The sequence below is a fragment of the Escherichia sp. E2748 genome, from assembly GCF_005781125.1.
Lineage (GTDB): Bacteria > Pseudomonadota > Gammaproteobacteria > Enterobacterales > Enterobacteriaceae > Escherichia.
The window spans coordinates 403,701-519,043 of record NZ_VATP01000001.1 but is presented as its reverse complement, the minus strand read 5'-3'; the positions used below and the strand labels follow the sequence as shown (position 1 = coordinate 519,043).

General features: G+C 49.2%; 105 protein-coding genes, 7 pseudogenes, 1 riboswitch and 1 other annotated feature (2 of these 114 cut by a window edge). Of the genes and pseudogenes, 41 read left to right on the top strand and 71 right to left on the bottom strand.

Annotated elements, in window-relative coordinates:
- The 11 genes in view from FEK42_RS02370 to FEK42_RS02320 are tightly spaced (at most 11 nt apart) and all read left to right on the top strand, a layout consistent with a single transcriptional unit that may run on beyond the window.
- A protein-coding gene (locus FEK42_RS02370) for a BMC domain-containing protein (protein WP_135410119.1) crosses the window boundary here: on the top strand, positions 1-209 show its final stretch. The gene continues 241 nt to the left of window position 1, outside the view; the window shows 209 of its 450 coding nt (coding positions 242-450); its start codon lies beyond the left edge, outside the window; it ends in the stop codon at positions 207-209.
- A gap of 2 nt (positions 210-211) precedes the next feature.
- Positions 212-844: a phosphate propanoyltransferase gene (locus FEK42_RS02365; protein WP_135492750.1), complete on the top strand. Its 633-nt coding sequence runs from the start codon at positions 212-214 to the stop codon at positions 842-844.
- Entirely contained in the window at positions 841-1,332 is a 492-nt protein-coding gene (pduM, locus tag FEK42_RS02360) for a microcompartment protein PduM (protein ID WP_138211725.1), read from the top strand. The genes FEK42_RS02365 and pduM overlap by 4 nt, the downstream gene beginning before the upstream one ends.
- 3 nt (positions 1,333-1,335) lie before the next feature.
- Positions 1,336-1,611: a EutN/CcmL family microcompartment protein gene (locus FEK42_RS02355; protein WP_130208669.1), complete on the top strand. Its 276-nt coding sequence runs from the start codon at positions 1,336-1,338 to the stop codon at positions 1,609-1,611.
- An 11-nt stretch (positions 1,612-1,622) separates the two neighbouring features.
- Positions 1,623-2,630: a two-domain cob(I)yrinic acid a,c-diamide adenosyltransferase PduO gene (gene pduO / locus FEK42_RS02350; protein WP_130208671.1), complete on the top strand. Its 1,008-nt coding sequence runs from the start codon at positions 1,623-1,625 to the stop codon at positions 2,628-2,630.
- Positions 2,627-4,012 carry a CoA-acylating propionaldehyde dehydrogenase PduP gene (gene pduP / locus FEK42_RS02345; RefSeq protein ID WP_138211724.1) on the top strand — a complete coding sequence of 462 codons (1,386 nt, stop codon included), beginning with the start codon at positions 2,627-2,629 and terminating at the stop codon, positions 4,010-4,012. Before pduO ends, pduP begins: the two co-directional genes overlap by 4 nt.
- A 10-nt stretch (positions 4,013-4,022) precedes the next feature.
- Complete coding sequence (locus tag FEK42_RS02340; RefSeq protein WP_135492751.1) at positions 4,023-5,135, top strand: 1-propanol dehydrogenase PduQ; 1,113 nt, start codon at positions 4,023-4,025, stop codon at positions 5,133-5,135.
- On the top strand, positions 5,132-6,475 hold the full coding sequence (locus FEK42_RS02335; protein WP_135492752.1) for a 4Fe-4S dicluster domain-containing protein: 1,344 nt from the start codon (positions 5,132-5,134) through the stop codon (positions 6,473-6,475). The genes FEK42_RS02340 and FEK42_RS02335 overlap by 4 nt, the downstream gene beginning before the upstream one ends.
- Before the next feature lie 2 nt (positions 6,476-6,477).
- On the top strand, positions 6,478-7,032 hold the full coding sequence (gene pduT / locus FEK42_RS02330) for a propanediol utilization microcompartment protein PduT (protein ID WP_130257601.1): 555 nt from the start codon (positions 6,478-6,480) through the stop codon (positions 7,030-7,032).
- On the top strand, positions 7,032-7,382 hold the full coding sequence (pduU, locus tag FEK42_RS02325; RefSeq protein WP_130259978.1) for a propanediol utilization microcompartment protein PduU: 351 nt from the start codon (positions 7,032-7,034) through the stop codon (positions 7,380-7,382). The genes pduT and pduU overlap by 1 nt, the downstream gene beginning before the upstream one ends.
- Before the next feature lie 4 nt (positions 7,383-7,386).
- Positions 7,387-7,830 (top strand): EutP/PduV family microcompartment system protein, encoded by a 444-nt coding sequence (locus FEK42_RS02320; protein ID WP_135407150.1) that lies wholly within the window; start codon positions 7,387-7,389, stop codon positions 7,828-7,830.
- 109 nt (positions 7,831-7,939) lie between these two features.
- On the opposite strand, the gene FEK42_RS02315 is transcribed toward FEK42_RS02320, so the two are convergent.
- The 4 genes from FEK42_RS02315 to dacD all read right to left on the bottom strand — a co-directional run bounded on the left by FEK42_RS02315 (position 7,940) and on the right by dacD (position 11,460).
- Positions 7,940-8,269 carry a DUF496 family protein gene (locus tag FEK42_RS02315; RefSeq protein WP_000450409.1) on the bottom strand — a complete coding sequence of 110 codons (330 nt, stop codon included), beginning with the start codon at positions 8,267-8,269 and terminating at the stop codon, positions 7,940-7,942.
- Between the two features lie 171 nt (positions 8,270-8,440).
- Complete coding sequence (locus FEK42_RS02310; RefSeq protein WP_130216385.1) at positions 8,441-9,499, bottom strand: FUSC family protein; 1,059 nt, start codon at positions 9,497-9,499, stop codon at positions 8,441-8,443.
- A 202-nt stretch (positions 9,500-9,701) separates the two neighbouring features.
- A complete protein-coding gene (sbmC, locus tag FEK42_RS02305) occupies positions 9,702-10,175 on the bottom strand; it encodes a DNA gyrase inhibitor SbmC (RefSeq protein ID WP_130208687.1) in 474 nt (157 codons plus the stop codon).
- A gap of 118 nt (positions 10,176-10,293) precedes the next feature.
- Positions 10,294-11,460, bottom strand: coding sequence for a serine-type D-Ala-D-Ala carboxypeptidase DacD (dacD, locus tag FEK42_RS02300; protein WP_131161062.1), 1,167 nt, complete (start codon positions 11,458-11,460; stop codon positions 10,294-10,296).
- A gap of 211 nt (positions 11,461-11,671) precedes the next feature.
- Between dacD and sbcB the strand changes: the two genes are divergently transcribed.
- On the top strand, positions 11,672-13,096 hold the full coding sequence (sbcB, locus tag FEK42_RS02295) for an exodeoxyribonuclease I (protein ID WP_135489127.1): 1,425 nt from the start codon (positions 11,672-11,674) through the stop codon (positions 13,094-13,096).
- A gap of 76 nt (positions 13,097-13,172) precedes the next feature.
- On the opposite strand, the gene plaP is transcribed toward sbcB, so the two are convergent.
- The 6 genes and pseudogenes from plaP to yefM form a co-directional block, all read right to left on the bottom strand.
- A complete protein-coding gene (plaP, locus tag FEK42_RS02290; protein WP_000019197.1) occupies positions 13,173-14,531 on the bottom strand; it encodes a putrescine/proton symporter PlaP in 1,359 nt (452 codons plus the stop codon).
- Positions 14,521-14,583: a membrane protein YoeI gene (yoeI, locus tag FEK42_RS02285; RefSeq protein ID WP_010723108.1), complete on the bottom strand. Its 63-nt coding sequence runs from the start codon at positions 14,581-14,583 to the stop codon at positions 14,521-14,523. Before yoeI ends, plaP begins: the two co-directional genes overlap by 11 nt.
- Before the next feature lie 214 nt (positions 14,584-14,797).
- Positions 14,798-15,727, bottom strand: a complete 930-nt coding sequence (locus FEK42_RS02280; protein WP_135492753.1) for a LysR substrate-binding domain-containing protein — start codon at positions 15,725-15,727, stop codon at positions 14,798-14,800.
- Positions 15,728-15,772: 45 nt separating this feature from the next.
- A complete protein-coding gene (locus FEK42_RS02275; RefSeq protein ID WP_130208695.1) occupies positions 15,773-16,597 on the bottom strand; it encodes an SDR family oxidoreductase in 825 nt (274 codons plus the stop codon).
- A gap of 82 nt (positions 16,598-16,679) precedes the next feature.
- Positions 16,680-16,935: pseudogene (gene yoeB, locus FEK42_RS02270) on the bottom strand (type II toxin-antitoxin system mRNA interferase toxin YoeB).
- Positions 16,932-17,183 (bottom strand): YoeB-YefM toxin-antitoxin system antitoxin YefM, encoded by a 252-nt coding sequence (gene yefM, locus FEK42_RS02265; RefSeq protein ID WP_135492755.1) that lies wholly within the window; start codon positions 17,181-17,183, stop codon positions 16,932-16,934. Before yefM ends, yoeB begins: the two are co-directional and overlap by 4 nt.
- 283 nt (positions 17,184-17,466) lie before the next feature.
- Between yefM and hisL the strand changes: the two genes are divergently transcribed.
- The 9 genes from hisL to hisIE all read left to right on the top strand — a co-directional run bounded on the left by hisL (position 17,467) and on the right by hisIE (position 24,696).
- Complete coding sequence (gene hisL, locus FEK42_RS02260) at positions 17,467-17,517, top strand: his operon leader peptide (protein WP_001364200.1); 51 nt, start codon at positions 17,467-17,469, stop codon at positions 17,515-17,517.
- Positions 17,493-17,616: a sequence feature (His leader region), on the top strand. (Overlaps the previous gene by 25 nt.)
- Positions 17,617-17,662: 46 nt before the next feature.
- Entirely contained in the window at positions 17,663-18,562 is a 900-nt protein-coding gene (hisG, locus tag FEK42_RS02255) for an ATP phosphoribosyltransferase (protein WP_000131780.1), read from the top strand.
- 5 nt (positions 18,563-18,567) lie between these two features.
- Complete coding sequence (hisD, locus tag FEK42_RS02250) at positions 18,568-19,872, top strand: histidinol dehydrogenase (RefSeq protein WP_135492756.1); 1,305 nt, start codon at positions 18,568-18,570, stop codon at positions 19,870-19,872.
- Positions 19,869-20,939, top strand: a complete 1,071-nt coding sequence (hisC, locus tag FEK42_RS02245; RefSeq protein ID WP_053292574.1) for a histidinol-phosphate transaminase — start codon at positions 19,869-19,871, stop codon at positions 20,937-20,939. The genes hisD and hisC overlap by 4 nt, the downstream gene beginning before the upstream one ends.
- Complete coding sequence (gene hisB, locus FEK42_RS02240) at positions 20,939-22,006, top strand: bifunctional histidinol-phosphatase/imidazoleglycerol-phosphate dehydratase HisB (RefSeq protein ID WP_000080093.1); 1,068 nt, start codon at positions 20,939-20,941, stop codon at positions 22,004-22,006. Before hisC ends, hisB begins: the two co-directional genes overlap by 1 nt.
- Positions 22,006-22,596: an imidazole glycerol phosphate synthase subunit HisH gene (gene hisH, locus FEK42_RS02235; protein WP_135410128.1), complete on the top strand. Its 591-nt coding sequence runs from the start codon at positions 22,006-22,008 to the stop codon at positions 22,594-22,596. Before hisB ends, hisH begins: the two co-directional genes overlap by 1 nt.
- Positions 22,596-23,333 carry a 1-(5-phosphoribosyl)-5-[(5-phosphoribosylamino)methylideneamino]imidazole-4-carboxamide isomerase gene (hisA, locus tag FEK42_RS02230; protein ID WP_135410129.1) on the top strand — a complete coding sequence of 246 codons (738 nt, stop codon included), beginning with the start codon at positions 22,596-22,598 and terminating at the stop codon, positions 23,331-23,333. The genes hisH and hisA overlap by 1 nt, the downstream gene beginning before the upstream one ends.
- Positions 23,315-24,091, top strand: coding sequence for an imidazole glycerol phosphate synthase subunit HisF (gene hisF, locus FEK42_RS02225; RefSeq protein ID WP_000880156.1), 777 nt, complete (start codon positions 23,315-23,317; stop codon positions 24,089-24,091). Before hisA ends, hisF begins: the two co-directional genes overlap by 19 nt.
- Positions 24,085-24,696 (top strand): bifunctional phosphoribosyl-AMP cyclohydrolase/phosphoribosyl-ATP diphosphatase HisIE, encoded by a 612-nt coding sequence (gene hisIE / locus FEK42_RS02220; RefSeq protein ID WP_135492757.1) that lies wholly within the window; start codon positions 24,085-24,087, stop codon positions 24,694-24,696. Before hisF ends, hisIE begins: the two co-directional genes overlap by 7 nt.
- 95 nt (positions 24,697-24,791) lie before the next feature.
- Here hisIE and wzzB read toward each other — a convergent pair whose 3' ends face one another.
- The 41 genes and pseudogenes from wzzB to wza form a co-directional block, all read right to left on the bottom strand.
- Positions 24,792-25,772, bottom strand: a complete 981-nt coding sequence (gene wzzB / locus FEK42_RS02215; RefSeq protein WP_135492822.1) for an LPS O-antigen chain length determinant protein WzzB — start codon at positions 25,770-25,772, stop codon at positions 24,792-24,794.
- Between the two features lie 144 nt (positions 25,773-25,916).
- Complete coding sequence (gene ugd / locus FEK42_RS02210) at positions 25,917-27,083, bottom strand: UDP-glucose 6-dehydrogenase (RefSeq protein WP_130208709.1); 1,167 nt, start codon at positions 27,081-27,083, stop codon at positions 25,917-25,919.
- Between the two features lie 243 nt (positions 27,084-27,326).
- Positions 27,327-28,733, bottom strand: a complete 1,407-nt coding sequence (gene gndA, locus FEK42_RS02205) for an NADP-dependent phosphogluconate dehydrogenase (protein WP_131161053.1) — start codon at positions 28,731-28,733, stop codon at positions 27,327-27,329.
- Between the two features lie 133 nt (positions 28,734-28,866).
- The gene (locus FEK42_RS02200; RefSeq protein WP_240783155.1) at positions 28,867-30,495 is read right to left on the bottom strand and encodes a sulfatase-like hydrolase/transferase; all 1,629 of its coding nucleotides are present in this window, start codon (positions 30,493-30,495) and stop codon (positions 28,867-28,869) included.
- Between the two features lie 54 nt (positions 30,496-30,549).
- A pseudogene (locus tag FEK42_RS02195) lies at positions 30,550-30,792 on the bottom strand (ISAs1 family transposase); the annotation flags it as partial.
- Positions 30,793-30,799: 7 nt separating this feature from the next.
- Positions 30,800-31,917, bottom strand: a pseudogene (locus FEK42_RS02190) (ISAs1 family transposase).
- Between the two features lie 223 nt (positions 31,918-32,140).
- A pseudogene (gene ltrA, locus FEK42_RS23245) lies at positions 32,141-33,443 on the bottom strand (group II intron reverse transcriptase/maturase).
- Between the two features lie 503 nt (positions 33,444-33,946).
- A pseudogene (locus FEK42_RS02180) lies at positions 33,947-34,140 on the bottom strand (transposase family protein); the annotation flags it as partial.
- Positions 34,141-34,330: 190 nt separating this feature from the next.
- Positions 34,331-35,407 carry a DUF1972 domain-containing protein gene (locus FEK42_RS02175; protein WP_138211723.1) on the bottom strand — a complete coding sequence of 359 codons (1,077 nt, stop codon included), beginning with the start codon at positions 35,405-35,407 and terminating at the stop codon, positions 34,331-34,333.
- Between the two features lie 30 nt (positions 35,408-35,437).
- Positions 35,438-36,325 carry a glycosyltransferase family 2 protein gene (locus tag FEK42_RS02170; RefSeq protein ID WP_135492758.1) on the bottom strand — a complete coding sequence of 296 codons (888 nt, stop codon included), beginning with the start codon at positions 36,323-36,325 and terminating at the stop codon, positions 35,438-35,440.
- Complete coding sequence (wzy, locus tag FEK42_RS02165; protein ID WP_138211753.1) at positions 36,318-37,280, bottom strand: O2/O50 family O-antigen polymerase; 963 nt, start codon at positions 37,278-37,280, stop codon at positions 36,318-36,320. Before wzy ends, FEK42_RS02170 begins: the two co-directional genes overlap by 8 nt.
- A gap of 66 nt (positions 37,281-37,346) precedes the next feature.
- On the bottom strand, positions 37,347-37,904 hold the full coding sequence (gene rfbC / locus FEK42_RS02160) for a dTDP-4-dehydrorhamnose 3,5-epimerase (protein ID WP_135492759.1): 558 nt from the start codon (positions 37,902-37,904) through the stop codon (positions 37,347-37,349).
- A gap of 20 nt (positions 37,905-37,924) precedes the next feature.
- A complete protein-coding gene (locus tag FEK42_RS02155) occupies positions 37,925-38,974 on the bottom strand; it encodes a glycosyltransferase family 4 protein (protein WP_135492760.1) in 1,050 nt (349 codons plus the stop codon).
- A 16-nt stretch (positions 38,975-38,990) separates the two neighbouring features.
- Complete coding sequence (gene wzx, locus FEK42_RS02150) at positions 38,991-40,253, bottom strand: O2/O50 family O-antigen flippase (protein ID WP_138211722.1); 1,263 nt, start codon at positions 40,251-40,253, stop codon at positions 38,991-38,993.
- Entirely contained in the window at positions 40,253-41,359 is a 1,107-nt protein-coding gene (locus FEK42_RS02145; protein WP_135492761.1) for a DegT/DnrJ/EryC1/StrS family aminotransferase, read from the bottom strand. Before FEK42_RS02145 ends, wzx begins: the two co-directional genes overlap by 1 nt.
- Positions 41,352-41,819, bottom strand: a complete 468-nt coding sequence (locus FEK42_RS02140) for an acyltransferase (RefSeq protein WP_135492762.1) — start codon at positions 41,817-41,819, stop codon at positions 41,352-41,354. The genes FEK42_RS02145 and FEK42_RS02140 overlap by 8 nt, the downstream gene beginning before the upstream one ends.
- Complete coding sequence (locus tag FEK42_RS02135) at positions 41,806-42,216, bottom strand: FdtA/QdtA family cupin domain-containing protein (protein WP_135492823.1); 411 nt, start codon at positions 42,214-42,216, stop codon at positions 41,806-41,808. Before FEK42_RS02135 ends, FEK42_RS02140 begins: the two co-directional genes overlap by 14 nt.
- A 17-nt stretch (positions 42,217-42,233) precedes the next feature.
- A complete protein-coding gene (gene rfbA, locus FEK42_RS02130) occupies positions 42,234-43,109 on the bottom strand; it encodes a glucose-1-phosphate thymidylyltransferase RfbA (RefSeq protein WP_000857505.1) in 876 nt (291 codons plus the stop codon).
- A gap of 58 nt (positions 43,110-43,167) precedes the next feature.
- Positions 43,168-44,067, bottom strand: a complete 900-nt coding sequence (gene rfbD / locus FEK42_RS02125; RefSeq protein WP_135407170.1) for a dTDP-4-dehydrorhamnose reductase — start codon at positions 44,065-44,067, stop codon at positions 43,168-43,170.
- The gene (gene rfbB, locus FEK42_RS02120) at positions 44,067-45,152 is read right to left on the bottom strand and encodes a dTDP-glucose 4,6-dehydratase (protein WP_131161401.1); all 1,086 of its coding nucleotides are present in this window, start codon (positions 45,150-45,152) and stop codon (positions 44,067-44,069) included. The genes rfbD and rfbB overlap by 1 nt, the downstream gene beginning before the upstream one ends.
- Before the next feature lie 372 nt (positions 45,153-45,524).
- Positions 45,525-46,418, bottom strand: a complete 894-nt coding sequence (gene galF, locus FEK42_RS02115; RefSeq protein ID WP_000183029.1) for a UTP--glucose-1-phosphate uridylyltransferase GalF — start codon at positions 46,416-46,418, stop codon at positions 45,525-45,527.
- A gap of 174 nt (positions 46,419-46,592) precedes the next feature.
- Positions 46,593-47,987, bottom strand: a complete 1,395-nt coding sequence (gene wcaM, locus FEK42_RS02110; protein ID WP_135492763.1) for a colanic acid biosynthesis protein WcaM — start codon at positions 47,985-47,987, stop codon at positions 46,593-46,595.
- 10 nt (positions 47,988-47,997) lie between these two features.
- Positions 47,998-49,218: a colanic acid biosynthesis glycosyltransferase WcaL gene (wcaL, locus tag FEK42_RS02105; protein ID WP_135492764.1), complete on the bottom strand. Its 1,221-nt coding sequence runs from the start codon at positions 49,216-49,218 to the stop codon at positions 47,998-48,000.
- The gene (gene wcaK, locus FEK42_RS02100; protein WP_135492765.1) at positions 49,215-50,495 is read right to left on the bottom strand and encodes a colanic acid biosynthesis pyruvyl transferase WcaK; all 1,281 of its coding nucleotides are present in this window, start codon (positions 50,493-50,495) and stop codon (positions 49,215-49,217) included. Before wcaK ends, wcaL begins: the two co-directional genes overlap by 4 nt.
- Before the next feature lie 179 nt (positions 50,496-50,674).
- Positions 50,675-52,153, bottom strand: coding sequence for a colanic acid undecaprenyl disphosphate flippase WzxC (gene wzxC, locus FEK42_RS02095; protein ID WP_135492766.1), 1,479 nt, complete (start codon positions 52,151-52,153; stop codon positions 50,675-50,677).
- A gap of 1 nt (position 52,154) precedes the next feature.
- Positions 52,155-53,549, bottom strand: a complete 1,395-nt coding sequence (gene wcaJ / locus FEK42_RS02090; RefSeq protein ID WP_000183107.1) for an undecaprenyl-phosphate glucose phosphotransferase — start codon at positions 53,547-53,549, stop codon at positions 52,155-52,157.
- A gap of 54 nt (positions 53,550-53,603) precedes the next feature.
- The gene (cpsG, locus tag FEK42_RS02085) at positions 53,604-54,974 is read right to left on the bottom strand and encodes a colanic acid biosynthesis phosphomannomutase CpsG (protein WP_135492767.1); all 1,371 of its coding nucleotides are present in this window, start codon (positions 54,972-54,974) and stop codon (positions 53,604-53,606) included.
- A 192-nt stretch (positions 54,975-55,166) separates the two neighbouring features.
- Positions 55,167-56,603: a mannose-1-phosphate guanyltransferase gene (gene cpsB / locus FEK42_RS02080; RefSeq protein WP_130260003.1), complete on the bottom strand. Its 1,437-nt coding sequence runs from the start codon at positions 56,601-56,603 to the stop codon at positions 55,167-55,169.
- A gap of 2 nt (positions 56,604-56,605) precedes the next feature.
- Positions 56,606-57,829, bottom strand: coding sequence for a colanic acid biosynthesis fucosyltransferase WcaI (gene wcaI / locus FEK42_RS02075; RefSeq protein WP_138211721.1), 1,224 nt, complete (start codon positions 57,827-57,829; stop codon positions 56,606-56,608).
- Positions 57,826-58,305 carry a GDP-mannose mannosyl hydrolase gene (gene gmm / locus FEK42_RS02070; protein WP_000479836.1) on the bottom strand — a complete coding sequence of 160 codons (480 nt, stop codon included), beginning with the start codon at positions 58,303-58,305 and terminating at the stop codon, positions 57,826-57,828. The genes wcaI and gmm overlap by 4 nt, the downstream gene beginning before the upstream one ends.
- Positions 58,306-58,307: 2 nt before the next feature.
- Complete coding sequence (fcl, locus tag FEK42_RS02065) at positions 58,308-59,273, bottom strand: GDP-L-fucose synthase (RefSeq protein ID WP_135492769.1); 966 nt, start codon at positions 59,271-59,273, stop codon at positions 58,308-58,310.
- A gap of 2 nt (positions 59,274-59,275) precedes the next feature.
- Complete coding sequence (gmd, locus tag FEK42_RS02060) at positions 59,276-60,397, bottom strand: GDP-mannose 4,6-dehydratase (RefSeq protein ID WP_000048207.1); 1,122 nt, start codon at positions 60,395-60,397, stop codon at positions 59,276-59,278.
- 26 nt (positions 60,398-60,423) lie between these two features.
- On the bottom strand, positions 60,424-60,972 hold the full coding sequence (gene wcaF, locus FEK42_RS02055; RefSeq protein ID WP_130260006.1) for a colanic acid biosynthesis acetyltransferase WcaF: 549 nt from the start codon (positions 60,970-60,972) through the stop codon (positions 60,424-60,426).
- Positions 60,973-61,064: 92 nt separating this feature from the next.
- Positions 61,065-61,811 (bottom strand): colanic acid biosynthesis glycosyltransferase WcaE, encoded by a 747-nt coding sequence (gene wcaE / locus FEK42_RS02050; RefSeq protein WP_135492770.1) that lies wholly within the window; start codon positions 61,809-61,811, stop codon positions 61,065-61,067.
- A gap of 125 nt (positions 61,812-61,936) precedes the next feature.
- Complete coding sequence (wcaD, locus tag FEK42_RS02045; RefSeq protein ID WP_135492771.1) at positions 61,937-63,157, bottom strand: colanic acid polymerase WcaD; 1,221 nt, start codon at positions 63,155-63,157, stop codon at positions 61,937-61,939.
- The gene (wcaC, locus tag FEK42_RS02040; RefSeq protein ID WP_135410142.1) at positions 63,132-64,349 is read right to left on the bottom strand and encodes a colanic acid biosynthesis glycosyltransferase WcaC; all 1,218 of its coding nucleotides are present in this window, start codon (positions 64,347-64,349) and stop codon (positions 63,132-63,134) included. The genes wcaD and wcaC overlap by 26 nt, the downstream gene beginning before the upstream one ends.
- Positions 64,346-64,834 carry a colanic acid biosynthesis acetyltransferase WcaB gene (gene wcaB / locus FEK42_RS02035; protein WP_135491607.1) on the bottom strand — a complete coding sequence of 163 codons (489 nt, stop codon included), beginning with the start codon at positions 64,832-64,834 and terminating at the stop codon, positions 64,346-64,348. The genes wcaC and wcaB overlap by 4 nt, the downstream gene beginning before the upstream one ends.
- Positions 64,835-64,836: 2 nt before the next feature.
- A complete protein-coding gene (gene wcaA, locus FEK42_RS02030; RefSeq protein ID WP_000654487.1) occupies positions 64,837-65,676 on the bottom strand; it encodes a colanic acid biosynthesis glycosyltransferase WcaA in 840 nt (279 codons plus the stop codon).
- 92 nt (positions 65,677-65,768) lie between these two features.
- Positions 65,769-67,931, bottom strand: coding sequence for a tyrosine-protein kinase Wzc (gene wzc / locus FEK42_RS02025; protein WP_135491608.1), 2,163 nt, complete (start codon positions 67,929-67,931; stop codon positions 65,769-65,771).
- 2 nt (positions 67,932-67,933) lie between these two features.
- Positions 67,934-68,377 (bottom strand): low molecular weight protein-tyrosine-phosphatase Wzb, encoded by a 444-nt coding sequence (wzb, locus tag FEK42_RS02020; protein ID WP_000482901.1) that lies wholly within the window; start codon positions 68,375-68,377, stop codon positions 67,934-67,936.
- 5 nt (positions 68,378-68,382) lie between these two features.
- Positions 68,383-69,522: a polysaccharide export protein Wza gene (gene wza / locus FEK42_RS02015; RefSeq protein WP_000978094.1), complete on the bottom strand. Its 1,140-nt coding sequence runs from the start codon at positions 69,520-69,522 to the stop codon at positions 68,383-68,385.
- Positions 69,523-70,180: 658 nt separating this feature from the next.
- Here wza and FEK42_RS02010 point away from each other — a divergent pair.
- The 3 genes from FEK42_RS02010 to FEK42_RS02000 all read left to right on the top strand — a co-directional run bounded on the left by FEK42_RS02010 (position 70,181) and on the right by FEK42_RS02000 (position 72,457).
- The gene (locus FEK42_RS02010) at positions 70,181-71,764 is read left to right on the top strand and encodes a TerC family protein (RefSeq protein ID WP_135492824.1); all 1,584 of its coding nucleotides are present in this window, start codon (positions 70,181-70,183) and stop codon (positions 71,762-71,764) included.
- Positions 71,765-71,838: 74 nt separating this feature from the next.
- On the top strand, positions 71,839-72,177 hold the full coding sequence (locus FEK42_RS02005; protein ID WP_131161415.1) for a type II toxin-antitoxin system RelE/ParE family toxin: 339 nt from the start codon (positions 71,839-71,841) through the stop codon (positions 72,175-72,177).
- Positions 72,167-72,457 (top strand): helix-turn-helix domain-containing protein, encoded by a 291-nt coding sequence (locus FEK42_RS02000; RefSeq protein ID WP_000687872.1) that lies wholly within the window; start codon positions 72,167-72,169, stop codon positions 72,455-72,457. Before FEK42_RS02005 ends, FEK42_RS02000 begins: the two co-directional genes overlap by 11 nt.
- A gap of 52 nt (positions 72,458-72,509) precedes the next feature.
- Here FEK42_RS02000 and asmA read toward each other — a convergent pair whose 3' ends face one another.
- The 3 genes from asmA to udk form a co-directional block, all read right to left on the bottom strand.
- Positions 72,510-74,363, bottom strand: a complete 1,854-nt coding sequence (gene asmA, locus FEK42_RS01995) for an outer membrane assembly protein AsmA (protein WP_138211720.1) — start codon at positions 74,361-74,363, stop codon at positions 72,510-72,512.
- 21 nt (positions 74,364-74,384) lie between these two features.
- Positions 74,385-74,966 (bottom strand): dCTP deaminase, encoded by a 582-nt coding sequence (dcd, locus tag FEK42_RS01990; RefSeq protein WP_001234777.1) that lies wholly within the window; start codon positions 74,964-74,966, stop codon positions 74,385-74,387.
- Positions 74,967-75,057: 91 nt separating this feature from the next.
- Entirely contained in the window at positions 75,058-75,699 is a 642-nt protein-coding gene (udk, locus tag FEK42_RS01985; protein WP_064529458.1) for a uridine kinase, read from the bottom strand.
- Between the two features lie 318 nt (positions 75,700-76,017).
- Here udk and FEK42_RS01980 point away from each other — a divergent pair, with 318 nt between their 5' ends.
- Positions 76,018-79,335, top strand: coding sequence for a diguanylate cyclase (locus FEK42_RS01980; RefSeq protein WP_135492772.1), 3,318 nt, complete (start codon positions 76,018-76,020; stop codon positions 79,333-79,335).
- A 96-nt stretch (positions 79,336-79,431) separates the two neighbouring features.
- Here FEK42_RS01980 and alkA read toward each other — a convergent pair whose 3' ends face one another.
- Positions 79,432-80,280 carry a DNA-3-methyladenine glycosylase 2 gene (gene alkA, locus FEK42_RS01975; protein WP_135407207.1) on the bottom strand — a complete coding sequence of 283 codons (849 nt, stop codon included), beginning with the start codon at positions 80,278-80,280 and terminating at the stop codon, positions 79,432-79,434.
- Positions 80,281-80,413: 133 nt separating this feature from the next.
- On the opposite strand from alkA, the gene yegD reads away from it, so the two are divergent.
- Positions 80,414-81,766, top strand: coding sequence for a molecular chaperone (gene yegD / locus FEK42_RS01970; RefSeq protein WP_130221833.1), 1,353 nt, complete (start codon positions 80,414-80,416; stop codon positions 81,764-81,766).
- A 12-nt stretch (positions 81,767-81,778) separates the two neighbouring features.
- Here yegD and FEK42_RS22905 read toward each other — a convergent pair.
- The 4 genes and pseudogenes from FEK42_RS22905 to FEK42_RS01950 all read right to left on the bottom strand — a co-directional run.
- Positions 81,779-81,910: pseudogene (locus FEK42_RS22905) on the bottom strand (hypothetical protein); the annotation flags it as partial.
- Positions 81,909-82,286, bottom strand: a pseudogene (locus tag FEK42_RS01960) (hypothetical protein); the annotation flags it as partial. The pseudogenes FEK42_RS01960 and FEK42_RS22905, both read right to left, overlap by 2 nt.
- Before the next feature lie 220 nt (positions 82,287-82,506).
- Positions 82,507-82,566, bottom strand: coding sequence for a type I toxin-antitoxin system toxin IbsA (gene ibsA, locus FEK42_RS01955; RefSeq protein ID WP_010723109.1), 60 nt, complete (start codon positions 82,564-82,566; stop codon positions 82,507-82,509).
- Between the two features lie 271 nt (positions 82,567-82,837).
- A complete protein-coding gene (locus FEK42_RS01950; protein ID WP_100733667.1) occupies positions 82,838-82,894 on the bottom strand; it encodes a type I toxin-antitoxin system Ibs family toxin in 57 nt (18 codons plus the stop codon).
- Between the two features lie 278 nt (positions 82,895-83,172).
- Here FEK42_RS01950 and mdtA point away from each other — a divergent pair, with 278 nt between their 5' ends.
- The 9 genes from mdtA (at position 83,173) to yegS (ending at position 97,593) form a co-directional block, all read left to right on the top strand.
- A complete protein-coding gene (gene mdtA, locus FEK42_RS01945; protein ID WP_135492773.1) occupies positions 83,173-84,420 on the top strand; it encodes a multidrug efflux RND transporter subunit MdtA in 1,248 nt (415 codons plus the stop codon).
- Positions 84,420-87,542 carry a multidrug efflux RND transporter permease subunit MdtB gene (gene mdtB, locus FEK42_RS01940; RefSeq protein WP_135492774.1) on the top strand — a complete coding sequence of 1,041 codons (3,123 nt, stop codon included), beginning with the start codon at positions 84,420-84,422 and terminating at the stop codon, positions 87,540-87,542. The genes mdtA and mdtB overlap by 1 nt, the downstream gene beginning before the upstream one ends.
- Positions 87,543-90,620: a multidrug efflux RND transporter permease subunit MdtC gene (gene mdtC / locus FEK42_RS01935; RefSeq protein ID WP_135492775.1), complete on the top strand. Its 3,078-nt coding sequence runs from the start codon at positions 87,543-87,545 to the stop codon at positions 90,618-90,620.
- Positions 90,621-92,036: an MFS transporter gene (locus FEK42_RS01930; RefSeq protein WP_135492776.1), complete on the top strand. Its 1,416-nt coding sequence runs from the start codon at positions 90,621-90,623 to the stop codon at positions 92,034-92,036.
- Positions 92,033-93,436 carry a two-component system sensor histidine kinase BaeS gene (gene baeS, locus FEK42_RS01925; protein ID WP_135407303.1) on the top strand — a complete coding sequence of 468 codons (1,404 nt, stop codon included), beginning with the start codon at positions 92,033-92,035 and terminating at the stop codon, positions 93,434-93,436. Before FEK42_RS01930 ends, baeS begins: the two co-directional genes overlap by 4 nt.
- Positions 93,433-94,155 (top strand): two-component system response regulator BaeR, encoded by a 723-nt coding sequence (gene baeR / locus FEK42_RS01920; protein ID WP_130206968.1) that lies wholly within the window; start codon positions 93,433-93,435, stop codon positions 94,153-94,155. Before baeS ends, baeR begins: the two co-directional genes overlap by 4 nt.
- Positions 94,156-94,398: 243 nt before the next feature.
- Positions 94,399-94,731: a YegP family protein gene (locus FEK42_RS01915; RefSeq protein WP_130206970.1), complete on the top strand. Its 333-nt coding sequence runs from the start codon at positions 94,399-94,401 to the stop codon at positions 94,729-94,731.
- Positions 94,732-95,074: 343 nt separating this feature from the next.
- The gene (yegQ, locus tag FEK42_RS01910) at positions 95,075-96,436 is read left to right on the top strand and encodes a tRNA 5-hydroxyuridine modification protein YegQ (RefSeq protein WP_000476028.1); all 1,362 of its coding nucleotides are present in this window, start codon (positions 95,075-95,077) and stop codon (positions 96,434-96,436) included.
- A gap of 257 nt (positions 96,437-96,693) precedes the next feature.
- Entirely contained in the window at positions 96,694-97,593 is a 900-nt protein-coding gene (gene yegS, locus FEK42_RS01905) for a lipid kinase YegS (RefSeq protein ID WP_135492825.1), read from the top strand.
- A 191-nt stretch (positions 97,594-97,784) separates the two neighbouring features.
- Here the strand turns inward: yegS and fbaB are convergent, their stop codons facing one another.
- A complete protein-coding gene (gene fbaB, locus FEK42_RS01900) occupies positions 97,785-98,837 on the bottom strand; it encodes a class I fructose-bisphosphate aldolase (RefSeq protein ID WP_000129551.1) in 1,053 nt (350 codons plus the stop codon).
- A gap of 256 nt (positions 98,838-99,093) precedes the next feature.
- Between fbaB and FEK42_RS01895 the strand changes: the two genes are divergently transcribed.
- From FEK42_RS01895 to FEK42_RS01885, 3 genes are read left to right on the top strand one after another with little or no spacing between them, the layout of a single operon-like run.
- On the top strand, positions 99,094-100,371 hold the full coding sequence (locus FEK42_RS01895; RefSeq protein WP_130206976.1) for a nucleoside permease: 1,278 nt from the start codon (positions 99,094-99,096) through the stop codon (positions 100,369-100,371).
- Positions 100,368-101,372 carry an ADP-ribosylglycohydrolase family protein gene (locus tag FEK42_RS01890; RefSeq protein WP_135492777.1) on the top strand — a complete coding sequence of 335 codons (1,005 nt, stop codon included), beginning with the start codon at positions 100,368-100,370 and terminating at the stop codon, positions 101,370-101,372. Before FEK42_RS01895 ends, FEK42_RS01890 begins: the two co-directional genes overlap by 4 nt.
- Complete coding sequence (locus FEK42_RS01885) at positions 101,369-102,334, top strand: carbohydrate kinase family protein (protein ID WP_135492778.1); 966 nt, start codon at positions 101,369-101,371, stop codon at positions 102,332-102,334. Before FEK42_RS01890 ends, FEK42_RS01885 begins: the two co-directional genes overlap by 4 nt.
- On the opposite strand, the gene FEK42_RS01880 is transcribed toward FEK42_RS01885, so the two are convergent.
- The 5 genes from FEK42_RS01880 to rcnR form a co-directional block, all read right to left on the bottom strand.
- Positions 102,308-103,054 carry a GntR family transcriptional regulator gene (locus FEK42_RS01880; protein ID WP_115424782.1) on the bottom strand — a complete coding sequence of 249 codons (747 nt, stop codon included), beginning with the start codon at positions 103,052-103,054 and terminating at the stop codon, positions 102,308-102,310. The two genes, FEK42_RS01885 and FEK42_RS01880, sit on opposite strands and share 27 nt — an antisense overlap.
- A 51-nt stretch (positions 103,055-103,105) precedes the next feature.
- Positions 103,106-103,924, bottom strand: a complete 819-nt coding sequence (locus FEK42_RS01875) for a glycoside hydrolase family 25 protein (protein WP_135492779.1) — start codon at positions 103,922-103,924, stop codon at positions 103,106-103,108.
- Positions 103,925-103,989: 65 nt separating this feature from the next.
- A complete protein-coding gene (gene thiD, locus FEK42_RS01870; protein ID WP_130206984.1) occupies positions 103,990-104,790 on the bottom strand; it encodes a bifunctional hydroxymethylpyrimidine kinase/phosphomethylpyrimidine kinase in 801 nt (266 codons plus the stop codon).
- Complete coding sequence (gene thiM / locus FEK42_RS01865) at positions 104,787-105,575, bottom strand: hydroxyethylthiazole kinase (protein WP_135492780.1); 789 nt, start codon at positions 105,573-105,575, stop codon at positions 104,787-104,789. The genes thiD and thiM overlap by 4 nt, the downstream gene beginning before the upstream one ends.
- A gap of 34 nt (positions 105,576-105,609) precedes the next feature.
- A riboswitch (TPP riboswitch) is annotated at positions 105,610-105,706 on the bottom strand.
- 91 nt (positions 105,707-105,797) lie between these two features.
- On the bottom strand, positions 105,798-106,070 hold the full coding sequence (gene rcnR, locus FEK42_RS01860) for a Ni(II)/Co(II)-binding transcriptional repressor RcnR (protein WP_000019944.1): 273 nt from the start codon (positions 106,068-106,070) through the stop codon (positions 105,798-105,800).
- Between the two features lie 120 nt (positions 106,071-106,190).
- On the opposite strand from rcnR, the gene FEK42_RS01855 reads away from it, so the two are divergent.
- Positions 106,191-107,009, top strand: coding sequence for a nickel/cobalt efflux protein RcnA (locus FEK42_RS01855; RefSeq protein ID WP_135492781.1), 819 nt, complete (start codon positions 106,191-106,193; stop codon positions 107,007-107,009).
- A gap of 217 nt (positions 107,010-107,226) precedes the next feature.
- Entirely contained in the window at positions 107,227-107,565 is a 339-nt protein-coding gene (gene rcnB / locus FEK42_RS01850) for a Ni(II)/Co(II) efflux transporter accessory subunit RcnB (protein WP_131161432.1), read from the top strand.
- 81 nt (positions 107,566-107,646) lie between these two features.
- On the opposite strand, the gene FEK42_RS01845 is transcribed toward rcnB, so the two are convergent.
- From FEK42_RS01845 to apbC, 6 genes are all read right to left on the bottom strand, one after another.
- On the bottom strand, positions 107,647-108,681 hold the full coding sequence (locus FEK42_RS01845; RefSeq protein WP_135492782.1) for a putative fimbrial-like adhesin protein: 1,035 nt from the start codon (positions 108,679-108,681) through the stop codon (positions 107,647-107,649).
- Positions 108,682-108,696: 15 nt separating this feature from the next.
- On the bottom strand, positions 108,697-111,177 hold the full coding sequence (locus tag FEK42_RS01840; protein ID WP_138211719.1) for a fimbrial biogenesis outer membrane usher protein: 2,481 nt from the start codon (positions 111,175-111,177) through the stop codon (positions 108,697-108,699).
- Between the two features lie 15 nt (positions 111,178-111,192).
- A complete protein-coding gene (locus tag FEK42_RS01835; protein WP_130260038.1) occupies positions 111,193-111,867 on the bottom strand; it encodes a fimbria/pilus periplasmic chaperone in 675 nt (224 codons plus the stop codon).
- Between the two features lie 87 nt (positions 111,868-111,954).
- A complete protein-coding gene (locus FEK42_RS01830; RefSeq protein ID WP_135492784.1) occupies positions 111,955-112,497 on the bottom strand; it encodes a fimbrial protein in 543 nt (180 codons plus the stop codon).
- Between the two features lie 281 nt (positions 112,498-112,778).
- Positions 112,779-113,060: a DUF2574 family protein gene (locus FEK42_RS01825; RefSeq protein ID WP_130207000.1), complete on the bottom strand. Its 282-nt coding sequence runs from the start codon at positions 113,058-113,060 to the stop codon at positions 112,779-112,781.
- A 259-nt stretch (positions 113,061-113,319) separates the two neighbouring features.
- A complete protein-coding gene (gene apbC, locus FEK42_RS01820; protein WP_130207002.1) occupies positions 113,320-114,429 on the bottom strand; it encodes an iron-sulfur cluster carrier protein ApbC in 1,110 nt (369 codons plus the stop codon).
- A gap of 167 nt (positions 114,430-114,596) precedes the next feature.
- On the opposite strand from apbC, the gene metG reads away from it, so the two are divergent.
- Positions 114,597-115,343, top strand: the 5' end (the start) of a protein-coding gene (metG, locus tag FEK42_RS01815) for a methionine--tRNA ligase (protein WP_130260040.1). The gene runs 1,287 nt beyond the window's last position; 747 of the gene's 2,034 nt are visible here — the first part of the coding sequence; the start codon lies at positions 114,597-114,599; its stop codon lies beyond the right edge, outside the window.

Genomic DNA, 115,343 nt, shown 5'->3' with positions numbered 1-115,343 from the left:
TCGCACACAAAGTGATTGCCCGCCCGGGTGAGGGAATACTGCCCCGCCCAACAGAAGCAATGAATGTGACGGTGGCAGTAAGCGAAACGCCAGCAACAGTCGCCCCCCCAGAGATTATCAGCTGTAATTTGTGTCTTGACCCCGCGTGTCAACGGCAAAAAGGTGAGCCACGTTCACTTTGTCTGCACTCTGATAAGCGAGGGGAGTAGCAATGGATAAACAAACCTTGCAGGAGACTGTTAGCCAGGTTCTGGATGAAATGCGCGAGCGCCCTATCCCTCTGGGCATTTCCAGTCGTCATATTCATCTTTCAACGGCGGATTATGTGCGCCTTTTTCCTGAACAAGCGATCAGCGAGAAAAAGTCATTACTGCAACCTGGTCAATTCGCTGCTGAACAGGTTGTTACGCTGGTGGGTCCAAAAGGCAAATTACACAACGTTCGCTTGTTAGGGCCACTACGTAACTCAAGCCAGGTGGAGATTTCCCGGACTGACGCCAGAACATTAGGGATCACCGCCCCGCTACGTATGTCTGGCGATCTCAGCGGCACACCGGGGATTCGTCTGATAAGCCCGTTTGCAGAGCTGGAAATCGCTTCTGGCGTTATTGTCGCACAACGGCACATTCATATGTCTTCGCTAGATGCCCTGATTTATGGCGTTACACATGGCGATAAAGTGGCGGTCGCCATTGAAGGTGATGAACGACGACTGATATTCGATAACGTTGCTGTTCGCGTCTCACCAGATATGCGCCTTGAAATGCATATTGATACCGACGAGGCCAACGCCGCAGGCGCTGATAATCCAGCCGTTTTTGCCACGCTGGTGTCGTTGCCATGAATAACAAACTGATGCAACACATTGTTGAAGAAGTGATTTTTCGCCTGAAACAACGTGCGAGGAAAACACTCGCGCTGACGGTTTCGCAACTGCGAGAAGCCAGCGTTAACGAAATAGTTCATCAGTATGCTTCGTTACAAATTCGATTCGTCGATTTACCGTTGCTGCGACAACTTGCGGAGAACGAAACGTCAGATCGAGCGGTAATCCACATTCACGAGGCGTTAGCCTGGGGAATACACATTCAATTGTCGTTGCAGAGTCATTTCCTGAACGCCATCAAATTGAAGTCTCTCGCCCATCTACCGCTAACCTGGTGCGACGAACTAGGACAACCAATCTACCTTCATCGTGGTCAACTTTTAAGTTATGCCGACGTAGTGCAGTTATGCGCAGGGATAGTGGTGTTGCAACGGAAATGTTGTGTGACCGCACTTGCGCGTGAAGCGGCAATGACCCGAAACATTCAATTAATCAGGCAGGAGTAACCCATGCATCTGGCTCGAGTCACAGGCGCGGTGGTATCCACGCAAAAATCGCCTTCCCTGGTCGGGAAAAAACTGCTGCTGGTTCGCCGGGTCAGTGCTGACGGCGAACTGCCTCTCACGCCATTAACCGGTGACGAAGTTGCCGTTGATTCAGTCGGTGCAGGCGTCGGTGAGTTGGTACTCCTCAGCAGCGGCTCCAGCGCCAGACATGTTTTTAGCGGCCCCAACGAAGCCATCGACCTGGCAGTGGTCGGCATTGTAGATACGATTTCGCGCTAAGGAGTTGAAAGATGGCGATTTATACCCGCACAGGTGATTCAGGAAGTACGTCTCTATTTACCGGACAACGCGTGAGTAAAACTCATCTACGCGTCGAAGCCTACGGCACACTGGATGAACTGAACGCGACACTCAGTCTGTGTTATTGCGCCACCGCCATCGAAAGCCATCGCATATTACTGGAAGCCATTCAGCAACAGATATTTTGGTTTAGCGCCGAACTCGCCAGTGAAAGCGAGCAGCCATCAGCGCAGCAGCGTTACATCAGTACGGAAGAAATTGCCGCACTTGAAAAAGCGATCGATAGCGCAATGAGCGCTGTTCCTCCAGTTCACTGTTTCATTCTGCCAGGACGTTGTGAAGCCGCGAGCCGCATGCATTTCGCCCGCACCGTGGCCCGGAGAGCTGAAAGGCGTCTGGTTGAACTGACAACGGAAGCCTCCGTCCGCCATGTTTTGCTGCACTATATTAACCGGCTTTCCGATTGCCTGTATGCCCTCGCCCGCGTGGAAGACAACGTTGCTCATCAGAACCTGATGATTCAGGAAATCACAAAACGTTATCACGAAGCCAACCACACTTCAGCATTGAAGGAACGCACGATGTCGCTCACTTTTCAGGATCTTCATCAGCTCATTCGTAGCGCGGCAATGCGTGCGGATGAACTGCATATTCCCGTTGTTATCAGCATTGTCGATGCCAACGGAACAGAAAGTGTTACCTGGCGGATGCCTGATGCACTTCTGGTTAGCAGTGAACTGGCACCGAAAAAAGCCTGGACCGCCGTGGCGATGAAAACGGCAACACACAAGCTTACGGATACCGTGCAACCGGGGGCGCCACTTTACGGGCTAGAAAGCCATATGCAAGGCAAAGTCGTCACTTTTGGTGGCGGCTTCCCCCTCTGGCGTGACGGAAAACTGCTTGGAGGGCTTGGTATTAGTGGTGGTAGCGTTGAACAAGACATGGATATTGCCCAAAGCGCAATGACGGCAATTAACGTGGGAGAAAACCAATGAATAACTCTGAATTAGAAACACTGATCCGCAATATTCTGCGCGAACAGCTTGTCCCCGCGTCATCACAAACGCAAAAAAACGGTATTTTCCAGACTGTCGATGAAGCTGTCTGCGCTGCACATCTGGCCTTTTTGCGCTTTCAACAGTGTCCGCTTAAAACCCGCAGCGCCATTATCAGCGCCATTCGCGAAGAATTAACGCCCCGCCTTACAGAACTGGCAGAAGAGAGCGCGAACGAAACGGGGATGGGAAATAAAGAAGATAAGTACTTAAAAAACAAAGCGGCACTCGATAACACGCCCGGAATTGAAGATTTAACCACCACGGCACTGACCGGTGATGGTGGCATGGTTTTGTTTGAATACTCCCCGTTTGGGGTTATTGGCTCGGTCACGCCAAGTACCAATCCCACGGAAACCATCATTAACAACAGCATAAGCATGCTGGCAGCTGGTAATAGCGTCTACTTCAGTCCTCACCCAGGAGCCCAAAACGTCTCGCTGAAATTGATCGCCATAATCGAAGACATCGCGTTTCGCTGTAGTGGCATTCATAACCTGATCGTTACTGTATCTGAACCGACCTTTGCCGCAACCGAACAGATGATGGTGCACCCTAAAATCAGCGTTCTGGCGATTACCGGCGGTCCGGGCATCGTCGCCATGGGAATGAAAAGTGGCAAGAAAGTGATTGGTGCCGGTGCGGGTAATCCCCCCTGCATCGTCGATGAAACGGCAGATATTGTGAAAGCTGCCGAAGACATCATCAACGGAGCCTCGTTTGATTACAACCTGCCATGTATCGCTGAAAAAAGTCTGATCGTCGTGGCGTCAGTGGCTGATTATTTGATTCAACAGATGCAAAGTTTTGGCGCCCTTCTTCTTAGCCATGAACAAACTGAAAAATTGCGTGCTGTTTGCCTGCCAGACGGCGTCGCCAACAAAAAACTGGTCGGCAAAAGTCCATCAACCTTGCTGGAGGCCGCTGGCCTCCCTTTGCCAGTAAAAGCGCCGCGCTTACTGATTGCCGTTGTTGACGCCGATGATAGCTGGGTTACCAGCGAACAACTCATGCCAATGCTACCCATTGTGAAGGTCAACGATTTTGATAGCGCCCTCACACTGGCGTTGAATGTAGAAGACAGTTTGCATCACACCGCAATTATGCACTCGCAGAACATCTCACGGCTCAACCTTGCCGCGCGCGTTATGCAAACTTCAATCTTTGTCAAAAACGGTCCTTCCTGGGCTGGTATTGGCGTCGGCGGCGAAGGCTTTACGACCTTCACTATTGCTACACCGACCGGAGAAGGGACAACGTCAGCCCGGACTTTTGCCCGCTCACGACGCTGTGTGTTAACCAGCGGCTTTTCCATTCGCTAGAGAAACGGAAATGAATACTTTTTCACTGCAGACGCGTTTATACAGCGGACCGGGAAGTCTCAAAGTGCTTAGTCGTTTCACCAATAAGCACATCTGGATTATTTGCGACGCTTTTTTGGCACGCTCACCGCTGATTGATACATTGCGCCAGGCGCTGCCCGACAGTAATCGTCTCAGTATTTTTAGCGAAATAACGCCCGATCCAACTATCCAGACAGTGGTAAAAGGCATCTCTCAGATGCAAACTTTGCGCCCGGATGTGGTTATCGGTTTTGGCGGCGGCTCTGCACTGGACGCCGCAAAAGCAATTGTCTGGTTTAGTCGCCAGTGTGCTATCGAAATTGAAACCTGCGTAGCCATCCCCACCACCAGCGGCACTGGTTCAGAAGTGACCAGCGCCTGTGTCATCAGCGATCCTGAGAAGGGGATTAAATATCCCCTTTTCGATAATGCACTTTATCCGGATATCGCAGTCCTCGATCCCTCGCTGGTCGTCAGCGTGCCACCCGCAATAACGGCCAATACCGGAATGGATGTTTTAACCCATGCGCTTGAAGCCTATGTTTCTCCCCGCGCCAGTGACTTCACGGATGCACTGGTCGAAAAAACCGTGCAAATTGTTTTTCAATACCTGCCCACTGCAGTGAAGAAAGGCGATTGTATTGCCACCCGCGGTAAAATGCATAATGCCTCGACGCTTGCAGGAATTGCCTTTAGTCAGGCGGGGCTTGGGTTAAATCATGCGATTGCCCATCAACTCGGTGGGCAGTTTCATTTGCCCCACGGTCTGGCGAATGCGCTCCTGCTGACGTCAGTTATTCGTTTTAATGCTGGCGATCCTCGCGCCGCCAAACGCTACGCCCGGCTGGCTAAAACGTGTCATTTATGCCCGGACAATGCCAATGACACCGCAAGCCTGAATGCACTCATTCAACATATTGAACAGCTCAAAAAAGCGTGTTCAATACCGACTCTCGCCAATGCGCTGAAAGAAAAAAAAGCAGAATGGTCATCACGTATTCCCGATATGGTTCAGGCGGCGCTGGCGGATGCTACATTGCGTACCAACCCACGTGTGGCTGATACCAATGCTATTGCAGAATTGCTTGAGGAGTTGTTATGAACGTCGAGTTTACGTCCTGCGACGGTCAGACGATCCGCGAGCGAGTACAAGCAGCAGGCGTTGTTGGTGCTGGTGGCGCAGGATTTCCGACACATATCAAGCTACAAGCACGTGTTGATACGTTCCTGGTGAATGCGGCGGAATGCGAACCCATGTTGAAAGTGGACCAGCAGTTAATGGCACAGCAAGCCAGCCGCCTGCTTCGCGGTGTTCACTATGCAATGAAAGCCACCGGGGCCAGTAGCGGAATCATCGCGCTGAAAGAAAAGTATCAACTGGCAATAAACGCCCTCACACCATTACTACCGCCTGATATCCGCCTGCATATTTTGCCCGACGTTTACCCCGCAGGAGACGAAGTGCTGACCATCTGGATGGCTACAGGTCGCCGCGTTCCACCAGCCGCGTTGCCCATTAGCGTCGGCGTAGTCATCAATAACGTCCAGACTGTGCTGAATATTGCCAGAGCTGTTGAGCAGCAGTATCCGGTAACGCGCCGAACGCTAACCGTTAATGGTGCAGTTGCTAAACCCGTAACGGTGACCGTTCCCATCGGGATCTCTTTACGCGAGGTACTGGCGCTGGCGGGAGGCGCAACGGTAGATAATCCTGGTTTTATCAATGGCGGTCCGATGATGGGGAGTTTGATCACATCGCTCGATACGCCAGTCAGCAAAACCACTGGCGGCCTGCTGGTTTTACCCAACTCTCATTCACTGCTCCAACGTCGAATGCAGGATGACCGTAGCGTACTTGCCGTCGCGAAAACCGTTTGTGAACAATGCCGCTTATGTACCGATCTCTGCCCACGCCATTTAATTGGTCACGAACTATCACCACATTTGTTAGTACGTGCAGTTAACTACCAACAGCTCGCTACGCCGCAACTGTTACTGACAGCGCTCACCTGTTCGGAGTGCAACGTCTGCGCCAGCGTTGCCTGCCCGGTAGGTATTTCACCCATGCGCATAAACCGCCTGCTTAAGCAGGAATTACGCGCCAAAAATCTCCGTTACGAAGGTGCATTAAATCCTGAGGATGTCATGGCAAATTATCGGCTGATTCCAGTAAAACGGCTGGTGGCAAGATTGGGATTAGCCACGTGGTATCAGGACGCGCCATTGTCTGAACACGTACCACAACCCGAAAAAGTGACACTATTGTTACGTCAGCACATCGGTGCCAGCGCAATTCCGTGTGTACAAAACGGCGATCGCGTCGTTCGTGGGCAGTGCGTAGGTCAAATTCCACACGGCACATTAGGCGCCCCTGTTCATGCCAGTATTGATGGCATGGTCAGCGATGTGACAGAAAACGCGATTACGATAGTGAGAGGTTAACCATGTCGAAAGCGGTAGGTATTTTAGAACTTAGCAGTATCGCGAAAGGAATGGAAACCGGCGATGCCATGCTGAAAAGCGCCAACGTTGAATTACTGGTCAGCAAAACGCTTTGCCCCGGTAAATTTCTGCTGATGCTCGGAGGCGATGTCGGTGCAGTACAGCAGGCCATCAACAGCGGCGCTTCCCTTGCAGGTGAAATGCTGGTCGACAGTCTGGTCCTTCCTAATATTCATCCCACTATCCTGCCCGCAATCAGCGGTCTGAACCATGTTGACCAGCGACGGGCTGTCGGTGTAGTCGAAACCTGGAGTGTAGCGGCCTGCATTGACGCTGCCGATTGTGCAGTGAAAGCGGCAAACGTCACGCTCGTACGGGTACATATGGCCTTTGGTATTGGCGGTAAATGCTACATGGTAGTGGCAGGCGATATTTCTGATGTTAATAACGCGGTATCTGTCGCCAGCGAGCGAGCGGGGGAAAAAGGTTTGTTGGTCTATCGCTCGGTAATTGCCCGTCCGCATGAAGCCATGTGGCGTCAGATGGTGGAGGGATAATGTCAACTCAGCACACGACTGAACGAATGATTCAGGAATATGTCCCCGGTAAACAGGTCACGTTGGCACATGTTATTGCCAATCCTGGAAAGGATCTGTTTAAAAAATTAGGCTTACCGGACACCGTTTCCGCTATTGGCATTCTGACGATTACCCCCAGCGAAGCATCTATCATCGCATGTGATATCGCTACAAAATCAGGCGCTGTGGAGATTGGTTTTCTTGATCGTTTTACCGGCGCGGTAGTTCTGACTGGCGATGTTTCCGCCATCGAATATGCGCTTAGCCAGGTCACCCGCACGCTGGGCGAAATGATGCACTTTACCGCCTGCCCCATTACTCGGACCTGACACTATGCGACGCATGATGCTCATTGGCCCCAGCCAGTGCGGAAAAACATCACTCACACAATGCCTGCGCGGGGAGAATATTCAGTATCAGAAAACGCAGGCAATCGTCTGGTCCCCGGCAACTATTGACACGCCCGGAGAATACCTCGAAAACCGTAACCTTTACAGCGCACTGCTGGTCAGTGCCTGCGAAGCGGACATTATCGCGCTGGTGCTTAATGCAGACGCGCCGTGGTCCCCTTTTTCGCCAGGCTTTACCACGTCAATGAATCGCCCGGTCATTGGGGTAGTCACCAAAGTGGATTTAGCCAGTGAAGAACAGATATCTTTGGTGAAATGCTGGCTACGGGAAGCCGGAGCTCGAAAGGTGTTAATGACCAGTGCGGTAGATAACATCGGGGTTGCAGAACTTCTTGCCTTATTGCATACAGAAGAAGGCAGTCGTTAAGCCAGAGATTTCAATATGTTATGAGATGGGAATGATGACTTACAACAGTGAGAAAAGAATCAATGAACAATGAGGATTGCCCGGCAATCCTCATTGAATAAAGTAGAAATTACTTCGCTTCGCCGTTTTTCATTTCGCCCATAGCTTTCAGCTTTTTGGAGATATCGCGGCGTTCTTTGGAGAGCTCAGCATTTTTGATGATGTAATCATCAACACGATCTTCATAGTCGCCTTTCATGCTGGCGATGATGCCCTGAATTGCTTCAACGCTCATACCAGGTTTGATGTAGTCGCTCAGGTTGTCGAGCAGCAGGACGCGTTTCTGGTTGTCACGGATCTTTTTCTCAACGTCCTGGATTTCACGTTGCAGCTTGTTCTTACGGCGGAACAGACGAACAAATTCCAGCACGTCCTGGAATGAAGGCTTGGTAGTTTCCATTTTTATACCCCTGATAATGTGAGAGTCGGATTCGTTTAAGCAACCGCTATTCGTTAGGGCCAACATTACTCATAGCTGCCGCAGATGACAATGCTTTTATCCCTGTTCACTATCATACCCTTTATCCTTGCTGAATCGAAGCAGCAGCAATTTGATTCTGAAGGTCGGAATTTATTTGCGTAAAGCCCGACAAATCAGATTTGACAGTAACTCCAGTTGATGCGCCGTTTCCATGTTTAGCCATACATAGCCATAAATCGGCGTCTCAACGACTTTCAGATCATGATGATTAGCGAGCAACTGGCGCAACTCTTCCACAGCATCGTTCAGTTTTTCTGTATTAGCAAAAACCGGCTGTGGATTACCTTCGTACAGGGCATGAACAAGAGTCAGCACTATTTGCTGCATCATTTGCTGTGTGTCGCGCAGTTTTTGTGCATTCAGTAGCACAAAATGACTGGGCCTCGTGGCCCAGTAAGCATTGATTTGCAGCTCCAGCATACAAACCAGATTACGGTTAATCGTCTGGATACCTTCATATATCGATTTTGGAATACGGGTTTCTTTGCTGGCGGGTGCAATCAGCCCACGCATTTTCACGGCATCGGTCAGGAGTTTTTGTAGATGGCTTTCCAGACGTGGGCGTTCGAGTAAGTTTGGTGAGAATGCTGATTGATAGACCCGATTATATTCGGTCAGACTTTTCGCCAGTTGAATGCGCCAGTGGATGAACGCCCGTTGTGGCCAGATACCGGTAAACAACATTGCCAGTAAAGAGCCGAGGATCACATCGCCGCTTCGCCATAATGCCGTATCAATTTCACCTGTCGGGGAACCAACAACAATCGCCAGCGTCACACCAATCAATAAGCCTTGATAAGGTTTCTTGCCCAGCGCCAACCAGCCGCAAAGGAACATGGCTGCTGCACACCAGATTAACATCAACGGTAAAGAGATTAACTCCAGTTGCAGAGCGATAAGACCTAAAATCGACCCCAACACCGTACCGCCAATACGTTCAAAGGCGCGAGGGACGACGTTACCCCAAAACGAGATAGGCCCCATGATCACCACCATAGTGACCAGTGGCCAGGTGCTTTCCGGGATAGTAAACAGGCGAATAATGAGAAAAGTCAGCAGGAATGCTAGTGCGACGCGAGTACCATGCACGATACGGTAATGACGGTACACACGAATTTCAAACGGACTAAGGCACTTATCAGCTCGCACGCTGGAACTCCGTTAAATAAGGATAAAGTTAACTCAGAACGATTACTGCGGCCAGACACTAAACCAAGTGTCCAGCCGACTTACAAAAAGTAATCCGGAACATTCCCGAAGGGATTATCAGAAGTCTGAAGGTCAATTTTACCCTTTTACATGACGAAAAACAGCGAAGCAATCAGGTTAACACCCTGTTGTTGCACCAGCATTAACCCATTTTCGGCTGCACTGCGACATACATTTCAATATCCCAATAGCCGTCTTCCGCTCCGTTATTAAGATAAACTTCGAAACAGGGCTTAGGTGACATCTGATAAGCACTGTCTTGCAAGAGAGTATTAAAAAACTGATACCATGGCGTAGAAAAATCATCGCCTTCTACGCGAGCAACGGCAACCGCATATTGCCCACCGGAGATTTCCGTCAGGATCACGCCTTCACTGTTTTCCGGTAGAGTGAAATTGTTCTCCAGGGAAACCACCGTGTCACAACGTAACTTTTCGGCAGGTGTTTCATCTGGGTTATCGTAATAGACGGCAAGCCATTCCTTAGGCACAACTTTTTTGTTGTCTACCCACATCATCAACTGCTCAAAACCTTTCTTCACCGTTTGTTCCCACGGGCCAACGAGATGGAAACCTGCAACGGTACGTTTATCTTCCTGCTTAATCTCGTAGTTCATGACGCCTCCACATACACTGTTTTTTTGTACAGTGTATTTTGCAATGTAAATACCACAAGGAATGAGTGTTGATTATGCGAGCGGACTCGCACTCCTGCCAGTCGGCGCTAAATAAAGGTCAGGATTTATGGTGGAAATAATCGCTCAACCTGGAAAACATACCGCCTTCACCGACAGATTCCAGGGTTACCAATGGCCAGTGCGCAACCAATTTATCGCGGTCGTACAGCTCAATTTCCCCTACCCGCTTGTGAGCAGCAATTGGCGCAGTTAGTTCTTTACCATCAAGGGTATATTTTGCTTTGATATTAGGGATCTCCGCTTTCGGCAGCACCATCCAGAATTCTTGTTCCGTTCCCAGTGCGATGTTTTCTTTATCACCATACCAGATGCGTTCCGTACCGACCTTTTTCCCACGGTGCAAAATTTGCACCGTAGTAAAGTTTTGTTGCCCCCAACGCAGTAATTTTCTAGCCTCTTCTTCACGACCTTTTGCGCTGTCAGCCCCCATTACCACTGCAATGAGACGACGTTGCCCATCCACCGCCGAAGCAATGAGATTAAACCCGGCCCCGGATGTATGCCCGGTTTTCAGGCCGTCAACGTTCATGGTTTTATCCCACAATAGCCCGTTTCGGTTTTGCTGGGTGATGCCGTTCCAGGTAAGGCTTTTTTCGCTGTACATATGGTAAAACTCAGGTTCGCCGTGGATGATGGCGCGAGAAAGCACGGCTAAATCATAGGCTGAGCTATGCTGGCCCGGCGCATCCAGACCGTGAACCGTTTCAAAATGGGTATCCTGTAAATGCAACTTTTCAGCGTAATTGTTCATCATTGTGACGAACTGCCGTTGCCCCCCGGCAATATAATCTGCAAGCGCCACACAGGCGTCATTGCCGGAATCAACAATTAATCCACGGCTTAAATCACGTACCGATACGCGATCGCCCTCTTTCAAAAACATCAGTGAAGAGCCGACAAAGACCGGATTATCTTTCGCCCACGCATCGCGTCCCACAGTAACAATATCGTCTGGTGTTATGCGATGGCTATCGATAGCGCGATCGACGACATAGCCCGTCATTAGCTTAGTCAGGCTGGCAGGGTTACGTTGTTGGTGCTCATTACCCGCCGTGAGGATCTGTCCGGTTGTGTAATCCATCAAAACCCATGATCCCGCATGAATCTCCGGAGGTTGGGGTGAAAAGGGAATATTTTCCGCCGCAAAACCAGACGATAAATTAAAAACGAACAAAGAAGCAGCAATAATAAGACGGCGTTTCAACAGCAAATCCTCAGGTGTTTCCAATAGCTGTTCTTTTTACGGAAATCCTGATGAACTGGCTGGAATAAAGTGCAAGAAAATGTGACATTTATCTCATTTTAATCTGACATCATCTGTTTTCACACGCAGCCAAAATATCGCTCTAAAGCTGATTAGCACGGTGATATTTGATACTCTGGCATACAACAGAAATAACGGATTTAACCTAACGATGAATGACGGTAAGCAACAATCTACCTTTTTGTTTCATGATTACGAAACCTTTGGCACGCACCCCGCGTTAGATCGCCCTGCGCAGTTTGCCGCCATTCGCACTGATAGCGAATTCAATATTATCGGCGAACCTGAAGTCTTTTACTGTAAGCCTGCGGACGATTATTTACCCCAGCCAGGGGCGGTGTTAATTACCGGCATCACTCCACAGGAAGCGCGTGCAAAAGGGGAAAACGAAGCTGCCTTTGCCGCCCGTATTCACTCGCTTTTTACCGTACCGAAGACCTGTATTCTTGGTTACAACAATGTGCGTTTTGACGACGAAGTTACACGCAATATCTTTTATCGTAATTTTTACGATCCCTATGCCTGGAGTTGGCAACATGATAACTCTCGCTGGGATCTGCTTGACGTGATGCGTGCCTGTTATGCCCTGCGCCCGGAGGGGATTAACTGGCCTGAAAATGAAGATGGTTTACCGAGCTTTCGACTTGAACATTTAACCAAAGCTAATGGTATTGAACATAGCAACGCCCACGATGCGATGGCCGATGTGTACGCCACTATTGCGATGGCGAAGTTGGTGAAAACACGTCAACCACGGCTGTTTGATTATCTCTTTACCCATCGTAATAAGCACAAACTGACGGCGTTGATTGATGTACCGCAGATGAAACCGCTGGTACATGTTTCCGGTATGTTTGGCGCATGGCGCGGCAATACCAGCTGGGTGGCGCCACTGGCGTGGCATCCGGAAAATCGCAATGCCGTGATTATGGTGGATTTGGCGGGAGATATCTCGCCACTCCTGGAGCTGGACAGCGACACGCTGCGCGAGCGTCTGTATACCGCAAAGGCCGATCTGGGCGATAACGCCGCAGTCCCGGTTAAGCTGGTGCATATCAATAAATGCCCGGTGCTGGCGCAGGCGAATACGCTGCGCCCGGAAGATGCCGACAGGTTGGGAATTAATCGTCAGCATTGTCTCGATAACCTGAAAATTCTGCGTGAAAACCCGCAAGTGCGCGAAAAAGTGGTTGCGATATTTGCTGAAGCCGAACCATTTACACCTTCAGATAACGTCGATGCACAGCTCTATAATGGCTTTTTCAGTGACGCCGATCGCGCAGCAATGAAAATTGTGCTGGAAACCGAGCCGCGTAATTTACCGGCACTGGATATCACCTTTGTCGATAAACGGATTGAGAAACTGTTGTTCAATTATCGGGCGCGTAACTTCCCGGGGACGCTGGATTACGCCGAGCAGCAACGCTGGCTGGAGCACCGCCGTCAGGTCTTCACAGCAGAATTTTTGCAAGGTTATGCTGATGAATTGCAGATGCTGGCACAACAATATGCCGATGACAAAGAGAAAGTAGCGCTGTTAAAAGCGCTTTGGCAGTACGCGGAAGAGATCGTCTGAAACAAAAAAGCCGGAGCGATATAAACTCCGGCTTTTTTTAGATTTACCGGATGATTATGTCATCCGGATTTAAAGATTATGCAACGTCTTCGTACTGCGGAACCGGGTTGCGGAAGCTCTTAGTCACGCAAGCCAGGTAAATCAGACCGATAGCCGCCCAGATCAGCCCCAGAACCATTGAGCTTTCTTCCAGGTTAACCCACAGCGCACCTACAGTCAGCGCACCACACATCGGCAGGAACAGATACTGGAAGTGATCTTTCAGCGTCTTGTTACGCTTCTCACGGATCCAGAACTGCGAGATAACCGACAGGTTAACGAAGGTGAACGCCACCAGCGCACCAAAGTTAATCAGCGCCGTTGCCATTACCAGGTCAAAGTTGATTGCCAGCAGAGCAATCGCGCCAACCAGGATGATGTTCATCGCCGGAGTACGCCATTTCGGGTGTACATAACCGAAGAAGCTCTTCGGGAACACGCCGTCACGACCCATTACGTACATCAGACGCGCTACGCCTGCGTGCGCCGCCATACCGGACGCCAGTACGGTAATGGTGGAGAAGATCAGCGCGCCAACCTGGAACGCTTTGCCCGCAACGTACAGCATGATTTCAGGCTGTGACGCATCCGGATCTTTAAAGCGAGAGATATCCGGGAAGTACAGTTGCAGGAAGTAAGTTGCAAAGATGAAGATCATGCCGCCGATCAGCGCGGTCAGGAAAATCGCTCGCGGGATCACGCGCTCTGCATCTTTGGTTTCTTCCGACAAGTTGCTGATGCCGTCAAAGCCGGTAAAGGAGAAACACAGAATCGTCGCACCGGTAATCATCGGGATGACATGTGCATCACCGGACCAGAACGGACGCGTGCTCGCCAGCGTACCAGCGCCTTCACCTTCAAATACGCCATACACAACCATGCCCAGAATCACCGCGATCAGCACTACCTGCAACACCACGATTACGGTGTTGAAGTTCGCTACGGATTTCAGACTACGCAGGTTAAAGGCGGTCATAAAGGCCACCAGCGCCACCACAAACATCCACGATGGGATGGAAGGCACCAGAGCTTCAAAATAGATTTTCGCCAGCAGAATGTTGATCATCGGCGCGAACAGGTAGTCGAGCAGAGAAGACCAACCCACCATAAAGCCGACAGTCGGGCTAATGGATTTCTGGGCGTAAGTGTATGCAGAGCCAGCAGAAGGATAGCGGCGAACCAGCTTCCCATAGCTCAGAGCCGTAAACAGGATCGCAATCAATGCAAACGCATAGGCTGTCGGCACATGACCATCCGTGAGGCCTGAAACGATACCAAAAGTATCAAACAGCGTCATCGGCTGCATATAGGCAAGACCCATCATTACAACCGGAACTAACGTAAGCGTTTTACGCAATTCCACGCGAGAGGTGTTTGGAGTAACGTTATGCGACATGGTCATTCTCCTTTACGGTGATAACCGTCGCGTAAGCAAAAAATTGCCCCATTTTTTTGGATTCCTCAGCGACAACAACTGTCGATTTTTAGTAAATATCTATCCGGTACGAAGCCCGGCCTCTTGGTATGAATGATTGGTTTGAAGCAAAAAATAACCGACGCGGATGAAACGTCGGTTTTTAGTCATTTTTTGACAGCGGCGCATTGTGCCTAAATGGGGGGTAAATGACAAGAGAATGAGAGGCTTGTCATATAATTTTTTATTTAAATGGCTGATTTTCCGTCATCATATTTTGCATAAACACCAGCAATAGCACTATTTGCTAAAATCTCATCACGCCACCACGCACTGGCAAGCCCTGCGGTTTGTTCATTCCAGCCAATCCATACGGGTTCAAAGAGGGATTGCGCAACCACTTTCTTCTCAATTAACGCGCCACTATCAAGAAAGCGTTGCGCCAGATAGCGCGGTAAATAACCGCAACCAAGGCCGCTGATTTGTAATTCCAGTTTGGTTTTAAAATCAAATACGGTAATGGCCTCTTGTTCGTCGAGAAGTTGTGATGTCGTAGATGCGCCAGCCTGCGCGGTATCACCTACGATAATCGCCCGATAGCGTTTAATGATACGGCGATTTAACGGTTCCTCTTCCAGAGCTAACGGATGATGAGGTGCAATCGCGAAAACTTGTTCCAGACAGCCCAACCGAGAGAAACCATATTCGCTGGAAGATGGCGGTTCATGCATCGCGCCAACAATAATATCCGCTCGCCCCTGAGTCAGGGCATCCCAGGAACCGCCCAGAACGCCATTGATAAACTTCAGACGCGTGACGCTGTGATGTTGATAAAAGGCTTCAATGAGTGGCGCAAGCAGTGAAAAGGGAAAGGTATCATCAACCCCGATTACCAGATCGTTTTCCCAACCTTCATGGAGTTTGATCGCCTGCTTTTCCAGTTCATGCACAGCATGGAGAATTTCCCGCCCCTTCTCCAGCAACATTTTTCCGGTGCGGGTAAACTTAGCGCGGTGACCACTACGATCAAGCAATTGAATATTAAGGTCGCTTTCCAGCTTGTGAACAGTGTAACTGAGGGCAGATGGCGTCTTATACAGTTTGGCTGACGCCGCCGCAAAACTGCCCTCTTTTTCTAAGGCATCAAGGATCATCAACACGTCCAGCAGTGGTTTCATACACGCCCCCTTGCGGTGTATGCGGCATTCTGCTGGCGTGATGCTTTACTCCAGCGGCATTACCAGTGGATCGGGATACTGGTATTCAAATCCCAATTCATTACAGATCCGGCTGCCATCAATAATTTTACCTTTGCCGCTGTCCAGGCTATTCCTGAACTGCGGAGGTTCCAGTCCCAGTAAACGGGCCATCTGTGGATAGAAAACATTACGCGCAGGGTGAGCTGGCGCACATATATTATAGATGTGCCCGCCTTTAGGTGCCTGTAACAACAGAGTGATAGCGCCAATAACATCTTCCAGGTGGACTAAATTGACGCCGTGTTCTCCATCCGGCGCAGTTTTTCCGGCAAAGAAACGGCCGGGATGACGCCCAGGCCCGACCAGACCAGCAAGACGCAAAATATCAACCGAAGTACCGGGTAAATTGTGCAGCCAGTCTTCCAGCTCTTTTAACACTCGTCCACTATGGGTCAGCGGATTACGCGGAGTGTTTTCTTTCACTGTGCCTTGCGCATCACCGTAAACAGATGTTGAACTGGTAAAAATAATGCGGGGAATGTGATAAGCCAGCGCACTATCCACCAGCTCCTGTACCGCTTGTAAATAGAACTCATCGCCGGGGCCGCTACGACGTGCCGGAAGCGTAATCACCAGTGCATCGGCATCCATCAGGGCATCCAGATCGTCAGAGTCGCAAACTAAATCGGGCTCCATGCGAAGCAGATAGCTATCAATGCCACTCATTTGGGCCGCTTCTACGCCATCTTGTGTAGTTTTACTCCCGGTGACTTGCCAGCCTCGTGCTGAAAGTGACATCGCCAGCGGCATGCCTAACCACCCTAACCCGACAATTGCGACCTTTTTCATCCGTTTTCTCCTGATACACCTTAGATCTATAAGGCTACGCCAGCGTATCAAAACTGACAATTCATTCTATGAATGAATCTCTTCAATAATGATAACGACATGCTGCAATAAGCAGTGAATCGTCAGTAACCGCGCATACCAGACGGTGCTCCTCTGTAATGCGTCGGGACCAGAAGCCTGACAAATTATGTTTCAGGGGTTCTGGCTTCCCCTTACCTTCAAATGGCGTTCTGCGGGTATCTTTGATAAGTTCATTGATCTTTTTAACAATTCGCTTATCTGTTTCCTGCCAGTACAGATAATCATCCCCCTGATTCCTCAGACCCGATTAGTTTCACTCGATAATGTCCTTTTCCGTTTCTTTGCCTGATTTCAGGCTATCAATTGAGTCCATCAATCTCCGGGCGTTAGCGGGGGAACGCAGTAGATAAGCCGTTTCTTCCAGCGAGTTGTATTCTTCGAGTGACATCAGAACACAAGCCTCTCCATTCTGACGAGTAATAAGGATCGGGGCATGATCTTCAACGGCTTTCATCATTGTTGCCGACAAATTCTGACGCGCTTCGCTGTAGCTAATTGTACGCATGTCAATCTCCTCTTTTGTACAGTTCATTGTGCAATGATGAGTGGCAATAAACTGTTTATTAATTAGCCAGTAGCTCAAAGCATTGTCAGCGAGACGAAAAATCCAGGCTTCGCTATTTTTGGTGCCGTCAGGTTAGAGGACAGTCCTCTTAGCCCCCTCCTTTCCCCGCTCATTCATTAAACAAATCCATCGACATAAAATATATAAAAAAGCCCTTGCTTTCTAACGTGAAAGTGGTTTAGGTTAAAAGACATCAGTTGAATAAACATTCACAGAGACTTTTATGACACGCGTTCAATTTAAACACCACCATCATCACCATCATCCTGACTAGTCTTTCAGGCGATGTGTGCTGGAAGACATTCAGATCTTCCAGTGGTGCATGAACGCATGAGAAAGCCCCCGGAAGATCACCTTCCGGGGGCTTTTTTATTGCGCGGTTGATAACGGTTCAGACAGGTATAAAGAGGAAAAAGAAAATGACAGACAACACTCGTTTACGCATAGCTATGCAGAAATCAGGACGTTTAAGTGATGACTCACGCGAATTGCTGGCGCGCTGTGGCATAAAAATTAATCTTCACACTCAGCGCCTGATCGCAATGGCTGAAAACATGCCGATTGATATTCTGCGCGTGCGTGACGACGACATTCCCGGTCTGGTAATGGACGGCGTGGTAGACCTTGGGATTATCGGCGAAAACGTGCTGGAAGAAGAACTGCTTAACCGCCGCGCCCAGGGTGAAGATCCGCGTTATTTTACCCTGCGTCGTCTGGATTTCGGAGGCTGCCGCCTTTCGCTGGCAACGCCGGTTGATGAAGCCTGGGACGGCCCGCTCTCCTTAAACGGTAAACGTATCGCCACCTCTTATCCTCACCTGCTCAAGCGTTATCTCGACCAGAAAGGCATCTCTTTTAAATCCTGCTTACTGAACGGTTCTGTCGAAGTCGCCCCGCGCGCCGGCCTGGCGGATGCGATTTGCGATCTGGTTTCCACCGGTGCCACGCTGGAAGCCAACGGCCTGCGCGAAGTCGAAGTTATCTACCGCTCGAAAGCCTGCCTGATCCAGCGCGATGGCGAAATGGAAGAATCCAAACAGCAACTGATCGACAAACTGCTGACCCGTATTCAGGGTGTGATCCAGGCGCGCGAATCAAAATACATCATGATGCACGCACCGACCGAGCGTCTGGATGACGTCATTGCCCTGCTGCCAGGTGCCGAACGCCCAACTATTCTGCCGCTGGCGGGTGATCAACAGCGCGTCGCCATGCACATGGTCAGCAGCGAAACCCTGTTCTGGGAAACCATGGAAAAACTGAAAGCGCTGGGTGCCAGTTCGATTCTGGTCCTGCCCATTGAGAAGATGATGGAGTGATCGCCATGAGCTTTAACACAATCATTGACTGGAATAGCTGTACTGCGGAACAACAACGCCAGTTGTTAATGCGCCCGGCGATCACCGCTTCTGAAAGCATTACCCGCACTGTTAACGATATTCTCGATAACGTGAAAGCACGCGGCGATGACGCCCTGCGGGAATACAGCGCGAAGTTTGATAAAACCACGGTTACCGCGCTGAAGGTGTCTGCTGAGGAGATCACAGCCGCCAGCGAACGCCTGAGCGACGAGCTAAAACAGGCGATGGCGGTGGCAGTAAAGAATATTGAAACCTTCCACACTGCGCAAAAACTGCCGCCGGTAGATGTAGAAACTCAGCCAGGCGTACGTTGCCAGCAAGTCACGCGCCCGGTAGCTTCAGTTGGTTTGTATATTCCTGGCGGCTCCGCCCCGCTCTTCTCAACGGTATTAATGCTGGCGACTCCGGCGCGTATTGCAGGCTGTAAAAAAGTGGTGCTGTGCTCACCGCCGCCGATTGCCGATGAGATCCTTTACGCGGCGCAGCTGTGCGGCGTGCAGGATGTGTTTAACGTCGGTGGCGCACAGGCCATTGCCGCACTGGCGTTTGGCACAGAATCCGTGCCCAAAGTAGACAAAATCTTCGGGCCAGGTAACGCCTTTGTCACCGAGGCAAAACGCCAGGTAAGCCAGCGTCTTGACGGTGCGGCAATCGATATGCCCGCAGGCCCGTCGGAAGTACTGGTGATTGCTGACAGCGGCGCTACGCCGGATTTCGTGGCTTCTGATTTGCTCTCCCAGGCAGAACACGGCCCGGACTCACAGGTGATTTTACTGACGCCCGATGCTGATATGGCGCGTCGCGTTGCCGAGGCTGTCGAACGCCAGCTGGCAGAGCTGCCGCGTGCCGAAACCGCCCGTCAGGCACTGAGCGCCAGCCGCCTGATTGTGACCAACGATTTAGCGCAGTGCGTAGAGATCTCCAACCTCTACGGCCCGGAGCACCTGATCATTCAGACCCGCAACGCCCGCCAACTTGTCGATGGCATCACCAGCGCCGGTTCGGTATTTCTTGGTGACTGGTCACCGGAATCGGCAGGTGATTACGCCTCCGGCACCAACCATGTACTGCCGACTTACGGTTACACCGCCACCTGTTCCAGCCTCGGGCTGGCAGATTTCCAGAAGCGTATGACCGTGCAGGAACTGTCGAAAGAAGGTTTCTCCGCGCTGGCTTCGACCATTGAAACATTGGCCGCCGCCGAGCGCCTGACCGCCCATAAAAATGCCGTTACTTTGCGTGTTAACGCCCTTAAGGAGCAAGCATGAGCACCGTGACTATTACCGATTTAGCGCGTGAAAACGTCCGCAACCTGACGCCGTATCAGTCGGCGCGTCGTCTGGGCGGTAATGGCGACGTCTGGCTGAACGCCAACGAATACCCCACTGCCGTGGAGTTTCAGCTTACTCAGCAAACGCTCAACCGCTACCCGGAATGCCAGCCGAAAGCGGTGATTGAAAATTACGCGCAATATGCAGGCGTAAAACCGGAACAGGTGCTGGTCAGCCGTGGCGCGGACGAAGGCATTGAACTGCTGATTCGCGCTTTTTGCGAACCGGGTAAAGACGCCATCCTCTACTGCCCGCCAACGTACGGCATGTACAGCGTCAGCGCCGAAACCATTGGCGTCGAGTGCCGCACAGTGCCGACGCTGGACAACTGGCAACTGGACTTACAGGGCATTTCCGACAAGCTGGACGACGTAAAAGTGGTCTATGTTTGCAGCCCCAACAACCCCACCGGGCAACTGATCAATCCACAGGATTTTCGCACTCTGCTGGAGTTAACCCGCGGTAAAGCGATTGTGGTTGCCGATGAAGCCTATATCGAGTTTTGCCCGCAGGCATCGCTGGCTGGCTGGCTGGCGGAATATCCGCACCTGGCTATTTTGCGCACACTGTCGAAAGCTTTTGCTCTGGCGGGCCTTCGTTGCGGGTTTACGCTGGCAAACGAAGAAGTCATCAACCTGCTGATGAAAGTGATTGCCCCCTACCCGCTCTCGACGCCGGTTGCCGACATTGCGGCCCAGGCGTTAAGCCCGCAGGGGATCGTCGCCATGCGCGAACGGGTGGCGCAAATTATTGCAGAACGCGAATACCTGATTGCCGCACTGAAAGAGATCCCCTGCGTAGAGCAGGTTTTCGACTCTGAAACCAACTACATTCTGGCGCGCTTTAAAGCCTCCAGTGCAGTGTTTAAATCTTTGTGGGATCAGGGCATTATCTTACGTGATCAGAATAAACAACCCTCTTTAAGCGGCTGCCTGCGAATTACCGTCGGAACCCGTGAAGAAAGCCAGCGCGTCATTGACGCCTTACGTGCGGAGCAAGTTTGATGAGTCAGAAGTATCTTTTTATCGATCGCGATGGAACCCTGATTAGCGAACCGCCGAGTGATTTTCAGGTGGACCGTTTTGACAAACTCGCCTTTGAACCGGGCGTGATCCCGGAGCTGCTGAAGCTGCAAAAAGCGGGCTACAAGCTGGTGATGATCACTAATCAGGATGGTCTGGGAACACAAAGTTTCCCGCAGGCGGATTTCGATGGCCCGCACAACCTGATGATGCAGATCTTCACCTCGCAAGGCGTGCAGTTTGATGAAGTACTGATTTGCCCGCACCTGCCCGCAGATGAGTGCGACTGCCGTAAACCGAAAGTAAAACTGGTGGAGCGTTATCTGGCTGAGCAAGCGATGGATCGTGCCAACAGTTATGTGATTGGCGATCGCGCGACCGATATTCAACTCGCGGAAAACATGGGAATTAATGGTTTACGCTACGACCGCGAAACCCTGAACTGGCCGATGATTGGCGAGCAACTCACTAAACGAGACCGTTACGCCCATGTAGTGCGCAACACCAAAGAGACGCAAATTGACGTCCAAGTGTGGCTGGATCGCGAAGGTGGCAGCAAGATTAACACCGGGGTTGGCTTCTTTGATCATATGCTGGATCAGATCGCCACCCACGGCGGTTTCCGGATGGAAATCAACGTCAAAGGCGATCTCTATATCGACGATCACCACACCGTCGAAGATACCGGCCTGGCGCTGGGGGAAGCGTTAAAAATAGCCCTCGGCGACAAACGCGGTATTTGCCGCTTTGGTTTTGTGCTGCCGATGGATGAATGCCTTGCCCGCTGCGCGCTGGATATCTCTGGTCGCCCGCACCTGGAATATAAAGCTGAATTTACCTACCAGCGCGTAGGCGATCTCAGCACCGAAATGATCGAGCACTTTTTCCGTTCGCTCTCTTACACCATGGGCGTGACCCTGCACCTGAAAACCAAAGGTAAAAACGATCACCACCGTGTAGAGAGCCTGTTCAAAGCCTTTGGTCGCACCCTGCGCCAGGCCATCCGCGTGGAAGGCGACACCCTGCCCTCGTCGAAAGGAGTGCTGTAATGAACGTGGTGATCCTTGATACCGGCTGCGCCAACCTGAACTCGGTGAAATCAGCCATTGCGCGCCACGGTTATGAGCCCAAAGTCAGCCGTGACCCGGACGTAGTGTTGCTGGCCGATAAACTGTTTTTACCCGGCGTTGGCACTGCGCAAGCGGCGATGGATCAGGTACGTGAGCGTGAACTGTTTGATCTCATCAAAGCCTGTACCCAACCGGTGCTGGGCATCTGCTTAGGGATGCAACTGCTGGGGCGGCGCAGCGAAGAGAGCAACGGCGTCGATTTGCTGGGCATCATCGACGAAGACGTGCCGAAAATGACCGACTTTGGTCTGCCACTGCCGCATATGGGCTGGAACCGCGTTTACCCGCGGGCAGGCAACCGCCTGTTTCAGGGGATTGAAGACGGAGCGTACTTTTACTTTGTTCACAGCTACGCAATGCCGATCAATCCGTGGACCATCGCGCAGTGTACTTATGGCGAACCGTTCACCGCGGCGGTACAAAAAGATAACTTCTACGGCGTTCAGTTCCACCCGGAGCGTTCTGGTGCCGCTGGCGCTAAGTTGCTGAAAAACTTCCTGGAGATGTGATGATTATTCCGGCATTAGATTTAATCGACGGCACCGTGGTGCGTCTCCATCAGGGCGATTACGGCAAACAGCGCGATTACGGTAACGACCCGCTGCCGCGTTTACAGGATTACGCCGCACAAGGTGCCGAAGTGTTGCACCTGGTGGATCTGACCGGGGCAAAAGATCCGGCTAAACGTCAAATCCCACTGATTAAAACCCTGGTCGCTGGCGTTAACGTTCCGGTGCAGGTTGGCGGCGGCGTGCGTAGCGAAGAGGATGTGGCGGCGTTACTGGAAGCTGGGGTTGCGCGCGTGGTGATTGGCTCCACTGCGGTGAAATCACCAGAAATGGTGAAAGGCTGGTTTGAACGTTTCGGTGCCGATGCCTTAGTGCTGGCGCTGGATGTCCGTATTGACGAGCAAGGCAACAAGCAGGTGGCGGTCAGCGGCTGGCAAGAGAACTCGGGCGTTTCACTGGAACAATTGGTGGAAACCTATCTGCCCGTCGGCCTGAAACATGTGCTGTGTACCGATATCTCGCGCGACGGCACGCTGGCAGGTTCTAACGTCTCTTTATATGAAGAAGTGTGCGCCAGATACCCGCAGGTGGCATTTCAGTCATCCGGCGGCATTGGCGACATTAACGATGTTGCTGCCCTGCGTGGCACTGGCGTGCGCGGCGTAATAGTTGGTCGTGCATTACTGGAAGGTAAATTCACCGTGAAGGAGGCCATCGCATGCTGGCAAAACGCATAATCCCATGTCTCGACGTTCGTGATGGTCAGGTGGTGAAAGGCGTACAGTTTCGTAACCATGAAATCATTGGCGATATCGTGCCGCTGGCAAAACGCTACGCCGAAGAAGGTGCGGACGAGCTAGTGTTCTACGATATCACCGCCTCCAGCGATGGACGTGTGGTAGATAAAAGCTGGGTATCTCGCGTGGCGGAAGTGATCGATATTCCGTTCTGCGTGGCGGGAGGAATTAAATCGCTGGATGACGCCGCGAAAATTCTTTCCTTTGGCGCGGATAAAATCTCTATCAACTCCCCTGCGCTGGCGGACCCGACGTTAATTACTCGCCTGGCCGATCGCTTTGGCGTGCAGTGTATTGTGGTCGGTATTGACACCTGGTACGACGCCGAAACCGGTAAATATCATGTGAATCAATATACCGGCGATGAAAGCCGCACCCGCGTCACTCAGTGGGAAACGCTCGACTGGGTACAGGAAGTGCAAAAACGCGGTGCCGGAGAAATCGTCCTCAACATGATGAATCAGGACGGCGTGCGTAACGGTTACGACCTCGAGCAACTGAAAAAAGTGCGTGAAGTCTGTCACGTTCCGCTGATTGCCTCCGGTGGCGCGGGCACTATGGAGCACTTCCTTGAAGCCTTCCGCGATGCCGACGTTGACGGCGCGCTGGCGGCTTCCGTATTCCACAAACAAATAATCAATATTGGTGAATTAAAAGCGTACCTGGCAACACAGGGCGTGGAGATCAGGATATGTTAACAGAACAACAACGTCGCGAACTGGACTGGGAAAAAACCGACGGGCTGATGCCGGTGATTGTGCAACACGCGGTATCCGGCGAAGTGCTAATGCTGGGCTATATGACACCGGAAGCCTTAGACAAAACCATCGAAAGCGGCAAAGTCACCTTCTTCTCGCGCACTAAACAGCGACTGTGGACCAAAGGCGAAACGTCGGGCAATTTCCTCAACGTAGTAAGTATTGCGCCGGACTGCGACAAAGATACATTGCTGGTACTGGCGAATCCCATCGGCCCAACCTGCCACAAAGGCACCAGTAGCTGCTTCGGCGACACCGCTCACCAGTGGCTGTTCCTGTATCAACTGGAACAACTGCTCGCTGAGCGCAAAACTGCCGATCCGGAAACCTCCTACACCGCCAAACTGTATGCCAGCGGCACCAAACGTATTGCGCAGAAAGTGGGCGAAGAAGGCGTGGAAACCGCACTGGCAGCAACGGTACATGACCGCGTTGAACTGACCAACGAGGCGTCTGACTTGATGTATCACCTGCTGGTGTTGTTGCAGGATCAGGATCTGGATTTAACGACGGTTATTGAAAACCTGCGTAAACGGCATCAGTGAGTTGCAGGCTGACCGGATGCGATGTTGTTGTCGCATCCGGCAAAAAAACGGGCAAGGTGTCACCACCCTGCCCTTTTTCTTTAAAACCGAAAAGATTATTTCGCGTTGTAATTACGCAGCGCATTACGCCCCAGCACAATTCCCGCGCCAACCATGCCGCCCAGCAGTACTGCCAGAATCAAGGTAATTGCTTTCTTCGGGCTATCGCGACGAATTGGCAGTGTGGGTTTCATAACGTAACGGTAGGCATGAATATCAAGATCATCAACCTTCAGACTTTCGATATCCAGCAGGTTTTGACGAGTCTGATAATAGTTTGGCGAGAACACAAGCGGACGAGTCGCTTCGTGCTTAATCATCGACTCCAGTGCTTCGCTACCTAACAAAAGCAACGTGTCCTGAGTAATATTTTCACCAGTCTGCTGAATCTGCGGCTTTATTACCTGCGCCTGATTCGCATACTGCAACGCTTCCTGAATCTGGCGGATACGCAGCGTTTTTTGCTCCTGAGCCACCACTTCCTGAGTTTTCAGGGAGTCCTGCAAGGTTTTCATACCCAAAGCGATATTATCCTTCAGGTCCTTTTCCAGCTCTTCATTCACTCGGTCATCAACCTGTTGAATGTATTCAGCCAGCTTTTTCTGTGCATCCGCTGCAGTGTGCCCGACATAAGAAACAGCTAACGGTAACGGCTGGTTTTTAACAGCAGGTTCGATAGTCAGTTTTTCGCGTTCTTCCTGATTATCCAGCGTTTCCGCTAATGCAGAGAAAGCAGAACTGAAGCGACCAATTAACGCCTCCTGTAAATCAGCTACTTTTGGCGCAGCCTGGCCATAAATTACATTCATGGCGTTGTTATAGCCGGCAATTTGCCCCACATCAGGTTGAGTGACAATGGCTGTTGATGTCCATTGCTCTTTCGCTACTGCCAGGTATCCAATAGCCAACACGATAGCCACAATGACTGTAGCGATAATGGTCATCTTCCCGCGCCACAGTTGTACCAGTAAATCAATTAAATCAATCTGTTCCGGGTCATTGTTGTGCCCAGAAATATTATTATTTTCAACTTTCATCATTACCCTAACAGACGGAAAATTTCAGGTCGCCATAGTTTAGCGATAATCCGTATGAATGCCATAGGATAAACAATAAATATAATGAATTATTACATGAACATCGATACCAACTACCGCCAAAAATCATCTGATTACAGATAGTTAGTCGCTACCGAAAAGATCGCGGGTGTAGACCTTGTCTGCTGCATCTTTAAGCTCTTCTGACATTCGATTAGAGATGATGACATCAGCCTGTTGCTTAAACGTCGCGAGATCACGTTCCAGTCGTGAATTGAAAAACATTTCTTCCTTCATAACCGGTTCATAGATAATCACTTCTACCCCCTTAGCTTTGATACGCTTCATGATCCCCTGAATGGAAGACGCACGGAAGTTATCTGAACCGCTCTTCATAATTAGGCGATATATCCCTACGACTTTGGGTTTACGTGACAAGATAGCATCGGCAATAAAGTCTTTGCGGGTGCGATTAGCTTCAACGATGGCAGAAATGATGTTGTTTGGCACAGACTGGTAATTTGCCAGAAGCTGCTTGGTATCTTTCGGCAAACAGTAACCACCGTAACCAAATGATGGATTGTTGTAATGATTGCCGATACGCGGATCAAGACAAACACCTTCAATGATTTGACGGGTGTTCAATCCCAGGCTTTCTGCATAACTGTCCAACTCGTTAAAGTACGCCACGCGCATGGCGAGGTAAGTATTGGCAAAAAGTTTAATGGCCTCTGCTTCTGTTGAATCAGTAAACAGAGTCGGGATATTTTGCTTAACCGCCCCTTCCTGTAATAACGCGGCAAACCGCTGTGCACGTTCAGAACGTTCGCCTATCACAATACGGGAAGGATGAAGGTTATCGTAAAGGGCTTTGCCTTCTCGGAGGAATTCAGGGGAGAAGATAATGTTCTCAGTCTTGAATTTTTTTTGCATCGCGGCCGTAAAACCTACAGGAACCGTAGACTTAATAATCATTACTGCATGAGGGTTTATTTCCGTAACATCTTTAATTACTGATTCTACGCTAGATGTATTGAAATAATTGGTTTTAGGATCATAGTCGGTCGGGGTTGCGATGATTACATAATCAGCATTCCGGTAGGCTTCTTTTTTATCTAACGTGGCATTAAAACGTATTTTGTCTGATTGCAAAAACTGCTCAATTTCTTTATCAACAATAGGAGATATCCGATCATTCAGCATTGCAACGCGAGTTGGTAAAATATCTAATGCTACAACGTTATGATTTTGTGCGATTAATAGCCCATTAGACAGGCCAACATAACCGGTTCCGGAAATGGTGATTTTCATTTCATGCTCTCAGAATTAACTTAACTATGAATCATGATGTTTTAGCACCCTGATAAGAGTTAAAAGTTTTAACGCCACGATGATGTCTGGTCAACGAAACGAAAAACATTTCAGATTTTCTTTATAAGAATAGCTGCTATTTATTAAGTTAGTATTAAGCAATGAAATTAAATCAATAAGATTGATAGTAAAAAAAGCCCGGCGATAAATGCCGGGCCTTAGTTTAATACTGATTAAATCAGATTAATCCAGCCATTCGGTGTGGAATACACCTTCTTTATCAATGCGCTTATAGGTATGCGCACCAAAATAGTCACGCTGCGCCTGGATCAAGTTTGCAGGCAGTACTGCGGCACGATAGCTGTCATAGTAAGCAACCGCTGCAGAGAAGGTAGGTACTGGAATACCGTTCAGCACCGCATAAGCAACAACATCACGCAGAGCTTGCTGGTAATCGTCGGCAATTTTCTTAAAGTACGGGGCTAACAGCAGGTTAGCAATCTTCGGATTTTCGGCGTAAGCATCCGTGATTTTCTGCAGGAACTGAGCACGAATGATACAACCGGCACGGAAGATCTTCGCGATTTCACCATAATTCAGATCCCAGCTGTACTCTTCAGACGCCGCACGTAGCTGCGAGAAGCCCTGCGCGTAAGAAACAATCTTACCCAGATAAAGCGCACGGCGAACTTTTTCGATGAATTCAGCTTTATCACCTGCTGGCTGCGCTTGCGGACCCGACAGTACTTTAGACGCGGCTACGCGCTGATCTTTCAGGGAAGAGATATAACGAGCAAACACAGACTCAGTAATCAGCGACAGCGGTTCGCCGAGATCCAGCGCGCTCTGACTGGTCCATTTACCCGTACCTTTGTTCGCTGCTTCATCCAGGATCACATCAACCAGGTAATTACCGTCTTCATCTTTCTTGGTGAAGATGTCTTTAGTGATGTCGATCAGGTAGCTGCTCAGTTCACCGTTATTCCACTCGGTAAAGGTTTGTGCCAGTTCTTCGTTAGATAGATTCAGACCACCTTTCAGCAGAGAATAGGCTTCAGCAATCAGTTGCATATCACCGTATTCAATACCGTTGTGAACCATCTTCACATAGTGACCTGCGCCATCGGCACCAATATAGGTAACGCACGGTTCTCCATCTTCAGCCACGGCGGCGATTTTGGTCAGGATAGGTGCAACCAGTTCATAGGCTTCTTTCTGCCCACCAGGCATGATAGAAGGTCCTTTCAGCGCGCCCTCTTCACCACCGGAAACACCCGTACCGATGAAGTTAAAGCCTTCTGCAGAAAGCTCGCGGTTACGACGAATGGTATCCTGGAAGAAGGTATTACCACCATCAATGATGATATCGCCTTTATCAAGATATGGTTTCAGGGAATCAATGGCAGCATCCGTGCCTGCACCTGCCTTCACCATTAACAGGATGCGACGAGGCGTTTCAAGAGATTCAACGAACTCTTTCACCGTATAGTAAGGAACCAGTTTCTTGCCTGGATTTTCGGCAATCACTTCTTCCGTCTTTTCACGAGAACGGTTGAAAATAGAGACGGTATAACCACGGCTTTCGATGTTGAGCGCAAGGTTGCGTCCCATCACTGCCATACCGACGACGCCGATCTGTTGCTTTGACATTGTTTACTCCTGTCAGGGGTGGTCACCGCGGGTTGCGGCTTATTGAAGATAAAGAATAGCTTAATTTATATCTTCTTTTACAGTCATATATTTCCTAATTAGGAAATTGCTTGTAACTTGTACAACTTTATATTTAACCACTAATGTTATAAAAAAGTTCGGCTAATTTTATTAATTCATTATTACTATTATTTTGAATTAGTTCAACATGATTTTCTTTGCTTGTATTGAAATAATCGCTGCCAATAGCAGAAAGATGTGAGAATGGTGATGTGCACATCTTATCAAGAAGAGAACACCCCAAAAAATAATTCATTGAATACTGAATCCCTAACATGTGCAATATTGTTGGCGCGAAACTTAAAGAATTTTTACCTCCTGCATCTAAAACTTCAGGCGCAATATCTTTCCCAATGACCAGAAATGGTATCTTGTCCACAAAATAACGAGAATCGCTATTAAATGATTTCTTATATTCTGTCGAAGGAAATGTAGAATGATCCGATGTTATTATCAACAACGTATTGCCATAAAATGAACTGCGCCGAAAAAAGTCAACGAACTGCCCCAACTGAAAATCATAGTTATAGAATTTATTGTAGAGTGGGTTGCTACCATCAAAATATTTTTCATTTGGACTATCTTGACCATGATGAGTACCAGATGGGTACACACCAATAAAGAAGTGTTCGTTTTTATTTTCTTGAGAACGTAAAAAATATTTCAGTGCATTAAATGTTTGCTTATCAGTCATTCTGTCACGTTGATAACCAATAAAATCCCCCATACCAAGAACTTTATCAAAATTAAGCGTTTTCAACATAGTGTTAAGTGGGCTATTTTTTTCTGTAGACGCTATAAAATAACTTTTATAGCCATACTCTTTCAATATATCCGGTAAAGATGTTTGACGATGAAGATAAATATTATTAATTTCTGAGTTAGATAATTGTGCAATACCAGTACCAGTATCAGTTAACCCATCACGAAATTGATAGCCAGAAGTTAACTGGCCTCTTAAACCTCTAAAGGTTGCTGCTGTATGGTTATAATAATTTTTAAAACTTAGCGCTTCAGTAGATAACTTATCTAAATTAGGAGTAATAGAAAATGCGTCAGTTTTTGAATTACCAATAATCTCCGATGAAAATCCCTCAGCAAAGATTACAATAACATTACGCCCTTTGAAGTTGTTGTTATTCTGTATAGGGTTAATAAAAACACTTGTTTTTAAAAAAGATTTCCCGGCATCACCAATCTTCTCACTAGGCTTAAAGGTTTGCTGTAAATAGTACAATTTTGCTGTTTCATAAAAAGAATATACCGGCCCCGCACTTATGAAAGAACACACAAGCAATAATACTATACAAAAAAGATTAAATTTATAATATTTAATACGTTCGACTAGAGCGCCAGAAGGCATCGTAACGAATGAAATTATAACAAATAAAATAAAAATGGAAAAAACCTTGATTATCTCGCCAATGCCTAGCGCTCCAACTTCTGCGGCATTCGACAAGGCAAGAGGCATCAAATATTGCCCTGAGCTAAATAGCGATGCTGCCTGCACACCTAAAATGGAGAGATAAATCCCCCACAAGATATTGCTTATGGACTTTCTTTTTATTAGAAGTATTGCCAGACTTGTAAGTGTGTATTCAATAGTAAATAAAAAGACACAGTCTGTCCTTCCAGAGTAAAGTAAAATACTCAAGAAGATACAGAAAGGTGGTATTATTTTAATTATATTTGTAAAGTTCATGTCAAATTAAACCATATTATTTAATAATCATAATGCTATTCATTTAATATTCTGTCACTGAGCAAGGAAGGACTGGTAAAGCCCACTCCCCGCCAGGAGTGACGCCAGGTAGTTTCTGTCCATGCCTGCTTTTTGCATTTTACGTCTTAACCCTACCCTGAATACCTGATCACCCGTTAAAATATTAATAGCGATGTGTCTTATCCCTAAAAATAATTCTGCTGAGTTTCCTCTTCTTATTTTGAAGTCGTCTTCATTCATTACCATATCCAAGCACCACTGAAGGTTATTCTCCAGGGCAAGATTACGAAAGCCCGCTCCCCGCAAGGACTGACGCCAGGTAGTTTCTGTCCATGGCTGCTTTTCGCATCTTACGTCTTAACCCTGCCTTGAATACCTTATCATTCGTCAAAATATTAATAGCGATGTGCCGTATCCCTGAAAATAATTCTGCTGCGTTTCCTCTTCTGATTTTGCAGTCGTCTTCATTCATTACCACGTCCAGACGCCAGTGCAGCTTATTCTCCACGTGTCAGTGATTTCGGATCGTTGTGGCGAACTTCTCTGCGGTTAAATCAGCAGAACTGATATAATATCTGACCGTCATTTCTGGCTCTTTCTTTTGCTCTGCTATTATTGAACGAAAGGAGACTGCCACGCATAATTTTTTCAGTCCTTTCCATTCAAACGTGAAATCAATAAGTTCATCAGGGACATCGCAAACAATGTGAAGACGGATTTCTTCTCTGCCGTGACTCTTTTCACTAATTGCGTAACTGTCATGCTCTGGATTATTTAATTCTTTCAGTGGAAATTTTTCCTCAAAGGCTTTATTAAGCCGCCCCTGATTTCCTTTTACAGCGAATAAATAATCACCTCCCTGTTTTTGTATCTTCTCTGCAATATCTTTCTGACACCCCATCGCATCAGTCGTGATAATTTTTCCTTTAATATCCAACATATTAAGAAGTTCAGGGATAGCTGTAATCTCATTAGATTTCTTATCCGTCTTGATCTGTCCGATGACCAGACTGTGCATTGTTGAGAATGCACTAATGACATGAATCGCTCCCCTGCGGCGACTCTTGTCATAAGAGTGCCGGAGCGTTTTCCATCAATTGCGATGACGTCTTTATCATCTGAAGAATGGCAGTCACGCATCCAGTTAATAAAGCACTCGTGAAATTTCGCAGGACTGATACGGGATACAACTCTGGCAATGGTATCGTGAACAGGAATACCATTTTCAAAATCACCATATTGCTTCAAAAAATCGAGATGTGTTTCCCCGAAATCCTCTATATCTTCCCAACCTTCTGCACCAGAAATAACGGCACAAATAGTCAACAGTAGAATATCAGACAATTTATATTCCACTTTCCAAGCTTATCTATAATCGGGGATAATAGAAATATGTTCCATCAGTTTTTAAGTTCCATTTTGTTCTTCTTAATTATGTAAGGAGTATTTGATCATGTATAAGCAATGAAAAACAGCTTTAGGTAATAAGGAATATCTCAATTATTAAATATTTAGTGCGAATTATTTAGTACAAAAAAGCAGCGTTACGTGAGTAGGCCACCGGAACCTCCCCGACAGCCTCTCGCAGAACCGTACGTGAAACTCTCGCTTCATACGGCTCTCGTCAGGCAAACGCGCTTCCTGGTCCTGCTTTCCAGTGGGCAAACAACTCCGGCTTCTCATTTGACAGCCTTTCCATTAGCTGACACGCCTTCGTCTTTCTATACCGCAGAGTTTTATATTTCTTTCTCGCCCACGCAATCAGCGTCAGATTAATATATCTGCATACTTTCTTCATCGCTGATTTGTGGTATCTCGCGTAATAATTCAGCCACCCCGATATTATCGGATTCAGCCACTTCGCAATATCTTCGAGACTCATCTCCACCCTGCGTCTGAGCCGCAGTTTCCTGAGTTTTCCGATCATGCCTTTCTGCGCACTGTTACTCGCCGCCGGGCTGAAACTCGTAAAGAGGTTTCCCCGCCGGTGGTTACGTGCTCTTCGCGCTCGGAACGTATACCCCAGAAAATCAAACTGCACTGTTTCGTGGTTCGCCTGCCGTTCGCTGTCTTTGCAGTAAACTATTTTCGTTTTCTCCGGATGTAATTCCACTCCACATTCCTGAAAACGTTTTGACAGTTTATTCAGTAATTTCTCTGCCTGTCGTTTACTGCCACAATGAATTAATCCATCATCTGCATAACGACACTAGGGAATTTCCTGATAATGTAACGTCAACCACTTATCAAACACATAGTGCAGAAATAAATTCGCCAGTACCGGGCTGATGACTCCGCCCTGTGGCGTACCTTTATTTCTCTCCTTCAGTGTTCCATCCGGCATCTGCACCAACGCTGCAATCTTACCCATTTATCCGCACAATGTTTATCCACTGCCCTGAGTAATAAATCGTGGGGGATATTATCGAATAACCCTTTAATATCAAACTCAAGACACCAGTCGTATTGCCAGCAACGTTTTCTGGTGACTGCTATTGCATCCAGCGCCGATTTTCCATGCCGTATCCGTATGAATCATCCAGGAAATAACTCTCCACTAATGGTTCAAACGTTATCAGCACTGTCATCTGCGCTATTCGATCGCTAACTGTCGGTATTCTTAAAAGTCTTTTACTTCCATCCTTCTTCGGAATTTCCACCGCACGCACTGGCGGTGGCATCCAGCTTCCCGACGATAACCGGCTCCAGATTTTGTACAGATTTCCTTTCAGATCCTGCTCAAAATCTTTCAGCGTCTGGTTATCCACTCCGGCAACTCTGGCATTCGCCCTTACCCGCCGATACGCTTCCACCACATGCAATTTACTGACCTGAAACGGTTTTGTCTGTTCACACACAGCCTCCTCCTGCCTACAGTTGGGCTGTGATGCAGACTGCCCGACGCTGTCCCTCCGATCCACGTTCATTACAAACGCTTCCTCACTACTACGAACAGTGCTGCCCCGGTTTCGCACATCGATACTCCCATACTCATAATTTCGGTTATTTGTATTTCTCTCTTGACATTGCGACGACCGGTTCCCGTGGTTCCTGCAAAGAGCCTGATACAGCGTCATGCCTGCTTTACGCCGGACACAATTCACGCAGCATTCGGAATTCACCCGTAAATTTATCCCGGCGGTATCACGAAACCTCCGGTCTTGATGTCACTTAGGACTAACGACTTTTCAACACAGGTTCGGGTTTACTCATCTCACTGTATCTCACATAGAATCAGATCTCGTCTGACCGTTCCCCCTGCGCTCACTACCATGGATCTTTACCACAGCAGCCGGGGTTGTTTGGGACCGACTTCCGACAGCAGATCCCGGTGGGCCTGCCACCATCTCTTCACAAGCTTATGCTTATTACATGCAAAACGTCCCGTTTTGCATCTTTGTGCCTACGGCACACCTTGATCTTACCCTGCGTGAACAGGAATACCATTTTCAATGGTCACCATAGTGCTTCAAAAAATCGAGATACATCTCGCCGAAATCCTCTATATCTTCCCAACATTCTGCACCAGAAATGATGGCACAAATAGACAGAAGAAGAATATCTGACAATTATGTTCTACTTTCCATGCTTGTCTATAATCGGGATAATAGAAATATACCTCATCACTTTTTTAAATTATATTTTTATCTCTTAAATAACATAATGAAATTTTATATCAATAATTAAATGACTTTATTTAATCAAGAGCATTTTAATCATTGAATATATAATACGTATCATTTAACAAAAAAAATCAGCGTTACATTTTTGCCATGATAGTTATATAAGGTCAATTATATTATTGTTAATGCGTTTAATAAATAGATTCATACATAGCAGCTATATGTCTCCAGTTATACATATCTTCAGCATAATTTTTTAAATCTAATACTCGACATTTTAGATTGCCAAAAGACAAACTTTCTGCTAATGAGCTAAGTTGTTCAGAATCATTAAAGTAATGAGCTAAATTATTGGTTGTATAACGATTAAAGTCACAATCGAAAGCAAAAATAGGAATATTAAAATGCATCGCTTCAACTAAAGAAGGATTTGTTCCACCAGCTGAGTGTCCATGAATGTATGCAAGACAATTTTTTCTTAGTTTATAAAGCTCTTCGATATTATAGTTAGGTTCTAGTAGTGTGATGTTTGGATAGTGTGAATAATATTTTTTTAGCTGGCGCCCATACTCGCTGTTATCCCAATTGCCCATAAATTTAATTTTTTTATCTGTATTAATGAAGGCATTCAGAATCATTTCTATATTATTCTCAGGCTCTATCCTACAAAGCCCCAAATAATAACCTTCTTTTTTTTGATGATAGTCTATCGGTGTACTAAGATTAGTAGCATGATCTCCGCCATAAGCTATAACTACACTTTTTTTATTGTACTTATTTTCCACATAATCAGCTATTGCTTGATTATCTGAAATGATAATATCAGCTATTCTAATAGATATCGCCTCAGATATTTTGAGAAATTTCTTAGCAAACGTACCCCATTTATTTCTACGCCATTCAAGCCCATCAATGTTGACAATAATCTTTGATTTTGAAAATAGTTTATAAATTGGTAGAAATAAACAACCAGACACCCCCAATATTAAAACGACGTCTGGCTTTTTGAATAAGCAAATAATTAAACACATAATATCATAAATTATGCTAGAGACACCATTAGCATTTATCGGCAAATAGATCAATTCTGCATTTTTATAATTTTTTAATTTTTTATCATATTTTTTTGAAGAGCAAAATATCTGATATTGTATACCATCAGATTGATAATCAATTAGATTCTGAACAAGTGATTCAAACCCACCATAACAAGCAGGAACACCCACTGTGCCAACTACAGCGACCGTCTTCATATTATTTGCTTCCATTTAAACACCTTGAGCCTAACTATTTTCGTATTAAAAATTATTGAACATACCATCACGTACAGCTTTAAAACAAACCTTCAGTGAATTTAATTTTTCTTTCGAATATAAAATCTCAAATACAACATTCTTTGCCGCATGAAAAAAAGCATGATAACGATACTTAAAGCTATAATTTGAATGCAGCATTAAGTATATTGCATTGCGTATTTTATAAAAATTCCTGAAAGTATTATGTATTGTTACAGAGCGACCAGCAAAAATTTTCTGCCCATACCCAAGTTCATGAGAAATGATGACTGATGGTGTCTGAACAATAATCATATTATTAGCTAATGCACGCCAACACCATTCTGTATCAACCCAGTCTATAAAGAGTTTTTCACAAAATGGTCCGACGACGCGCCATGCTTCACAAGACATTAACATCCCAGAAGCAATAACATGCGAGGGGTAAAGATCATCGTCTACTTCACTACATATAACTTTTGTACTCGTAAAAATATTTAGGCTGACTGATGGATGCATATAGTTTGAACGATGGTCTTTAAAAAAAGGAGAAGCACAAGCAACATTTTTACCTTTTTTATTATTTTTCGTAAACGTACTCTTAAGTTTTTCAATAACATCACCAGGGAAGCAAGTATCCTGATCTGAGAAGAATAAATAGTCAAACTCTTTTGCTTCCAGGCCCTTCTTGACACCATGATTCTGAGCAAATGCAATGCCTTTGTTTTCTGAAAGCGAAATAACTTCAAGGTTATTAATAACGATATTTTTTATCAAATCACTATTATTTGAGCCATTATCTACAAGAATTATTCTCTCAACTTGTGGGGCTAAAGAGTTAATACATTTCGTCAAACGAATAATTTCCGGGTTGTAAGTAACAATTATAGCCAACACCTTAGCCTTACACATTAATCACTCCAAAAACCATATGATAATAGTATGTTAGATATAATAAAATTAACACTTTGCAAAAAACAAAATAATAATTCTTTTTTTGCTTAATAAACACCCCAATGGTTAACATAAGGAAAAAATACATTTCCAAAATACGGAAAGCCATAACAGGTAGAGAGAAAAGGCTAAAAGTCACGTATTGCATAACTCCATAACAAAAGAAAAGTCTTAAATTTCTCCTTTCATTTCCAATGCTTGATATGTAACTAATAATAAACCAGGAAATAGCGGTAAGGGATAATGAATTTATTAAATTTACACCAGCTTCATTTCCTATTTTTTGTCCCACTCCAAAATTTCTTATAAAAGATATGATCTCTTTTCCTTCTCCTGAGATCGCAAGCAAAACAAGAATACTGAAACAAAAATAACCAAGGTGTCTTATTTTTGTTGAATAGACAAAAGGATATAAAAGCAAAAAAGGCAAAGCAGACCAATGAGTAGCAATTGCACATAATACCGAAAAATAAAAATAAGTCGGTTTATTTATAAATAAATAGTATACGGAAAACATTAAAATGGAAATACATAGACCATTTCTGAATTGAGTATAATCTAAAACCCAAAGTGCAACGCTTGCATAGTAAATAAAGAATAAGGTCAAGCCTGTAAAATTACGCGAATAGTTAGCAAGAAACCTTGCCTTTATAAAAAATGAACATGTTAAAATTATAAAAATGATAGTTTCATAGCTGGTCGTTATTAACATCAATCCACGATAAAATAATTCAAGAACCCCCTCCCCTTCTTCACCAGAAAAGATCAGTATATAATTATCATAGTCTCTACTTCGCCCCAAAAACTGGGTATTTGCGATAATGAAGCCTACAATAAGTGTAAATATAAAAAATAAGTAGATAAAACTTATTAAGCTTTTATCGTGTTTATATTTCGGACTATTTTCTGTCATTATACAAACATACTCAAAAATATAAGCAACCACCTTTCCTTCAGACGGATAAGGTGGCACACTTTATTAGAACAGTTCACTGTCCAATAATTCTGAAAATAATTTGGCTTCTTGATCTTTTTGCGATAATGATAAAGCACTACTGCAGAAAGGCCAATCGATGTTTAGAATAGGATCATTGTAAATAATTGCTTGCTGATGACTAGGAGCATAATAGTTTGTTGTTTTATAAATGAACTCTGCTTCATCACTGGTCACCAAGAAACCATGAGCAAATCCTTCAGGTATCCATAATTGTCGTTTATTTTCTGCGGAAAGGGTTATTCCAAACCATTTTTTGAACGTTGGTGAATTTTTTCTAAGATCAACAGCAACATCAAATACCTGACCTACAACACATCGAACTAATTTAGCCTGTGCATACGGTGCTAATTGATAATGCAGCCCCCGCAGTACGCCTTTACTAGATTTTGAATGATTATCCTGAACAAAATTTACGTGCCTTCCTATTGCCTTCTCAAATTCAACCTGATTATAACTCTCCATAAAAAAGCCGCGTTCATCACTAAACACTTTTGGTTCAAGAACGATCAAATCTGGAATATCAGTTTTAACAATTTTCATATTGTCCCCATCAACGTATACTATTTATTTGCATCTAACAATAAACTATTGAAACTTTCACCAACAATTGTCCAGTCATATTTGTTCAACACAGAAATATTAGATTGGATTTCTTTGCTTTTTTCTTCTAGGTCAAGATTGAGACAAAGATTAATTGCTTTACCAAGTTTGTAAGCATCAAATTTGACTAATTTAAGTACACTGTTAGTTTCAGTAAGTGGCGCATAATTTGAAATAACAAGACAGCCACAAGCCATTGCTTCAGCACAAGGATAATGGAAAGCGCCATCTTCAATTAACCCAACAGCAATCATGATGTCATTGCTTCGATAAAAGGACGCCAATTCTAAATCAGAAGTAATCGGAAAAAATTTAACCTTAAACCCAGCAGCGATTAAACGCTCCTTATCAACTTCTTCAAGATAGATCGCAATATTGATTATAATTCCAACTTTATTTTCCAGTGAACACAATACTGAAATAATTTCGCTAGTTCCTTTGTGCTTCTCTTTTCTACCAATAATCCCAATTGATGTGTGACCATTTAATAACCTATTTGATGGTTTCGGATAGAAAACGTTTAAATCTACTCCTGCAGGAACTACTCCTATAAAATCATCATGTTTATGAGGAAGCAAATTAGGGCTATTTAGTATTTTTTTAAGCGGTAAATAATATGTTAAACCCGCTATTAGTTTCCATATTTTATTATCAAAAAAATCAACCTCGTATGCCTGAATATAATAAAATTTCTTACGACGGGTGATTGGTAATAATGCAACAAGATAGGCAGTCAAATGAAAACTAGCAACTACAGCATCAGGATTTAATTCTATGCATTTACGCCAAAGATTATAGTACTTTTTAATGATTCTAAATATTTTCACACGGTTTTGACTAGATTTACTTGTGACGATTTTTGCTGTGGTAGCATAATATGGTTTAGTTTTATTATCTGGAACAACAAAACTTACATCATGTCCATAATTCATCAATTCAGTTGCCAGCTTAGAAAGAACTCTTTCACCACCAGCCCTGCCAAATCCTAAGACAGGTATAATTATTTTCAAAATTCAACCTCTGTTTTTAATTATTTCTTCTGACATTAATAAAATTAGTAAACACAAATGCAAACACAAAATATAAACTATATGTAATGACATAACTTATGTTAGCACCATGTACTCCATAATTTACAACAAAAATATAGGTGGTAATGATAAAGAGCATAGAAAAAACCACTTCTGAACTGATGAATAGTTTAGTATGCCCCTGACTTTGAAGGGGGTATGCATAAAGAAACCCAGCAATTTTTATTACATCCCCTACAAGTTGTAATAAAAATAATTCACGAGCGGAGCGAAACTGATCAGTAAACAAAACTGTTATTACCAAATCGCGGAATAAATAGATGTTCAACGCCATGAATGAAGTAATAGATATTATGTACAATATAGTACTATTTACTTCTTTTTTTATAAGGAAACTTGTTTTTATAATTGTCAATCTTGGTAAGAAATATGTTGACAAAGCAATTGTCACAACACCAAGATAAACCTCAGATATCTTCCATACGGCCTGCCATTGCCCTGCATCCTCCCAACCAGTTTTAGCAATCAATATTTTTCTAATACACATCAATGCTGTAGGCATGGAGATAACAGAAACCAGAGCCATCAGAGTATAATGAATGATTTTTATAATTTTGTCTTTATCCGTTTTACCCCACCAATATTTAAACCTAAACCAAGATTTATTGAGACAAAATAAAACCAATACAAGACCAGCAATAGCACTATTTATAGCTGTGGCGATCAATGCACCTTTAAGATTATAAGCCACAATCAACAAAATCATAAATATAGTAGAAATGAATACAGAAAACATCCCAACCAATATATATTGCTTATAGAATTGTTGACCATTTAAAACTGAAGCGATCAATGTATTTAAAATAGAGAATGGCAATATACAACATCCGAAAATGATTAACCATGTGTATTGCCCATCGCTAAAAAGTAGCTCGCTAATATCTTTCGACAATAAAATAACAACAGGAATAATAAGCAAGAATAATAACAGAGTAACCCTTAAGCATGCGCGCCACCATGGCGCGCATGCTTCTTTTCCTTCTTGCCAATTTTCCGCAGTATATCGAACAAGGCCAGTGCTTACAGGTGCAGAGGTAGTACCTGCAACTATTGTGATTAAACTTTGCACTTGGCCAAGCATTGCTACCCCTGATGGCCCTGTATAAATTGCTACTATCTTACCGATGATAAAACCCGCAATCATTTTAACGAATGTATAGATAGCGGATAATATAGTTACCTGAAGAAATTTTTTCATTACTTGTAATCATTGACCATTTTGATTACATAATTGACATCATCTTCACTCATTACCGGACTTATAGGTAAAGAAATTACTTCATCATGAATTTGCTCAGTAATTGGAAGGTTAAGACTAGACATATTCTGATATGCTTGCTGCTTATGGGGTGGTAATGGATAGTGAATTAAGGTTTGGATACCCTTCTCTAATAAGTATGACTGGAATTTTTCACGATTAGCGATCCTTACTACAAATAAATGCCAAACGTGCGCACCTTGGCCTTCAAACACTGGTAACGTAATCGCAGGGTTTTTTATTTCACGAATATATTTTTCAGCAATCCTTTGCCGAATCGCAGTATCTTCAGGTAATGTATGGATTTTTACACGCAATAAGGCTGCTTGCAGTTCATCCAATCGACTATTCAATCCCTGATAAATATTTTCATATTTCTTATGTGACCCATAATTTCGCAAAGCTTTTATAGTTGAGGATAATTCTGCATTATTTGTAGTAACAGCTCCCGCATCCCCCAAAGCTCCTAGATTTTTTCCTGGATAAAAACTAAATCCCGCAGCATCCCCCCAAGCTCCAGCTTTGCGACCATCACGTATTGCACCATGTGCTTGTGCACAATCTTCAAGAATCAAAAGATTATATTTTCTTGCGATTGCACTAATTTCTGGCATATTGCACAATAGACCATATAAGTGAACCGGTAATATTGCTTTAGTTTTTTCTGTAATGTAATTTTCAATTAAGGCAGGATTAATATTATAAGTTTCTATATCTGGTTCAACAAGAACAGGAACAAGTTTGTTCTCTGTTATAGCAAGAATAGAAGCAATATATGTATTTGCCGGTACTAATACCTCGTCACCGTCTTCTAGATAGCCGAGTTCTTTCCATGCCCGCAATACTAGTATCAACGCATCAAGGCCATTTGCTACACCAATGCAATACTTAACTCCACAGTATTCTGCGAACTCTTTCTCGAACTGCTCAAGTTCTTCACCCATGATATACCAACCAGAATCTAGCACCCTATTAAACGCAGAGACTAATTCTTTGTGCTGTCGCTGGTTAATTGCAAAAAGATTTAAAAAATCAATTTTATTCATTATCCTCTACCCATTTAATAAATCTAGCTGGATTACCTACTACTATTGCGCATGGTGGTACATTTTTGGTTACGACACTCCCCGAACCAACGATTGCTTTTTCACCAATTTCAACTCCTGGCAGGATGGTTGCATTAGCACCTATTGATGCTCCTTTGCGTATTATTGTTTGCAAAAATTCATCAGGATAGACTTTAGAGCGAGGATACTTATCATTTGTAAATGCTACACAAGGACCAATAAAAACATCATCCTCTATTTTAACACCATCCCAAATATACACACCGCTTTTGACTGTGACATTGTTACCAATTACAACGTTATTTTCAATCAAGGTATTTGCACAGATGTTGCAATTATTACCAATTACAGCACCTTTTAGTATCACAACAAACTGCCAGATAGTTGTTCCATCACCAATTGATGTTGTCTGGACGTCACTTAGTTTATGAATTCTCAATTGAATTTACTCTTCTAATAAAATCATCATAATTGCGGATATAATCAGACTCTTTATAGAAATCATCCGCAATTACAAGCAGCACACAATCATCACTAAAATCATACATTTCATGCCATATATAAGGTTCTATCAGCAACGCAATTGTTGGATCATTAAGTTCCACCTGCTTTGTTTCTTTACCATCATCCAGATGAAATTTACAAGCCCCCTTGACTACAATAGCTAACTGACGAGTAACCTTGTGTGCATGAAATCCGCGTCTTACTCCCTTAAGGGTCTCGAGTATGTAATATATTCTTTTGACTTCGAAAGGTATATTTCGTTGCTCTTCAAGCGCAATTAATGCACCACGCTCATCCCCATGTTTTTGCAAAGAGATTAATTTAATATCCATCATTGAGTTCCCACATACTATTCGCTGATCATTTTCAGCAAATATTGACCATATTGATTCTTGATAAGCGGTTCGGCTAATACTTTCACCTGCTCAGCATCAATAAACCCTTTACGATAAGCAATTTCTTCCGGGCAGGATACTTTTAATCCCTGACGCTCTTCAATTGTTGCAATGAAGTTACTTGCTTCAATAAGGCTTTGATGCGTCCCTGTATCCAGCCATGCATAGCCACGCCCCATCATAGCGACAGACAAACGTCCCTGTTCCATATAAATACGGTTAATATCGGTAATTTCCAGTTCGCCACGGGCAGAAGGCTTAAGGTTTTTCGCCATTTCCACAACGTCATTGTCATAGAAATAAAGCCCAGTAACCGCATAGTTACTTTTTGGTTCCAGCGGTTTTTCTTCCAGGCTAATTGCCGTACCGTTATTATCAAACTCCACCACACCATAGCGTTCAGGATCATTAACGTGATAAGCAAATACCGTTGCACCGCTTTCTTTGTTAACCGCAGCGTCCATTAATTTCGGCAAGTCGTGTCCATAGAAGATATTATCGCCAAGCACGAGTGCACAATCATCACCACCAATAAAGTCTTCACCAATGATAAACGCTTGCGCCAGGCCATCCGGACTCGGTTGTACTTTATACTGTAGATTAAGCCCCCACTGGCTCCCGTCCCCCAACAATTGTTGGAAACGCGGTGTATCCTGTGGCGTACTAATAATCAAAATATCGCGAATACCCGCCAGCATCAGTGTTGAGAGCGGGTAATAGATCATAGGCTTGTCATAAATAGGCAGGAGTTGTTTACTCACGGCCATAGTCACAGGATAAAGACGAGTGCCGGAACCACCAGCCAGAATAATACCTTTACGCGTTTTCATTTCACCATTCCTTTTAATTCATCCCGCTCTGGCATCATAAGCGAGATGCAAAAATTTGTTAAATTGCCGTAGTCGTAAATAATTCGTTGAGCATACGTTTCACGCCCACCTGCCAGTCAGGCAAGACAAGCGCAAAGTTCTGCTGAAACTTTTCTGTATTGAGGCGAGAGTTATGTGGTCGACGGGCTGGTGTGGGATAGGCCGTTGTTGGCACGGCGTTAAGTTTGTTAAGAGCAAGGTTGATCCCTGCTTTGCGTGCTTCTTCAAATACCAGAGCGGCATAATCGTGCCAGGTTGTTGTACCGCCAGCAACCAGATGGTACAAACCAGCAACTTCTGGTTTGTCTACTGCTACGCGAATGGCATGAGCGGTGCAATCAGCCAGCAATTCGGCACCTGTTGGTGCGCCAAACTGATCATTTATCACAGCCAACTCTTCGCGTTCTTTTGCCAGACGTAACATTGTTTTGGCGAAGTTATTTCCTTTACCTGCATATACCCAGCTGGTACGGAAAATAAGATACTTTGCGCAATGTTCTTGTAACGCTTTTTCTCCGGCTAGTTTAGTTTCACCATAAACATTCAAAGGTGCTGTTGCATCCGTCTCCTGCCACGGTATTTCACCGGTCCCCGGAAATACGTAGTCAGTAGAGTAGTGAATAACCCAAGCGCCGACTTCATTAGCTGCTTTTGCAATCGCTTCGACACTTGTCGCGTTAAGTAATTGTGCAAATTCCGGTTCTGATTCTGCTTTGTCTACTGCGGTGTGAGCGGCTGCGTTGACTATAACATCAGGCCGAATGCTTCTTACGGTTTCAGCTACACCTTCGGGATTACTAAAATCACCACAATAATCAGTGGAGTGAACATCAAGAGCAATCAGATTACCCAGCGGTGCCAGAGCACGCTGCAATTCCCAACCAACCTGCCCTGTTTTGCCGAATAGGAGGATATTCATTACTGGCGGCCCTCATAGTTCTGTTCAATCCACGATTGATAGGCGCCACTTTTCACATTATCAACCCATTTTGTATTGGACAGGTACCATTCCACTGTCTTTCGAATCCCGCTCTCAAACGTTTCTTGCGGTTCCCAGCCCAATTCACGGCTAATTTTATCGGCATCGATTGCATAACGGCGATCATGCCCTGGGCGATCAGCAACATAAGTAATTTGCTCACGATAAGATTTCTCTTTCGGTACTATCTCATCCAACAAATCACAAATAGTCAGCACAACATCGATGTTTTTCTTTTCGTTGTGTCCGCCAATGTTATAGGTTTCCCCCGCTTTACCTTCAGTAACTACGGTATACAACGCTCGAGCATGATCCTCTACATACAACCAGTCGCGGATCTGATCTCCTTTGCCATAAATAGGTAATGCCTTACCTTCCAGTGCATTAAGAATAACCAGTGGAATAAGCTTTTCCGGGAAATGATAAGGACCATAGTTGTTCGAGCAATTAGTCACAATTGTCGGTAAACCATAAGTACGTTTCCATGCGCGAACCAAATGATCGCTTGACGCTTTAGAAGCAGAATACGGACTACTTGGCGCGTATGCTGTCGTTTCCGTAAATAACGGCAACGTTTCATTGCTATTTACTTCATCCGGATGGGGTAAGTCACCATACACTTCATCAGTAGAAATATGATGAAAGCGGAAGTTTTTTTTCTTTTCATCATCCAGACCAGACCAATAATTGCGCGCTGCTTCTAAAAGTACGTAAGTTCCTACAATATTAGTTTCAATGAATGCCGCCGGGCCAGTTATTGAGCGGTCAACGTGGCTCTCAGCCGCCAGGTGCATCACCGCATCTGGCTGGTGTTGTGAAAAAATACGAGCCATCGCTGCGGCATCGCAGATATCTGCATGCTCAAATGAATAACGTTCAGAATCAGAAATTTCAGCGAGCGATTCCAGATTTCCGGCGTAGGTTAATTTATCGACATTAACAACACTATCTTGCGTATTATTTATTATGTGACGAACAACAGCAGAACCAATAAATCCTGCGCCACCAGTAACAAGTATCTTCACTTTTTTATTCCATATAGCCAGAGAGCATGCTGTGAAATAGACTGCTCCAGATTTGATTAATAGATGCATTAATGCACGCTACCGCCCCTGGCTTAACAGCTACCAGAGCACTGCGTACATTTCCACGATGTGACGAGCGTAACCCACTCGTGCCAAATCCGAAAAATTCAAACGCTAATTGTCTTACCAAACAGCTGTAGAAACAAGGAAAATCCTGGAAAAATTTGAACTATGATTGCAAGCTAACATACTGTTTTCATTATATTTATAAAAACAACAACGGCAGTGAGATTCAATGAGCAAAACTTATGCTATGAATCTTCACTGCCGTTTTTAATTTCTTACTGACCGACACTTCCAGTCAGGAATTTGTTACTCGCTTAACAACTTCTCAATGCCTTTGCGGAACTTAGCGCCTTCCTTCAGGTTACGCAGTCCATACTTCACAAACGCTTGCATATAACCCATTTTCTTACCACAGTCGTAACTGTCCCCAGTCATCAGCATTGCGTCAACTGCTTGTTTTTTCGCCAACTCAGCAATGGCATCAGTCAACTGAATACGTCCCCATGCTCCAGGTTGAGTACGCTCCAGCTCAGGCCAAATATCGGCAGAAAGCACATAACGCCCTACAGCCATGATGTCTGAGTCCAGGGTCTGCGGCTGATCCGGTTTTTCGATAAATTCAACAATGCGGCTGACTTTGCCTTCGCGATCAAGCGGATCTTTGGTCTGGATGACGGAGTATTCAGAGAGATCGCCCGGCATGCGTTTTGCCAGAACCTGGCTGCGGCCAGTTTCGTTAAAGCGCGCAATCATTGCTGCCAGGTTGTAACGCAGCGGATCGGCACTGGCGTCGTCGATAACAACATCCGGCAGCACCACGACAAACGGGTTATCGCCAATGGCTGGTCTGGCACACAAAATAGAGTGGCCCAGACCTAAAGGTTCCCCCTGACGCACGTTCATAATGGTCACACCTGGCGGGCAGATAGATTGTACTTCCGCCAGCAGCTGGCGCTTCACGCGCAGTTCAAGGAGAGATTCTAATTCATAAGAGGTATCGAAGTGATTTTCGACTGCGTTCTTGGACGCATGAGTTACCAGGAGGATTTCTTTGATCCCTGCAGCCACAATCTCGTCAACAATGTACTGAATCATTGGCTTGTCGACGATCGGTAGCATCTCTTTAGGAATCGCCTTAGTTGCAGGCAACATATGCATCCCAAGACCCGCTACAGGAATAACTGCTTTTAAATTCGTCATTATTTCATCCACCTGTAAAATGGTTGCTGAATTATAGCTTGTTCGATTTTTTTCGCCAGCATCAATTCCCCTGAATTGATTACTGATTTACTTCCGATGTTACGCCGCTTCGCTCAAGATTGCAGTAGCGTTATTCCTAAGTATGGTTCTATTTTTCCAGGAATGGTCGCAAATCTACCTGCCCCGTTCCGGCAGCTTAAAGTTAATATTTTCCACATTAACGACATGGTGATTAATCCTGTCGATATCGACTGAACTGTGTCCCTTTTCATTCACTGCATGAACATTTACCAGCGACAGTAGCGTCTCGTTCTTTGCCATAAAGACACCACGAACGTCCTTTCGCAGGTCGAAATTCATGGTCAATGCCGGCCCCGCAGTGGATTCTTGCATTACGTTGATATTACGCATAAAAATGTGTTGCGGCTTGTTGTGAAGCTCCAGCGAAGAACGCTTTATTTCAATGTTGGTCAACGCCACGAATGAGACGGCATTCCCTGCGGAAATTTGGATTCCGCGCAATTTCCAGGCAATGTTAGTGTTATCAAGATGAATATTATTCAATCTGAAGTTTTGTGGTATTGAGAGATACTTACCTTTAATGACTCCGTAACCGATTAACATTCCGGCACTCTTTGTCATTTCTATATTGTCAATAACAAAGTTATCACATCCATATATCGCTACCGTGGCGTTATCAATACCCGCTTTCTTGCTGAAAGCTGGCGTAATATTATGAGCCTTGATATTACGAATGATGAAGTGTTTGCCGTTCTCAACATGAATCAGTTGCCGACAATCCGATCCCGTGATATTCGCCACGACAAAGTTTTTAACCGACTGGTCTTCCGGGTAGTTATTATTGTAAGTACTTCCTGCCAGTCCTATGCCAATACCCCAGTTGATTTTGCCGTTAGTACAGTTGATGCGCTCGATGACATGGTCAGATATCAAAATGTCGCGATCATTGATTGCTACATTCCATTCAATAGCGTCGCCCTGTAAATCGCTGAACTTACAATTGGTGATGTTGGCACCGATAATCTGGTTATGAAATCCCTGGCGTAAAATGGCGTAATTAGCGTGGCTGACGGTCAGGTTATCGATGGTCAGGTTGCGCATGACGCGTTTATTTTTGCCGCCGATATAAATCTGCGTTACCGGGCCAAAGCCGCTCATCGCCAACCCTTTAATGGTGCAGTCAGAACCGCGCACATCCAGGGTGATGTTATGCATACGGCCGCCCTCCTCCCCTGTCACCTGGCTTCCGTCCTGTAAGACAAATCGCCCTCTGCCGTTGCCGCGCAGGCTTCCAAGGATGTGTAACGTTTTGCCACGAGGAATGAAGATGCCGGTGTTGATATTGTCACAAACCAATCCGGCAGGCACGACGACCGTTTGCCCTTCGCTGAAAGCCTGTTTAAATGAGGCGATCCAGTCGTGTGGATTGTAGTCGTTGATATTAACGCTTTGTCGGGCAGGAAGTGCACGGGCGAAAGGGGTATGAAGGAAGGCAAGCGCCGAGCTTGCCGTCAGGAAGGTGCGTCGGGAGAGTTTTTTAAATGGCATGCGTTCTCCTCTATAAAGCTTGCAACAAGCTGGCGAGTTCTCGGTTAATCACCTGCTGGTTAAAATCGTGTTCGACTTTTTCGCGCGCGCGTTTGACGACCGGAGCCAGTTCGTCGGTGTCCAGTTGGCTAAACGCCGCCAGTCGTTGCGCCAGTGCGCGAGCATCGTTCTCAGGCACCAACCAGCCGGATTTATCGGCCTCCACCAGTTCCGGTATTCCGCTATGCAGAGTAGAAACAACCGGAATGCCGACCGCCATCGCTTCCATCAGCGCCACCGGAATGCCTTCCATATCGCCATCCGCACCCGTTACCGATGGCAGCAGGAAAACATCCGCGTCGTCGAGCATCGCCTTCACTTCGTGGCTCGGTTTAAAGCCCGGCATCTCCACCACATCTTCCAGTTGATATTGTTCGATGAGGGTACGCAGCCGTCGTTCCCACGGGCCAATGCCGAGGATGCGATAGCGAAATGCCACGCCCTGCTCTTTCAACTGACGGCAGGCTTCAATCGCCACGTGCAGGCCTTTTTTCTCGGTTAAGCGTGCGACGGAAATGATTTCCAGCGGTGTTGCGGGCGCTTTCACGGGACGCGGGCTAAAGCGCGTCATATCTACGCCCATGCGCGATACGGCGATTTTTTCCCTTGGGCAGCCCATTTTTTGCAGCCTTCCGGCCCACAGATCGCTTATCGGTAACATCAGGTCGCCACGGCGAAACAGTTGTTGATATTCGGGAGTGTAGTGGTTGAGCACTTCCCGACTGGAGATATCAATGCCATGGAAGATAGTCGCAATTTTGCCGCGAATGACACCCAGTTCGCGTAGTTTTGCTGCGGTTACCCCCGCTGGGCCAAAATGAGCGATAAAGACATCGGCATGAAGCGGTGTTGCGACCTGGCCGCAAATAGCAGACAAAATCAGGTTCCGCGACTCGGCACCATAGCGTTTGAGGTTGAGCGCCTGCCAGGTATTTTTACGATGAATGCCGCGTAAGGTCTGGCTGGCGCGGTGCCGCAGTTTCGCTACTTTGCCTTGTGGTTCGTCCTGTAACCAGCGGGTTCTGGCGGCAAGGTTATATTTCGTCCATGCCGCGTGAGTGTTCTGGGTGTCGCCTTTTTGCAGCGCGACAATCTCCACCTCAAAGCCCATATCAATAAACGCGGTAATTTGGTTGAGAACGAAGGTTTCCGACGACAGCGGAAATTTCAGTAAAAAGAAGCCGACCTTCATTTCGCCTCCCCAATGCGCTCAAGCACAGATTGCACCATCTGCATTCCTGTCTGACGTTCGCGACTGACGGCTTCGTTAAGTCGCGCGTTCAGCGCCGGAAGCTGGCCTAAGGTATCCGCAACCATCGTTTGCAGGCTGCCGTCCAGTAAATGACGGATATCAATTGCCATCTCTGGCAGTCCCAGCTGCTGCATAATCCCGGCGGATTTATGTTCGTAGTTGATGGCAATCGCCGGAGTGGCAAAGTTCATTGAGATAATGGCAGAGTGCAGGCGCGTACCGACGGTGAGTTCACAGGCACCAAGAATTTTGCCCATTTCCAGGTCGTTGAGTTCATCCATCACCACGTGGTAACGAGCAGGATCGCTGATATGCTGGCGCAGATTGAGCGCCACCATGCGGTCGTCTTTGTTATAGCTGTCGATGCCCGTACAGGTGGAGAGCGCAATCACCTGATAGCCTTCGTCGAGAATGCGATTGACCACCCCGGCAAAGGCTTTTTCATACGCTTGCTGAGTGGTGCCGAGACGTTTGTCGAACGGTGCCAGTTCGCGCAGGGTAATTGCCACCGTTTTCTGTTGTGCGGCAACGTCCAGCCAGTGTTGAACAGCATAGCTGGCGGTGAAATCTTCTGTGTGGTGATCGACCAGCCACGCGGTATCGACGCCATGTTCAACTTTTGCGGTAGTGATATTGCTGCGTTTCATCAGTTCAAGACTGACCGATTCGCGCAGGATCAGCGCGTCGCAGTGACCAAAGACGTAGTTCGCCAGTTGGTTAAATTGCTCATCCTGGAATGGACCGACGCTATGACCAATCATAAACAGCGGCTTTTTTGCCATAAACGTGCAAAGTGCGTGTTCAAACTGCGGCACGCCGTAGAGATCGACAAAAAACGATCCGCCGACCTGGATAATGGCGTCGTAACCTGACAGCAGGCGCACGAAGTCGGTGAATCCCTGGGCGATAGCGATATTACGCAGCTTGCCAGTGTCGGTCACACGGGAAAGCAATACCTGATGCTGGTAGCGCCGACGGAGGACTTTTTTAACGCGCCCGACAACGCCCGCCGCGCTGTTGTGTTGTTTCATTTGCAGGAACAGCGGATCGCCCATTACCGGGCGATTGAGCAGCCAGGAAGAACTGACCGGATAGCGGCTCATCACGTCCACTTCGGCGTGTGGATTGAGGATGTTGATGGCATCAAGTAGGCCGCGCAAGATGGCGCTGTCGCCGCGATTGCCGCAAGTGTGGTTGCCCAGAATAAGTAATTTCATTTTTTCCTCATAAATTTGATGCCAGGTGAGGCTGTGCTTGTTGTGTTCGTTGCCGCTTTTTACCTGATGCGACGCTGGTGCGTCTTATCAGGCCTACAGGTCCCGAGCACAGAACCGTAGGACGGATAAGGCGTTTTACGCCGCATCCGGCAACCGTTGCCGGAACTGAAAACAACAATTCACCCCGCCCGTAAAAGCATTTTCATTTTTTCGCTGCGACAAAACTGACGCTTCACTTCCACCACCAGCGGATGGCGCGACAGCACAATCATCACCACAAACGCCAGCACGCCCGCGGCTATTTGCACCGCCAGCAGCATCCCCAGCGCCAGTTGTGCTTTCAGCAATACGCCCAGCGCATAACTGACCACCAGCGTCGGAAGCGAGAGATAAAACGGCAGCCATAAACTCAGGATGTACTGGCGATAACTGGAGCCGAGCACCGGTTTAATCATCACGAAGTAACTCAGAATGGTGTTGATAATCTGCACCAGCAGGAAGCCAAGCGTGACCCCGATCGCGCCCGCCATTTGCCCACCGATAACAATCGCCGGAATAAACAGAAATGTTTTGAATACGTTGAATTTAAAGCTGATATCGACCCGCGCTTTCGCCATCAGCAGCGAACCAATCGGGTTACCCACGGAGCGCAGAAGCCCCACGACACACAGCAATTGCAGTACCGGAATAATGCTGTTCCACTTTTCACCAAAGACCAGCGGTACAAAGTTATTCGACACCACCATCAGCCCGAGCAGCGCCGGAAAGTTGATAATCCCCACCACCGACAGCAGCTTGTAGAAGTTAATGCGCAGCTTTTCGGTGTCGTCCTGAATTTTGGCAAATGCCGGAAACAACACGCGGGTAATGATTGGGTTCAGCTTCATCGGCGGCACAACGGCCACGTTGTACGCCAGGTTGTATCCCCCTGCCACGCCCGCGCCAAGAATACGCGCCAGCACCAGCGTCGAAAGGTTGGTGTTGAGATAGTTGATGATGCTGTCCGCCGTCAGCCAGGCACCAAAGCGTAAGTTCGGTGCCACCGACGCCAGCGAGAAATGCAGACCGGGGCGATAAATTTTGCGACCAAAGTAGCCAAACAGCAGCGTTCTTACCGCACTATTGACCAGATAACCGAGGATCGCGGTCATCGCCAGCGGCCAGAAATGGGCGCTAACCACCGTAAAAGTGAAGCCCGCCAGCACAGCGCTGGTTTCGATCATGCCGATTTTGTTGAACTCCAGCTCCTTCTGCATCAACGCGCGGAACTGCTGCCCGTGGGGGATCACCACAAACGCCAGCGACAATGTTTTAATCAACGGTGCCAGGTCCGGGTTATTCAGCACGTCACCAATGGCATCACTCAACAAAAACACCGCCACGCACACCGCGATCCCCAGCCCGACGTTCAGCCAGTACAGCGTGGTGAGTTCCAGGTGGCTGATTTCTTTTCGCTGAATAATCGAGTTAGCGATACCGAAGTCAGAAAGCGTATCTGCCAGCGCGATGATCACCAGCGACACAGTAAGCAAACCGAACTGGTGGTTGTCGATAATCCGCGCCAGCACGGTCATCTGCACCAGCCCGAGGCCGATAATGATCACCGTGGCAATCGCCGACCACTTTGCGCCGCTGATGGTTTTTTCACGTAAGCTCATATCAATATGCCGCTTTGTTAACGAAGCCTTTGAATACCGTCAGGAAAACGATTTTGATATCGAACCAGACGCTCCATTCGCGGATGTACTCAAGGTCGAACTCGACGCGTTTTTCCATTTTCTCCAGCGTGTCGGTTTCGCCGCGCCAGCCATTAATCTGCGCCCAGCCAGTAATGCCCGGTTTCACCTTATGGCGCAGCATGTAGCCTTCAATGAGCTGGCGATATTGTTCGTTATGCGCCACCGCGTGCGGACGTGGACCCACAATCGACATCCCCCCGGTCAGCACATTGATAAACTGCGGCAATTCGTCCAGCGAGGTGCGACGCAGAAAGTTCCCCACTTTGGTGACGCGCGGATCGTTCTGCGTCGCCTGAGTCACCACTTTGTCATTCTCCATCACTTTCATGGAACGGAACTTCCACACTTTGATCGGCTTGCCATCCATGCCGTAGCGAGTCTGGCGGAAAATAACCGGCCCCGGTGAACTGAGTTTCACCGCCAGCGCAATGCAGCACAGCACCGGGGAGATCAGCAGCAGGATCAGCGTTGCCAGCACAATATCTTCCGCACGTTTGAGCAGGCGGTTAACTCCGGAAAGCGGCGTGTCGTATAGCGGCACCACCGGTACGCCGTTCATCTCTTCGAGGCGTGAATGGAGAATATTGAAGGTAAAAACATCAGGGATCAGCAGCACCGAACAGGTGGTATCCGCCAGTTGATGGACCAGTTTTTTCACGCGCGCGCCGTCGCACATTTGCATCGCAATATAGACGTTATGAATCTTGCCCGCTTTCGCATCCTCGACCAGCTGTTGCAGATTGCCCGCCCAGTCGTTAGAAACGCCGCCTGGTTTCGGGTCGTGGTATACGCCCACCACTTCAAACCCTAACCACGGCTGATTACGGAAGCTCTCCATCAGCATTTGTCCGGCGGCTAAATCCCCCGCCACCGCGACCATGCGCTTGTTATAGCCATGGTTACGCAGCCAGCCCGCCCCAATGCGAATACACGAACGGCAAACCACCAGTCCGATACTTGTCAGCGCATACCACGCCAGCCAGATTTTCAGTTGCGTGTCGAAATCATTATTGAACGCCACCAGTCCGGCGCTGAAAATCACGCTTAAGGTCCAGTTTTGTAGCAACAGGGCAAATTCTGTCGCTGCCCGAACACCGCGCCATGAGCGATAAAAATCGGTGATGCCGCCCAGCATCTGGAACACCACCAGCGTAATCAGTGCCACCAACAGGTGCATGTAGAGGAATGACAGTCCGCTGACTTCGCAAACCAGCCATAGTCCGGCAAACATGATGGTGATATCTGAAAAGCGTTGCACCATAGAGATTAACGATGCATTGGTTTTCGCTCGCTCGCGCTTTTTTAGATTTGTCATCGTTGTTCCTGTTATTAGCCCCTTACCCGCAATGGGGTAAGGGAAGATCCGACATTACTCGTTCAGCAACGTCAGCAGAGTTCGCGTTCGCGCTTCCATCAGCGGCACATCACCGCGCGATTCCACATTCAGGCGCACCACCGGTTCGGTGTTGGAAGAGCGCAGGTTAAAGCGCCAGTCGGCAAAGATCATGCTGATGCCATCGGTACGATCCACTGCCAGCGCCTCACGGCTAAAGTGCTGTTCGACGCGGTTAATCGCCTCAACAGGTTGCGCCAGTTTGCTGTTGATCTCACCGCTTGCCGGAAACGCAGCCATCCGGTCGCGCACCAGTTCGCCCAGCGTTTTCTCTTTCAGGCACACCAGTTCGGCGACCAGCAGCCACGGGATCATGCCGCTGTCGCAGTAAGCAAAATCACGGAAGTAGTGGTGGGCGCTCATTTCGCCACCGTAGATGGCGTCTTCCTTGCGCATACGTTCTTTAATAAAGGCGTGTCCGGTTTTCGACATCACCGGCGTGCCGCCTGCGGCAGTCACCACATCAACGGTGTTCCAGGAAAGACGGGGATCGTGGATGATCTTCGCGCCGGGATTTTTTTCGAGGAACGCTTCTGCCAGCAGGCCGACAATGTAGTAGCCCTCGATAAACTGCCCTTTTTCGTCAAACAGGAAACAGCGGTCAAAATCGCCATCAAAAGCAATGCCCATATCTGCGCCGTGTTTAATGACTCCATTGCGAGTGTCGTCGCGGCATTCCGGCAGCAGCGGGTTAGGAATACCGTTGGGGAAATTGCCGTCCGGCGTGTTGTGCACTTTGATTAATTCCACAGGCGCGCCGAGGGCTTTAAAGCGGGCTTCAATGGCGTCCACCACCGGACCCGCTGCGCCATTCCCGGAGTTAATCACCAGCTTGAGCGGCGTGAGGTTTTTGACGTTGATATAACCGAACAGGTGATCAACGTAAGCGTCACGCAGATTGATTTGCTGATAGCGACCACGTTTGGTTTCATCGACGGGAGGAAAGTCGTTGGCTTCTGCCAGGCGCTGGACATCGCGCAGTCCGGTATCACCGCTGATCGGGCGAGCCCCTTCGCGCACCAGTTTCATGCCGTTGTAATCCATCGGATTATGGCTGGCAGTAACTTCGATGCCGCCATCCACACCGAGATGGAACGTGGCGAAATAGATCTCTTCGGTGCCGGACATGCCAATATCCAGCACATCGACGCCCGCATCCTGTAAACCTTTTGCCAGCGCCAGTTTTAAGGTTTCGCTGGTGAGGCGGATATCACCGCCTAACACAATGGTTTTCGGTTTAAGAAATTCGCCATAGGCGCGACCAATGCGCCAGGCAATATCTTCATTCAGTTCTTCGCCTAATTTTCCGCGAATATCATAGGCTTTAAAGCAGGTTAATTTTTTCATGTCGTTACCCTTTTTCAGGCAATAGTTGGCCCTGACCGAAGCGGCCAATTTTGTTTTTGTCGTTATTTACATCGCTGTTTCGCATTCATTGCCTGATGCGACGCTGCCGCGTCTTATCAGGCCTACAAACCCGAACCGTAGGTCGGATAAGGCGTTCACGCCGCATCCGACAGCCAGCGCCTGATGCGACGTTTACACCCGTCCGTAGCGATCCGCGAAGCGCACCACATCATCCTCTTCGAGATAAGAGCCGGAGCGCACTTCAATTAAATCGAGCGGAATTTTCCCCGGGTTTTCCAGGCAGTGCGTCGCCCCCAGCGGAATATAAATGGACTCGTTTTCACCAAGCAGTTTGATATCACCGTTGATGGTGACTTTTGCCGTTCCCGCGACCACTACCCAGTGTTCCGCGCGGTGATGGTGCATTTGTACCGACAAGCCCTCACCCGGTTTCACGGTGATGCGTTTCACCTGGTAGCGATCGCCCGCGTCGATAGAGTCATATTTACCCCACGGGCGATACACTTCGCGATGCACCCGATGCTCATGGCGACCATCGGCTTTGATCTGCTCGACCACTTTTTTCACATCCTGCACCGCATTACGGTCGGCAATCAGCACCGCATCTTTGGTCTGCACTACCACCAAATCTTTCACCCCGACGGTGGTGACCAGGCCAGATTCGGCATACACATAGCTGTTTTCAGTTTTGTGATTAATCACATCGCCGTGGCAAACATTGCCTTCCGCAGTGTGAGCGCTGATCTCCCATAAAGAGGACCAGGAACCGACATCGCTCCAGCCCGCATCCATCGGCACCACGACGGCATCTGCCGTACGTTCCATGACCGCGTAATCCACCGACTCTTCCGGACAAGCGAGAAACGCCTCTTCATCCACACGAATAAAATCGAGATCCGGATCGACGGCGCTCATCGCCTTTTCACAAGCATCAAGAATATCCGGGCGATACTTTTTCAGTTCTTCGAGATAGCGTCCGGCACGGAACAGGAACATGCCGCTGTTCCAGTAATATTCGCCGCTTGCCACATAGGCCTGCGCGGTTTCCAGATTCGGTTTTTCGACAAACTGCGCCACTGCAAAGGCCACCGTATCCTGCTCACCCGCCGACACTTCACCGCGACGAATATAGCCATATCCGGTTTCTGGTAGATCCGGCACAATGCCGAAAGTCACCAGTTTGCCCGCTTCGGCATACGGCATGGCGTTACGCACGGCGGCGCGAAAAGCATCTTCATCGGCAATCACATGATCCGCCGCCAGCACCAGCATTAATGGGTCGCTCTCCGGGCTATGACGTTTTGCCGCCAGTGCTGCCAGCGCAATGGCGGGTGCAGTGTTTCGCCCTGCCGGTTCGAGAATAATGTTCTCGGTGAGTTTGTTCAGTTGACGCAGCTGTTCCGCGACAATAAAGCGGTGCTGCTCATTGCAAATCACCACCGGGCTTTCGCACTCCACGCCGTTCAGGCGGCAGATGGTGGTTTGCAGCATGGTGAGATCGCCTTTCAGGCATAAAAACTGCTTGGGGTAAAGTACGCGGGAAAGCGGCCATAAGCGGCTACCGGAGCCACCAGCCATCACAACTGGATAGAGTTTCGACTGCGCCATAATTATCCCCGAATATCATTTATAAATTGACGTAACACGTTCTCTTTATCGAGCGTGCGTTCGGCATATTCACGTGCCACCGTGTTGTGTTTGGGCAGCAGGAGCGCCTGACGAATCCCCGCCACCAGCGCCTCGACCGATTCCGGTTCTACGCAAACCGCGATCCCCGGAAAGGTTTCGCAAAGCTGCCCCAGTTCTGTGTGGGCTTCTGCGGTAATCACCGCGTTACCGCCTACTGCCAGAATATTGGTCAGTTTCGACGGCAATACGGCATCTGCCGCGCCGCGTTTTTGCACCACCAGATGGCAATCGCCCATCTTCAGCAGTGCGGGTAAAGCGTCATACGATTGCAGCGGGAAAAATTGCATGTTGCGCAGTCCACGCTGCTGCGCCATTTTTTCCAGCCGCGCTTTGCCGCCGCCCTGCCCGACAATGGCAAAAATCAGCGGTTCATCACGCAGGCGATCGGCAGCTTCAATAACGTTTTCCAGCCCCTGCTTTTCACCAATATTGCCGGAGTAAAGAATGATTTTTTTGTTATCCGGCAGGCCAAGTTGGTTACGAAGGGCATCAACATCGGCGTCTGCAACATGTTGAAAACGGGCGATTTCCGACCAGTTGGGGAAGAAGATGACGTTTTCCGCCGCCACGCCTTTTTCGATGGCTTTATTCATCATCGAACGCGAAATCGTGGAGACGTTATCAACGTGATGCAGTCCGCTACGTTCGAAGGCCGTCGCCAGCTGTGCCACTTTGCCGCCTTTGCCTTTTCCGGCAAGGCCCAGCCCCAGCATGGCATCCACTTCGTAATCCTGAATATGCAGCACGGTACGCGCACCAGAGAGTTTCGCCAGCAGACGCATTCCCGGCGTGCAAAACAGCGTTGGCACCACGCCGATAATGCGATCCGGCTTCCAGCGACGTTGGGCCATCAGAGGAAAGAAACTGCTGGCGGCAAAACTGCCGAGATGCAACAGGCGTTTCAGAGTGCTCGGCTGTTTTGGCACGTACAGCGGGCAGCGCCACACCGTGGCGGCCCCCTCTTCCCGTTTGTACCGCCAGGCGGAATAGTTCTCGCCCACCTGCCATTGCGGGTAGTAAGGCGGTGCGGTAATGACCCGCACCTCATGACCTTGTACCGCCAGCCATTCCACCATCTCGCCGGTGTATTTGCCGATGCCGGTTAACTCCGGCGAGTAGTTAATGCCGTAGACCAGTATTTTCATAATCCGGGTACTCCGGCACGCTTCTCAGCGAGAAAATAGGCGCGGCTGTTAGCGTGAACATTGTCACTGGCGAGCAGCGCGTCCGGCGTCAGCCAGCGGTAATCGTCATGCTGCTCATCCGGCAGTAACAGCTCTTCTTCCGCGACTCTGAAGCGAAAACCGAGCACCACATAGTGAGTGGTGAAATCCGTGCCGGAGAAGTTATCGTCATAAAAGTGCTGCCAGACACCGTAAAACTGGCCTGCTGTTATCGGCAGACGCAGCCCCAGTTCCGCCATCGTCAGCCGCTCAAATGCGGCTTCCAGCGTTTCGTCTTTCTGCACGCGCCCTCCCGGCACAAACCAGTAACCCTGCGCCGGGCGGTTGGTTCTTTTGCCAAGCAGAAACTCGCCGCGACTGTTCTCGACGATGAAGTCGAGAGAGACAAGCGGAGTGGAGCGCACTACCGTGGCAAAGTCTTCCTGACGTAAAAACATCATTACCCCCGAAAGCGGTCTTGATACTCAAGGAACCACTGGTAAGTGCTGGCAAGCCCCGCTTCCAGTGAGATTTCGTGATACCAGCCAAGCTGATGCAGGCGCGTCACATCCAGCAGTTTGCGCGGCGTACCATCCGGTTTGCTGGCATCAAAAACCACCCGGCCTTTGTAGCCCACCACTTTGGCGATGGTTTGCGCCAGCTCGCGGATAGTGCAGTCAACGCCCGTGCCGACGTTAATGTGCGACAACATCGGCTGGGTGTTCTCCAGCCAGACTTCGTGCGCCAGCTCCATCACATGAATGCTTGCCGCCGCCATATCATCGACATGCAGAAATTCGCGCATCGGTGTACCGCTGCCCCACACCACCACGTCCGGCGCATTCTGTGCCGTCGCCTCGTGGAAGCGACGCAGCAATGCTGGGATCACATGCGAGTTACTCGGATGGAAGTTGTCGTGTGGCCCGTACAGGTTGGTCGGCATGACTGAGCGGTAATCGCGTCCATACTGGCGGTTGTAAGATTCGCACAGTTTGATCCCGGCGATTTTGGCAATGGCGTAAGGCTCGTTGGTCGGCTCCAGCGTGCCCTGCAACAACTCGCTTTCTGCCATCGGCTGTTTTGCCAGTTTCGGGTAGATACAGGACGATCCGAGAAACAGCAGTTTGTTAACGTCGTTCTGATGCGCGGCGTGAATGATGTTGCTCTCAATCATCATGTTCTGATAGATGAAATCCGCCGGATACGTGTTGTTGGCAACAATGCCGCCCACTTTCGCCGCCGCCAGATAGACCTGGTCAATGCTTTCGCTGGCAAAGAAATCATGCACGGCGCGGCTGTCCAGCAGGTTCAGCTCGTCGCGGGTGCGTAATACCAGTTCCACATCACCGCGCTGTTCGAGCTGCCGCCTGATGGCAGAACCGACCATCCCGCGATGGCCAGCGATAAAAATGCGTTGTCTACTCATGCTTATGACTCCAGCGCGATCGCCACGTCGTAGCCGTGAGATTTCAGCAGAGAGTGTTTTTTCGCCGCTTCGAGGTCATTAGCCACCATTTCAGACACCATCTCTCTGAGGGTGATTTCCGGTTTCCAGCCCAGTTTTTCGTGCGCTTTGGTCGGGTCGCCGAGCAGCGTTTCAACTTCTGCCGGACGGAAGTAACGCGGGTCAACGGCGATAATCACATCGCCCGGTTTAACGCCCGGCGCGTCATGCCCGGTGACGGAAACCACAATGCCCTTCTCTTCAACGCCCGTGCCTTCAAAGCGCAGTTTGATGCCCAGCTGTGCTGCCGCCATTTCCACGAACTGACGCACGGAGTACTGAACGCCGGTGGCAATAACGAAATCTTCCGGTTGTTCCTGTTGCAGCATCATCCACTGCATTTTTACGTAGTCTTTGGCATGGCCCCAGTCACGCAGGGAATCCATATTGCCGAGGTACAGGCACGACTCCAGCCCCTGGGCGATGTTGGCGATTGCGCGGGTGATTTTGCGGGTAACGAAGGTTTCGCCGCGGCGCGGGGATTCATGGTTGAAGAGAATACCGTTGCAGGCGTACATGCCGTAGGATTCGCGGTAGTTAACGGTGATCCAGTAGGCATACAGTTTGGCGACCGCATACGGAGATCGCGGGTAGAACGGTGTGGTTTCTTTCTGCGGAATTTCCTGCACCAGACCGTACAGTTCAGAGGTGGAAGCCTGATAGAAACGGGTTTTCTTTTCCAGACCGAGGAAGCGGATCGCCTCCAGCAGGCGCAGCGTCCCCATCGCATCAACGTCTGCGGTATATTCCGGTGACTCAAAAGAAACCGCAACGTGGCTCATTGCGCCCAGGTTGTACACTTCATCCGGCTGCACTTCACGCAAAATGCGCGTCAGGTTGGAGGTATCACTCAGGTCGCCATAATGCAGATGGAATTTCGGGTTGCAGGTGTGCGGATCCTGATAAATGTGATCCACGCGCTCGGTGTTGAATGACGATGCACGACGCTTAATACCATGCACCTCGTAACCTTTTTCCAGCAGCAGCTCTGCCAGGTAAGAACCGTCTTGTCCGGTTACACCGGTGATGAGAGCGACTTTTGACATGTCTTATTCCTCTGTATTTTTTGAATTTATTCAGTTTCAACGCGTTCGCGTATCACCACTGCGGGATTCCCCCGGCAAACCACATTTGCCGGAAGCGATTTAAAAACACTGCTTCGCGCACCCACGACGGTGCCGTCGCCGATCGTGACGCCAGGCGCGACAAAGACATCTGTCGCCAGCCAGCATTTCTCGCCAATCACAATAGGCGTGGCGTTAATGGTGAAATGTCGACTTGCGTGGTCATGGCTACCGGTGCACAAATAACTTTTTTGTGAAATCACTGAATGTGCACCAATGGTTATTTCGCCGAGGGTATATAAATTGACGTCATCGCCGACCCACGCGTAATCACCTAAAGTTAATTTCCACGGATAGGTAATTTTTACTGACGGACGAATAACTACGTTTTTTCCTATTTTTGCGCCGAATAAACGTAATAAAAATGCCCGCCAGCGATACAATACTTGTGGCGACCAGGCAAATATTGTCGCCTGTACTGCCCACCACAATTGCACTTTAATAGCGTTGCCGCCCCGGAACCCTTTCGGCACCGAGAAACCGCTTAAATCTTGCATTGGTATTCCTTATGTACTCTAAATAATTCGAGTTGCAGGAAGGTGAACGAACGCAGACGCAGCACATGCAACTTGAAATATGACGAGTATATTCAGACTTTGTTATATAAGGCTTTAGTCTTACCCGTCGTGCGCTGGCGTAAATGCCAGGATAATTCTGCCCAGAAGCCAGGCACATGTAATATTTGTCGTTGGACTTTTTTCGCATCGGCACACAATTCCATATTATTGGTGGTAGATACCCCACCCATGGAAAATTCAGACACCAGGCCATTGAGCTTTTTAAATGCATAACCAGCTTTATACATTTTGGCCGCCAGCGCGTAATCGGAAGAAACTTTATATTCCAGGTCATAACGCCATTTTTTCAAGCCGGATACCGGGAAAAATATCGCCTGATGACTGGCGGGCAGGCTGTGATAAATATACCAACCCGGTTTAGCACTACGCTTAATTTTATGCCCGTCGCCAAAATCCAGCAGCGCATCGCCGGTGATCATCACGTTATCTTTTTGCACTTTTAACTTACGGACAAAATTTGCGGCATCCTGATGAAAAATATCGCCCGAATTGAGAAACAACGCGAACTTGCCTTGTGCCATCGCAATGCCTTTGTTCATGGCGTCGTAGATACCGTTATCCAGCTCGCTGACAAAGCGTAGGTTATAGATACCATTGAGATTTTGCAGATACTCACGGGTACCGTCGTTGGAACCGCCATCGACAACAATCCATTCGAAGCTGATATCGTCCGCCTGCGCCAGATGCGCCAGCGAGGCATGTGTTTTGACTATCCCTTCGAGGTTACGAAACGCGACAGTGATTATGCTAAGCAACATGTTTTACCTCGTTATCCCCGTCCTACTTCAAGCTGCATGTGCGTTGGTTTTCCTCGCTCACCCCAGTCACGTACTCGTGTACGCTCCTGGGGATTCGCTGCGTCACCAACTTCCTGCAACTCGAATTATTTAGGGTGTATATTTAACGCTTTTCGCAAAATAAACGGACAGACGATTAAAAATGCATATTCCGGGCTAAATATCGATCCGGTAAAAAACAGCGATACCGGAGTAAAAAGATATAATTGCACGCGAAAATTGCGGTTATCACCAAAAGCGTTGATCATCATTTTCATTACTTTCCCCATGTACCACAGCGATAAAAACACTGCGAACCAGGAAAAATAAATAATCAGCAGATACAAACCATTGTCTATGGTTTTTCCAACATCCGCACCGTTAAATATTCCGAATGATGCGACATATTCATAAAGTGAGCCAAATCTGACTACACCGTCAATATGGGTCAAAGAATAACCGACCATCACCAGCGGACCGACAATACGATAATATGATGACGATCCTTCTGTGCCCAAATCTCCCAGACGGGTGGAAATATAAGGAAACGCGATTACCACACCAACCAGGAATACAGCCAGAGAAATCAATGCTAACGGTAACTTTTTCTTAATCGCCTCTTTATTCAGATATTGAAATGCCCACTCCAGCAAATAAAACAGGATAAAGGTCATAACCCCTGAAAACGCTCCAGATAATATTATTCCTGCGAGAATCATAGCATCGGTTTTAGGCGTTTTGATACCAAACTGTTTGATGCTGAGCCAAATTGAGATTAATGCCAGAGCGAAAAATGCCGGTTCGAAATAAAGTGCTGTCGTGCGCTTGCCGCCGAATTTAATGAAATTCAGTACATAGCTGTTGCTGTAAATCAGATATTTCGAAATCGACTCCATAATACTGCTGCCGCCGGTGAGGATAATTTGCGCCATCTCCACCGCCGCCAGCGCCACCACCAGCCCGACCACCAGATAAAAGAAACGCAATATCTTGCGATGATTGTGTGGCGAAATTGTTTTAAAACGAATACTCCACACCATACCAATAATGATCACAATATAGACAAACAGCATGGTTGAAGTGACGTATTTACTGGCATCCAACGACTGACCAAACAGGTAGTTAAACGCCGTGAGTCCCGCACCAATCCCCAGGGCAATCATCAATTTTTTAACGCTAATGCGTTCTAAAAACAGCAGTAACAAGACAGGTAAAAAAGTGACGATGGTGATGGGGAAACTTTCGCCAAGCTGGGTGATTTTGACGTTAACCAGCAGGTAAATCAGCGGCAGCAGCAGGTAGCTACAGATTCTGATAGACGTTGACATACTCCTCCAGCATCTGTTGTCCACTGTAGGCGGCGCGGCTGCGTTGGCTGAACTCAGCCAGCGTGGTACCAAATATCGCCTGCGCGATTTCCGGTTTGCTTAACTGCACCAGTTGCAGCACGTCTTCTTCGCTGACCGTTTTACCGCCGGATTTTTGCAGCACTTCCCGCGCCGCATCGCTATGGGTGGCGATTACAGGCACACCAATCGAAAGCGCCTCACACAAAATCAGCGGGTAGTTATCGACGCGAGAACTGAACACCAGCGCATCCATCTGATTGAGCGCGCTCATTAACTTACGTTTGTCGGTTTCAAAGCCGTGATTGACCACGTTACCAGCGGTGAACGGCGAGAACTTACCGAAGGTATGCAGTTCGATTTTGTTGCCCAGCGCCATCATCTCGCGCACCAGTCGCTGGTTAGTTTTGCCGTCGTAACGCAGGTCATGCGCCACCACCGCGATTTTCGGCTTGCCCTGAGTTTCGCGCACCGGAGGCAAGTCCGCCAGAATCGCCTCGGTTGCCATATCAATGCCATTATTGATAATCCGGCAACGCCCTGGACCGTACAGGCTATTGAAAGCATCAGCCACATGCTGGCTGGGGGAAATAAACTGACAGCCCAGTGCCAGCATCTCACGGAATAACTGGCGTTTGCCCGCCACCAGCTGGTGCGCGCGATCAATCTTCACCGGCGGATAATTATTTAAGGTCGGGCATTTCTGGCAGCCCGTTTTCCAGCCTTCACAACCATCAGTAAAGGCGCAGCGCCCGGTAACACTCCAGTGGTCGTGCAGCGTCCAGACCAGAGTGACGTCCGGTTTATGGTTTTTCACCTTTTCGCAAAAGCGCACCACGCTGTTAAGATTCAACCAGTAGCTATGCAGCACATGGAAATGCAGGACCACCGGTCCCGGGGTGCGAGTAATGGTGCGATATAACTCATTGAAATTGCCAAACAGATCGCGATTAAACAGACGAAACAGGGCAATGTTCGCCATCGCGGTCATCCGCGGCGTATGTTTGATTACCTGCGGATAGTTTTGATGACTGACGCTCTCTTTGCCGCCTTTGCCGTAGCCGTAGACAAAATGTGATGCCAGCCCCTGTTGCAGCGCACGCTGGTGGAGATCTAACGCCACACCTGCCGCCCCGCCTTCCGCCAGTCGCACATTAAATTGCAGAATATTCATTTAATTACCTTCACTCGCGCTTTTTCTCCCACCACCAGCGCGTTGTCCGGGACAGAGTCGAGCACCACGCTGCCCGCGCCCACGGTGACGTTGTTACCAATCGTGATATCACCAAGAATAATGACGTTGGCACCGAGTTCGACGCCGTTGCCAATGTGGGGACATGCCATGTTATCGGCACCCCGATTGCCAATAGTGACACCGTGGCGAATGGTGAAATCATCCCCCGCTACCACGTTTTTATTGATCACTACGGCGTAACCGTGATGGATAGTGAAACGGCGGCCAATGGTTGCGGCAGCCTGGATTTCATAACCGAAAAAGCATTCGGTGATAATGCGATACAGCACCAGCAACGGGACCGCCCACAGATTGTTGAGGACGTTCTTTTTGCGCCACACCGAACAAAAATGAGCGACGCGATAGGCAAGAACCATGCAGCACGGGCGTAAACTCCAGCTGTTGGCACGCAGATCTTCCAGCATCCTTAACGCCCCCGAATACCATCAGCCAGACGTTTGCCATTCCGCACCGACAGCAGTGTCAGCAAAGTGCGCCAGGTCATACGTTTATTGCGGATCTGGTAGAGGGTAAACAGCTGATATTTTTTGCTGGCACGGTCAAATTTGTCTTTGTGCTTGCGGTAAAAGTGGAAGTATCCGGAGAATTTTTTCGGTGACGAGGTGATCTGCATTTCGCCGTGATTGATATGCAGGATCTGCGTCGCCTCTTCCACTTTCCACGGTTCGCCGTACTCCACAACCATCCGCAGGAAGATGTCGTAATCCTGTGCCGCTTTCAGTTCGGTATCGAACAAACACTCTTTGAAACGCCATGCCCAAGTAAAAACCTGATTGCCAATGATATTGCGTTTGTAAAACAGGCGGCGTGAATACGGCGATTTGGGATACAGCGGTAAGCTTGCCGGTTGGGAATAGACTTCGCCCTGGCAAACGTAGTCGTTAGCGTACAAAAAGGCGTGAGTGACCAGTTGCTGTTTATGTGCGAGGAAGACGCTCAGGCGGTTGGGTGTCCATTCATCATCATCATCGATCCCGGTGATGTATTCCCCTTGCGCCAGCATAATCGCCTGGTTACGTACCGCGCACGCCCCGCTGTTAATGTCGTTGTGGATGTAAGTGATACGCGGATCGTTGAGGGCGGTGACGTACTGTTGCAGCTGCTCCCAGGAGGTGGAGCAATCATCCACGATGATCATCTCCCAGTTGTTGTAGTCCTGGCGCAGGACCGATTTTATCGCCCGAATCGCCAGTTGTTGGCGGTTCCAGGTCGGCATATAGATTGAGATCAGCGGATTGTCTTTCATAGTTTGTTCTCCCGGCTTATGAGCTGGTTTGCTTGCCGGATGCGGCGTGAACGCCTTATCCGGCCTACGAGGCGGTGCGAATGCAGGCGTCGTTATTTCGCATCCGACTTATATTCGTATTCGTAATAGCCATAATCCTGATACGCGCTGGCGCGGCGGAAGATGGAGTTCAGAATCACCCCTTTCACTGGAATACCGTTTTGCTCAAAGCGGCTCAGACTGGTTTCCACTTCTTTCAAGGTGTTGACCGCATAACGCGCCACCATCAACGTGGTTCCGACATGACGCCCGACAATTGCCGCATCGGTCACTGCCAGAATCGGCGGCGTATCAATCAACACCAGGTCGTAGTTTTTACTCGCCCAGTTCACCAGTTCGGCAAAGCGTTCGCTCATCAACAGTTCAGAAGGATTTGGCGGCACCTGACCGCGCGGGATCAGGTCAAATTTGGCAATAGAGGTCGGTTTTGCAGCGGTAGTAATATCGCCCTGACCAATCAGAATTTCAGACAGGCCATTAACGTTATTGGTGCCCAACAGCTCGTGGGTGTAGCCTTTGCGCATATCGCAGTCGATCAACAACACCCGTTTATTGGTCTGGCTGATCACCGCCGCCAGGTTGGCGCAGACAAAGGTTTTACCGATTGACGGGCTAACCCCGGTCATCATCAACACATTGTTCTGCGCCTGCATCATCGCGAAGTGCAAACTAGTACGCAGACTGCGGATGGCTTCAATCGCCAGATCGGTTGGATTCCCCACCGCCAGTAGCTGGCTCTGTTTATAGCGTTTAATCCCTTTGATGGTTTTGACGCTATCGCGCGCTTTTTGCCATTCCGACAGCGGGATGCTGGCATAGACGCTGATACCGTGCTCTTCCAGCACCTGCGGGCTTTCGATACCGCGATTAAACAACGAGCGCAGCAGTACACCCACGATAGAGAGCATCAGGCCAAGGATAATCGCGCCGAGGATAATCAGCCCTTTCTTCGGTTTCAGCACGCCAGGCTGGGTGATTGCCGGGTCAACAATGCGCACATCGCCGACGGTGCTGGCTTCGGTGATTTTCAGCTCCTGCTCTTTATTCAGCAGTTGCATATAGACCTGCTGACCAGACTCGACATCGCGGGTCAGACGGACAATTTCCTGCTGGGTTTTCGGCATCGCCGTTACGCGACCGTTAAGTTTGGCCTTTTCATCTTCCAGCGCCTGACGTTTCTCCAGCAGCGTACGATACGCCGGGTGAACTTTGGTGAACAGCTTAGAAATTTCCGCCTCTTTAAAGGTCAGTTCGTTCAGCTGCGCATCGATGTTCACCATCGAATCGAGCACCGCTTTTGCTTCCAGCGGCAAATCAACAGAATCTTTATCCTGACGGAAGGCATTCAGTTTGTTTTCGGCGACATCGAGACGGCTACGTACTTCCGGCAATTGTTGCGCGAGGAAGGCGAGACTTTTCGACGCTTCCGCCGATTTGCGCTCAATATTTTGTTCCTGATAGTTACGGGCGATGCTGTTAAGAATGTCGCGGATCTGTTCGCGATCTTCACCGGTATAAGTCAGGCTCAAAACGCCTGCGTCTTTGCCGTTCTCCGTTACCGTCAGGCTGTTTTGCAGTTGGTTGATCATCCCCAGCGTGGAGTATTTGGTGACGGTAAACTCACTGCCCGGGCTGGCGTGAATAGCTTCAACCATCAGCGTGACGCCTTCTTTTTTCAGCATCTGGCCCGCTTGCCCACGGGCGCTAAAGCCGCCGTCGCTGCTCAAGGTGTAGTTTTTGTTGTCCAGCACATTAAGCGAAAACACCTGATCCGCCATCTCTTTCGGGCGGTTAAAGGTGGTGACTTTCACCGTCTCGTTCTGACGACCCATCAGGCGATCCCAGCCCGCACCGAAAATCGGGAACGTGTTTTTGCTCACCGCAATATCGAGGTCGAGATCGTCCACCGTTTTACCAAGCACCAGACGCGAACGAATCAACTGGATCTCAGCGTCCGATGCTGGCGGTTTGTTGGCTAATGCCGATCCGATATCCTGCACCAGCGAATTGCCACCGCTTTGCTCGATTTGTACCAGTGCGTCGGCGCTATAAATCGGCGTAGCGAAGAAGGTGTAAACCACGGCACAGAGGGCGAATACGGCGGTGATGCCAATCACCCACCAGCGCGCTTCAATGACGGTGCCGACCAGGCGACCGATATCGATTTCATCACTGCCCGTTACCGGAGCGGCATGTTGTTTTACTTTTTCTGTCATTCTTATACCTGCTCTGCGTTCAATGCCTGCGCCCACTGGCGGGCAGACCGTTCAAGTAATGTGTACACCGCTGCAAACGTTTCCCGACTTTTGCGATACGGATCGGGAATTTCACATTCGTTATCCCAGTGACCAAACAGCATCACTTTGCCGCGCATCTCAGGTGCCATCTCACATAAGCGTTCGATATGGCGCTTTTCCATGGTCAAAATCAGGTCATAGTTGCGACACAGGCGGCGGCTGATTTGTCGTGCACAGTGGCCTTCCAGAGACAGTTGATGTTCTGCGGCGACGCTGATAGCGGTAGGATCAGCGCCCTTACCGACCAGCGCGCCGAGTCCAGCGGACTCCACTTTCAGCTCCGGGTGATAACGTTGCAGTAAGCGTTCCGCCGTCGGGGAACGGCAAATATTGCCGACACAGACAACTAAGATGTTGTTAAACATGACGATTACCAGTTATGAATGTCGCTGGCTGTATCCGTCATGTAACGGACACCGCTAATAGTTGGCAGCAACTGATTGATCAGACGGTTCCAGCGGGAAACCGGAGCAGTGGTGACATACACCACGTCATAAGGTTGCAGGCGGAATTCTGTCGCCATCACCAGCGACGTGGCATCGGACATATCCAGCTGGTAGATATTGGCAATCTTGCCGTTACGCCCCCCCTCGCCTTTCAGCGGACGAATGACAAAGATGCCGCTGGCGTTGGAGGTGGTCATGTCGATGCCTTCAGCATTGCCCAGGGCTTCAGTCAGGGTCATGCCGCTAAAGTCCATTTTCAGGGTGCTCTGTTTCTTCACTTCACCCATCACAAATACTTTCAGATCATCATTACGCGGCACGTAGAGAATATCGCCGGGGTAAAGCAATCGGTTCTGATTGAGGTCGCCGTTTTGCATCAGCGCCTGCAAAGAAATGCGTTCTTCACGACCATTGTGTGTTAGCACCACGTTGCGCCAGTCAGCGGTGTCGGTCAGGCCACCTGCGGCGTTGATGGCATCGAGAATGGTCAGTGGTACGTTGGTGATCGCCTGTTGACCGGATTTATTCACCTGACCGGAGATATACGCTTTTTGCGAGCGGAAGGCGGCGATATTAACGTCCACCTGCGGGTCAGCGATGTACGTCGCTAAGCGCCCGGTAATATCACTGCGGATTTCAGCGAGCGTTTTCCCCACTACGTGAACCTTGCCGATATACGGGTAGAACATGGTTCCGTCAGGCTGTACCCAGTTGCCGGTGTCGCTGGAGCTACGATACTGACCGGCTGGCGTGGTGAGTTCCGGGTGATCCCAGACGGTGACATTAAGAACATCGCCCGGCCCGACGCGATACTGGTAATTCGCGATCTCACTTTCCAGCGTCATATTGGGGCGCGCTACATTCGGGCGTGGGCGTAATTGATCAATCAGGCGCGGGGTCAACGGATAAACATTCACCATTTTGTCGAGATCGAAATCAGCGTCCTGCTGTTTGATGACGTCTTTCCCCATCGTCGACATATTGCTGCCCGGAAGTACTGTGCAACCGCTTATCAAGGTTACTGACACCAATAATGGCATCAATTTCATTTTGGATTTCATCATTGTTTATTTATCACTTTGGCAGAGTAATTATCCTGTGCACTATTAATAGCAATGTCGCATGCACATTTACCTTGCAGTTAATTGAATAAGAATTTAACTGGCATCAGTCCTAAAAAAATTGATTTCATCCGCTGGCTATTGACAGAATAATTCAGACTGGTCTTTCAGGCATCCAGACACGCTACCGCCCCTGGCTTTTTAGCTACCAATACACTGATTTAGTTTATATTTTCCAACTCTTTCATCATGCAGTCGTTTATGAAAAAGCGTTATTCGGTGAATTAATTTTCCAGATATAATGTGGCATTATGATATTTGAATATTGGCTCTCCAATAATGCAGGAGGAAGTGTTACAGCTAACGGAATAGCAGGCAAGGTAACAATTCGGCAATTGGCTATTTTTAAGAATTATATTAAGTCTCATTCGTGGTGTTTTTTAGGAGTTTCTTTAGGTTGACAACATTTAATATAGCGTCCCTATATGCGATATTTCTTAAATAATATTTAATCATTCCCGCTTTTAATTCAGGGATAATGCGATGTTATAGCCCTCAAATAATGTGAGATAAATAGTGCCGCAACATTGCATTTTTGCCCTGATTTATCCATGATCGAATTGTGACATTTGTCATACAACGAATAGGTTTTGTACTTACTATGGAATGGATTGCCGATCCGTCTATCTGGGCCGGGTTAATCACGCTGATTGTGATCGAACTGGTCCTCGGCATTGATAACCTGGTCTTTATTGCCATCCTCGCCGAAAAACTACCGCCGAAGCAGCGCGACCGCGCACGGGTTACCGGGCTGCTGCTGGCAATGTTAATGCGCCTGTTACTGCTGGCGTCAATCTCCTGGCTGGTCACCCTGACTCAACCGCTGTTCAGCTTCCGCTCGTTTACCTTTAGCGCTCGCGACTTAATCATGCTGTTTGGTGGTTTCTTCCTGTTGTTCAAAGCCACGATGGAGCTAAACGAACGGCTGGAAGGGAAAGACAGCAATAACCCCACACAACGCAAAGGCGCGAAGTTCTGGGGCGTGGTGACGCAAATTGTGGTGCTGGACGCTATCTTCTCACTCGACTCGGTGATTACCGCCGTCGGGATGGTTGATCATTTACTGGTCATGATGGCCGCCGTCGTTATCGCTATCAGCCTGATGTTGATGGCCAGCAAACCGTTAACCCAGTTCGTTAATAGCCATCCGACCATCGTCATACTCTGTTTAAGTTTCCTGTTGATGATTGGCTTTAGCCTGGTGGCGGAAGGTTTCGGATTCGCCATTCCGAAGGGCTATCTGTACGCTGCCATTGGTTTCTCGGTGATGATCGAGGCACTCAATCAGTTGGCTATCTTTAACCGGCGACGTTTTCTCTCCGCTAACCAGACGCTGCGCCAGCGGACTACCGAAGCGGTAATGCGTCTACTTAGCGGGCAAAAAGAAGATGCGGAACTGGATGCCGAAACTGCATCAATGCTGGTGGATCATGGCGACCAGCAAATCTTTAATCCGCAGGAACGGCGGATGATTGAGCGGGTACTTAATCTTAACCAGCGTACTGTCAGCAGTATTATGACGTCACGCCACGACATTGAGCATATTGACCTCAACGCGCCGGAAGACGAGATCCGCCAGTTGCTGGAGCGAAATCAGCACACGCGACTGGTGATTACCGACGGTGACGATGCGGAAGATTTGCTCGGTGTTGTTCACGTTATCGACCTGCTACAACAGTCACTGCGCGGCGAACCGCTCAACCTGCGGGTACTGGTACGCCAGCCGCTAGTGTTCCCGGAAACCTTGCCGTTGTTACCTGCCCTGGAGCAGTTCCGTAATGCCCGCACACACTTTGCTTTTGTGGTGGATGAGTTTGGTTCAGTGGAAGGGATTGTGACATTAAGTGACGTCACTGAAACCATTGCCGGTAACTTACCGAACGAAGTGGAAGAGATTGACGCCCGCCATGATATTCAGAAAAACGCCGACGGTTCCTGGACGGCGAATGGTCATATGCCGCTGGAAGATCTGGTGCAATATGTGCCGCTGCCGCTGGATGAAAAACGTGAATATCACACTATCGCCGGGCTGCTGATGGAACATTTACAGCGCATTCCAAAACCAGGTGAAGAAGTTCAGGTAGGGGATTATTTGCTTAAAACGTTGCAGGTGGAAAGCCATCGCGTGCAGAAGGTGCAGATTATTCCGCTGCATAAGGATGGCGAGATGGAGTATGAGGTGTGATAAAACATCAAATGCGCAGGTTCAAACTGCGCATTTGATTTATACAAAATTTAGTATAATCTAAGGATGGAGTAATGAGAAAAAAGCTGGCTTTTCTTGATACCAGTCTTGACGATTTACGCGCATTTCCAGAATCGTCTCGACAGGAAATTGGCTATCAACTCGACAGGATCCAACAAGGGTTAAACCCATACGACTGGAAACCTTTTTCAACTATCGGCCCTGGTGTGCGAGAGATTCGTACTCGCGATGCTGATGGGATCTATCGCGTCATGTATGTCGCAAAATTTGAAGAAGCGGTTTACGTATTGCATTGTTTTCAAAAGAAAACACAGACTACCAGTCAATCGGATATTGATTTAGCCAAACGACGCTATAAAGAACTTGCTCAGGAGCGAAAAAATGAAAATTGAAACCTTTGATAGTGTGTGGGATGCGGTGAGTGACACCCCTGAACAAGCGGAAAATATGCGGATCCGTGCCGAGCTTGTAACGATCATTAATAACTGGATTGAACAACAAGGGTTTAGCCAGGCTCAGGCAGCGTCTGCTTTAGGGGTCACTCAACCTCGCATATCTGAACTTGCCAGAGGTAAAATCCAGATCTTTAGTATCGATAAATTGATCACCATGATGGCTCATGCAGGATTGCATATTCAACGTATTGAAGTTCAATATCCACATGCTGCTTAGTGCTATAAATACAGATGGCGACAACTTAACGCCGCCATCTGCATAACTTGTCTTACATCTTCTCCAGCAACTTCTTCACATCTTTGCCATTGCGAGAATCTTTATTCCGCTCGGCCCAGTCGTTAAGACGGCGTTTAGCTTCGTCCTGTAAGTGTTTACGCAGTAACTGATCCACTTGCAGGCTGTAATTGAGTTGCTGCCAGTTGCCATAAACCCGCAGAGGAACCGGCGTTTCTTTGAGGAAATCAATCAGTTTGCTTTCCCCGTTCCAACCGCCAATCACACGAATGTCAAACTGGGTGTCGCAGGTTTGCTCTGCCAGATTCAACGTGCCAGCCCCTGAAAGCGCCAGCACTGGCGATTGACCTTGCATGTCGTTTAACGCCACGACACCATCCTTCAACGTCAGATCGGTGGTAAAGCTATCAAGCCGCGTCACGTTATCGAAGTTTTCAGCGGCCTTCACATCACCGCCATTACGTTCTACCGCTTGTTGGATCATCTGCTGGAAGTTCATGCCTTCCATGCGCGTATCGGCCATTTCGACATGCGCCGTCCCCTGCCAGGTGTGGCGGAATGCGTTGGCATCAATGTCAGCACCAGAGAAATCCCCCGCCAGCGACATTTTCCCCGTTAGTGAGATGGGGTAGTTGAAGGCATTCAGGATGGTGCCAATCTCGACATTTTCCAGCCGGGGATGGAAGACTATACGCGGATGTGAGGCTGTTGCATCCAGCGTACCCGGTAACGACACGACACCGTCGTTAAGTTTGCCCTGCAACTGGATAATCTCCAGCAGCCCCGCCTTGTTGGTCATTTGCGCAGTGACATCGGCAAAATCCATTCCACGCCAGCGCACGTTATTGGCCTGCAACAGAATATCTGCCGCAAAGCCTTTCAGCCCCTGATACGCAGGTTCATCAATGCGTGAGGAAATTACCGGACGTGGCAGCGTCGGTTGGCTTTGCCCCTGTTGAGCAACACCATTTTGCTTAGTCATCACCTCATTCATCGGCAGCAAATTATCCAGATTCAACTGGGCAAATTGCAGTCTGAGCAGCCATTCTGGCTTCTCAAGCAGCGCTACCTGCGCCTGACCGGTCAGATTACTGTCGTTAGCGGTTAAATTGATTTGTTCAAAGGAGAGACGTTTTTGCGCTTCCTGCCACTGAGTCCTGAACTGACCATGGCCCTGAATCCCCTGCTTCGGGAGATCAGCGCCCTGCAGTTGCCAGTCAATCTGTTGAATATCTGCCGTTAAATCATGCGGGTAATCAGAAGCATCAACAGTCCCCTTGAGCGCTAACGTGAGATCGCGTTGGTCGCGATTTACCCGACCAGAGAATTCAAACGAACCGCGATGTTGTGGGTCCTGCTCCATTTGCAGGCGGATATCACGTACCGTAACCTGTTCGTCATTTTCATGCTGGAACACCAACACGCTGTCACTGACTCGCAGACTGGCGATATCGAACGACCAGCCACGATCTTCCGCATCATCAGGTAATGTAGTGTCTTTCGGGGCTATTGGGGCGTCTTCACTGCGCACTGCTTCTGTTTCCGGCGTCAGTTGAATGACTGCCCCTTTGAGCATGACTTGCTTAACGCTGAGTTGATGACTCAATAAAGGCCACAAGGCCACATCAAGGCGCATATTATCGGCACGTACCAGCGGTTGGCTGGCCCCGTTGGCCGTTAATATCATGCGACCAGAGAGGATACTAAGCTGCGGCCAGACGTGCCAACGCAGTGGCCCGTCAAGCTGCAATTGATAACCGCTACGTGCAGCAACCTGCTTGACCATATAGTCACGGAAATCATTCGGATTCACCAGCAACACTAACGCAGATAACCCAGCCACCAGCACGACCAGGAGTATCATCAGCGTCGTCAGAAATCGTCTCATGGTATCCTCAATGGGCCTGAATTAGTCTTTATCGATACGGCTAGCGACTGCGCCCTGCTGGTTGCGATATTTCGCATCTTCACGGCGGTTATACGGACGCGCTGCCGGACCTGAAAGCGGCTCAAAGCTCAGCGCGCCAATCAGCATACCTGGACGCAGGGCCAGCGGCAGCTTACCGGAGTTGTAGAACTCCAGCACAATACAGCCAGACCAGCCCGGATCGATACGGTGTGCAGTGACATGCACCATAAGTCCCAGACGCGCCAGTGAGGAACGCCCGTCCAGCCAGCCCACCAGATCGGCAGGCAGCGTCACTGACTCCAGCGTTACCGCCAGTGCCAACTCCCCCGGATGAAGATAGAAAGCTTCGCTTTCATCAAGCACAATTTCATCGCTCATCACACGGTCAAGCGCGGCACTCACTTCGTCTTTGGGACCGCTCAAGTCGATAAACGCTGCCGTGTGGCCACGGAAGGTACGAAATTTATTGCCCAGGCGTACATCCACCGTCGCGCCATTAATACGCTCCACGGGTGGACGTGGGTTGATCGACAAACGGCCTTCATCAAGCCAGGCTTCAATATCTCGGTCACACAGACGCATGGCATTTTCTCCTTTCGCGCATCACTCCCTTAACGCCAGTTACGTCAAGGGCATACCAGGTTATCACTGAACGGTACACAATTTACCAAGCTTATTCAAAGAACTGACTTATTTTCGCTTTCAATATATCGATCGCGATGCGGTTTTTACCGCCGCGCGGCACAATGATATCTGCATACTGTTTAGACGGTTCAATGAATTGCAGGAACATCGGGCGCACGGTTTTTTGATATTGCGCCATTACAGAATCCATCGAACGACCACGCTCATTAACATCGCGCTTAATGCGACGCATCAGGCAGATATCCAGTGGGGTATCCACAAAAATCGAGAAGTTCAGCTCGTCGCGCAGACGCGCATCCGTCAGCAGCAAAATGCCTTCGAGAATAATGACTTTCTTCGGTTCAACCTTCACCGTTTCTTTCATACGCGTATGTTCAACGTAGCTGTAAACCGGCAGGTCGATAGCCGAGCCACGTTTCAGCGCCTGCAAATGTTGCAGCAGCAGGCTGTGATCCATCGCGCTGGGATGGTCATAATTAGTTTTAACCCGTTCTTCCATCGACAGATGGCTTTGATCTTTGTAGTAACAATCTTCCGGAATAACGCCGATGTGTTCATCACCCACTTGTTCACGTAATTCACGATAAAGGGTACTGGCAATGAGACTCTTGCCGGAAGCCGATGCGCCAGCGATACCGATAATGACGCACTGATGAGACTGATCAGTCATAAATTTAGCGACCTGAATAACCTGGATGTTAGGAAGGGGGCGCCGAAGCGCCAAACGCGGCAATTATAGGGATTTCATCCGCGTGATACCAGTCGAATAGCGTTGCCTTGCTCTCAGAGTTAATTGTTGACGATCAATTCCCTGATGCAAATTTAATTGCTCAGTTATGACGCAAGGTGAAAAATGTTATGCATAGTTGCGCAAATTATCCGCCATTACGTCACTTTATGAGCAATTTGCATATAAACTGTAAAACTTTTGTACTAGCATAAACACAGATACTAATACTGACGGCCTGGCCATGCGGATAGAGCGGTAATGAGTAAACCATCACAGCGTGTTTTAATTACCTTGCCTCATCCTCTGCTTCACCTCGTCAGTTTAGGTTTAGTCTCGTTTATCTTTACCCTTTTCTCGCTTGAGCTTTCGCAATTTGGCACTCAGCTTGCGCCGCTATGGTTCCCCACTTCCATTATGATGGTGGCGTTTTACCGCCATGCCGGACGCATGTGGCCTGGTATCGCGTTAGCCTGCTCACTGGGAAACATAGCCGCATCCGTACTGCTCTTTTCCACCAGTTCGCTCAATATGACCTGGACGGCTATCAACATTATTGAAGCCGTCGTGGGCGCAATGCTGCTGCGAAAATTATTACCGTGGTATAACCCGCTACAAAATCTGGCTGACTGGCTTCGTCTTGCATTTGGCAGCGCCATCGTTCCACCTCTGTTGGGGGGCGTTCTGGTTGTCCTGCTGACACCCGGAGACGATCCTCTCAGGGCATTTTTGATATGGGTACTTTCAGAATCCATCGGCGCCCTGGCGCTGGTACCGCTGGGCCTATTGTTTAAACCGCATTATCTATTACGCCATCGTAACCCACGACTGTTGTTAGAAACGCTGCTGACGTTAGCGATCACATTGACATTAAGCTGGCTTTCGATGCTGTACCTGCCGTGGCCTTTTACTTTCATTATTGTGCTGCTGATGTGGAGCGCCGTGCGCCTGCCACGAATGGAAGCCTTTTTGATCTTCCTCACGACAGTGATGATGGTGTCGTTAATGATGGCTGCCGATCCCACCCTGCTTGCCACGCCGCGAGCGTACCTGATGAGCCATATGCCGTGGCTGCCATTTTTGCTGATTCTGCTTCCCGCCAACATCATGACCATGGTGATGTACGCCTTCCGCGCGGAACGTAAGCATATTTCCGAAAGCGAAACCCGCTTTCGGAACGCCATGGAATATTCTGCTATCGGCATGGCGTTAGTGGGTACTGAGGGACAATGGCTGCAAAGCAACAAAGCCCTGTGCCAGTTTCTCGGCTACAGCCAGGAAGAACTGCGTGCTCTCAGCTTTCAGCAGCTGACCTGGCCGGAAGACCTCAATAAAGATCTGCAACACGTTGAGAAGTTGATTAGCGGTGAAATCAATACCTACTCGATGGAGAAACGCTACTACAACCGCCACGGCGACGTAGTTTGGGCGCTGCTTGCCGTCTCACTGGTACGCCACACCGATGGCACGCCACTCTACTTCATTGCGCAGATAGAAGACATTAACGAGCTAAAACGCACCGAGCAGGTGAATAAGCAACTGATGGAACGCATCACGTTGGCTAACGAAGCGGGCGGGATTGGTATCTGGGAATGGGAGTTGAAGCCGGATATTTTCAGTTGGGATAAGCGGATGTTTGAACTTTACGAAATTTCCCCGCAAATCAAACCAAACTGGCAGGTTTGGTATGACTGCGTGCTGCCGGAAGATCGAGAACACACCGAGAAAGTCATCCGCGATTCGCTGCAGGCTCGCTTGCCTTTTAAACTGGAATTTCGCATTACGGTAAAAGACGGTATTCGTCATATCCGCGCACTCGCCAATCGGGTTCTGAATAAGGAAGGTGAAGTCGAACGCCTGCTTGGCATCAACATGGATATGACCGAAGTAAAACAGCTCAACGAGGCGCTGTTCCAGGAAAAAGAACGTCTGCATATCACCCTGGACTCTATCGGTGAAGCTGTGGTCTGTATTGATATGGCGATGAAAATCACCTTTATGAATCCAGTCGCGGAGAAAATGAGCGGCTGGAAGCAAGAAGAGGCGTTGGGCGTTCCGCTGCTGACGGTATTGCATCTTACAACTGGTGACACGGGGCCGTTAATTGAGAACATTTACAGTGCCGACACCTCTCGTTCTGCTATTGAACAGGACGTAGTTCTCCACTGCCGTAGCGGTGGCAGCTATGACGTTCATTACAGTATTACGCCGTTAAGCACCCTGGATGGTAGCAGCATTGGTTCGGTACTGGTGATTCAGGACGTCACCGAATCTCGCAAAATGCTACGTCAGCTTAGCTATAGCGCCTCTCACGATGCCCTGACGCATCTGGCGAACCGTGCAAGTTTTGAGAAACAACTGCGAATACTGCTGCAAACCGTTCACAGTATGCATCAGCAACATGCTCTGGTATTTATCGATCTTGATCGCTTTAAAGCGGTAAATGACAGCGCCGGGCATGCGGCCGGCGATGCTTTGCTGCGCGAACTGTCTTCGTTGATGCTGAGTATGCTGCGCTCCAGCGATCTACTGGCACGACTCGGTGGTGATGAATTTGGTCTGTTACTGCCAGACTGTAATGTCGAAAGTGCCCGTTTTATCGCGACGCGCATTATCAATGCGATTAATGATTATCACTTTATGTGGGAAGGTCGGTTACATCGGGTAGGAGCAAGCGCCGGGATGACGTTAATAAACGACAGTAATCACCAGGCAGCAGAAGTTATGTCCCAGGCCGATATCGCCTGTTATGCTTCGAAAAATGGTGGTCGTGGTCAGGTCACAGTTTATGAACCACAGCAGGCAACTGCACATAATGAACGGACAGTGATGTCGCTCGATGAACAGTGGCGGATGACTAAAGAGAATCCGCTTATGATGATTGCCCACGGCATCGCTTCGCCACGAATCACGGAAACGCGGAATTTGTGGTTGATTTCGCTTAAGCTCTGGAGCAGCAAAGGCGAGTTGATTGATGAACAGGCATTCCGCCGTAGCTTCAGCGATCCGGCACTCAGCCACGCGCTTGACCGCCGGGTATTACGTGAATTTTTCCAACAAACAGCAAAAGCGGTTGCCAATAAAGGTTTAAGCATCGCCCTCCCCCTTTCCGTTGCGGGGCTAGGCAGCGTCACTCTGGTAGACGAATTGCTTGAGCAACTGGAACAAAGTTCATTACCACCACGGTTGTTCCATTTGGTAATTCCGGCAGAAGCAATTTTCGACCACGGGCTGGCTGTGCAAAAACTGCGGCTGGCCGGCTGCCGGATCGTACTCAGCCAGGTAGGGCGCGACCTACAAATATTCAATATGCTCAAAGCAAATATGACGGATTATCTACTGCTTGACGCCGAGTTATGCGCCAGCGTACAGGGCAATTTAATGGATGAGATGCTGATTTCGATTATTCAGGGGCATGCCCAGCGGTTGGGTGTGAAAACCATCGCTGGGCCAGTAGCGTTGCCATTGGTATTGGATACGCTTTCTGACATTGGTGTTGATCTGATTTATGGCGATGTCATTGCCGAGAGCCAGCCTCTGGATTTGCTGGTTAATAGCAGTTATTTCGCGATTAATTGAGGGAGCGTTTCCCCATCGCCTGATGCAACGCTAACGCGTTTTATCAGGCCTACAATTCGTCCGTTCCGTAGGCCGCGCCGCATCCGGCGACCAGCGTCATACTTCTTCTGGTTGCCAGCCTTCCGTATACCAGATATGCAACAGCGCATAAGAACGCCAGGGCTTCCAGCGTTCGGCATAACGGCGGATTTGTGCCGGTGTCATTCCTGGAAATCGCTGTTTAATCAAATAATCATCCGGCAGAAAAACATCTTTCGCTTGCCAGCCACGCAATGCGAAATAATTCGCCGTCCAGCGCCCAACGCCAGGATATGTTTGCAGCGTTTTCATCGCTTGTTCTACGTCGTCCGGAATTGTCATCGGTAAGGTGCCATCCAGTGCTGCATTGGCTAAATGAATCAGTGCCTCTGCCCGTTTCAACGGCATACCCAACGCTTTTAATGCCTGCGGGTCGGCGGCTGCCAGCCGCTGAGGCGTGGGGAAGCAGACATAATCCGGAAAATCATCCAGCCGTTCGCCATAAAGCTGTGCCACTTTGGCGGTCAATTTTGCCGCCATCGCCACGCTCACCAGTTGGCCTAAAATCGCCCGCACGCCCTGCTCAAAAGCATCAACACAGCCGGGTAAACGCAATCCGGGCCGGGCCGCGCCTAACTCGCCCAACGCCTCGTTCACAATCTGCGGGTTACATTGCAGATCAAACAGGCGGCTCATTTTCGCCAGGCACTCAGCGGCAACGGGTTCTAAACCTGCACTTAAATTTATGTGCAGAGTATGGCGGGCTATATCCGGAATAGCAGTCACCACGCCGCGATATTCGCCCACCGCCAGACTACGGGCATAATAATCGTCAGCGATCGTTTCCACACCGCTCACCGCACGGGCGGCGAGAAATCCCAACATCCACGACCAGTCATACGGCGGCTGCCAGTTCAGGGTATACATCGCATCTCCTTATTCATCCGCTTTCAGCATAAACGTTATTCAGACGCTGCGCTTTGCTTTCATATTCCGGTTGTCGCGACGGCAACATTTCGCTAAAGTCACGCCCCTTCTTCACCGGCATGGGGATTATTTCGTGTTTATTGGTTTTGATTACGGTACAGCAAACTGTTCAGTGGCGGTCATGCGCGACGGTAAACCGCAATTACTGAAAATGGAAAACGACAGCACGTTGCTGCCTTCAATGCTTTGCGCGCCAACGCGTGAGGCGGTAAGCGAATGGCTGTACCGCCATCATGATGTTCCGGCAGACGACGATGAAACGCAGGCGCTGTTACGTCGGGCGATTCGTTATAACCGCGAAGAAGATATCGATGTTACGGCGAAAAGCGTGCAGTTCGGTCTTTCCTCTCTGGCACAGTACATTGATGATCCGGAAGAAGTGTGGTTTGTAAAATCACCAAAATCGTTCCTCGGTGCCAGCGGCTTAAAACCGCAGCAGGTAGCGCTGTTTGAGGATCTGGTCTGCGCAATGATGTTGCACATTCGCCAGCAGGCGCAGGCGCAGCTGCCAGAAGCGATTACTCAGGCGGTGATTGGTCGCCCGATCAACTTCCAGGGTCTGGGCGGCGATGAAGCAAACACCCAGGCGCAAGGGATTCTGGAACGCGCAGCGAAGCGTGCCGGGTTTAAGGATGTGGTATTCCAGTACGAGCCGGTCGCGGCTGGGCTGGATTACGAAGCCACCTTACAGGAAGAAAAACGGGTGCTGGTGGTGGATATCGGCGGTGGTACGACTGACTGTTCATTGCTGCTGATGGGGCCGCAGTGGCGTTCACGTCTCGATCGTGAAGCCAGCCTGCTGGGTCACAGTGGTTGTCGTATTGGCGGTAACGATCTGGATATCGCACTGGCGTTTAAAAACCTGATGCCGTTACTGGGCATGGGTGGCGAAACCGAAAAAGGCATCGCCCTGCCGATTCTGCCGTGGTGGAATGCGGTTGCCATCAACGACGTACCTGCGCAAAGTGATTTCTACAGTAGTGCCAACGGTCGCCTGCTTAACGATCTGGTACGCGATGCCCGCGAACCGGAAAAAGTGGCCCTGTTACAGAAAGTCTGGCGTCAGCGTTTAAGCTATCGCCTGGTGCGCAGCGCGGAAGAGAGCAAAATTGCGCTTTCCAGCGCAGCGGAAACCCTCGCATCGCTGCCGTTTATCAGCGACGAACTGGCTACGCTGATTAGCCAGCAGGGTCTGGAAAGCGCCCTCAGCCAACCACTGGCGCGGATTCTGGAACAGGTGCAACTGGCGCTGGATAACGCCCAGGAAAAACCGGATGTCATCTATCTGACCGGCGGTAGCGCCCGTTCCCCGCTGATTAAAAAAGCGCTGGCAGAACAGTTGCCGGGCATTCCGATTGCCGGCGGCGATGACTTTGGCTCCGTCACCGCCGGGCTGGCACGCTGGGCGGAAGTGGTGTTTCGTTAATTGAAAAATGGCTCAGCAACGGCTTAAATCAGCCTGCGCCTGAGCCAGTTTTTCTGCCGCCTGACGTAACGGTTCCATCAACGGCATGGTCCGTGCAGAGGCATGGAGATGGAATCGCTGCAACTCTGTCGCGCCGACACTCAATCCACGGACGATAATACGAAATGCCATTTGCGCGGTACTCACGTTTCCGCTCTTCAACCATATCCAGGGCTTTGGTAATGGCGGCGCCCATTGGCGTATCGCCCTGAGCAAACAGGATAGGTGGGAAAAAATTAGCGGCGCTGGTAAAGGGTTGTTCCACATGCACCGGGCCGAACGTCACAATGCCGAGTTCCACTCTTTTTAAGGCCAGCGAATCGGCAAGCAGCTCATCGCGAAAGGTAACCAATCCGGCGTTAAGTTCATTAATGGGTCTGCCGCTCATCGAGCCAGAAACATCCAGCAGCAAAATGCAGGGGCAACGTGGTTCCGGGTTACTGGCAAAATCGCTGGTAGCAAACGTGATTTGTTCGCTCATAAGAGGTCCTTTCTTAGAGAGTTATTGAGGTCCGGTATCATACCGACTGCAATAATGAAATAAGAGCAAACGAAGACATTTTCAGAATTAGGCCCGGCGGCGTAGATAATTTTGCTATTCGCCTCGCAAGAACGGAGAGCCGTCGATTGACACTAAGGGCGGAGTGACATAATTTCAGGAGTGAGGGTTAGGGAGAGGTTTCCCCCTCCCCCTGGTGTTCTTAGTAAGCCTGGAAGCTAATCACTAAGAGTATCACCAGTATGATGACGTGCTTCATCATAACCCCTTCCTTTTTTAACCCCTCTTCTCCGGGAGAGGGTATCCCGTTTCAGCGTCCCGCTGAAATCGTCGGCTTACATCCTTTCGCCATGCACGTAGTCTATCGCTAACGCGCGAACAAAATAGTTTCACCCGTGATTATTGCGTAACGTCTCGCAAAGAATATTTGCTGGCAGGATCGCAGACGGCAAAGTCTGCGGATTGACAATCTGACAGTGAAGGCATACTTTCAGGAGTGAGGGTAGAGCGGGGTTTCCCCCGCCCTGGTAGTCTTAGTAAGCCGGTAAGCTAATCACTAAGAGCACCACGATGATGAGTATCTTCATCATGACCCTTTCCTTATTTAAGGCCCTTCCTCGGGAGGGGCTTTCCCGTTTCAGCATCCCGCTGAAATCTTCGGGTTACCTCCTTATTGCCATGTACGCAGTCTATCGCTAACCTGCGTATAAAATAGTTTCCTGTGTCATTACTGGATGCATGCTCGCAAAGCGCACCGTCATTCAGACGATTCCCGAAACTGTTTCATAATTCCTCCATTTTTCTCCCTTATTGGCTGGCTACACTAGTATCATTCCGCGAAACGTTTCAGGAAGAGAAACTCTTAACGATGAAAGGCAGTTATAAATCCCGTTGGGTAATCGTAATCGTGGTGGTTATCGCCGCCATCGCCGCATTCTGGTTCTGGCAAGGCCGCAATGAATCCCAGAGCGCAGCACCAGGTGCGACGAAACAAGCGCAACATCCACCTGCGAGTGGTCGCCGTGGTATGCGTTCCGGCCCATTAGCCCCGGTTCAGGCGGCGACCGCCGTAGAACAGGCAGTTCCGCGTTACCTCACCGGGCTTGGCACTATTACCGCTGCTAACACCGTTACGGTGCGCAGTCGCGTAGATGGTCAACTGATGGCGTTACATTTCCAGGAAGGCCAGCAGGTCAAAGCAGGCGATTTGCTGGCAGAAATTGACCCCAGCCAGTTCAAAGTTGCATTAGCACAAGCCCAGGGCCAACTGGCAAAAGATAAAGCCACGCTTGCCAACGCCCGCCGTGACCTGGCGCGTTATCAACAACTGGCAAAAACTAATCTCGTCTCCCGCCAGGAGCTGGATGCTCAACAGGCGCTGGTCAGTGAAACCGAAGGCACCATTAAGGCTGATGAAGCGAGCGTCGCCAGCGCACAACTCCAACTCGACTGGAGCCGCATCACCGCGCCAGTCGATGGTCGCGTTGGCCTGAAGCAGGTTGATGTTGGTAACCAAATCTCCAGTGGCGACACCACCGGGATTGTGGTGATCACCCAGACGCATCCTATCGATTTAGTCTTTACCCTGCCGGAAAGCGATATCGCTACCGTTGTGCAGGCACAAAAAGCCGGAAAACCACTGGTGGTTGAAGCCTGGGATCGCACTAACTCGAAGAAATTAAGTGAAGGCACGCTGTTAAGTCTCGATAACCAAATCGATGCCACTACCGGTACGATTAAAGTGAAAGCACGCTTTAATAATCAGGATGATGCGCTGTTTCCCAATCAGTTTGTTAACGCGCGCATGTTAGTCGACACCGAACAAAACGCCGTGGTGATCCCCACCGCCGCCCTGCAAATGGGCAACGAAGGCCATTTTGTCTGGGTACTGAATAGCGAAAATAAAGTCAGCAAACATCTGGTGACACCGGGCATTCAGGACAGTCAGAAAGTGGTGATCCGCGCAGGTATTTCTGCAGGCGATCGCGTAGTGACGGACGGCATTGATCGCCTGACCGAAGGAGCGAAAGTGGAAGTGGTGGAAGCCCAGAGCGCCACCGCACTGGAAGAGAAAGCCACCAGCCGCGTATACGCGAAAAAAGGAGCGCGCTCCTGATGCAGGTGTTACCTCCGAGCAGCACAGGCGGCCCGTCGCGCCTATTTATTATGCGTCCTGTCGCCACCACGCTGCTGATGGTGGCGATCTTACTCGCCGGGATTATCGGTTATCGCGCCCTGCCCGTTTCGGCACTGCCGGAAGTGGATTATCCGACTATTCAGGTGGTCACCCTCTACCCTGGCGCCAGCCCGGATGTCATGACCTCCGCCGTTACCGCGCCGCTCGAACGCCAGTTTGGGCAGATGTCCGGCCTGAAACAGATGTCGTCGCAAAGTTCCGGCGGTGCGTCAGTTATCACTTTGCAGTTCCAGCTAACATTACCGCTCGATGTCGCCGAGCAGGAAGTGCAGGCCGCGATTAACGCCGCCACTAACCTGTTGCCGAGCGATCTGCCTAACCCGCCGGTTTACAGCAAAGTGAACCCAGCAGATCCGCCGATCATGACGCTCGCCGTCACCTCAACCGCCATGCCGATGACGCAGGTAGAAGATATGGTGGAAACCCGCGTCGCGCAGAAAATCTCGCAGATTTCCGGCGTCGGACTGGTGACGCTTTCCGGCGGTCAGCGTCCGGCTGTTCGCGTCAAACTTAACGCCCAGGCGATTGCCGCACTCGGTCTGACCAGCGAAACCGTGCGCACCGCCATTACCGGCGCTAACGTTAACTCAGCTAAAGGTAGCCTTGATGGCCCTTCCCGTGCGGTCACGCTGTCAGCGAACGACCAGATGCAATCCGCCGAAGAGTATCGCCAGCTAATCATCGCCTACCAGAACGGCGCGCCGATTCGTCTGGGCGATGTCGCAACTGTAGAGCAAGGTGCAGAAAACAGCTGGCTCGGCGCGTGGGCGAACAAAGAACAGGCCATCGTGATGAATGTTCAGCGCCAGCCCGGTGCTAACATTATCTCCACCGCCGACAGCATCCGGCAGATGCTGCCACAGCTCACCGAGAGTTTGCCGAAATCGGTGAAGGTGACGGTACTTTCTGACCGTACCACCAATATCCGCGCATCGGTCGACGATACCCAGTTTGAGCTGATGATGGCTATCGCGCTGGTAGTAATGATTATCTACCTGTTTTTGCGCAATATTCCGGCGACCATCATTCCCGGCGTCGCAGTGCCGCTGTCGTTAATCGGCACCTTCGCGGTCATGGTGTTTCTCGATTTTTCAATCAATAACCTGACGTTGATGGCGTTAACTATCGCCACCGGATTCGTGGTCGATGACGCCATCGTGGTGATCGAAAACATTTCCCGCTATATCGAAAAAGGTGAAAAACCGTTGGCGGCGGCGCTCAAGGGCGCGGGTGAAATCGGCTTTACCATTATCTCGCTGACCTTCTCACTGATTGCGGTGTTGATCCCACTGCTGTTTATGGGCGATATCGTCGGGCGACTGTTCCGCGAATTTGCCATTACTCTGGCAGTCGCGATTTTGATCTCAGCCGTGGTGTCGCTGACCCTGACACCGATGATGTGTGCGCGGATGCTCAGCCAGGAGTCGCTGCGTAAACAGAACCGCTTCTCCCGTGCCTCGGAAAAAATGTTCGACGGGATAATCGCCGCCTATGGTCGTGGACTGGCGAAAGTGCTGAATCATCCGTGGCTGACCTTAAGCGTGGCGCTCAGCACGCTGCTTCTTAGCGTTCTATTGTGGGTGTTCATTCCGAAAGGTTTCTTCCCGGTACAGGACAACGGCATTATTCAGGGCACTTTGCAGGCACCGCAATCCAGCTCCTTTGCCAATATGGCCCAGCGACAACGCCAGGTCGCGGATGTGATTTTGCAGGATCCGGCGGTGCAAAGTTTGACCTCATTTGTTGGCGTTGATGGCACTAACCCGTCGCTGAACAGTGCGCGTTTACAGATCAACCTCAAACCGCTGGATGAACGTGATGATCGGGTGCAAAAAGTCATCGCCCGTCTGCAAACGGCGGTAGATAAAGTGCCGGGCGTCGATCTCTTCCTGCAACCAACGCAGGACCTGACCATCGATACACAGGTCAGCCGCACCCAGTACCAGTTTACCTTGCAGGCCACGTCACTGGATGCGCTCAGTACCTGGGTGCCACAGTTGATGGAAAAACTCCAGCAACTACCACAGCTTTCTGATGTCTCCAGCGACTGGCAGGACAAAGGGCTGGTGGCGTATGTCAATGTTGATCGCGACAGCGCCAGCCGTCTGGGGATCAGCATGGCGGACGTCGATAACGCCTTGTACAACGCGTTTGGTCAGCGACTGATTTCCACTATTTATACTCAGGCTAACCAGTATCGCGTGGTGCTGGAGCACAACACCGAAAACACTCCTGGGATTGCGGCGCTGGATACTATTCGCCTGACCAGCAGCGACGGTGGCGTAGTGCCGCTAAGCTCAATTGCCAAAATTGAGCAGCGTTTTGCCCCGCTCTCCATCAACCATCTGGATCAGTTCCCGGTAACGACCATCTCCTTTAACGTGCCGGATAACTATTCGTTGGGCGATGCGGTGCAGGCGATTATGGACACCGAAAAGACGCTGAATCTGCCAGTGGATATCACCACGCAGTTCCAGGGCAGCACCCTCGCCTTCCAGTCGGCGCTGGGCAGCACTGTCTGGCTGATTGTCGCAGCGGTGGTGGCGATGTATATCGTGCTCGGCATTCTGTACGAGAGCTTTATTCACCCCATCACTATTCTCTCGACGCTACCCACCGCAGGGGTCGGCGCACTGCTGGCGTTAATGATTGCCGGTAGCGAACTGGATGTGATTGCGATTATCGGCATTATTTTGCTGATCGGTATCGTGAAGAAGAACGCCATCATGATGATCGACTTCGCGCTGGCTGCCGAGCGCGAGCAAGGCATGTCGCCGCGCGATGCTATTTACCAGGCTTGTCTGTTGCGTTTTCGTCCGATCCTGATGACCACCCTGGCGGCTCTGCTTGGCGCGCTGCCGCTGATGTTGAGTACCGGTGTCGGTGCGGAACTACGTCGTCCGTTAGGCATCGGTATGGTCGGCGGTCTGGTTGTCAGCCAGGTGCTGACGCTGTTTACCACGCCGGTGATTTATCTGCTGTTCGACCGCCTGGCATTGTGGACCAAAAGCCGCTTTGCCCATCATGAAGAGGAGGCGTAAGTGAAGTTTTTTGCCCTCTTCATTTACCGCCCGGTGGCGACGATTTTACTGTCGGTTGCCATTACCCTGTGCGGCATTCTGGGCTTCCGTATGCTGCCGGTCGCCCCGCTGCCGCAGGTTGATTTTCCGGTGATTATGGTCAGCGCCTCGCTGCCCGGTGCATCGCCAGAGACAATGGCGTCTTCCGTTGCCACGCCGCTGGAACGTTCGCTTGGACGCATTGCCGGAGTCAGTGAAATGACCTCCAGCAGTTCGCTCGGCAGCACACGCATTATTTTGCAGTTTGATTTTGACCGGGATATCAACGGCGCGGCGCGTGATGTGCAGGCGGCGATCAACGCCGCGCAAAGTTTGCTGCCCAGCGGGATGCCAAGCCGTCCGACCTATCGCAAAGCGAACCCGTCGGATGCGCCAATTATGATCCTGACGCTAACCTCCGATACTTATTCGCAAGGTGAACTGTACGATTTCGCCTCAACACAGCTTGCCCCGACGATTGCGCAAATCGACGGTGTCGGTGATGTCGATGTCGGTGGCAGCTCGCTGCCCGCCGTGCGCGTCGGGCTGAATCCGCAGGCGCTGTTTAATCAGGGCGTCTCGCTGGACGATGTACGCTCCGCCATCAGCAATGCCAACGTGCGTAAACCGCAGGGGGCGCTGGAAGATGATACCCATCGCTGGCAGATCCAGACTAACGATGAACTGAAAACCGCCGCCGAATATCAGCCGTTGATTATTCATTACAACAACGGCGGCGCGGTTCGTCTGGGCGATGTGGCGACGGTGACGGATTCAGTGCAGGATGTGCGCAACGCCGGGATGACCAACGCCAAACCGGCTATTTTGCTGATGATCCGCAAACTGCCAGAAGCCAATATTATCCAGACGGTAGACAGCATCCGGGCGAAATTACCGGAGTTGCAGGAAACCATTCCGGCGGCAATTGATCTGCAAATTGCCCAGGATCGCTCGCCCACCATTCGCGCCTCGCTGGAAGAAGTCGAGCAAACGCTAATTATCTCGGTGGCGCTGGTGATTCTGGTGGTGTTTTTATTCCTGCGCTCGGGTCGCGCCACTATTATTCCCGCCGTTGCGGTGCCGGTTTCGCTGATTGGTACGTTTGCGGCGATGTACCTGTGCGGATTCAGTCTCAATAACCTTTCGTTAATGGCGCTCACCATTGCTACTGGTTTCGTGGTGGATGACGCCATCGTGGTGCTGGAAAACATTGCCCGTCATCTGGAAGCGGGGATGAAACCGCTACAGGCCGCGCTACAAGGTACTCGCGAAGTCGGTTTTACGGTGCTGTCGATGAGTCTGTCACTGGTGGCGGTGTTCCTGCCGCTGCTGTTGATGGGCGGATTGCCGGGCCGCCTGTTACGCGAGTTTGCCGTGACGCTTTCTGTCGCCATTGGTATTTCGTTGCTGGTTTCCCTGACGCTAACGCCGATGATGTGCGGCTGGATGCTAAAAGCGAGCAAGCCGCGTGAGCAAAAGCGACTGCGTGGTTTTGGTCGCATGTTGGTAGCCCTGCAACAAGGCTACGGCAAGTCGCTGAAATGGGTGCTCAATCATACCCGTCTGGTGGGCGTGGTGCTGCTTGGCACCATTGCGCTGAATATCTGGCTATATATCTCGATTCCGAAAACCTTCTTCCCTGAGCAGGACACCGGCGTACTGATGGGCGGGATTCAGGCGGATCAGAGTATTTCGTTTCAGGCGATGCGCGGCAAATTGCAGGACTTCATGAAAATTATCCGTGACGATCCGGCAGTGGATAATGTCACCGGCTTTACCGGCGGTTCGCGGGTGAACAGCGGGATGATGTTTATCACCCTCAAGCCACGCGACGAACGCAGCGAAACGGCGCAGCAAATTATCGACCGTCTGCGCGTGAAGCTCGCAAAAGAGCCAGGAGCGAATCTGTTCCTGATGGCGGTACAGGATATTCGCGTTGGCGGACGTCAGTCGAACGCCAGTTACCAGTACACGTTGCTGTCCGACGACCTGGCGGCACTGCGCGAATGGGAGCCGAAAATTCGCAAAAAACTGGCAACGTTGCCGGAACTGGCGGACGTGAACTCCGACCAGCAGGACAACGGCGCGGAGATGAATCTGGTTTATGATCGCGACACCATGGCACGGCTGAGAATCGACGTGCAGGCCGCCAACAGCCTGTTAAATAACGCCTTCGGTCAGCGACAAATCTCGACCATTTACCAGCCGATGAACCAGTATAAAGTAGTGATGGAGGTGGATCCGCGCTATACCCAGGACATCAGTGCGCTGGAGAAAATGTTCGTTATCAATAACGAAGGCAAAGCGATCCCGCTGTCGTATTTCGCTAAATGGCAACCGGCGAACGCGCCATTGTCGGTGAATCATCAAGGATTATCGGCAGCCTCGACCATCTCGTTCAACCTGCCGACCGGGAAATCGCTCTCGGACGCCAGTGCGGCGATCGACCGAGCAATGACCCAGCTTGGTGTGCCTTCGACGGTGCGCGGCAGTTTTGCCGGAACAGCGCAGGTGTTCCAGGAGACGATGAACTCGCAAGTGATCCTGATTATCGCAGCGATCGCCACGGTGTATATCGTACTGGGGATGCTGTATGAGAGTTACGTACATCCGCTGACGATTCTCTCCACATTGCCTTCGGCGGGCGTCGGGGCGCTGCTGGCGCTGGAGCTGTTCAATGCTCCGTTCAGCCTAATCGCCCTGATAGGGATCATGCTATTAATCGGCATCGTGAAGAAAAACGCCATTATGATGGTCGATTTTGCGCTTGAAGCCCAACGCCACGGTAACCTGACGCCGCAGGAAGCTATTTTCCAGGCCTGTCTGCTGCGTTTTCGCCCGATTATGATGACCACCCTGGCAGCACTGTTTGGCGCGCTGCCGCTGGTATTGTCGGGCGGTGACGGCTCGGAGCTACGGCAACCCCTGGGGATCACCATTGTCGGCGGTCTGGTAATGAGTCAGCTCCTGACGCTGTATACCACGCCGGTGGTATATCTCTTTTTCGACCGTCTGCGGCTGCGTTTTTCGCGTAAACCTAAACAAACGGTAACCGAGTAAATGACAGATCTTCCCGACAGCACCCGCTGGCAATTGTGGATTGTGGCTTTCGGCTTCTTTATGCAGTCGCTGGACACCACCATCGTTAACACCGCCCTTCCCTCAATGGCGCAAAGCCTCGGGGAAAGCCCGCTGCATATGCACATGGTCATTGTCTCTTATGTGCTGACCGTGGCGGTGATGCTGCCCGCCAGCGGCTGGCTGGCGGATAAAATCGGCGTGCGCAATATTTTCTTTACCGCCATCGTGTTGTTTACCCTCGGTTCACTGTTTTGCGCGCTTTCCGGCACGCTGAACGAACTGTTGCTGGCACGCGCGTTACAGGGCGTTGGCGGTGCGATGATGGTGCCGGTCGGCAGGTTGACGGTGATGAAAATCGTACCGCGCGAGCAATATATGGCGGCGATGACCTTTGTCACGTTACCCGGTCAGGTCGGTCCGCTGCTCGGTCCGGCGCTCGGCGGTCTGCTGGTGGAGTACGCGTCGTGGCACTGGATCTTTTTGATCAACATTCCAGTAGGAATTATCGGTGCGATCGCCACATTGGTGTTAATGCCGAACTACACCATGCAGACGCGGCGCTTCGATCTCTCCGGCTTTCTGTTGCTGGCGGTTGGCATGGCGGTATTAACGCTGGCGCTGGACGGCAGTAAAGGTACAGGACTGTCGCCGCTAACCATCGCCGGACTGGTGGCGGTTGGCGTGGTGGCACTGGTGCTTTATCTGCTGCACGCCAGAAATAACCACCGCGCTCTTTTCAGTCTGAAACTGTTCCGCACTCGTACCTTTTCGCTGGGCCTGGCGGGGAGCTTTGCCGGACGTATCGGTAGCGGCATGTTGCCCTTTATGACGCCGGTTTTCCTGCAAATTGGCCTTGGTTTCTCACCGTTTCATGCCGGATTGATGATGATCCCGATGGTACTCGGCAGTATGGGGATGAAGCGAATTGTGGTGCAGGTGGTGAATCGCTTTGGTTATCGTCGGGTACTGGTGGCGACCACGCTGGGTCTGTCGCTGGTCACCCTGTTGTTTATGACCACCGCGCTGCTAGGCTGGTACTACGTTTTGCCGTTCGTCCTGTTTTTACAAGGGATGGTCAACTCGACGCGTTTCTCCTCCATGAACACCCTGACGCTGAAAGATCTCCCGGACAATCTGGCGAGCAGTGGCAACAGCCTGCTGTCGATGATTATGCAATTGTCGATGAGTATCGGGGTCACCATCGCCGGGCTGTTGCTGGGACTTTTTGGTTCGCAGCATGTCAGCGTCGACAGCGGCACCACACAAACCGTCTTTATGTACACCTGGCTTAGTATGGCGTTTCTTATCGCCCTTCCGGCGTTCATCTTTGCCAGAGTGCCGAACGATACGCATCAAAATGTAGCTATTTCGCGGCGCAAAAGGAGCACTGAATGAAGTTCTGGCGGCCCGGCATTACCGGCAAACTGTTTCTGGCGATCTTCGCCACCTGCATCGTCTTGCTGATCACGATGCACTGGGCGGTACGTATTAGTTTTGAGCGTGGTTTTATTGATTACATCAAGCATGGAAATGAGCAACGGCTGCAAATGCTTGGCGACGCGCTTGGCGAGCAATACGCCCAGCACGGTAACTGGCGTTTTCTGCGTAATAACGATCGCTTCGTATTTCAGATCCTGCGTTCGCTTGAACACGATAGCAACGACGATAAGCCCGGCCCCGGTATGCCACCACACGGCTGGCGTACCCAGTTCTGGGTGGTCGATCAAAATAACAAAGTGCTGGTTGGCCCACGCGCACCCATTCCACCGGACGGCACACGGCGGCCCATTCTGGTCAATGGTGTGGAAGTCGGCGCGGTGATCGCTTCCCCCGTTGAACGCCTGACGCGCAATACCGATATCAATTTTGATAAGCAACAGCGGCAAACCAGCTGGCTGATTGTGGCGTTATCTACTTTATTAGCGGCGCTGGCGACATTTCCACTGGCACGCGGTTTGCTGGCTCCGGTAAAACGGTTAGTTGACGGCACGCACAAACTGGCGGCGGGCGATTTCACCACTCGCGTGACGCCCACCAGCGAAGATGAACTGGGGAAACTGGCACAAGACTTCAACCAGCTTGCCAGCACGCTGGAGAAAAACCAGCAAATGCGCCGCGATTTTATGGCCGATATTTCTCACGAACTGCGTACGCCATTAGCGGTGCTGCGCGGTGAACTGGAAGCCATTCAGGATGGCGTGCGTAAATTCACGCCGGAGACGGTGGCGTCTTTACAGGCGGAGGTCGGCACACTGACCAAACTGGTTGACGATCTCCATCAGTTGTCGATGTCTGATGAAGGCGCTCTCGCCTATCAAAAAGCACCGGTAGATTTGATCCCACTGCTGGAAGTGGCGGGCGGCGCATTTCGCGAACGATTCGCCAGCCGTGGCCTGAAACTGCAATTTTCCCTGCCAGACAGCATTACCGTATTTGGCGATCGCGACCGTTTAATGCAGTTGTTCAATAATTTACTGGAAAACAGCCTGCGCTACACCGACAGCGGCGGCAGCCTGCAAATCTCCGCAGAACAGCACGATAAAACGGTGCGCCTGACCTTTGCCGACAGCGCGCCGGGCGTCAGTGATGATCAGCTGCAAAAACTGTTTGAGCGTTTTTATCGCACCGAAGGTTCCCGCAACCGTGCCAGCGGCGGTTCCGGGCTGGGGCTGGCGATTTGCCTGAACATTGTTGAAGCGCATAATGGTCGCATTGTTGCCGCCCATTCGCCTTTTGGCGGGGTAAGCATTACAGTAGAGTTACCGCTGGAACGGGATTTACAGAGAGAAGTATGACCGAGTTACCTATCGACGAAAACACGCCGCGTATTTTGATCGTGGAAGATGAACCCAAGCTGGGGCAGTTGCTCATTGATTATCTGCGTGCCGCGAGCTACGCGCCAATACTTATCAGCCACGGCGATCAGGTACTGCCATACGTGCGCCAGACGCCGCCGGATCTGATCCTGTTGGATCTGATGCTCCCAGGCACCGATGGTCTGACGCTGTGCCGGGAAATTCGTCGTTTTTCCGATGTCCCAATTGTGATGGTGACGGCGAAAATCGAAGAGATCGATCGCCTGCTGGGGCTGGAAATTGGTGCTGATGACTATATCTGCAAGCCGTACAGCCCGCGTGAAGTAGTGGCGCGCGTCAAAACCATTTTGCGCCGCTGCAAACCGCAGCGCGAGTTGCAGCAACAGGATGCCGAAAATCCGTTGATTATCGACGAAGGTCGTTTTCAGGCTTCATGGCGTGGCAAAATGCTTGACCTGACGCCTGCGGAATTTCGTCTGCTGAAAACGCTCTCCCATGAACCGGGTAAAGTATTCTCCCGCGAGCAATTGCTCAATCATCTTTACGACGACTACCGCGTGGTAACCGACCGAACTATCGACAGCCACATTAAAAACCTGCGCCGCAAACTGGAATCTCTCGACGCCGAACAGTCATTTATCCGCGCCGTTTACGGCGTCGGTTACCGTTGGGAAGCTGACGCCTGCCGTATTGTTTAGCCTGTTCCTTTTAATGGCAGTCTCAAACTACAACGCGTACCGTTCCGTCGCCCACTGAGTATTATTACCCTCTCTGAAAAAGAGAGGGATAAAGCCGTGCTCGTATTCAGATTTCAGCATATTTATCAGTAATCTCCCCCATGCATTAGAGGGTATTCCCCTGATTGGCAACCACCTGAATATCACCCATACTTAAATCGTTACATACTGTTTTCGATACGCAATTTCAAGCAAGGAGTCAATATGGCTGGTTGGTTTGAACTTAATAAGAGCAGTGATAATCAGTTCCGTTTTGTGTTAAAAGCGGGAAACGGAGAAATCATTCTCACAAGCGAATTGTATGCCTCAAAAGCCTCTGCGGAAAAGGGCATCGCCTCGGTACAAAGCAACAGTCCGCAGGATGAACGCTATGAGAAAAAGACGGCGAGCAACGGCAAGTTTTATTTCAATCTGAAAGCGGCCAATCATCAGATAATTGGCTCCAGCCAGATGTATGCTACCGCTCAATCACGCGAAGTCGGAATTGCCTCTGTAAAAACCAATGGCGTAAGCCAGACGGTGAAAGATAAGACTTAATCATTGTGCCGGGCGCGGATAACGCGCTCGGCTTTATTTCTAATAAACACTGGCTTATTGATACTAAGGATCAATCCGCGCCATTAAAATAATGGGAGGATAAGTTTCATATTAGGTGAAAGAATTTTTGTTCTTCTTTTTGAACGCCACGTTATTTATTTCCTGCAAGTGCCGAAGAAATTATCGTTATTCGCATCCTTACCAAAACCAGGAGACGACCAGACATTTACACTGGAGCCACCCCCACCGATTGCGCTACAATGCCCGCCCTTAAAGTGGGGACACTCCCCTAACCGCTTCATCAGGTGAAGCGGATCTGACCTGTCATCAGAACGAGAGAATTATGTTTAAACCGGAACTCCTTTCCCCGGCGGGAACGCTGAAAAATATGCGTTACGCTTTCGCTTATGGCGCAGATGCTGTTTATGCGGGCCAGCCGCGTTACTCCCTGCGTGTGCGCAACAACGAATTCAACCACGAAAATCTTCAGCTCGGCATCAATGAAGCCCATGCGCTGGGGAAAAAGTTTTATGTCGTGGTCAACATTGCGCCGCACAACGCTAAGCTGAAAACCTTTATCCGTGACCTGAAACCGGTAGTGGAAATGGGGCCTGATGCGCTGATTATGTCCGATCCTGGGCTGATTATGCTGGTGCGTGAGCACTTCCCTGAAATGCCGATCCACCTTTCCGTGCAGGCTAACGCCGTAAACTGGGCGACGGTAAAATTCTGGCAGCAAATGGGCCTGACCCGCGTGATCCTCTCCCGTGAACTATCACTGGAAGAGATTGAAGAGATCCGCAATCAGGTGCCGGATATGGAGCTCGAAATCTTCGTTCACGGCGCACTGTGCATGGCCTACTCCGGTCGCTGCCTGCTCTCTGGCTATATCAACAAACGCGACCCGAACCAGGGCACCTGCACCAACGCCTGCCGCTGGGAGTACAACGTCCAGGAAGGCAAAGAAGATGACGTCGGCAACATCGTACACAAATACGAGCCGATTCCGGTGCAAAACGTTGAACCGACGCTGGGTATCGGCGCACCAACCGACAAAGTGTTTATGATCGAAGAGGCCCAGCGTCCGGGCGAGTATATGACCGCGTTTGAAGACGAACACGGCACTTACATCATGAACTCGAAAGATCTGCGCGCTATCGCACACGTTGAACGCCTGACCAAAATGGGCGTGCATTCGCTGAAAATCGAAGGCCGCACCAAATCTTTCTACTATTGTGCACGCACCGCGCAGGTTTATCGTAAAGCTATCGATGATGCCGCTGCGGGCAAACCGTTCGACACCAGCCTGCTGGAGACGCTGGAAGGTCTGGCGCATCGCGGCTATACCGAAGGTTTCCTGCGTCGCCATACGCATGATGATTATCAGAACTACGAATACGGTTATTCCGTTTCTGACCGCCAGCAGTTTGTTGGTGAGTTTACCGGTGAGCGTAAAGGCGACCTCGCGGCGGTAGCGGTTAAAAACAAATTCTCCGTTGGCGACAGCCTTGAGCTGATGACTCCACAGGGCAATATCAACTTTACCCTTGAGCATATGGAAAACGCCAAAGGCGAAGCGATGCCGGTTGCGCCGGGTGATGGTTATACTGTGTGGATCCCGGTCCCGCAGGATCTCGAACTGAACTACGCGCTGCTGATGCGTAATTTCTCTGGGGAAACCACGCGTAACCCGCACGGCAAGTGATTAATTTCAAGTATTTTTCCCAGATAGAAAATTCTTAGAAACCGATCACATACAGCTGCATTTATTAAGGTTATCATCCGTTTCGCTGAAAAACATAACCCATAAAATGCTAGCTGTACCAGGAACCACCTCCTTAGCCTGTGTAATCTCCCTTACGCAGGCTTATTTTTTTGCACCACGACTTTCATCCTGTTCTGACTCCACCTTCTCTTTTCTGCTCTACACTTTCTAAAGATCAATAATAAAGGCATACGATGATGGCCGATTTTCCCGCCAGTTTGCTGATTCTTAACGGCAAAAGTGCTGACAATGAAACATTGCGCGAGGCGATTATGCTGTTGCGTGAGGAGGGAATAACGATCTATGTACGGGTCACCTGGGAGAAAGGTGATGCCGCGCGTTTTGTGACTGAAGCGCGCCAACTCGGCGTCGCGACAGTGATAGCAGGCGGTGGTGATGGCACCATTAATGAAGTCTCCACGGCGTTGATTCAGTGTGAAGGCGATGACATTCCTGCTTTGGGGATTTTGCCGCTAGGTACAGCGAATGATTTCGCCACCAGCGTGGGGATCCCTGAGACACTGGATAAGGCGTTGAAACTGGCGATTGCCGGTAACGCTATTGCAATTGATATGGCGCAGGTTAACAGGCACACCTGTTTTATCAATATGGCAACGGGCGGGTTTGGTACGCGTATCACCACCGAAACACCGGAAAAATTAAAAGCCGCGCTGGGGGGAGTCTCTTACATCATTCATGGCTTAATGCGCATGGATACATTGCAACCGGACCGTTGTGAAATCCGCGGTGAAAACTTTCACTGGCAAGGTGACGCCCTGGTCATTGGTATTGGTAACGGACGTCAGGCCGGTGGCGGTCAGCAGTTGTGCCCAAATGCGCTGATTAATGATGGCTTGTTGCAGTTGCGTATTTTCACCGGAGATGAAATTCTTCCGACCCTCGTATCCACATTAAAATCTGACGAAGATAACCCGAATATTATCGAAGGCGCTTCGGCGTGGTTCGATATACAAGCACCACACGAAATCACTTTTAATCTTGATGGCGAACCGTTGAGTGGACAAAACTTTCATATTGAAATACTTCCGGCGGCGCTGCGTTGTCGATTACCACCGGATTGTCCGTTATTGCGTTAATCAAATTATTCTCTCTTGAATTAGGGAGAGTTAGTTATGCCGGATGCGGCGTAAACGCCTTATCCGTCCTACGGGGCTGTGCTGTGCGTAGGCATGATAAGACGCTTCAGCGTCGCATCAGGCACAGGTTGCCGGATGCGGCGTAAGCGCCTTATCCGGCCTACGGGGCTGTGCTGTTCGTATGAAGCACATCAGGCGATAGTAATTTTGCTATCGAGATAAACGTCCTGCACGGCGTTAATCAGTTTCACGCCGTCAGCCATCGATTTCTTGAACGCTTTACGTCCGAGAATCAGCCCCATTCCGCCAGCGCGTTTGTTGATGACCGCAGTACGCACCGCATCACTAAGGTCGGTTTCACCGCCTGCAGCACCGCCGGAGTTAATCAGCCCTGCACGCCCCATATAGCAGTTAGCTAACTGATAACGCACCAGATCAATCGGGTTTTCACTGGTCAGCTTGCTGTACACGCGATCGTCGGTATAACCGTAATTAATCGCTTTATAGCCGCCGTTATTTTCCGCCATTTTTTGTTTGACGATATCTGCACCGATGGTCGCCGCCAGATGGTTCGCCTGACCAGTCAGGTCGGCGGAAACATGGTAATCAACGCCATCTTTCTTAAAGGCGGAGTTACGCAAATAGGCCCACAGCACTGTCACCATGCCCAGCTCGTGCGCACGTTCAAAGGCCGCAGAAATTTCTTCAATCTGGCGACGTGACTCTTCCGAGCCAAAATAGATAGTCGCACCAACCGCCACCGCGCCCATGTTGAACGCCTGCTCCACGCTGGCATACAGCGTTTGATCGTAGGTGTTCGGGTAACTTAGCGTCTCGTTGTGATTAAGTTTGACGAGGAATGGAATGCGGTGCGCATAACGCCGCGATACCGATGCCAGCACGCCGTAAGTTGACGCCACACAGTTACAGCCCGCTTCGATCGCCAACTCCACAATGTTCTTCGGGTCAAAGTAGAGCGGGTTAGCGGCAAATGAAGCTCCGGCAGAGTGCTCGACGCCCTGGTCAACCGGCAGAATAGAAAGGTATCCTGTGCCAGCCAGACGCCCGGTGTTGTAGAGCGTCTGCATATTACGTAACACCGCTGGCGGACGATTATTGTCAATCATCACGCGGTCTACGTAATCATGTCCGGGGAGATAAAGCTGGTCAGAAGGAATAGTCATACACCGGTGCTGTAAAAGGTTGTCGGCGTCTTTGCCAAGCAACTGCGCAATATCTGTCATTACTATGCTCCCGTAAATTCCGATTGGATATCGGCTATGGATTGTCCTGGCCCACCTTTTGCGGGCAATCATAATCCTGGTCGTTACGGGCTGGTTTTGCCATCTTTTGGATGTTTTTTCAGCGTTTTCTGTTGGCACGATTCATCAGAAAAAATGTTACAGCGGTCAAGCTTTCACCGCAAAGGTATTTAAAAGGTATTGTTAAGTGGTATTGTCAGCGCGTACCTTACATTACCTGTCATGAAGGAATTAAAAGATGAAAACAACAGCAAAGCTGTCGTTCATGATGTTTGTTGAATGGTTTATCTGGGGCGCGTGGTTTGTGCCATTGTGGCTGTGGCTAAGTAAAAGCGGTTTCAGTGCCGGAGAAATTGGCTGGTCCTATGCATGTACCGCCATTGCGGCGATCCTGTCGCCTATTCTGGTTGGCTCCATCACTGACCGCTTTTTCTCGGCGCAGAAAGTGCTGGCGGTATTGATGTTCGCCGGTGCGGTGCTGATGTATTTCGCCGCGCAACAGACCACCTTTGCCGGGTTCTTCCCGTTACTGCTGGCCTACTCGCTAACTTATATGCCGACCATTGCGCTGACTAACAGCATCGCGTTTGCTAACGTGCCGGATGTGGAGCGTGATTTTCCGCGCATTCGCGTACTGGGGACTATCGGCTGGATTGCCTCTGGCCTGGTCTGCGGATTCTTGCCTCAGATGCTGGGATATGACGATATCTCACCGACCAATATTCCGCTGTTAATTACCGCAGGAAGCTCCGCATTGCTCGGTGCGTTTGCCTTATTCCTGCCAGACACGCCGCCAAAAAGCACCGGCAAAATGGACATTAAAGTCATGCTCGGCCTGGATGCGCTGATCCTGCTGCGCGATAAAAATTTCCTCGTCTTTTTCTTCTGTTCATTCCTGTTTGCGATGCCACTGGCGTTCTATTACATCTTTGCCAACGGTTATCTGACTGAAGTCGGCATGAAAAACGCCACTGGCTGGATGACGCTCGGCCAGTTCTCTGAAATCTTCTTTATGCTGGCATTGCCGTTTTTCACCAAACGCTTTGGTATCAAAAAGGTATTATTGCTTGGTCTGGTCACCGCCGCGATCCGCTATGGCTTCTTTATTTATGGCAGCGCGGATGAATATTTTACCTACGCGTTACTGTTCCTCGGCATTTTGCTGCACGGCGTAAGTTACGATTTTTACTACGTTACCGCTTACATCTATGTCGATAAAAAAGCCCCCGTGCATATGCGTACCGCCGCGCAGGGGCTGATCACGCTCTGCTGCCAGGGATTTGGCAGTTTGCTCGGTTATCGTCTTGGCGGAGTGATGATGGAGAAGATGTTTGCTTATCAGGAACCGGTAAACGGGCTGACCTTCAACTGGGCCGGGATGTGGACTTTTGGCGCGGTGATGATTGCCATTATCGCCGTGCTGTTCATGATTTTTTTCCGCGAATCCGACAGCGAAATTACGGCTATCAAGGTCGATGATCGCGATATTGCGTTGACACAAGGGGAAGTTAAATGAAAACAGAACGTATTCTCGGTGCTCTTTACGGGCAGGCGTTAGGGGATGCGATGGGGATGCCCTCCGAGCTTTGGCCACGCAGCCGCGTTAAAGCACACTTTGGCTGGATTGACCGTTTTCTGCCTGGACCAGAGGAGAATAACGCGGCCTGTTATTTTAACCGCGCCGAATTCACCGACGATACCTCGATGGCGCTGTGTCTGGCGGATGCGTTGCTGGAACGTGAAGGCAAGATCGATCCGGATCTGATTGGGCGTAATATTCTCGACTGGGCGCTGCGTTTCGACGCCTTCAACAAAAACGTGCTTGGCCCAACCTCGAAGATTGCGCTTAACGCCATTCGCGACGGTAAACCCGTTGCTGAACTGGAAAACAACGGCGTGACTAACGGTGCGGCGATGCGCGTCTCACCATTGGGGTGTTTACTTCCGGCGCGTGATGTTGATTCCTTTATTGATGATGTGGCGCTGGCGTCCAGCCCGACTCATAAATCGGATCTGGCGATTGCGGGGGCGGTGGTTATTGCATGGGCGATTTCTCGTGCCATTGACGGCGAAAGCTGGTCAGCGATTGTTGATTCTCTACCCTCGATTGCGCGACATGCTCAACAAAAACGCATCACCACATTCAGCGCCTCACTGGCGGCACGTCTGGAGATTGCGCTGAAAATTGTGCGCAATGCCGACGGCACCGAATCCGCCAGCGAACAGCTTTACCAGGTCGTTGGCGCAGGCACCAGCACCATTGAGTCCGTGCCATGCGCCATTGCGCTGGTTGAACTGGCACAAACCGACCCGAACCGTTGCGCCGTCCTGTGCGCTAACCTTGGCGGCGACACAGACACCATCGGTGCTATGGCGACGGCAATTTGCGGCGCGTTGCATGGCGTTAACGCTATCGATCCTGCGTTAAAGGCGGAACTGGATGCGGTAAATCAGCTTGATTTCAACCGCTATGCCACAGCGCTGACGAAGTATCGCCAACAACGGGAGGCGGTATGAGCGGCGCTCGATTACACACGCTGCTGCCTGAATTAACCTCGCGTCAGCCGGTTATGGTGATTGGCGCGGCGGTCATTGATGTGATCGCCGACGCTTACGCCCTGCCCTGGCGCGGGTGCGATATCGAGCTGAAACAGCAGAGCGTTAACGTTGGCGGCTGCGCACTGAATATTGCCGTGGCGTTAAAGCGCCTCGGCATCGAAGCGGGTAATGCCCTGCCGCTCGGTCAGGGGGTGTGGGCGGAGATTATTCGCAACCGGATGGCGAAAGAGGGGTTAATCAGCCTGATCGATAACGCCGAAGGCGATAACGGATGGTGTCTGGCGCTGGTTGAGCCGGATGGCGAACGCACGTTTATGTCGTTCAGTGGTGTGGAAAATCAGTGGAATCGCCAATGGCTGGCGCGATTAACCGTTGCGCCTGGCAGCCTGCTCTATTTTTCCGGTTATCAACTGGCCTCGCCCTGCGGCGAATTGTTAGTGGAATGGCTGGAAGGGCTGAAAAACGTGACGCCGTTTATCGATTTTGGCCCACGTATTGGCGATATCCCGGATGCATTACTTGCGCGGATCATGGCCTGTCGACCTTTAGTGTCACTCAATCGTCAAGAGGCTGAGATTGCCGCCGAACGTTTTGCTTTATCCGCAGAGATAACAACGCTTGGCAAGCAATGGCAGGAGAAATTTGTCGCGCCGTTGATCGTCCGTCTCGATAAAGAAGGCGCATGGTATTTCAGCAACAACGCTTCTGGCTGCGTTCCGGCATATCCAACGCAAGTTGTAGACACCATTGGTGCAGGCGACAGTCATGCAGGTGGCGTACTTGCCGGGCTGGCCTCTGGTCTGCCACTGGCGGATGCCGTATTACTGGGCAATGCAGTGGCGTCGTGGGTTGTCGGGCATCGGGGCGGTGATTGTGCGCCAACGCGCGAGGAACTACTCCTCGCACACAAAAACGTATAGATCGCTGCGACAGTGGCTGATGCTGTACTCAATAGGCCGTTGCTGTTGGTCAAGCGCCACTTGCTTGATCACCAGCACCGGTATTTTGCTATCTAACTGAATATGTGACTGAAACTCAGCATCCGGCATTCGGGCGCTAACACGGGAACGGGTACGCTTAGGAAAAATATGCTGACTGCGGAAGTAGTCATAAAGAGAAATCCCGATGGCATCAACATCATGAATTAAATGCGCCGGAACCCACGATTCCTCAATGGATACCGCGTCTTCATCGACATAGCGAATACGCTTAAGCAAAAAGACATCACTTCCCGCTTCGACCGCCAGCTGCTGTGCGACTTCTTCAGGACATTTCACGACACGCTTGTTAACCCATAGCGTATCGGGCTTTTTCCCGCGCAACACCACCTGTTGAGAAAATCCTCGCGCTTCTTTCAACGAGTATTCAAAGATGTTGTTGATCTGCGTGCCGTAGCCACGCGAACGCGTCACCACGCCCTCTTCTTCCAGCGCCTGCATCGCCTTGCGCACCGTAATACGCGAAACGCCGGTTAACTGACTTAAATCACGCTCGCCGGGTAAAATATTGCCATGTTCCAGCACCCCGCTGCGCACGGCATTTTTTACCGTTTCGGCAAACTTAATATAAAGCGGCGTGTTGTCCGCCGCTAAAATACGCTCATTCAGTTGAGCGATAAGCTGGGTATGCGCTTGTTCCATTTGTCTTTTTCCTGCCGGGGAGTCTGTCAGGAGTATATCACTGCTGGTTATTTAAGGCGTTTCTTTAATGCCATCAACGAAAGCCTGCAACTCCTCCGCCTTGCCATTAAACACATTAAAATCCACCGGACCATTAATGCCATCTACCTGTCCACGGTCGGAATGCTGCCAGAAGCGCCAGGCCATGCCGTCATTGTCCGGACGACGTTGGTAGTAGTGCGCTACCCACCACGGATACTCATTGAAATACCCTGCCAGGTTCGTGTGATAAAACACGGCTCCGGAGTAAATAATCGGCTTTTTTCCCGTGCTTTTTTCGACCATTTTTAGCCACTGACTTACCCGCTTGCGCAATTCTTTTGCCGATAATTTTCCTCGCTCTTCTACGTCCAGCACGGCAGGGAAATCGCCGTGGGCAAAATCCACCGTTTGCAGAAATAATCTGGCCTGAACTGAAGCGGATACCGACGGAGAAAAATAGTGATACGCCCCACGCAGCAGGCCATTTTCACGGCTTCTTTGCCAGTTGCGCGAAAAATACGGGTCAACCAGCTTTTCACCTTCCGTAGCCTTAATAAAAGCAAACTGTAAGCGGATACCGTTGTCGCGCATTTTTGCGACACGCTGCCAGTCGATCCGCTCCTGCCAGCGTGAAACATCAATACCATGAATGGTGTAATTGGCAGGAATGCGAATAGCAAAAGATTTGACCGGGCGATAACCGTAGAAGTGGATGTAGTTTTTAATCTGAATTGCTGTCGAATAGAAAAAATTCACCGTCTGACGGGGATGAATCGCAACGATGGAAATTAGCCCCAGAGCGCATATCAAAGCGGTGAATTTTTTTCGACTGGCGATTCTTAGCTGCATTGGTTTCATCCCTGAATTTCAGCGCGAAAAAGCTGAAAAATGCCAAAGCAGCTATACTACGGTGCTCACCACCAGGCGTGAAAGTGGTGAACCGGACCAATCCCGTGGCCAACTTCCAGCGTGTCTGCCTGCGCTAACGCCGCAGAAAGCCAGCTTTTTGCCTCCAGTACGGTGTCAGCCCAGTTTGTATGGCGCGGGCTTAGTGCAGCCAGCGCCGCAGAGAGCGTACAACCGGTGCCGTGGGTGTTTTTGGTCATAATACGCGGTGCGGTAAACCGTTGTTCACCTTCGCGGGTAAACAGCCAGTCCGGGCTTTGCTCGTCATCCAGATGACCGCCTTTCATCAGCACTGCACCGCAGCCCATCGCCAATAATTCACGTCCCTGTTCCAGCATTTCCTGTTCGTTACGCGCGTGTGGCGCATCGAGCAAGGCGGCAGCTTCGGGCAAGTTTGGCGTTATTAATGAAACCAGTGGCAATAATCGACCGCGCAGCGTGGCAACCGCCGAAGGTGAAAGCAGCGGATCGCCACTTTTTGCCAGCATAACGGTGTCGAGTACCACGTTTTGGATCTGATAACGTTGCAGCCGTTCTGCCACCGCTTCAACAATATCGGTTTCCGCCAACATACCGATTTTAGTGGTGTCTATTCGCACATCGCTGAACACCGAATCAAGCTGGGCGGCAACAAAATCAGGCTCAATGCGATACACCGACTGTACGCCACGGGTATTTTGCGCCACCAGTGCAGTAATAACTGAGCAACCATAAGCGCCAAGTGCCGAGAAGGTTTTAAGATCGGCCTGAATCCCCGCACCACCACTCGGATCAGTACCGGCAATCGTCAGAGCGTTAATTCGTTTCATGCATGCACCTCCTGCGTCAGCTGCCAGAGCGCGTCAAGGAAATGTGGAACAAAACTACCCGGCCCCTCGCTTCTGGCGACTGCGCGTTCTCCCGCTTGTTTCATCCAGTGACAGGTAGATGCGACATTTTCCAGCGTATCACCCGGTAATGCACAACTGGCGGCGACGACTGCCGATAATGCACAGCCAGTTCCGACCACTTTGGTCATTAACGGATCGCCGCCGTGAATGCCAACGGTGCGACGACCATCGGTAACATAATCTACCTCGCCAGTGACCACGACGACTGCGCCAGTTTCCCGTGCCAGAGTTTGTGCGGCGGGCAACGCGTTAGCTACGTCGTCAGTGGTATCCACACCACGTCCACCATTAGCAACGCGAGCTAATGCCATGATTTCCGAAGCATTACCGCGTATCGCTGCCGGTTTAAAAGATAAAAGTTCATGACAAAAACAGCGGCGATAATCGAGCGCACCAACCGCAACCGGATCAAGCGTCCAGGGCGTTTGTGATCGTGTTGCCTGCCCAACGGCGGCACGCATCGCCTGCGCGCGTGGCTGCGTCAGTGTGCCAACGTTAATCAACAAGGCACTGGCGATGGCCGCAAACTGACTGGCCTCTTCGGCTTCGATAACCATCGCTGGCGATGCACCGAGCGCCAGCAAGGTATTGGCAGTAAAGGTTTGCACCACATCATTGGTCATGCAGTGCACAAGGGGAGAGTGTTGGTGAAAGAGGTGTAACGCGTGCGCAGATTGCGCGGAACTCAGCAGGTCGACTTGCATAGTTTGCTCCTGCCATAACGTGAAGAAGCAATGACCTGATGGTCTGTGACTTCCCTACGCTGGCATTATCCAGATCAGGTTATACGGGTATTTCTCAGCCTTCACAAAGAAGGGCACCCCGAGTCGTTTGGTTGCGATGATAAATCGCAGAGGAGGATGGTAATGTCCAGCGCACACGTTGTAAACGAGGAAAAACCGCAGTTTTACAATCGCGTTAATAAATTATTTGATATAAGAATCCAGCACCTTCAGAACGACATCCAGATCTTCTTCACGTTTTAGCTCATCCCCCTGGTGAACGATGTGTTCCGTCAGATGACCTTTAATCACTTCCCGCATCAGACCGTTTACCGCGCCACGGATAGCAGCAATCTGTTGTAAAACTGCAGCGCATTCATGCGGTTCGTCGAGCATTTTCTTGAGCGCCACGACCTGGCCCTGAATCTTACTGGCACGCGCTTTCAGTTTCTGTTTATCACGGATTGTATGAGACATGGCAACACCTGGTTAACAAGAACATGAAAAATCATAGCACTATTAATCTACTGGGGGGTAGTATCAGGTACTGGGGGGGAGTAGAATCAGATTGCCGAATTAATACTAAGAATTATTATCATGACCGAATTTACCACTCTTCTTCAGCAAGGTAACGCCTGGTTCTTCATCCCTAGCGCCATCTTACTTGGTGCGCTTCATGGCCTGGAACCAGGGCACTCAAAAACGATGATGGCGGCGTTTATCATCGCCATTAAAGGCACCATTAAACAGGCGGTGATGCTTGGACTGGCGGCAACCATTTCGCATACGGCAGTAGTCTGGTTGATTGCTTTTGGTGGGATGGTGATCAGCAAACGCTTTACTGCTCAGTCAGCGGAGCCGTGGCTTCAGTTGATTTCCGCGGTGATCATTATTGGCACCGCTTTCTGGATGTTCTGGCGTACCTGGCGCGGCGAACGCAACTGGCTTGAGGATATGCACGGGCATGATCATGAGCATCATCACGACCACAACCACGAGCATGCTCATCATCACGAACATGACCAGAGCGACGAGTATCAGGATGCTCATGCGCTGGCCCATGCCAGTGACATTAAACGACGCTTTGATGGTAGAGAGGTCACCAACTGGCAAATTTTGCTGTTTGGCTTAACCGGCGGGCTTATCCCCTGCCCTGCGGCAATAACAGTGTTGTTGATTTGTATTCAGTTGAAAGCCCTCACGCTGGGAGCAACGCTGGTCGTCAGTTTCAGCATCGGCCTGGCATTAACGCTGGTCACCGTAGGCGTTGGGGCGGCAATCAGTGTTCAACAAGTTGCAAAACGCTGGAGCGGATTTAACACTCTCGCTAAACGCGCCCCCTATTTTTCCAGTCTGTTAATTGGTTTAGTCGGGTTGTATATGGGAGTGCATGGTTTTATGGGGATTATGAGATAAAACAAACACCTGGGCTTCGTTATCCCTTTAGCCCAGGATGATTCTTAAATCAGCTTATTCCGCTCACTTCTCGCTCAATGAGGATGCTTTTGCTGCATCCTTTCATTTACACTTTTTACGAAATCATGGGATCACTAACAAAATATCTCTTGTCGGTTATATTGTATGGCGGGAAAGATATGCGACTGATTTTACTGATCCCCAAAGTGGAGAGTATATGACCATAAAAAATAAGATGTTGCTGGGTGCGCTTTTGCTGATAACCAGCGCAGCATGGGCCGCACCAGCCACCGCGGGTTCGACCAATGCCTCGGGAATTTCGAAGTATGAGTTAAGCAGTTTCATTGCTGACTTCAAGCATTTCAAACCAGGTGACACCGTACCAGAAATGTACCGTACCGATGAGTACAACATTAAGCAGTGGCAGTTGCGTAACCTGCCCGCACCTGACGCCGGAACCCACTGGACCTATATGGGCGGTGCATATGTGCTGATCAATGATACCGACGGAAAAATCATTAAAGCCTACGACGGTGAGATTTTTTATCATCGCTAAAAAAAGCCCCCTCGGAGAGAGGGGGAAATGCAGACACCTTATTATTTTTTATTATTAGCCACTTGCTCGTCTTACTTGTTATTAGTCGTATTTCACGTTGATTAATGCGGTTGCCTGCAGTGCGCCAGATTTAACTTTATTTTTATCATAAACATAGTAGCTGGCAGTTACCGGAATTGAGACCGTTGTATCTGTAATTTTTGACTTCGCCGCAATTTCTTTTAAATTTGTGTATCCTTTACTGCTGTCAGTGATATTTAAAAATGTGACTGGCGAACCATTACTTTCAAGAACAAATCCTACGCCATTATCTTTCGCACCTTTCAGTATCGTGTTGCTGCTGGTTAACAAGTCAGAACTTGATAAATACACCTGCATTTTCCGTGATGTTTGATTCTGTTGGCCTAATAAATTTTTACAACGCAGAACAATATTCCCTTTGTTACTGTTAATTGATGTTTTATTGCCAGCTTCTGGTAGTTGTGAAACAGGTATACTCTCTAAAGTAATTAATAAATCATCAGGTTTGCAGGTTGTGTTTAACGGGTTGTATGACAATGTCAGATTAAAGGAATAGACACCTGCATTTTGGGCCAAGGCATTTCTGTAGCTATTTACACATGCATCCCATGACTTCCCACCTAATAAACACAGTAAAAATTGTACTGCGGCACTCCCACGCGTTGTTGAGGAAGCACTGGATAATGTCGCGACTCCATTAATCATCACTGAACCGCCGCCCCCCGCAGAAACATTCACTTTTGCATTACTGGTCGCAGGTGTCACCGTTACCGAATAACCACTGGTGAAACTGGTCTGGTTATTTGACAACGTGATGTTGTTTTTGTTGGTCCATTCAAAATGTAAATTTAATTTAATGGTATCGTTATAAAGCCCAACAATAATATCCGACGGACTCATGGGAGTAATAGTATTTGTACTCACGCATGATGAATCATTAAAATTATGCTCATATGTCGCCGTTTGTGTTTGAGTAAGTGCAAAATCCCCCTGAACAACCAAATTGTGCTGCACGGATAGTTCACCATAACATGCCGCATAGCTCACGGGGATAACCATCATCATTAATATAAATAGCATTATACGAATTTTCATAGAACCACCTGACTATTACTGGCAATTATAATTTCTACTTTCATCAATCTCTTTACCGAAGGTGATTGTGCATGAAAGCCCTTGTTGCTTATCAATTGCCACATTAACCGCTGGCGGTACGTCATTAGTGCGAATAAATATCTGACTTCCCTGGCCGACAACACCAATATTGTGACCGTGGATATCATTGACTTCATAACCAAACGTTAATGGTTGCCCATCCGCTCTTGACGCTTTTATAAACCAGGGCTTGCGCTGATCGGTATCAAAATTAACCAATACAACCGCGCCGCGATAAGGTGCGGCAATTTTCCGGTTACCGCGCAATTCTGCTTCGCTATCGCTTTGCGACACATCCAGCATCAGGTGATTTTCCCGATAAGGTGTCATTCCGTCGTATACCACCACTCCATTACGGTTTGTTGTGCGATATTTTTGCCCATTGACATAAGCATCTTTAATTCCTGGCGCCTTCATCACAGCAAACGTTTCGGAAAGACGGTTCGCCAGATTAACGCCACCCGACCAGGCGACAATGCCCCCTGAAACACTTGCTCCAGCCTGTCGATAAGTACTCGACTGACTATAGCTGCCATTCACTGTTGCCACCGGCGCGTTCCAGGTTAAATTCGCTCCAGCTGTCGTTTCATTTCCCTGGTGTTGATGGCTCAAGTTGATCCCATAGTTAAACTGATCGCGATTACCAACGGTTCCCGATAATCCGGTATTATTTGAGGAAAAACCCTGATCATCAAAGGTCGTTGAGTTAGACATATATATTTGTCGCCGCGACGTCGTAACGTCATCACCCCAGTCAAAGGGAATCGATATAAAAATATTAAAACGTTTCTCTTCGGCGTGGTTCTCGTCATACGCCTGGCTTGCCGCGAGGGTATAGCTTATCCGCCGCCAGTTATTGGAATAACTCAGTTGATAATCTTTACTACTGCCACTGCGCCCCCAGTAATCACGCCATAAAGTACTTAATGACACGGATCCCCAGCCTTCTGGCAATGACTGACTCATATTGGCGGAAAAACTATTTTTGCGACCAAAATCATTCTGGTAATAATCGGCAATGTCATAGACATCGTTTTTATCACGACGATAATTATCTTTATTATTTGCCCACACATAATCGTTAAACGTGCGGTAATCACGCGACGAATAACGCCAGGCCGCCAGACCAAAACGCGTCGACGTTTGGCTCACAAATTTGTTGTAGGCAATTTGATAACTTTGCCCGTCAAACACATCACCATTGTCTTGTTTACTGTGCGATTTAGTTGCATCGACTGAAATTGCGCCAATGCGCGTGTTCCAACCTGTTCCCAGGGTAAACGCGTAGTAATTATTAGCAACCATCGTGCCGCCATACAGCGTCAATAAGTTATTAAAACCATACTGATAACCTGCCTGGACAAAATCACTTTGCTTGCTCGCACCTTCAATATGACTACGGCCCGCTGCAAAATCATATTTTGATACGCCAGGTTGCAACATATTAGGTACTGCCGCATAAGGCACCAGATATGTAGTCACTGAACCATCGGCTTCCTTAACACTCACATCAAGATCCGCACCTCCGCCCGCTAACTGCAAATCACTAATCGCAAACGGGCCTGGTGGAACCTCTTTCTGATAAACGACAAAACCGTTCTGTTCAATAGTTACCAACGCGTTACTCTGGGCAATCCCCTGTACCCGTGGGGTAAAATTTTGCCTCGAGTTAGGCAACATCTGCATATCACGAAATAACCGAACCCCGCTGAAGCGAACGGAATCAAATATATCGGCTGACGTGTACATATCACCAATACGCAGCGTACCGAAAATTTGAGAAAATCCACGCTCCAGATACAGTGTGTTGCTTTTCCACTCCCCTGGATTATTATCCGTTTTGCTAAAACTGGCATCAGAATGCAGCTGCCATCCCAGCAAATTTAGCCCACTGTTAAAACGCACATAGGTACTCTTACTATTACCCGAGGCTTTATAGTCACTGTAATACTGACTTACATAATAAGACGTATAAAACGCATTAATTCCCCGTTCCCAGTTTTCTGGCGGAACGTAACCATTTTCCAGTTCTTCGACCCAGGCTTGCGGGACAGCAAGATCCAAACGAAAAATTCCAATATCCCAGGCGTAGCTTCCACCCTGTACAAGTTGCTCAAATGTTAAACATTGTTTGTCGCGTGCAAAATTATCGCTATTTATACCTAACCGTTTGACAATTTCACGCGTCAGGCAAGTTTCATCTGGGTTATCTTTTACGATAATCTCATATTTTCCACGCCATTGCTTATTGACATAAATATCAATGTCGTACTGGCCGGGTAAAGGCTGATTATCATCAAGACGCAAATTTGTTACTTGCTCACCTTTCATTCCTCCCATCATAAAATGGGTGTCAAAGGTTTCTTCTGTTGCATGTGCTTCAATGCCGAGCAATAACGCGACTATTGCTGATGCAAGCGGGGTCATTCTCAACATAGGAAGCTCCTGCAATTAAATTTTGTCACTAATATAGTTGCCGTGATCATCGATAATGGTCAGTTGCCAACCATCCGTATTATTATTTTTTACACTGACATTCTGACTTTCTAGTGGTGCAATCATGATAGTTTCATAATTCACTTTGACGTTATTAGCCTTAACGTCAGAAATCGTTACCCAATTTGGCGAGTCATTTTTTATGACTACGTTATTACCGCTACGACTCACTCGCAGTTTTTTAAAAGTTGTTTTATTTACTGGAGCTACACCTGCAGGCCGGTAAAACAACTTGATTCTATTTTGCATGGCAAATTTTAACGCATTCTTTCCTTCATCTTCTGGGCTATTCGGTGGAATATCCAGAACGTTTAGATAGAAAATACTCTCCTTATTAACAGGTAATTTATTAGGCATGATTTTAATTTTTATTTGTTGCCCAGAATTGGCCGCTACTTTCACTACTGGTGGCGTTAACATGAAAGGAACCTGGATCTTTTCTGGCGGCAGAGACGTGTCACCATCATCAATCCACGTCTGCACCAGCGAAGAGCGGTTTCCCTGATTCATCAGTTGTACCATGACTTCTTTCTGCTCTGCCGGGTAAATGATACGTGTCCCGAAAATAACCATTCCGGCATGCGCAGGAAATATCATAGAAGAGATGAGTAAAGATAATAATCCTTTCATCTTAATGCCTCTTATATTTATGCTGACCGCCATGAACATGGCGGCCATTTTAATTTGCTGAAAAAATAAGATGATTATTTTAAATGTTTAATCCTGGGCAACACGCATAACCAATGAAGAGTTAACAGTACCAGATGCAACACTACTGTCAGTCAACTTCAGATATTTTGCCTTAAACGGTATGGCATATTGTCCATCAGCAGTTTTATAACTTTCAATATTAAACGGTGCGGAAATATCCAGTACGTCACTACTATCACCCAAATAGAGATAGTATCCAACGGTGTTATTACTACTGGATATCGCCTTATCATTACCAAGAATTTTCTCGTTGGTGATCAATGAAAGTTTTACGCCATCAATAGTCTTCGGACAAGAAATTTTCAGCATACTGCTGGTTACACCAACCGCGTTATCATAAGTTGAATATTTCGCTTTACCATCAAATACAGTGGTTGGTACAGTCGGCATATTAATACTGACTGAATCACCACCAGCGACAAATGTACATGGAGATTCAGCAATATTACCTTTAATGGTTAAAGTTCCGGTATCTACTTCAGCAGCGAAAATACCAGCACTCATAAATACAGAGGATAAGACAGCGGCAGCAATAATTGAATTTTTCATGATGCATTCCTTAATAAGTTTATTTTGTTTTGTTAAGAGTCTGTATCTCTTGGAAACAAATTTCTCACACCCAAAAGGTTGTCGCAATGTAAACATATTGTTTTGTTGATTTAAAACAAATTAACCAATGCAATATAATTACAACAAATAATTCGCTATAATAAACATTTTTAAAACTAATTAATTACCGCAAATAACATTTATTAAATAAATAAAAAAGCCAAAATCATTCACGGAAATGATTTTGGCTTTCTAAATATGCTTAACGCGGTGTTGCCAAATTAATCGTAACGATTTAACACGATTTTGCGTTTGTCATTATTACCCACTGCAACCACTTCTGTCGTAACGCCTTTTGCAGTAGAAGATGCACGATAGTTGGCTTCAACTCGTTGTAACAACCGCCCACAACGTTGCTGAAGATGATTATTAACAACATCCATACTGCATGTAGGGGAACTAATCCTGCCATTGATGGTTAATGTTGCAGTATCAGAAGAGAACGCGGGTGATGCTAGTCCATAAGCAAGAAAAAAAACTCCTGACAACCAATACTTATTCATTGAACGTTATCCCTGTAGTAAAGGTTATGCCGGGTAGATTGAGTGCATAACAAACTATAGCTGTACATCCGCTACACAGCCACGAGGGATGATAAAGAGACAGTGCTTGCACAATCAATCGCCTTTGTACAGTTTCGGACTAAGATCCGCTGAATATTCGCAGCATTAAAAAAGGGGTTATTAAGACTGCAAAAAAATTCACCGCATCAATTTAACATTGATGCGGTGAATGAAGAATAACCAGAAAGGTTAATACGCGTTATACGGCGCGAAAGGCAATCTCGCCAGGGATGACTTCGCCCTGCCAGTAGAGCTGGGCTGCAACACGGTCTGCCAGCTGGCGGTAGATAGCGGTAAATTCGCTCTCCGGACGGCTGATAACCGTTGGCGTGCCTTTATCGAGATCTTCACGTAAGGAGATGTGTAACGGCATCTGCCCCAGCAGTTGCGTGTGGTATTTCTCTGCCAGTTTCTCTGCGCCGCCAGTGCCGAAAATCGGCTCGTGGTGACCACAGTTACTGCAAATATGCACACTCATGTTCTCGACAATACCGAGCACCGGAACTTCGACCTTTTCAAACATCACGATGCCTTTTTTGGCATCAATCAACGCGATATCCTGCGGCGTCGTTACCACTACTGCACCCGTCACCGGAATGTTCTGCGCCAGCGTCAGCTGAATGTCACCGGTTCCTGGCGGCATGTCGAGTACCAGATAGTCGAGATCCGGCCACAAGGTTTCCTGCAACATTTGCATTAAGGCCTTGCTCGCCATTGGGCCGCGCCACACCATCGCGTTATCGTCAGTGACCAGATAACCAATTGAATTGGTTGCCAGGCCATGAGACATAATCGGTGCCATGTGAGTACCATCCGGCGAGGTTGGACGCTGATTTTCCGCCCCCAGCATGGTTGGGATTGATGGGCCGTAGATATCGGCATCCAGAATACCCACTTTCGCCCCTTCTGCCGCCAGTGCCAGCGCCAGGTTTACCGCCGTGGAGGATTTACCCACGCCGCCCTTACCGGAACTGACTGCAATAATGTTCTTCACGCCATTAATACCCGGCTGATTCTTCACGCGTTTCAGAGTGGCGATGTTATGCGACAATTTCCAGTCGATAGCTTTCGCCCCAGTGATACGCAGCAATTCGGCGCTACATTGCTCTTTTAACTCTTCAAACGCACTATGCCAGACAAACGGCATAACCAGTTCCACATGCAACGTGTCGTCCATCCAGGCAACATGGTGCAACGCTTTTAGCGTAGTGAGGTTATGCTTGAGGGTTGGGTGCTGAAAATTGGCCAGTGTCCCGGCGACCATTGCGCGCAGGGCTTCTGGTGATTTGGCCTGGGATTGTTCGTTCATCCCGACTCCTTATTTATAAAGATAACTTATCGCTATTAGTTTACCTGAAGTTAACAGCTAAGTACTTACCTAATAATGCATCATAAGATGCTTGCACAGGACTTACGTAACCATGCCCCATTTGGTACTATCTAAGCCCTTTTCACTACAAAGAAGTAATGCCTACTATGACTCAAGTCGCGAAGAAAATTCTGGTAACGTGCGCACTGCCGTACGCCAACGGCTCAATCCACCTCGGCCATATGCTGGAGCACATCCAGGCTGATGTCTGGGTCCGTTACCAGCGAATGCGCGGCCACGAGGTCAACTTCATCTGCGCCGACGATGCCCACGGTACGCCAATCATGCTGAAAGCCCAGCAACTTGGTATCACACCGGAGCAGATGATTGGCGAAATGAGTCAGGAGCATCAGACTGATTTCGCAGGCTTTAACATCAGCTACGACAATTACCACTCTACGCACAGCGAAGAGAACCGTCAGCTGTCGGAGCTTATATACAGCCGCCTGAAAGAGAACGGTTTTATTAAAAACCGCACCATCTCTCAACTGTACGATCCGGAAAAAGGCATGTTCCTGCCGGACCGTTTTGTAAAAGGCACCTGCCCGAAATGTAAATCACCGGATCAATACGGCGATAACTGTGAAGTCTGCGGCGCGACTTACAGCCCGACTGAACTGATCGAGCCGAAATCGGTGGTTTCTGGCGCTACGCCGGTAATGCGTGATTCTGAACACTTCTTCTTTGATCTGCCCTCTTTCAGCGAAATGTTGCAGGCATGGACCCGCAGCGGCGCGTTGCAGGAGCAGGTGGCAAACAAAATGCAGGAGTGGTTTGAATCCGGCCTGCAACAATGGGATATCTCTCGCGATGCGCCTTACTTCGGTTTTGAAATTCCGAACGCACCGGGCAAA

What these genes read in the sequence shown, in the direction of transcription:
- FEK42_RS02365 (WP_135492750.1), top strand. Translation starts at nt 212, where the DNA reads ATGGATAAACAAACCTTGCAGGAGACTGTTAGCCAGGTTCTGGATGAA.
- pduM (WP_138211725.1), top strand. Translation starts at nt 841, where the DNA reads ATGAATAACAAACTGATGCAACACATTGTTGAAGAAGTGATTTTTCGC.
- FEK42_RS02355 (WP_130208669.1), top strand. Translation starts at nt 1,336, where the DNA reads ATGCATCTGGCTCGAGTCACAGGCGCGGTGGTATCCACGCAAAAATCG.
- pduO (WP_130208671.1), top strand. Translation starts at nt 1,623, where the DNA reads ATGGCGATTTATACCCGCACAGGTGATTCAGGAAGTACGTCTCTATTT.
- pduP (WP_138211724.1), top strand. Translation starts at nt 2,627, where the DNA reads ATGAATAACTCTGAATTAGAAACACTGATCCGCAATATTCTGCGCGAA.
- FEK42_RS02340 (WP_135492751.1), top strand. Translation starts at nt 4,023, where the DNA reads ATGAATACTTTTTCACTGCAGACGCGTTTATACAGCGGACCGGGAAGT.
- FEK42_RS02335 (WP_135492752.1), top strand. Translation starts at nt 5,132, where the DNA reads ATGAACGTCGAGTTTACGTCCTGCGACGGTCAGACGATCCGCGAGCGA.
- pduT (WP_130257601.1), top strand. Translation starts at nt 6,478, where the DNA reads ATGTCGAAAGCGGTAGGTATTTTAGAACTTAGCAGTATCGCGAAAGGA.
- pduU (WP_130259978.1), top strand. Translation starts at nt 7,032, where the DNA reads ATGTCAACTCAGCACACGACTGAACGAATGATTCAGGAATATGTCCCC.
- FEK42_RS02320 (WP_135407150.1), top strand. Translation starts at nt 7,387, where the DNA reads ATGCGACGCATGATGCTCATTGGCCCCAGCCAGTGCGGAAAAACATCA.
- FEK42_RS02315 (WP_000450409.1), bottom strand. Translation starts at nt 8,269, where the DNA reads ATGGAAACTACCAAGCCTTCATTCCAGGACGTGCTGGAATTTGTTCGT.
- sbmC (WP_130208687.1), bottom strand. Translation starts at nt 10,175, where the DNA reads ATGAACTACGAGATTAAGCAGGAAGATAAACGTACCGTTGCAGGTTTC.
- sbcB (WP_135489127.1), top strand. Translation starts at nt 11,672, where the DNA reads ATGAATGACGGTAAGCAACAATCTACCTTTTTGTTTCATGATTACGAA.
- plaP (WP_000019197.1), bottom strand. Translation starts at nt 14,531, where the DNA reads ATGTCGCATAACGTTACTCCAAACACCTCTCGCGTGGAATTGCGTAAA.
- FEK42_RS02280 (WP_135492753.1), bottom strand. Translation starts at nt 15,727, where the DNA reads ATGAAACCACTGCTGGACGTGTTGATGATCCTTGATGCCTTAGAAAAA.
- FEK42_RS02275 (WP_130208695.1), bottom strand. Translation starts at nt 16,597, where the DNA reads ATGAAAAAGGTCGCAATTGTCGGGTTAGGGTGGTTAGGCATGCCGCTG.
- yefM (WP_135492755.1), bottom strand. Translation starts at nt 17,183, where the DNA reads ATGCGTACAATTAGCTACAGCGAAGCGCGTCAGAATTTGTCGGCAACA.
- hisG (WP_000131780.1), top strand. Translation starts at nt 17,663, where the DNA reads ATGACAGACAACACTCGTTTACGCATAGCTATGCAGAAATCAGGACGT.
- hisD (WP_135492756.1), top strand. Translation starts at nt 18,568, where the DNA reads ATGAGCTTTAACACAATCATTGACTGGAATAGCTGTACTGCGGAACAA.
- hisC (WP_053292574.1), top strand. Translation starts at nt 19,869, where the DNA reads ATGAGCACCGTGACTATTACCGATTTAGCGCGTGAAAACGTCCGCAAC.
- hisB (WP_000080093.1), top strand. Translation starts at nt 20,939, where the DNA reads ATGAGTCAGAAGTATCTTTTTATCGATCGCGATGGAACCCTGATTAGC.
- hisH (WP_135410128.1), top strand. Translation starts at nt 22,006, where the DNA reads ATGAACGTGGTGATCCTTGATACCGGCTGCGCCAACCTGAACTCGGTG.
- hisA (WP_135410129.1), top strand. Translation starts at nt 22,596, where the DNA reads ATGATTATTCCGGCATTAGATTTAATCGACGGCACCGTGGTGCGTCTC.
- hisF (WP_000880156.1), top strand. Translation starts at nt 23,315, where the DNA reads ATGCTGGCAAAACGCATAATCCCATGTCTCGACGTTCGTGATGGTCAG.
- hisIE (WP_135492757.1), top strand. Translation starts at nt 24,085, where the DNA reads ATGTTAACAGAACAACAACGTCGCGAACTGGACTGGGAAAAAACCGAC.
- wzzB (WP_135492822.1), bottom strand. Translation starts at nt 25,772, where the DNA reads ATGAAAGTTGAAAATAATAATATTTCTGGGCACAACAATGACCCGGAA.
- ugd (WP_130208709.1), bottom strand. Translation starts at nt 27,083, where the DNA reads ATGAAAATCACCATTTCCGGAACCGGTTATGTTGGCCTGTCTAATGGG.
- gndA (WP_131161053.1), bottom strand. Translation starts at nt 28,733, where the DNA reads ATGTCAAAGCAACAGATCGGCGTCGTCGGTATGGCAGTGATGGGACGC.
- FEK42_RS02200 (WP_240783155.1), bottom strand. Translation starts at nt 30,495, where the DNA reads ATGAACTTTACAAATATAATTAAAATAATACCACCTTTCTGTATCTTC.
- FEK42_RS02175 (WP_138211723.1), bottom strand. Translation starts at nt 35,407, where the DNA reads ATGGAAGCAAATAATATGAAGACGGTCGCTGTAGTTGGCACAGTGGGT.
- FEK42_RS02170 (WP_135492758.1), bottom strand. Translation starts at nt 36,325, where the DNA reads ATGTGTAAGGCTAAGGTGTTGGCTATAATTGTTACTTACAACCCGGAA.
- wzy (WP_138211753.1), bottom strand. Translation starts at nt 37,280, where the DNA reads ATGACAGAAAATAGTCCGAAATATAAACACGATAAAAGCTTAATAAGT.
- rfbC (WP_135492759.1), bottom strand. Translation starts at nt 37,904, where the DNA reads ATGAAAATTGTTAAAACTGATATTCCAGATTTGATCGTTCTTGAACCA.
- wzx (WP_138211722.1), bottom strand. Translation starts at nt 40,253, where the DNA reads ATGAAAAAATTTCTTCAGGTAACTATATTATCCGCTATCTATACATTC.
- FEK42_RS02145 (WP_135492761.1), bottom strand. Translation starts at nt 41,359, where the DNA reads ATGAATAAAATTGATTTTTTAAATCTTTTTGCAATTAACCAGCGACAG.
- FEK42_RS02135 (WP_135492823.1), bottom strand. Translation starts at nt 42,216, where the DNA reads ATGGATATTAAATTAATCTCTTTGCAAAAACATGGGGATGAGCGTGGT.
- rfbA (WP_000857505.1), bottom strand. Translation starts at nt 43,109, where the DNA reads ATGAAAACGCGTAAAGGTATTATTCTGGCTGGTGGTTCCGGCACTCGT.
- rfbD (WP_135407170.1), bottom strand. Translation starts at nt 44,067, where the DNA reads ATGAATATCCTCCTATTCGGCAAAACAGGGCAGGTTGGTTGGGAATTG.
- galF (WP_000183029.1), bottom strand. Translation starts at nt 46,418, where the DNA reads ATGACGAATTTAAAAGCAGTTATTCCTGTAGCGGGTCTTGGGATGCAT.
- wcaM (WP_135492763.1), bottom strand. Translation starts at nt 47,987, where the DNA reads ATGCCATTTAAAAAACTCTCCCGACGCACCTTCCTGACGGCAAGCTCG.
- wcaL (WP_135492764.1), bottom strand. Translation starts at nt 49,218, where the DNA reads ATGAAGGTCGGCTTCTTTTTACTGAAATTTCCGCTGTCGTCGGAAACC.
- wcaK (WP_135492765.1), bottom strand. Translation starts at nt 50,495, where the DNA reads ATGAAATTACTTATTCTGGGCAACCACACTTGCGGCAATCGCGGCGAC.
- wzxC (WP_135492766.1), bottom strand. Translation starts at nt 52,153, where the DNA reads ATGAGCTTACGTGAAAAAACCATCAGCGGCGCAAAGTGGTCGGCGATT.
- wcaJ (WP_000183107.1), bottom strand. Translation starts at nt 53,549, where the DNA reads ATGACAAATCTAAAAAAGCGCGAGCGAGCGAAAACCAATGCATCGTTA.
- cpsG (WP_135492767.1), bottom strand. Translation starts at nt 54,974, where the DNA reads ATGAAAAAATTAACCTGCTTTAAAGCCTATGATATTCGCGGAAAATTA.
- cpsB (WP_130260003.1), bottom strand. Translation starts at nt 56,603, where the DNA reads ATGGCGCAGTCGAAACTCTATCCAGTTGTGATGGCTGGTGGCTCCGGT.
- wcaI (WP_138211721.1), bottom strand. Translation starts at nt 57,829, where the DNA reads ATGAAAATACTGGTCTACGGCATTAACTACTCGCCGGAGTTAACCGGC.
- gmm (WP_000479836.1), bottom strand. Translation starts at nt 58,305, where the DNA reads ATGTTTTTACGTCAGGAAGACTTTGCCACGGTAGTGCGCTCCACTCCG.
- fcl (WP_135492769.1), bottom strand. Translation starts at nt 59,273, where the DNA reads ATGAGTAGACAACGCATTTTTATCGCTGGCCATCGCGGGATGGTCGGT.
- gmd (WP_000048207.1), bottom strand. Translation starts at nt 60,397, where the DNA reads ATGTCAAAAGTCGCTCTCATCACCGGTGTAACCGGACAAGACGGTTCT.
- wcaF (WP_130260006.1), bottom strand. Translation starts at nt 60,972, where the DNA reads ATGCAAGATTTAAGCGGTTTCTCGGTGCCGAAAGGGTTCCGGGGCGGC.
- wcaE (WP_135492770.1), bottom strand. Translation starts at nt 61,811, where the DNA reads ATGTTGCTTAGCATAATCACTGTCGCGTTTCGTAACCTCGAAGGGATA.
- wcaD (WP_135492771.1), bottom strand. Translation starts at nt 63,157, where the DNA reads ATGTCAACGTCTATCAGAATCTGTAGCTACCTGCTGCTGCCGCTGATT.
- wcaC (WP_135410142.1), bottom strand. Translation starts at nt 64,349, where the DNA reads ATGAATATTCTGCAATTTAATGTGCGACTGGCGGAAGGCGGGGCGGCA.
- wcaB (WP_135491607.1), bottom strand. Translation starts at nt 64,834, where the DNA reads ATGCTGGAAGATCTGCGTGCCAACAGCTGGAGTTTACGCCCGTGCTGC.
- wcaA (WP_000654487.1), bottom strand. Translation starts at nt 65,676, where the DNA reads ATGAAAGACAATCCGCTGATCTCAATCTATATGCCGACCTGGAACCGC.
- wzc (WP_135491608.1), bottom strand. Translation starts at nt 67,931, where the DNA reads ATGACAGAAAAAGTAAAACAACATGCCGCTCCGGTAACGGGCAGTGAT.
- wzb (WP_000482901.1), bottom strand. Translation starts at nt 68,377, where the DNA reads ATGTTTAACAACATCTTAGTTGTCTGTGTCGGCAATATTTGCCGTTCC.
- wza (WP_000978094.1), bottom strand. Translation starts at nt 69,522, where the DNA reads ATGATGAAATCCAAAATGAAATTGATGCCATTATTGGTGTCAGTAACC.
- FEK42_RS02010 (WP_135492824.1), top strand. Translation starts at nt 70,181, where the DNA reads ATGGAATGGATTGCCGATCCGTCTATCTGGGCCGGGTTAATCACGCTG.
- FEK42_RS02005 (WP_131161415.1), top strand. Translation starts at nt 71,839, where the DNA reads ATGAGAAAAAAGCTGGCTTTTCTTGATACCAGTCTTGACGATTTACGC.
- FEK42_RS02000 (WP_000687872.1), top strand. Translation starts at nt 72,167, where the DNA reads ATGAAAATTGAAACCTTTGATAGTGTGTGGGATGCGGTGAGTGACACC.
- asmA (WP_138211720.1), bottom strand. Translation starts at nt 74,363, where the DNA reads ATGAGACGATTTCTGACGACGCTGATGATACTCCTGGTCGTGCTGGTG.
- dcd (WP_001234777.1), bottom strand. Translation starts at nt 74,966, where the DNA reads ATGCGTCTGTGTGACCGAGATATTGAAGCCTGGCTTGATGAAGGCCGT.
- udk (WP_064529458.1), bottom strand. Translation starts at nt 75,699, where the DNA reads ATGACTGATCAGTCTCATCAGTGCGTCATTATCGGTATCGCTGGCGCA.
- FEK42_RS01980 (WP_135492772.1), top strand. Translation starts at nt 76,018, where the DNA reads ATGAGTAAACCATCACAGCGTGTTTTAATTACCTTGCCTCATCCTCTG.
- alkA (WP_135407207.1), bottom strand. Translation starts at nt 80,280, where the DNA reads ATGTATACCCTGAACTGGCAGCCGCCGTATGACTGGTCGTGGATGTTG.
- mdtA (WP_135492773.1), top strand. Translation starts at nt 83,173, where the DNA reads ATGAAAGGCAGTTATAAATCCCGTTGGGTAATCGTAATCGTGGTGGTT.
- mdtB (WP_135492774.1), top strand. Translation starts at nt 84,420, where the DNA reads ATGCAGGTGTTACCTCCGAGCAGCACAGGCGGCCCGTCGCGCCTATTT.
- FEK42_RS01930 (WP_135492776.1), top strand. Translation starts at nt 90,621, where the DNA reads ATGACAGATCTTCCCGACAGCACCCGCTGGCAATTGTGGATTGTGGCT.
- baeS (WP_135407303.1), top strand. Translation starts at nt 92,033, where the DNA reads ATGAAGTTCTGGCGGCCCGGCATTACCGGCAAACTGTTTCTGGCGATC.
- baeR (WP_130206968.1), top strand. Translation starts at nt 93,433, where the DNA reads ATGACCGAGTTACCTATCGACGAAAACACGCCGCGTATTTTGATCGTG.
- FEK42_RS01915 (WP_130206970.1), top strand. Translation starts at nt 94,399, where the DNA reads ATGGCTGGTTGGTTTGAACTTAATAAGAGCAGTGATAATCAGTTCCGT.
- yegQ (WP_000476028.1), top strand. Translation starts at nt 95,075, where the DNA reads ATGTTTAAACCGGAACTCCTTTCCCCGGCGGGAACGCTGAAAAATATG.
- yegS (WP_135492825.1), top strand. Translation starts at nt 96,694, where the DNA reads ATGGCCGATTTTCCCGCCAGTTTGCTGATTCTTAACGGCAAAAGTGCT.
- fbaB (WP_000129551.1), bottom strand. Translation starts at nt 98,837, where the DNA reads ATGACAGATATTGCGCAGTTGCTTGGCAAAGACGCCGACAACCTTTTA.
- FEK42_RS01895 (WP_130206976.1), top strand. Translation starts at nt 99,094, where the DNA reads ATGAAAACAACAGCAAAGCTGTCGTTCATGATGTTTGTTGAATGGTTT.
- FEK42_RS01890 (WP_135492777.1), top strand. Translation starts at nt 100,368, where the DNA reads ATGAAAACAGAACGTATTCTCGGTGCTCTTTACGGGCAGGCGTTAGGG.
- FEK42_RS01885 (WP_135492778.1), top strand. Translation starts at nt 101,369, where the DNA reads ATGAGCGGCGCTCGATTACACACGCTGCTGCCTGAATTAACCTCGCGT.
- FEK42_RS01880 (WP_115424782.1), bottom strand. Translation starts at nt 103,054, where the DNA reads ATGGAACAAGCGCATACCCAGCTTATCGCTCAACTGAATGAGCGTATT.
- FEK42_RS01875 (WP_135492779.1), bottom strand. Translation starts at nt 103,924, where the DNA reads ATGCAGCTAAGAATCGCCAGTCGAAAAAAATTCACCGCTTTGATATGC.
- thiD (WP_130206984.1), bottom strand. Translation starts at nt 104,790, where the DNA reads ATGAAACGAATTAACGCTCTGACGATTGCCGGTACTGATCCGAGTGGT.
- thiM (WP_135492780.1), bottom strand. Translation starts at nt 105,575, where the DNA reads ATGCAAGTCGACCTGCTGAGTTCCGCGCAATCTGCGCACGCGTTACAC.
- rcnR (WP_000019944.1), bottom strand. Translation starts at nt 106,070, where the DNA reads ATGTCTCATACAATCCGTGATAAACAGAAACTGAAAGCGCGTGCCAGT.
- FEK42_RS01855 (WP_135492781.1), top strand. Translation starts at nt 106,191, where the DNA reads ATGACCGAATTTACCACTCTTCTTCAGCAAGGTAACGCCTGGTTCTTC.
- rcnB (WP_131161432.1), top strand. Translation starts at nt 107,227, where the DNA reads ATGACCATAAAAAATAAGATGTTGCTGGGTGCGCTTTTGCTGATAACC.
- FEK42_RS01845 (WP_135492782.1), bottom strand. Translation starts at nt 108,681, where the DNA reads ATGAAAATTCGTATAATGCTATTTATATTAATGATGATGGTTATCCCC.
- FEK42_RS01840 (WP_138211719.1), bottom strand. Translation starts at nt 111,177, where the DNA reads ATGTTGAGAATGACCCCGCTTGCATCAGCAATAGTCGCGTTATTGCTC.
- FEK42_RS01835 (WP_130260038.1), bottom strand. Translation starts at nt 111,867, where the DNA reads ATGAAAGGATTATTATCTTTACTCATCTCTTCTATGATATTTCCTGCG.
- FEK42_RS01830 (WP_135492784.1), bottom strand. Translation starts at nt 112,497, where the DNA reads ATGAAAAATTCAATTATTGCTGCCGCTGTCTTATCCTCTGTATTTATG.
- FEK42_RS01825 (WP_130207000.1), bottom strand. Translation starts at nt 113,060, where the DNA reads ATGAATAAGTATTGGTTGTCAGGAGTTTTTTTTCTTGCTTATGGACTA.
- apbC (WP_130207002.1), bottom strand. Translation starts at nt 114,429, where the DNA reads ATGAACGAACAATCCCAGGCCAAATCACCAGAAGCCCTGCGCGCAATG.